A 113,454-nucleotide genomic window follows, 5' to 3' on the forward strand; every position below is an offset into this window, starting at 1 on the left:
TGGATGCCGCCGTCCGTCCCATCCCGCTCGATCCGTCCGCGAAGGCTGCTTTCATCGTCCCGGTGCTCCGCTTCGGATGCCGTCTGAGGGAGGGAAGGGTCATGTCGTTGCGGCGAGCGGGTGTTTGTGCGGGCCTCGTCTGGAGCCAGCTGATGGTCGTGCCGGCCTTTGGCTGGCAGCACTGGGGCGGCGATGCCGGTGGAACGCGGTTCTCGCCGCTGGCGCAGATCACGCCTTCCAATGTCGATCGGCTGGTGCCGGCCTGGGACTATCACACCGGGGATCTGCAGAGCCGGCCGCCCGCGGCAGCCTTGCGGACCAAATTCGAGGCGACGCCGATCCTGGTCGAGGACAGCCTGGTGTTCTGCACGCCGTTCAACGAGGTGGTGGCGCTCGACCCAGGCACCGGCGTTCAGCGCTGGCGTTTTGATCCCAAGGTCGGTAGCGGACGGCGCCCGGCCAATCGCTATGCCTGCCGCGGCGTTGCCTATTGGGTGGACGAGCGGGCGCCCGCCGGCACGGCATGCCGCAGCCGGCTGTTCATGGGTACGGTCGATGCGCGCCTGATCGCCCTCGACGCGCAAACGGGACAGCCCTGCGCCGGCTTCGGAGCGGACGGCGAAGTGCGGATCGACATCGGCAAGGACCTGCTGTGGCCGGGCGAGTTCCAGATCACCTCGGCGCCAGTGGCGGGCAGGGACGTCGTCGTGGTCGGCTCATCGATCGGCGACAACGTGCGGGTCGATGCGCCCAGAGGCACGGTCCGCGGCTTCGATGCCCGCACCGGCGAGCTGCGCTGGAGCTTCGATCCGCTGATCCATGACGGCATCGCGGCGGGACATGCGAACGTCTGGGCGCCGATGTCGGTCGACGAGGCGCGCGGCCTCGTGTTCCTTCCGACCTCCTCGCCCAGTCCGGATTTCTTCGGTGGTGCGCGTCCGGGTGACAACCGGCACGCCGATTCCGTGGTCGCTTTGCGGATCGAAAGCGGCGCGCTGGCCTGGTCGTTTCAGACCACCCATCATGACGTCTGGGACTACGATCTGCCGGCGCAGCCGATGCTGGCGCGGATCGAGACCGGGCAGGGGGCGCGTGACGTCGTGATGCAGCCGACCAAGCAAGGCTTCGTGTTCGTGCTCGACCGCGACACCGGCGCGCCGGTCTGGCCGGTGGAGGAGCGCGCAGTGCCGCAAGGCGCGGTCGAGGGTGACGTTCTGTCGCCGACGCAGCCGTTCCCGACCCATGTGCCGCCGCTGCTCGATCAGCGCTTCGCGGCGGGTGATATTTTCAGGGCCGTGCCGCGCGTCCTGGATTCCTCCTGCGATGATCAGCTCGCGCCGTTGCGCAATGAGGGTCTCTACACGCCACCGACGACTCAGGGCACGCTGCTGTTTCCGATGACCGGCGGCGGCGTGAACTGGGGCGGCGCGGCGTTCGATCCCGTCCACCAGATCCTCTACGCCAATGTCAGCCGCGCCATCCACATCGTCAGGCTGATCCCGCGCGCGGAAGCCGACCGGATGAAGGCGCCGCGCGGTGTTGATTTTGGACTGCAGCGCGGAGCGCCGTTCGCGGTGACACGGGCGGTCGCGATGTCCAGGCTCGGCCTGTTGTGCAACCGGCCGCCATGGGGCGAAATGGTTGCGGTCGACCTCAAGGCCGGAAAGATCCTGTGGCGCTCGACCGTCGGCACCACCGAGGATCGCGCGCCGCTCGGGCTGGCGTTCAAGTGGGGCACGCCGCTCGTCAACGGCGTCGTGGTCACAGCCGGCGGCCTCGTCTTCACCGGCGCGATGGACGCCTATCTGCGCGCCTTCGACGCTGTCTCAGGTCAGGAGCTCTGGCAGGGCCGGTTGCCCGCGCCGGGCGTCGCCAATCCGATGACCTATCAATGGAAGGGCGAGCAATTCGTGGTGATCGCAGCGGGGGGGCATTCGGAGGCGGGAACGTCGCTCGGCGACAGCGTCGTGGCGTTTCGGCTGGCGCGGGATGGCGAAGGGCCCTCGCTATGGTCACGGACGATTGATCGCCCCGGCGGACGGTTTGCCGCCGGTGTGCTGCTCGCGGCCATTGTGCTGGTTGGTCTGTTCGTGGCGTTGTGGCGATGGCGCCTGCGGCGGGCCTAGCCCTCCGCACCGCCATCAGTCGAATGCGACGCCGATCCGCTTGTCGTGGCTCCAGACTGCGTGGCAGCGCCGCGTGAACTTGTCGGCCGGGATCACCAGCGTGAAGGCTTCGGGCAGACCGACCGGGCTGACCACCTCGACCCTGGCGCCGGTATCGGACATGTTGCGGACCATGCAATCGACCGCGCCGCCGCCGTCGAACGCCAGCCTGCCCTGCTTCAGCACCCGATGCCTCGGTGCAATGCGCTTGTCACTCGTCTCGCTCATGGCCTGTAACCCGGTGCCGAATGACGTCACCTTTCGCGTCAAAAGCACCTAAAATAAATCACGCTCGCGTTTCGATCAGATGAATCCGGCCCGCGAGGCCCGGGCCGTCGCCTTCACGTTTCGTTAACCCCGGCCGGGCCGCGCGGATCAGAGCATCGCGAAGGCGCTCGACACCATGGCCACCGGCTTGCCATCGCCGGCGCTGGTCAGTGTGACCCGGCCGAAGCTCATGGTGCGGCCCATCCGCACCACGCGCGCATCCGCCAGCACGTCGGCGGATGCAATGGCGCGCATGAAATGCGTGGTCTGGTCGACAGTGGTCATCGGCCGGTAGCCGCCGCTGGCGGTGACCATCCCGATCACCATCGCGGTATCAGCAAAAGCCATCAGCGCCTGGCCGCAGACAACGCCATTGTCGCGGCAGAGCCGCGGCGAGAACGGCATGCGCAGGATGGCGCCGGCTTCGCCCAGCTGGGAGGGCGCGATGTCCTCGACGATCAGGCCAAGATCCTTGATCCAGGGAGCGAACACGTCATCGAGGATTCGCCTCGCGTCGTCGATGGTGAAGTTCGGGGTCTCATTCGGCACGCGCGGAGGTCCTCCCATGGTCTTGTCGATTTGTCTCGTCGACTTTTGTCGCCGCGATCGGCGGAGCCGCCGGAATGTTGCCGCAGAGCGGCGGCTTGAAAAGGCCGGAGTTGGAAAACTATGATGATGGCACACCGTGGAACAGACGGCAGGTGCGCGCAGACGGTGCGGCCGCGAACATCCCGCCTGCGGTCCACCGTTTCGGCACAGTGTCGCGGGCTTGGCGCATGGCGAGGCGATGGTATAAGGCGCCTCTACCGGGGAGTAACCAATGAAGAAGCTGATCGTGACGATGGCGGTCGCCGTGCTGGCCGGCTGGGCGGTTCCCGCGATGGCGCAAATGCCCAATATCAACCTTCTCGCCGACGGTCCCTCCAAGACGCCCGAGGAAAAGGAAGCTGAAGCGGCGCGGGAACAGGCCTACAGGGACACCATGCGCAAGATTCCGGATGCCAAGACGAGCGCCGATCCCTGGGGCAACGTACGTGCGGCGGAGCAGCCCAAGGCGGCGCCTGCCATGAAGACCACCGCGGCCAAGAAGCCGAAGGCTGTCGGCAGCACCAATTGAGATTCATCGCGTTCGGGTCGGGCGGGCTCTGACCCTCCGGGCCGATTGCGGACTCGGATTCCTCGCGGCCCCGTCTATATTGACGGTGTGGCAGCGCGTTGGAGTTCGTCGATGGGGATGCGGCCCCGGGACATTGCCAGCCGGATGGCGGCCCGGCGCCAGAAGGGCGCCGCACAGGCTCGCGACGGCTACGTTCGCGACACGTTCACGCTGCCGCGCGAGCAAGCGCGCGCCAAGGCCCGCGACTATCTGACCCGCTATCCCAAGGCCGGCTACATGAGCGCCGTCGAAAGCTGGCGCGAGCTTCCCGACGGGGCGATCGAGTTCACGATGCGGCGGCTTCCCAGCGCCGATTGAACGATTCCGACAAGCGCCTCATTCCTTTTCGCCAAGAAGCTTGCGTGTGTCGCGATTGATGAAATGAAGCCGCGTGCAGGCCTTGCAGACCACGGTTTCATAGGAGCACGTGGGATCGCCTGGCTTCGGCTCTTCCAGCCAATGCTGCACGTTCATCCCCGTTCGCGGACATTTGAAGATCAGATTACCCATACAAATTTAAATGTCTGCCAGGATGCAGACAGGCATTTTGATCTCGATCAAGCTCGGCTGCCGAAATGACGCGCAGTCGACCTCGCCGGCCACAGGCTGAGGTTGTGATTCTCGTCGGTGACAATCCACAAGAGGCCTGGCGAGCCGTCAGGCCTGATCCAGCGACTCGGCGACGATCCGGATGCGGAAGACCGGCTGCCGTGCCTCGTCGAGCAGCTCCATCTGCCATTCGGAGTTTTCGGCGAGCTTGCGCGAGATGCTGCTGGCCATGTCGGCGCAGACGGTGGTCATCTCTTTCCAGGCTGCGTTGCGGTCGGCGCACTCGGTCCCATACTCGGACGCGCCTGAGAAGTGGCCGTTGCGGATACGAAAGAAATAGAGCGGCATTGCCAAAACCGGTGAGCCCTGACCGCCCCAGGCCGCTGGGTTTGATGTACGCACCACAAATGGAAGCGCAAAACCCACTCGGATCAATTCCGGTAAAATACGGTCGGTCGCGCTGTTCGCTTCGGTTAGGCTGATTGCCGTTGGTGATGTGCGGCGCAACCGGGCACAGCGAAGGCCGACGAATGAGCCTCGGACCGCCGCGGTCCGAGGCTCGGCGTCAACGTCGTAGCTTCCCAGCAAGGGCAGTTCGGCAATGACACAATTAAATTAGTACGAAACCTGTCGGCGTGCCTTGCGTCAGATCAAGGTTGCAATCTCGATCAACCGCCGCGGGACGCACTTGGCTGCGGTCGAAGATCCGTTCCGGCACGACTGTCAGTCGGTAGGCAATCTGCGTCGCGCCGTCGACCATTTCCAGGAGTTCGTCGCAGGCCGGACAACGCCTCTCTCCCGTGGCGCCTTGCTGCGAGTGAAGCTCGATCCTTTGAAGGCCGGCCCTGCAGGACGGACACGTCACGTCATCTCTTGTCATCGCCGATATGAAGCGCAGCGCCCGCAATCCGTTCCCCGACATCACGACAATGACGGAGGGAGATGCATCCCGAGCGGAGCTATCAACGTCGAAAGCCCCGGACGTCGTCCGGGGCTTTCTTTCGGCGCGGATGGTTTCAGGGCCGTGCGCCTACGGGTGACGGAGCCTGCAAATGTTGGAGCTGGCAGGCTGCAAGGGATCGGTCGACGCCGCATCACTGACAATACATCACGGACAATACGGGTCAGCCATCATCGCAACGAACAAACAAATCCGGGGCTGATCAAAAATTTGCTCAGACGTACGACAACCGCGATCCTATAACGCAACCCAAAGTTTATGACAATGGTTTGTGGCTTGAAGATGTCGTGAGCGCCGGCGTGCCGCGTGATGCGGATCACGCGGGTCTTGTCCGGGCCATTCCTCAGGCCGGCATCAGGAGCTGCGCGAATGGCGCGCTAGCCCATCCTCGGGCATGGTCCGACACAGGGGCGTTCGAGGTTCGTCGTTTCATCTGTCGCTCGTCATATGGCGGTCGTCGAGCTGCTCGGATGCCGCTTGGTGCGGAACTTCATGGCCGGACTCTGCTTGCAGGGCGGCTGCACATCTGCATCGAAATCGTGCGTCTGCACGCACGATGAGCCGAACAAAAGCAGAAGAGGCGAGGGAACTTCGTTCTTCTCAGGAGAACCACGGACCGTGCGATCTACGCACGCGTGTAGGAGTTTGGTAGTTTCAAGGAAAAGTCTTGACGAGCTCGATCGGTCCGACGATCGCGGCATTGAAGTCGGCGAGGTCAGAGTGGGGTGTACTGGTCGCGCTTCCATGTTGGGATGGCTCGACGCCGTTATGCTTATTCCCCGAAGCGCCAACAGTTCGTCCAGCTACAGGTGACCGATGCGGATGCTGACCATCGTCCACACCCCACACTTTAGCGCATGATGGTGGTGCGCATGGATGGTCAGGCGATAAGTGGAACGGATGCTCTTCTCTCGCGATACGCGCATGGTGGTGATTGCAATTTGCGGGCACGAACAATTTTTAGCTGAGCATCGGATCCCGCATCCGATCGGTGAGAACGTTCGGAGTACGAAGCGGCGACCGTATTTAAATACCGCAAATTAGTCGCGAGTAGTTAGGCTCATGCTCTCCTATCAAACTCGTCAATTTGTAATTGCGGCCTTCTCTTGAAAGAGCCTAAGCTGTGGCAATGTTTCGAAGTATCCGAAGTTGTTATTCTGCATATATTGGTCGGGGGTACTATGGAAGGATTTAGTGAGTTTGAATCATTGAGATGGCAAATCGAAGCTAGGTCGCGTATTCAGAAGCTATTATTTAAGATTTGCTGTTTTCTAGAGCGATATTCGGAATTTCCAAGTGAAGCCGAAGCGCGAGATGACTACTGGGGAAGGATGGCGTGGATGGTCGACGCTTCGTTCTCCCTTTGGCGTTCAGCCTTTCTTACGGATGTCTCCCGTGACCGCAAGATCGTTTTCGAGCATATGAAGGAATTCGTTAGAAAGGTTCTCGAGCAGAATGCGATAACATTTGCTGATGATCATAGGCTTCGTGCTTTGGCAGTGGGGTATTACAACGCCAACGCTCGATATCGAATTGAACGCTTATACGAGAACCACCCAGAACTGCTCGATATCCCAGCGGTGGCGAAAGTCAGCGAACTTTCCGGTCGGGATCTCGCGAAGGAAGACCAAGCGGTTCTTTGGGACTTCTATTTCAACGCGCTTGAGCAGACGTTCGATTGGTTTGAAAGTAGCTGGATCAAAGTGATGCGGCCGGGAAACGCTAAAAAGCAAGATCCTAACGTCGTCGGCGATTCCAAAGCAGAGCAGCATCCTTCTCAGTAGGCCCGACTACACTTGGATGTACGTAGCATTCCTGCGCTGTGCAAGCGATGGATACGCCTTGGCCTGATGCCGCGCTGACTTCCGGCGGTTCCCCACAAAAAGGACAATCTAAAACCAATATGTTCGTTGCGCGCCGACTGTTGATCGTACGAAAATCCTGCAAGGCTACGGTCATGGCGAGGTCCTCTACAAGTTAACGCCAACGTTTCGCGAAGCGTTCCAGATGTTGGATGCCAACTCCTGACCAAAAGATAATAGAAGACAGTGACTTTGTTCAGAATGCGCCCCAACGCTACCAATTTCGAGAATCTTAGCAAGAGGGGGGTGCTAGCAAAAAACTCAAGGTTTAGTGGTGCCAAAAAGCGGAAGGTTCGGTGGCAGGCCGGGAAAAGCAAAAGAACATATTGCGAACAAAGAACGGATGGAGTACATTCACCTCAAGATTGCTGGCCGACCTCGTTAACCGTTTGTCCATCTCGCGAATCCCCGCCATAAGGAGCGCCAATGTCCGCCACCGCCCTGCGTATCGTCGAAGGTTCCTCAATGGATAAGAGTAAGGCGCTCTCTGCTGCGCTGTCCCAGATCGAACGTCAGTTCGGCAAGGGCTCGGTGATGAAGCTGGGCAAGAACGACCGCTCGATGGATGTCGAGACGGTGTCGACCGGCTCGCTCGGGCTCGACATCGCGTTGGGGATCGGTGGGCTGCCGAAAGGGCGCATCGTCGAGATCTACGGTCCGGAATCCTCGGGCAAGACCACGCTGGCGCTGCACACGGTGGCGGAAGCGCAGAAGAAGGGCGGCATCTGTGCCTTCATCGATGCCGAGCATGCGCTCGATCCGGTCTATGCGCGCAAGCTGGGCGTCAACATCGATGAGCTCCTGATCTCACAGCCGGATACGGGTGAGCAGGCGCTGGAGATCTGCGACACCCTGGTGCGTTCCGGTGCGGTCGACGTGCTGGTGGTCGACTCGGTGGCGGCGCTGGTGCCGAAGGCCGAGCTCGAAGGCGAGATGGGCGAGTCGCTGCCGGGCCTGCAGGCCCGCCTGATGAGCCAGGCTCTGCGCAAGCTGACGGCCTCGATCAACAAGTCCAACACGATGGTGATCTTCATCAACCAGATCCGCATGAAGATCGGTGTGATGTACGGCTCGCCGGAGACCACCACCGGCGGCAATGCGCTGAAATTCTATGCCTCGGTCCGCCTCGACATCCGCCGCATCGGCGCGATCAAGGAGCGCGACGAGGTGATCGGCAATTCCACCCGTGTGAAGGTGGTGAAGAACAAGCTGGCGCCGCCGTTCAAGCAGGTCGAGTTCGACATCATGTATGGCGAGGGCGTCTCCAAGATGGGCGAGATCCTCGATCTCGGCGTCAAGGCCGGCATCGTTGAGAAGTCCGGCGCCTGGTTCTCTTACGATAGCCAGCGTCTCGGGCAGGGACGTGAGAATTCGAAATCGTTCCTCAAGACCAATCCGGACATGACCGCCAAGATCGAAGCCGCGATCCGCCAGAACTCCGGCCTGATCGCCGAGCAGATCCTGGCCGGCAATGCCGAGCGCGACGCCGACGGCGAGGAGCCGGCGGAGGAGTAGAGCTACGACGGCGGCGGGTGCCATGGACGTCGTGTTGCCGACGTTCCGGCGCCCGTTTGCAGAAGTGTGGTGTTCTGCCGAAATCTGCGTTGCTGCATGACCAATGCAGTGAGCCCGGGTTTCTGAGCGCCGGATACGATCTTCAGCGCGAATAGTCGAAAGCGTGCGGGCGGACGAGCGGACCGGATCCGCGCGGCGGCACCAACATTTCCGGCGCCGGTCCTGGGCGCCGGGAGCCGATCGCGAACGTGTTGATAGCCTTGAGCCAATCAGGTCGTGCCGGAGCCAACAGCATGACGCGTTTGATTCTAGCGGCCGATGATCCCAGCGCCGGAGCGCTTCGGAGGGGCGGCTTTGCCGACCTGGTGGTGCCAATTCTCCATCGTTTCGTGTGGGGACCGCTGCCATCCGATGCCGAATTATCGGCTTATCTCGTCCAGCGCACCGTGCGACGGAAGCGGGGGCATTGGTTGGATTTCGCCTCGCGCGTCGACTTCATGGCGGTCGGCGGGCGGAGTCAGAGTTTTCTCGAACTTGTCGACCGTTGCGATAGCGTCGAACTGTGGATGGGGACCCGTCCGAACGATCAGTTGGTGCTGATCTGGCTCTTGGATTATCTGCGCGATTACGCCGAGATCGCGACGAAGATCGTGTTGCGACACCTCGATGCGCCAGTCTTCGACGCCTTGGCCAGACAACCCGCCGGCCGGACCATTGCCGGCGTAGCGCTCGCGCGTGAGCATCTCGACCTGGGCCACCTGGCATGGCAGGCGTTTCGAACGCCGACGCCGCAAGCCTGGTTCGATCTGTTGAAGCAGGATCTCAGTGCACTGCCGCAGCTTCGCCGCTGCGTGCAGGAGATGCTCGATGAGCTTCCCAGTGTTGCCACGGGCCTGGGAGCATCGGAACTGCGAATCCTCGAATTACTGTCAGCCGGCTATCAGCACCCCTTCGACCTGTTGCCGCATCATCGGGATCGCTTTCAACGCCGCGTCTATGACTATTGGGAGGGAGGCACGTTGCTTGACGGTCTGGCACTCGCGCCGGTGCCGGCAATTTCGGGCCTCGACGAATGGCCGTTCTCGGTCGAGATGCACGACAGCCGTGAACGCCTCGAGCGCTACAAGGCCAGCAGGCTGTCGCTGACGCCGCTCGGCAAGGCAATCCTCGCCGGCGAGGAGGATTTCAGCAGCCATAATCCGATCCGGCGCTGGTGGGGCGGCACCGAATTGATCAACGCCAATCTCTGGCGTTGGCATGCGGTGCTCATCGCTCCGGATCCGGGCTCGTCTGACGTCATTGTTTGCCGCGAGCCGTGGCGCCCGATCGCTCGGAACATGCGTGAGGAAGCTTACTCCGCCGCCTGGGCGTAGTCCGCCACCGGCGGGCAGGAGCACACCAGATTGCGGTCGCCGTAGACGTTGTCGACGCGGCCGACCGGGCACCAGTACTTGTCGGTGCGCGAGGTGCCCGCGGGGAAGCAACCCTCGCTGCGGCGGTAGGCCCTGTTCCAATCGTCGTCGGCGATGTCGTGCACCGTGTGCGGCGCGTGGCGCAGCGGCGAGGCCTCGATTCCGAAGCGGCCCTGCTCGACCTCGGCGATCTCCTTGCGGATCGCGATCATAGCGTCGCAGAAGCGGTCGAGCTCAGCCTTGGACTCCGATTCCGTCGGCTCGATCATCAGGGTGCCCGCCACCGGGAAGCTCATAGTCGGCGCGTGGAAGCCGTAGTCGATCAGCCGCTTGGCGATGTCGTCGACGGTGACGCCGCTGCTCTGCTTGAGCGGCCGCGGGTCGATGATGCATTCATGCGCGACGCGGCCGCGCTCATTGCGGTAGAGCACCGGGAAATGCGCATCGAGCCGCGCCGCGACGTAGTTGGCGTTGAGGATCGCAATCTCGGTGGCGCGGGTCAGGCCGTCGCCGCCCATCAGCAGCATGTAGATGTAGGAGATGGTCAGGATCGAGGCCGAGCCGTAGGGGGCGGCCGAGACCGGCCCGATCGGATGCGCGCTCGCGCCGTCGGTCGCTGGGTGACCGGGCAGGAAGGGCGCCAGATGCGCCTTCACGCCGATCGGGCCCATGCCAGGGCCGCCGCCGCCATGCGGAATGCAGAACGTCTTGTGCAGGTTGAAATGGCTGACATCGGCGCCGTAATCGCCGGGTCTGGAGAGGCCGACCTGCGCATTGAGGTTGGCGCCGTCGAGATAGACCTGTCCGCCGTGGGCATGGACGATGTCGCAGATGTCACGGATGTGCTCCTCGAACACGCCATGCGTCGAGGGATAGGTGATCATGATGGCGGCGAGCTTGGCGCTATGCACTTCCGCCTTGGCCGTGAGATCGGCGAGATCGACATTGCCGCCTGCATCGCAGCCGACCACGACCACCTCCATGCCGGCCATATGCGCGGAGGCGGGGTTGGTGCCGTGAGCGGACGAGGGAATCAGGCAGATCGTGCGGTGGCCCTCGCCACGCGCGGCATGGTAGCCCCGAATGGCCAGAAGCCCGGCATATTCGCCCTGCGCGCCCGAGTTCGGCTGCAGCGACACGGCGTCATAGCCGGAGATGCGGCACAGCCAGTCGGTCAGATCGGCGAACATCGTGTGATAGCCGGCCGCCTGCGCGCGCGGCACGAACGGGTGCAGGCTGGAAAATTCCGGCCAGGTCAGCGGGATCATCTCGGTGGTCGCGTTCAGCTTCATCGTGCACGAGCCAAGCGGAATCATCGCACGATCGAGCGCGAGGTCGCGGTCCGCAAGCTTGCGCAAATAGCGCAGCATCTCGGTCTCGGAGCGATGCGCGTGGAACACCGGATGCGCGAGGTACGGCCGCTGCCGCTTGAGCTCGGCCGGCAGCGCCTCGCGGGCTTCCGCCTCGATCGTCGTGTAGGAGAGGTCGCCGCCGAATGCGCGCCAGACGGCTTCGACGATATCGGCCGTCGTGGTCTCATCGAGTGCGATCCGCAGCCTGCTGCCGTCGCGGCCGAGATTGATCCGCTCGCCTTCGGCGCGGGCGATGATCGACTCGGACTTGGCGCCGGCCTCGACAGTGAGCGTGTCGAAGAAGGTCTCGCTTTCCGGCGCAAAGCCGAGCTTGCGCAGCCCCGCAGCCAGCACCGCAGTCCGCCGATGCGCGGTACGGGCGATCGCCTTCAGCCCGTCCGGGCCATGATAGACCGCATACATCGCGGCGATCACCGCCAGCAGCACCTGCGCGGTGCAGATGTTCGACGTTGCCTTCTCGCGCCTGATGTGCTGCTCGCGGGTCTGCAGCGCCAGCCGATAGGCGGGGGCACCGCGCGAATCGACGGACAGGCCGACAATGCGGCCGGGCAGGGAGCGCTTCAGCGCATCGCGCACCGCCATGTAGGCGGCATGCGGACCGCCATAGCCCATCGGCACGCCGAAGCGCTGCGCCGAGCCGATCGCGATGTCGGCGCCGAGTTCGCCCGGCGAGGCGATCACGGTTACCGCCAGCAGGTCGGCGGCGAGGATCGCCAGCGCGCCCTTGTCGTGCAGCTTGGCGATCGCGGCGCGTGGATCGCGCAGCGCGCCCGTCGTATCCGGATATTGCAGCAGGCCGCCGAACACCTCGGCGCCGTCCAGATCCTTGGCGGGATCGCCGACGATCAGCTGCCAGCCGAGCGGCTCCGCGCGGGTGCGCAGCACCGCCAGCGTCTGCGGATGCACGTTCCGATCGACGAAGAATGCCTTGGTCTTCGCCCGCGCCGACCGCTCGGCCAGCGCCATCGCTTCCGCCGCCGCCGTGGCTTCGTCCAGCAGCGAGGCGTTGGCGACGTCGAGCCCGGTGAGATCGCAGATCATGGTCTGGAAGTTGAACAGCGCTTCCAGCCGGCCCTGGCTGATCTCTGGCTGATAGGGGGTGTAGGCCGTGTACCAGGCCGGGTTCTCCAGGATGTTGCGCTGGATCACCGCCGGCATCAGCGTGCCGGAATAGCCCTGGCCGATCAGCGAGATGAAGACCTGATTCCGTGCCGCCAGTGCACGCATGTGCGACAAGGCTTCAGTTTCGCTCAACGCCGGCTCGAGGGTGAGCGGCGCCGCCTGCCGGATCGTGCCGGGCAGCGTCTGCGCCATCAGCTCCGCGACGCTCTTGGCGCCGACGGTCTCCAGCATCGCCGCGACGTCGCGCGGCGAGGGACCGATATGGCGGCGGGCGAAGCTGGTGGCGGCATCATCGAGCGGCTTGAGCGGCGTGGTCATGAGCAAATCCTCTATGCCTCGTCATGCCCCGCGACGGCGGGGCATCCAGTAAACAGCGACGGCGAGATCGGCAGGCCGTAGCCCGGGCGAGCGCAGCGACCCCGGGACCGCGGGTCCCGCATATCGCTCCGCTCATGCGGGCTACGCACCGCGCGTCTCACGCCGTGTGCGCCTTGTAGGCGGCCTCATCCATCAGCCCGCCGAGCTCGCTCTTGTCGGCGATCTTGAGCTTGAAGAACCAGGCCTTGCCGCCGGCGTCGGTGTTGACGAGCGCAGGCTCGTCGACGATCGCCTGGTTGACCTCGACCACCTCGCCGGTGATCGGCGCATAGACGTCGGAGGCGGCCTTGACCGATTCGACCACGGCGGCGGCTTCCGACTTCTTCAGCGCGCGGCCGACCTGCGGCAGCTCCACGAACACGACGTCGCCGAGCTGGGCCTGCGCATAGTCGGTGATGCCGATGGTGGCTGTGTCGCCATCGATGCTGAGCCATTCATGGTCGGAGGTGTAGAGCGTAGTCATGGACGTCCTTCAGCGCTTGTAGGTGTTGGGAACGAAGGGCATGGCGGCGACCCGCAGCGGCAGGCGTTGGCCGCGCACATCGGCGAACAACGGGGTGTCGAGCGCAGAGAGAGTGGTCGGCACGTAACCCATCGCGACCGGCGCATTCAGCGTCGGGCCGAAGCCACCAGAGGTGACCTTGCCGACCGGCTCGCCTGAATCGGCCGAAGCGAACAGCGCTGCTCCCTCGCGCACCGGCGCGCGGCCCTCGGGCCGCAAACCGACGCGGCGGCGTGTCGCACCGCCATCGAACTGCGCGAGGATCTTGTCAGCGCCGGGGAAGCCGCCGGCGCGCGCGCCGCCGGTGCGGCGGACCTTCTGCACCGACCATTCCAGCGCAGCTTCCACGGGCGTTGTCGCCGTGTCGATGTCGTGGCCGTAGAGGCAGAGCCCGGCCTCGAGCCGCAGGCTGTCGCGGGCGCCCAGCCCGATCGGCAGCACGTCCTTGTCGGACAGCATCGCCTCGGCGAGCCGCTCGGCCTGATCGGCAGGCACCGAGATCTCGTAGCCGTCCTCGCCGGTGTAGCCCGAGCGCGAAACGTAGCAGGCGAGCCCATCGACGCTGCGCGGCCCCGCGTCCATGAACCGCATCGCCTCGGCCTCTGCACAGAGTTTCGTCAGCACGGACGCCGCCTTCGGCCCCTGCAGCGCCAGCAGCGCGCGGTCGGTCAGCGGTTGGACCTCGCAGACGTCGGACAGCCCGTCGCGCAGCAGCGCGATGTCCGCCTCCTTGCAGGCGGCGTTGACCACCAGCACCAGGTGCTCGCCGAAATTCGCCACCATCAGGTCGTCGAGGATGCCGCCCTCGGCGTTGGTGAACTGGGCATAGCGCTGCCGGCCGGGCGGGATGCCGATGACGTCCTGCGGCACCAGCCGCTCCAGCGCCGCCGCGGCGTCGGCGACGTTGCCGGATTTCGGCAGCAGCGCGACCTGGCCCATGTGGGAGACGTCGAACAGCCCGGCCGCGCTGCGGGTATGGAGGTGTTCCTTGAGTACGCCGGGCGCGTATTGCACCGGCATCTTATAGCCCGCAAAGGGCACCATCTTGCCGCCGAGGCTGACATGCAGCGCATGCAGCGGCGTTCGCTTCAAAGAAAGGGGGGCAGCCGGTTCAGCCATCGATCAGGGGTCCTCGCGCGGTTCCTCGGGACCAGTCCCGAAAAACGCCACCGAAGCCCCATCTGTCGCTGTGCCTGAGAGTATTATCCCGTCGGCGGACGCGTCCCGGGATCATGCCGGGCGAGCGTCTCTTTCCAGATGCAGTTGCAGGCGCGAGGGTCCTTTTGCCTGAGAGTTTCCGGGGCGGTTGCTCCTTCGGCGCCGACCCTTGACGTTCAACCAGAACCTCAAAAGGCCAGTCTCTCCCGACGCGACTGTCGTCTATGTCCGGGACCAAACACCAGCCCGCGCAAGCTGTCAACGCGTCACGGCGGCTTTCAACCAGCTTTAGGAGCCGTGCAGCAAGCCCATGATGTTTCTGCACAGTTTCTGGACACGCGAAGTCGCCTTGTCTAAAAGCATTGCCGCCGAATTCCCGGACTTCTTCGATTGGATTGCTATGAGCGGCGTCAACGAGATCAGGTCGACCTTCCTCAATTTCTTCGCTGCGAACGGCCACGAGATCGTGCCGTCCTCGCCGCTGGTGCCGCGCAACGACCCGACTTTGATGTTCACGAACGCCGGCATGGTGCAGTTCAAGAACGTCTTCACCGGCGTCGAGAAGCGGCCCTACAACCGCGCCACGACGTCGCAGAAGTGCGTCCGCGCCGGCGGCAAGCACAACGACCTCGACAATGTCGGCTACACCGCCCGGCACCACACCTTCTTCGAGATGCTCGGCAACTTCTCCTTTGGCGATTACTTCAAGGAGAACGCCATCGAGCTCGCCTGGAAGCTGGTCACCAAGGAGTTCGGCCTCCCGAAGGACAAGCTGACTGCGACCGTCTACATCGACGACGACGAGGCGTTCGGGCTCTGGAAGAAGATCGCCGGCCTGCCGGAATCGCGCATCATCCGCATCGCCGGTTCGGACAATTTCTGGCAGATGGGCGACACCGGCCCGTGCGGCCCGTGCTCGGAGATCTTCTACGACCACGGCGACAAGATCTGGGGCGGCCCGCCGGGATCGCCGGAGGCGGACGGCGACCGCTTCATCGAGATCTGGAACCTCGTGTTCATGCAGTACGAGCAGCTCGAGGGCGGGGTCCGCAATCCCCTTCCGAAGCCGTCGATCGACACCGGCGCGGGCCTCGAGCGCGTCGCCGCGGTGCTGCAGGGCAAGCACGACAATTACGACATCGACCTGTTCGTCGCGCTGATCCGCGCCATCGCCGACCTCACCAATGCCGACCCGCAGGGGCCGCAGAAGGCGTCGCTTCGCGTGATCGCCGACCATTTGCGCGCCTCGTCGTTCCTGATCTCGGACGGCGTGCTGCCGTCCAACGAGGGCCGCGGCTATGTGCTGCGCCGGATCATGCGCCGCGCGATGCGCCACGCCCAGCTGCTCGGCGCCCGTGAGCCGCTGATGCACAAGCTCGTCGGCACGCTCTCGCGCGAGATGGGCCAGGCCTATCCCGAGCTGATCCGCGCCGAGGCGCTGATCAAGGAGACGCTGCGGCTCGAGGAGACCCGCTTCCGCAAGACCCTGGAGCGCGGGCTGGCTATCCTCGACGAGAAGTCGGCCTCGCTCTCGAAGGGCGACATGTTCGACGGCGACGTCGCCTTCACGCTGTACGACACCTACGGCTTCCCGCTCGATCTCACCCAGGACGCGCTGAAGTCGCGCGGCATCAGCGTCGACCAGGCCTCCTTCACCGATGCCATGGACCGCCAGCGGGCCAAGGCGCGCGCGGCGTGGGCCGGAAGCGGCGAGGCGGCGACCGAGACTGTCTGGTTCCCGCTGCGCGAGAAGCTCGGGGCCACCGAGTTCCTCGGCTACGAGACCGAGACGGCGGAGGGCGCGGTCACCGCGCTGGTCAAGGACGGCGCCGAGGTCGACAGCCTCAAGGCCGGCGAGAGCGGCGTCATCGTGCTCAACCAGACGCCGTTCTATGGCGAGTCCGGCGGCCAGGTCGGCGACACCGGCGTGATGACCGGCGACGGCGTCCGCGTCCGTATCACCGACACCCAGAAGAAGGCCGGCGACCTGTTCGCGCATATCGGCACGGTGGAGCAGGGCACGCTCAAGCTCGGCACGGCGCTGCAGCTCGACGTCGATCATGGCCGGCGCTCGGCGATCCGCGCCAACCATTCGGCGACCCACATCCTGCACGAGGCGCTGCGCCAGGTGCTCGGCGACCACATCGCCCAGCGCGGCTCGCTCGTCTCGCCCGACCGGCTGCGCTTCGACTTCGTCCATCCGAAGCCGATCTCTCCGGAGGAGCTCGCCCGCGTCGAGGACATCGCCAACGACGTCGTGCTCGAGAATGCCGAGGTCACGACCCGGCTGATGGGGCTCGACGATGCGCGGGAGGCCGGCGCCCGCGCGCTGTTCGGCGAGAAATATGGCGACGAGGTCCGCGTCGTCTCCATGGGCAACGCCGCGCGCGACCACGGCGCCAATGCCATGGGCTGGTCGGTCGAGCTGTGCGGCGGCACCCATGTCAGGCGCACCGGCGACATCGGCCTGATCGCGGTCACCTCGGAGAGCGCTGTCGCGTCCGGCGTCCGCCGCATCGAGGCACTGACGGCGCGCGGCGCGCGGGCGCATGCCAACCACAACCTCGCGCTCGCCAAGGCGGCGGCAGCCGAGCTGCGCACCACGGTCGAGGACGTGCCAGCGCGCATCACCGCGCTGATGGAGGAGCGCAAGAAGCTCGAGCGCGAGCTGTCGGACGCGCGCAAGAAGCTCGCGATGGGCAGCGGCACCTCGATCGGCAACGGCTCGCCGGCGGCCGGCGTCCGCGAGGTCGGTGGCGTGAAGCTGATGGCCCGCGCCGTCTCCGGAATCGAGATGAAGGACCTCAAGTCGCTCGCCGACGAGGCCAAGAAGCAGCTCGGCTCCGGCGTGGTCGCGCTTGTCGCGACCTCCGAGGACGGCAAGGCCGGCGTCGTGGTCGGCGTGACCGCCGATCTCACCGCGCGCTTCAACGCGGTCGACCTCGTGCGCGCCGCGTCCGAGGCGCTGGGCGGCAAGGGCGGCGGCGGCCGTCCCGACATGGCCCAGGCCGGCGGCCCGGACGGCACCAAGGCGGAGGCTGCGCTGGCCGCGATCGAGAGTGCGATCGGCAAGGCAGGCTGATCGTGCCGACGCTCGGGCCGGGCGAGAGCGTTCGCGATCCCGATCTGCGCGACCGGCTGTACGAGCTGCTCGAGCACGACCATCTGCCGAGCACGCACGGCTCGCGCATCGTCCAGTTCATCGTGCTCGTCATCACGCTCGACGTGCTGGCGGTGGTGCTGGCCTCCGACCCGGACATCGCGGCTTCCATTGGCGGATTGCTGCGAGCGATCAAGGTCTGTTCGCTGATCGTGTTTGCCGCGGAGTATGTCGCTCGGCTCTGGAGCGTGGCGGGGCACATGCCGCGGCGCCAGTCGCCGCACCGGGAGCGGCTCGCCTACGCGTTGTCCGCGCTCGGCCTGATCGATCTCCTGTCCTTCGTGCCGGCGTCCATCGCGCTGGTGCTTGGCGATCGCACGCTGGAAGCCCTGTGCATCGTGCTGCCGTTCCTGAAGCTGGTGCGCTATTCGCCGGCGCTGCGCTCGCTCTTGTCCGCCGTGCAGGCCGAGCGGCGCATCCTGATCGGCTGCCTCGTCATCCTGGCCGGCGCGGTGCTGCTGTTCGCCTCGCTGCTCTACGCGGTCGAGCGCGATGTCCAGCCCGACAAGTTCGGCACCATCCCGCATGCGATGTGGTGGGCGATCGTGACGCTCGGCACCGTCGGCTATGGCGACGTCGTGCCGGTGACACCGCTCGGCCGCATCATCACGGTGTTCGCGATCATCTGGGGCTTTGCCATGATCGCGCTGCCGGTCGCGATCATCTCCACTGCGTTCGCCGAGGAGATCAAGCGGCGCGATTTCGTCGTCACCTGGGGCATGCTGGCGCGGGTGCCGCTGTTCTCGCATCTTTCGGCGTCCGAAATCGCCGACATCATGCGGCTGCTGCGTGCACGCACGATCGAAGGCGGCGAGGTGCTGGTGCGGCGCGGCGATCCGGCGTCCTCGATGTATTTCATCACCACGGGTGAGGTCGAGATCGAGCTGCCGACGCAATGCGTCAAGCTCGCCGACGGCACCTTCTTCGGCGAGATCGCGCTGCTGCACCGGACCAAGCGTTCGGGCACTGTGACGGCGACGCGCAAGACCCGGCTGCTGGTGCTCGACGCGCAGGATTTCCATGCGCTGATCGCGCGCATGCCGGCGCTCGCCGCGCATGTCCGGACCATCGCCAAGGCGCGCATGGCCGATTCCGGCGATCTTGCCCTCGCCGAGCTGTCGCAGGCCGAACGCGACGACCAGCCGGACGCGTAGGACGCTGCTCCCGGATCGCTCGCAGTCCCCCGTCCCATCTTCCAACCAGTCAAACAGCCGGGCGTGCACACACGGTCCCGCGGCGCGGTCGCGCCCAGGGGATGCGGAAAGCATTCGCCCTCGAAAGACGATGAGGGCGCAGGGAATGCCGGGTGAGGGCCTCACCCATGGCCCGCCTGCGGAAAAATGCAGGCGGCAGGTACCACAGGCAAAGCCGGTTCATCCGGCATTCCCTGCGCGGCGGTTTTAACGCTTATACGCGATCTCCTCGGTGCACCGGGCTTGTTGGCCACCGTTCGCACAATGCGCTTCAAGCGCATCGCGCGGGACATCAGCATCGGGATGCCAGGACCACGCGACTTCACGTCCGCGAGCGCATCATTCGTCCGCACCCGAAAGCGCGCTGATGTCCTCACGTCCACCGCATTGCCGGCCCAACGTCTCGTGACGACGCGTACGCCCCTCATCCGGACCGGAACGCGGATGGAATAGACATGATTTGCTGATTTTCGGAAGTGATTTATTTTCGCGCCGTCCTCTTGAATCGCGTGATGTCATTGAGGCGGATGACGAACAACGTTGTTGGCGCATCAGCTATCGCGAGCTGATGAGAACCGTCGAGGCCATATCCGCCTCGACACGCTGGTCGTCGGGCAAATCAACGCCCGCGTCCTCAAAGCTGTGCGTGCTGCAAGATGGCCGTTCTTCCTTGGGAAGCGAGTGTGCCAACGGTCCCCTGCACAGCGGCGCACCTGGCGAATATTCCGCACCGCAGTATGTGACGCCTATGTCACACTTACGGTTATACCGACTCCCCAATATAATATGACTATTCAAAGGCACCTCGGCGCTTGCTAGGATCGCCTTCCAATCTCAGGTTGACGAATGCGCTCCTCGAATGGGCGGCGGCCGGGATTGAGCCGTGGGGAAGCGCGTGCCGGGACGGAGGCTCTGGGCCGGACGCGACAGAACAACAGCCAGAGCCTGGGGACGCTGCGAGGAGCAGGAAAAATGAGTGGGTTTGCGACGACCGCACGCATGTGCGGCGTAGGGGTTGCTTTGTCTTGTTTGTTGGGCGGCGGTGCGCTCGCTGCCGATTTGCCGATGAAGGCGCCGCCGGTTCCCTATGCCGGTGTCGATGATTTCTGGACGCGGCCGTATCTGTTCGGTGATCTCGGCCGGACCAGGCTGAAGGAGCAGGGCATCTCGCTCGCGCTCACGCTGGGCGACGAGGCCGTCACCAACCTGTCGGGCGGCTCGCGCAACACCTCGGCCAATGCCGGACAATTGTGGTTCGAGGCCAAGTTCGACATGGCCAAGCTCGCCGGCATCCAGGGCGGCCTGATCGGCGTCACGCTGGTCGATCGCTTCGGCAAGAACCTCAACAGCGAGGCCGGCATTCCGGCGCTGCAGCTGACCAACGAGGTGTTCGGCCGCGGCAACATCCTGCGCCTCACCGAATTTTACTATCAGCAGAAGCTGCTCGACGACCGCCTCGTGCTCAAGGGCGGCCGGCTGCCGGTCGGCTCCGACTTCTTCTTCGGCCAGTGCGAGTTCATCAACCTGACCTTCTGCGGCGGCCAGCCGGGCAACATCCAGGGTGGCTACATCTACAACTGGCCCGTGAGCCAGTGGGCCGGCGTCGCGCACTACAACTTCACCAAGGAGTGGAAGTTGTCGGTCGGCGTCTACGACGCCAATCCGAACTACCTGACCACGTCGGATGCCGGCGTCTATCTCGCGCCGGGCATCGCGCGCTCCAATCCGGCCTCGGGCGTCCTGGTGCCGGTCGAGGTGGTGTATGAGCCGAGCGGTCCGCTCAACGGCACCTGGCGCTTCGGCGGCTGGTATGACAGCGCGTCGACCATCGACGGCGGTCTGCCCGGCATCACCGGCGTCTACGTGGGCGGTCCCGGCGTTGGCGACCAGAATCTCAGCGATTCGCGCGGCCGCTACGGCATCTACGAGTCGATCCTGCAGCGCTTGACCGTCGAGGGGCCGAAAGCGCAGGGCTGGTATACCTTCCTCAACACCAGCGTCGCGGATCACCGCACCGCCTATCAGGACTATCAGATTTCCTGGGGCATCAAGCACACCGGAACCTTTTCGTTCCGTCCCGATGACGAGGTCGGCTTCGCGGTCGGCACGACGCACGTCAACTCGGCGGCCCTGACGCCGAATGCCGGCGGCAACGAGGTGCCGATCGAGGCCTGGTATGGCTGGCAGGCGACCGGCTGGATGAACCTGAAGTTCGACGCCCAGTATGTCATCAATCCGGGCGGACGCGGCTTCAACGCCGCCGGCATGAAGACCGGCAATGCGGTGGTGCTCGGCCTGCGGACGGTGGTGCACTTCTGAGAAGCCTGTCAGGCGAGGGGCGGATGTGCAGCATCCGTCCCTCGCTGGGCTGAGACGATGAGCCGTCCTTTGCCGACGCCGAACCTGATGGGCCTGCCCATCGGGGTAGGGGCGCGATGCGTTGGTATCGGTTGACTCTTTTGCGCTGCGACACGACATCTCCCTGGCATTGCCGCGCCGGCCCAGGAGACCACCATGACCGCAACCGACGTCCGTCTCGCCGCCGGCCAGCGCCTGGGCGACGAGGTCGTGGACTGGCTCACCAGCGGCACCCGCGACGAACGCTTCATCGACAACATCTTCGCGCAGATGTGCATCCGCCTGCAGCGCGCCGGAATCCCGGTGAAGCGCGCGTCGCTGCACGTGCAGATCAACCATCCGCAATGGCTCGGCGCGCGCATCCTGTGGAGCGACGGGATGGAGAGCTCCGAGATCAATCGCGTCGACTATGACGTCGGCTCGCGTTCCGAGTTCATCGGCAGCCCGGTGAGCGAGGTCTACAACGGCGCCGACGAGATCCGCGAAAACCTGGCGCGTGATCCCGCGCTCGGCCGGCAGCATGGCATCTATGACGACATGCGCGCGCAGGGGCTGACCGACTATGTCGCCTGGCCGATCTTTCACACGCTCGGCAAGCGCCACTGCGTGACCTTCGCGACCGACCAGCGCGGCGGCTTCGATCATGCCGAGATCGGCGCCCTGAAGCGGCTGCTGCCGGTGCTGGCGCTGGTCAGCGAGATCCGCATCAAGAACCGGCTGGCGCGCACCCTGCTCGAGACCTATGTCGGGCCGCATGCCGGCGAGATGGTGCTGGCCGGCGCGACCCGACGCGGCAGCGGCGAGACCGTGAGCGCCGCGATCATGATCTGCGATCTCCGCGACTTCACCAAGATCTCCGACAATTGGCCGCGCGACGACGTGATCGATCTCCTCAACGGCTATTTCGACGCGATGGTCGAGCCGATCACAGAGCATGGAGGCGAGATCCTGAAGTTCATCGGCGACGGCCTGCTCGCCATCTTTCCGCTTAGCCAGCCCGGCGCCTGCGAGAACCTGCTGCACGCGGTCACCGGCGCCAGGCAGGCGATGGCGGAGCTCAACGCGCGGCATGCGGAAGGCGGCCGTGCGCCGCTGCGCTACGGCATCGGCATCCACGTCGGCGACGTCATGTACGGCAACATCGGCTCGCGCACGCGGCTGGATTTCACCGTGATCGGACCCGCGGTCAACATGGCTTCGCGCATGGAGGCGCTGACCAAGCAGGTCGGTCGTCCCGTGCTGATGTCGCGCGCCTTCGCCGAACTCGTCGAAGGCCCGTTCGCGCTCGAACGCGTCGGCGAATACCCGGTGCGCGGCTTCAACGACCCGATCGAGCTGTTTGCGTTCGAGGGGTAGGGCGTCGAGCTGTACCGTGCTCACGGCATGGCTCAGCGGCCGAACTCGTCCTGAAGCCGCAGGAATGTCTCGGTCGGGCGATCATAGCTGACGAGCCTGACGTCGAGGTCGAAGCTGGACGCCAGCAGCAGCGCGCGGCGCAGCGCGTCCTCGATCCAGCTCTCCTCATTGCCGAACGCGCCGCCGCCGACGCTGGTGAGCAGGGCAATGTTCGAGCCGCGTGTCGCGTTGAGGACCGCCGCCCAGATCGTTGCCTCGTAGCTGGCCTCGAGGATCAGGCGAGCGAATGTCTGCCAATATCGAGGGGCAGGGGAACAGTAGGCCACGGGGAGCGCGGAGCAGAAGGCCTGCGACACTGTCGGTCGGGGCTCGCCCGCGTCAGTCAGCTCGACGTCGGAATGCAGGCCGATCCGAAGGTGTCCGCGCAATGCGTCGATCTCATCGCCATCGCTTGCGTCGAGGATGGCCGTGATGGTCTCGAGTCCGGTCCGCGTGCACAGGGCGTAGCCGTTCGTCATCGCCCAAAGCTCGCCGCCGCGGGATAGACGGGACTTCAGAGCCGCCCCGACATCTGCGAGCGCGTCGAGCTGACGGTCGCGGGTCTGGCCCGATTCACCGCCGACCGGGGCAAAGTAGTTGCGATAGATCGTTGCGGCGCCGGCGGCGATCGCGCAGGCCGGCCCCTGCGTCGGATCATGCTGGTAGATCGTCACGCCGTCTTCCGGGGTCGCGTGGGGGCCGATCATCTCCAGCAGATTGAACTGCGAGGCGACCTGGAACAGGGCGCCGGCGAACTCCGGGACCAGATGAAGGGTGCGGACATCGCCGCTGACGAGACTCACGCGGAGCCGCCCGGTTCGACAGGCCGAGTCTTGGACCCTGGTCCGGAGCTCCGACAATTTCGGAAGCTCCAGCCGCCCGGTCTGGTAGCTCTTGCCATTGACCAGAGACGTCAGCCGTCCGTCTTCGCAGGCCAGTCTGGCGCGCGTCGAGGCATAGTCGGTCTCCTTGAAGCCGGTCAGGCGTTCGAACCAGTCCACGACATCAGCCTTTCGTTTTTGCTAGCCGACAAGATACGGCGAAATCGCCTCGGCGTCTGACGTTCGCGCGAGACGCAGTGTAGGCCATCGCAGCTCGCCGCAGCAATGAACGACTCTGTCGCCGTGCCTAGAAGATTCGCAGCGGCCGCCACCAGACGAGGCTCGGCGCGAACAAGGCCACAGCGAGCGCAGATGCGCCCCCGGCAATACAGATCGTGACGATGGCGCGCGGCGACAGGCCGCGGGCCTGCGGCAGGAATGTGAGCGCCCGGACGATCGCTCCGGTGATGAAGCCCGCTCTAGCGATCGGCAGCATCGGGATGTCGAGCAGATCTTCGAGCGTACACGCGCGGCTGCAGCTGCCTTGCTCCAGCGTCCACCATTCTCGCAGGCCGCCGATCATTGTCGCCAGCGCGAGCAGCAGCGTTGCCGCCAGCAGCGCCCGCCACGATGGCATTAGCACCGCGATCGCATAAGAGATCAGGCAGACGGCGAGCATCTGCGTCAGGACGTCGAGCATCGTCCCGCGACTCAACTCTCATCCAGGAACGGCGCCACCACCTCGCGCGTCTCCGCGCTGGTGACCACCGGGACGATCTCGAACGTCATGCCGGTGTTGCGGGCGTTGGACAGGATCCATTGCTGCAGCAGGCGGGCGTCGTTGCATTCCATCAGTTGGAAGCAGCGGTCGAAATTCGGCTCGATCCAGCTGCCGAGATATTTCAGCCCGTCGGGAAAGGTGATGCCGGGGTCGCGAACGCGACGGTAGACGGGAATCGGATCGCGGTCCTTGAAACGCTCGATCACCATGAACAGCATGCGCGCCTCCGCCTGGGTCCGGCGCAGAGTGTGGACGGAATCGAGCAGGTGTTCCAGGTCTCGCGCGTGGCCTCGCGGTCCGAAAGACCGGCTGCGGCACCGGCGGTGAGGGAGCTCTACTGTCCCGACGGCGTGCGCAGGCCGTGCCAGGCGTCGCGCACCTGATGGTAGTGAACCTCGGGCAGATAGTCCGGCGTATTCAGATTGAGATTCTTGACGTCGAGCCGGCCGACCGCGCTGAGCAGCGTGTAGGAGGCGATGACGCGGTCGCGCTGCGCGCCGATCAGCCGCGCCTTGGCCTGGATCAGATCGGCCTGCGAGTTCAGCACGTCGACGGTGGTGCGCTGGCCGCCCTGGGCCTCGCGCGAGACGCCCTGCAGCGCGACGGTGGCGGCCTTCACCTCGGCCTCGGAGGCGCTGACGGCGACCTTGGCGCCTTCATTGGCGACCCAGGCGCTGACCGCCGCGGTGCGGGCCTGGTTGCGGACCTGGTCGAGCACGAGGCGGCTCTGCGCCGCGAGCTCCTTGCTCTGGCGGGTCTGCGACGCGGCGGTGCCGCCGTCATAGATCGGCGCGGTGACGCTGCCGACGATCGAGGCCTGGTCGGTGCCGAAGGTGCCGAGCGTCTGATCCGAATCGCGGCTGCGGCTGACATTGCCTTGCAGGGTCACGGTCGGCAGCAGCGCGCCCTCGGCGACCTTGATCGAGGTCGAGGCCACGTCGACGTCGAAGCTCGCCGCAGCCACCGCCGGATTTTCCTTGTTGCCAAGCGCAATCGCGTCCTCGCGGCTGCGCGGCAGCAGGCGATCGATCGGGTCGGCCGCGCGCAGCTGGCCCGGCGCCATGCCGATGACCTGGGCATAGGTCGCCTGGCTGATGGCGAGGTTGACCTCGGCGGCGTTGAGGTCGGACTGGCCGCGCGCCAGCCGCGCCTCGGCCTGCGAGGCGTCGGTCGGCGTGACGTCGCCGGCATTGAGGCGGCGCTGTGTGACGGAGAGCGTCTCGCGCAGGAAGGCGACGTTGGAGCGCTGCGCCTCGACCAGCGACTGGTTGGCGAGCACGTTGGTGTAGGCGGTGACCGCGTCGAGCAGCACGCCCTGTCCGACATTGCGCAGCGCCTCGCGGCCCGACTGCACCTGCAACTCGGCCATGCGCACGCTGTTGGCGGTGCGGAAGCCGTTGAACAGCGTCTGCGTCACGGTCACGCCGATGGTCCAGGGCTTCAATGTCGCGGTCTGGATCGTGTTGCCGGGCAGCAGATTGCGCACGGCCTGCAGGCCGGCGCCGAGGCTCGCGATCAGTTGCGGGCGATAGCCGGCGAGCGCCTGCGGCACGTTCTCGTCGGTGGCGCGCTGGCGCGCGCGCTCGGCGTTCAGCGCCGGGTTGGTCTGATAGGCTTTGACGAGCGCGGCCGCGAGATCCTCGGCGCGCGCGGGCGAGCAGGCGACGACAAAGCCGGCGGCCACGGTCAGGCCGAGGCCGAACCGCCGCGCATGCACCTTGCCGACGCCAAATTGTTTGGCTCGACCCACCATCCGACTCCGCCGCGTCTCACTGTCTTAACCAGTTGTTTACCTGTTTACGGCGGATGGCGGCCACACACAAACCGCGGATATGGAATCCGGCGGGCTTTTCCATGGTTTATTGTGGCGCTCTCGCCACAGGCCGTTTGTCAGGCGCTTGCGCGACGGTCGTGCGGTAGGCCGGTGGGTGGGCGTGCGCGGACGACAGCGCACGGGCGCGCCGCGAATCGCGTCGGTGATATCCGAGTAACTCGCGGCTCGCTCGGTCTACCTCGCGCCGCTTGCGGGGGGAGGTCGAATGGCATCGCGGATGCCATTCGGGTGAGGGGGGACAGGTCCAACGACGTACGCTTCCCGAGCGTCTGCCCTCATCCCAACGCTCCCCCATGAAGAACGGGGAGAGGGAGCGCACCGCGTCCACGGCTATCGATGAACTGACTTCGAAAAATATCAACTCAGTCGAACTGAGCGCACTGCCAATCTCACCGGTTCTTGTTCACCGGCTTGCGCTTCTCGATGAACGCGGCCATGCCCTCGGCGCGGTCTTCCAGCGCGAAGGTGGCGTGGAACAGGTTGCGCTCGACATTCATGCCTTCGGACAGCGGGGTCTCGAAGGCGCGGTTGACGGCCTCCTTGGCCATCGCCGCTGCCGGGCGCGACATCGATGCGATCTTCTCCGCCGCGGCCATCACCTCGTCCATCAATTTGTCGGCCGGCACGATGCGGCTGACGAGGCCGGAGCGTTCGGCCTCGGCCGCATCCATCATGCGGCCGGTGAGGCAGAGGTCCATCGCCTTGGCCTTGCCGATCGCGCGCGTCAGGCGCTGGGTGCCGCCAATGCCCGGGATGGTGCCGAGCGTGATCTCGGGCTGGCCGAATTTGGCGGTGTCGGCGGCGATGATGAAGTCGCACATCATCGCGAGCTCGCAGCCGCCGCCGAGCGCATAGCCCGAAACCGCAGCGATCGTCGGCTTGCGGCAGCGCGCGACGCGGTCGCCGCCGATCGCGGTGAAGTCGCTCGAGAACATGTCGATGAAGCTCTTGGGCTGCATCTCCTTGATGTCGGCGCCGGCGGCGAACGCCTTCTCGCTGCCGGTGATCACGATGCAGCCGATGGCATCGTCGGCCTCGAGATCGTCGACGGCTGCAGCGATCTCGCGGAAGACGCCGAACGACAGCGCGTTGAGCATCTTCGGCCGGTTCAGGGTGATGATTCCGACCGCGCCTTTGCCTTCGACGATGATGTGCTCGTAAACGCTCATGATCCCACCCCGCAAATCAAAACAGCGGGCAATGTGCCCGCTGGATCGTTACGCATCAAGTAGGTGGGGCGCCGCGCGGCGCCTCAGATCATGAACATCCGCGCCGCCGAGCCCAGGGTGAGCAGGGTGCCGCAGGCGATGAAGATCTTGCCGATGATCGAGGCCTTGTCCCAGCCCGAGCTGTCGTCATTGCTGACCGTGACCATGTTCACGGTGACGTCCGAGGCCGCCGGCGCATCGCTCGGCGCGGCGTCGGCCGATTCCGCCGCAGGCGCGGCCTGAGCCTGGGCCTCGGCCGGCATCGGCGCCGGGAATCCGTCCTGCTTCGCTGCCGGGGCGCTCTCGGCCCCCACCGGCAGGAACGGACTGTAGCTCTGCTGTTCGGCCGCGCGCGCCAATCCAGTGCCAACGAGGCCCAGAACGAACGCGGCGGCAATGATCAATGCTGAACGTCCACTGGCTTGGATCGTCATCGTCGGCTTCTCCCCATCCCGCCAGCCCTAGCCGGAGTGAGACCCCGACAGATGTCGAGAACGGGGCAGAAAATGGGTATCTTCCTGCCGCTCACGGCAAAAGCTGGGCGGCGCCGCACTTTGCGACGCGGCCCATTAAACCTGATCATGCACCTTTCGATTCGGTGCTATGGAGCGGCTCCAAGGAACTGTTCCAAGACTTGCCCGGTGGCGTGCTCTCGGTGTGGCGTAACTCGGATGCTTCCGAGGCCAATGTCCGCATCACGAATTAGTGATCATTATGCCGCGAGAGTAACAAGCTGACGATTCGGGCGAATTGCTGGGGGTGGAGCGGAATTGCGGGAGCGTGACGACGAGTGGACGGGCTGGATGCGCCAGGCCGTCGCCGGTGACGACGAGGCCTATCATCGCCTGCTGAGGGCGGTCACGCCGGTGTTGCGCGCAGCATCACGGCGCGGGCTGGCGCGCGCCGGCCAGCCCCCCGACCAGGCCGAGGACATCGTGCAGGAAATTCTGTTGGCGGTTCATCTCAAGCGGCACACCTGGGACGTCGATGCGCCGTTCGCGCCCTGGCTGTTCGCGATCGCGCGCAACAAGCTGATCGACATGCTGCGCCGGCGCGGCCGCCGGGTGTTCGTCGACATCGACGATTTCTCGGAGACGCTGGCCGACGAGCCGCCGGCGCCCACCGTCTCGGCCGGCGAGGTCGAGGCGCAGCTGAAGACGTTGCCGCAGCGCCAGCGCGACGTGCTGCAGTCGATCGCGGTCGAGGCTGCCTCGATCAAGCAGACCGCGGAAAAGTTTTCGATGAGCGAGGGCGCGGTGCGGGTGGCGCTGCACCGGGCACTCGCAAGCCTCACGGCCAAGCTACGGGATACCTGACCATGGACACCGATCAGCTCATCCGCACCCTCGCGGCCGACAATGCGCAGCGCGCGCAGCCGGTCGGCATCGTGCTGGCGCTGGCCCTGATGGCGGCAACGCCGGTCTCGACCGCGATGCTGCTCATCGGCCTCGGCGTGCGGCCGGACATCTGGCTCGCGGTGCGCAATCCGTTCTTCGACCTGAAGTTCGTCGTCACCACGGCGCTGGCGATCCCGGCGCTGATCATCAGCCTGCATCTGTCGCGCCCCGAGGCCTCGCTGCAGGGCTGGAGCTGGCTCCTGATCGCGCCGATCGTGGTCCTCGTCGGCGGCATGGCGGCGGAGATGATGCTGCCGCAGCGTACGCCGATGATGGCGCGGCTGGTCGGCCACAATTCGATGGTGTGCATGAGCGCCATCCCCGTGCTGTCGCTGCCGCTGCTGGGCGCGGCGCTGTTCGGCCTGCGCCATGGCGCGCCGTCGCGTCCGGCGATGACCGGCGCGATCGCCGGGCTGGTCTCGGCGGGCATGGCGGCGACGCTCTATGCCGCGCATTGCACCGACGATTCGCCGCTGTTCGTGGCCACCTGGTACACGGTGGCGGCGCTGATCGTGGCCGGGCTCGGCGCGCTCATCGGCGCGAGGGTGCTGCGCTATTGAGCGCGCTACGCCTGCACCGGCGTCGCGGCGTCCTGCACGCGATGGAAGCGCAGCACCTGCTGCGCGGTGGACCGCCGGAGCCGTTCATAGGTGGCCTTGCAGGCGTCGAGATCGGCGGTCGCGGTGGTGGCGAGCTCATCGCGCATCAGGATGATCGACTTCACCGTCGGCCATGACAGGCCTGCGACCTTGGCGAGGATCATGACGCCCTCGGCGCGGCTTTCGATCATGATGCTCTCGGCGACCGCGACCGGCACGTTGGCCATGGCCGCAAGCGCCGCATTGGCCTCGTCGAACTTGCGCTGCTCGGTGAACTGCACGACGAGACGGTCGTCGAGCCGGCCCTCGGCATGCAGCGAGCGTACCAGCGCGTGCGCGATCTCGGTCTGGCTGGTCAGCGCCACCGCGCTCGATCGCGCCCGCCGGCCCGCCATGCGCACTGCCGAGGGGACCTCCTGCGCGAGCTTCGGATTTGCCGCCTCGAGCCGCGTGCGGACCGTGGCCGACGCCTTGGCGACCAGCTTCAGATAGAGGTGGCGCGGCAGATTGGGCCGCATGGCGAGGCAGGCGGCGAGGTTTTCGTCCAGCGCGGCGCGATCGACCAGCGTGTCGAAGCTGGCCTCCGAGACGTCGGCGCCGGGATTGCTGACGGTGCTGTGAACGACCTCGTCGTTGCCGCGCCTGAGCAGGATGTCGGTGACGGCGCGGCTGAGCACGCGCCGGAGCGAGATCGCGAGCAGATGCGCCTGGCTCTTGGTCTCGGCTGTGCGGATCAGCGCGGCCTCATCGAGCCGGTCGGACTTCGACAGCACGGGACCTGCGACATCGATGGCGTCGTCATCGGCCAGCCGGTGCAGCGTCCGCGGCGGCGCCGACGCCAGCGGCGCCAGCCGCCGCGCGAGCAGGGCGCGGGCCGAGATCTCGATGTGCTCGACCAGGCATTCGAACACGTCGTCGAACAGCGCGACCTGATCATCGGCGAAGTCCGTCGCGCCGTCGACGAACAGGTCCGTTACCTTGCGCAGGGTCTCGACCCGCCGCGCGACGGTGCCGTGCGCGAGCGTGTCCTCGAGCTCGTCGAGCAGGCTTTCGTTCGGGGCGGGTTTCGGGGTCATGCCGGGATGGCGCAGGCGCTGGTGACGCGATTGCGGCCCTGCGCCTTCGAGTCGTAGAGCGCACGATCGGCCCGGGCGAGCAGCGAATCGGCGGTCTCGTCGCCGCGCGGGGTGGCCACGCCGGCCGAGAACGTGACCTGCAGGCCGGTCGAAAACGCGCTCCAGTCGAGGCCGGCGATGATCTGGCGCAATCGTTCGGCGAGCCGCGCCGCGGCGTCGGCCGGCGCGCCCGGCAGCACCAGCAGGAATTCCTCGCCGCCGTAGCGGCCGAAGCGGTCGCTGCCGCGAATGTTGGCGAAGATGGTGATGGCGAAGGTGCGCAGCACATCGTCGCCGGTCGGATGGCCATGCGTGTCGTTGATGCGTTTGAACCAGTCGAGATCGATCAGCACCACCGAGCAAGGCTGGCCGCCCTGCTGCGCCTGCGCCATCTCCTCGTCCAGCACATGCATGATCGAGTGCCGGTTCAGCGCGCCGGTGAGCTCGTCGAGCTCGGCCAGCTCCTCGATGCGGCGATAGGCTTCCTTGAGCTTCTGTCCGCGCTGGTACAGCGTCTCGCGCAGCGCGCTGGAGAAGATGCCGAGGAACATGCAGCAGGCGATGGTGAGCAGGAAGACCAGCAGCGTCGCGAGCCGCTCGAGGCCGCTGCCGTGCGGCATGCCGAGCGGCTTGTCGGTGAGCAGGAACAATCCCGCCAGGCCGATCGCGAGGAACGTCCAGCAGATCGCGCTCTGGCGCGGCGTCGCCCGCAGCGAGGCAAAGGCGACGACGATGTACAGCGTGCATAGGAACAGGATGCTGACTTCGGGCGCGATGTAGCAGAACGCGACCGTGAGCATCATGCTGGCGAGCGATTGCGGCACCACGAGGTAGTGGTCGCGGAAACGGTCGTTGAAACCGCTCTCCGACAGGACGGTCCACAGCGCGACGGTGAGAATGCCGATCGCTGCGTAGGCTGGCGCGATCGTGACCGGGACGGTTCCCGCCTGGGCGTAGATCAGCAGGATGACGGCATCGATCAGGTAGCATCCGGCGACCAGCGCCAGCATCTGCCGGCGCCGTCCGGCTCGACGCGCGCGCAGGTCGCTGGATGGAGACGGCTGCGCGTCCCCGGCCTCAGCGATATCAGGACTGGGAAAAGGCGGTGCCGTCGTGCCCATGTGCTCGCGATTCTTCGTCGTTGGCTTAATATCTACGTGGGAAAGCATTTAACTTTGGTATCTATGGGCATGGACGAAGAGGCCGCCGCCGTGGTGCTGCGACCGGGAATCTACGGCTTTCAGGGCGGGTAGTTGGCGGGAACGGGCGGAACATGGTAGGCGGGAACCCGCTGGTCGCGATCGACCTGGGCGCTGCAGCGAAATCTGCAAGTCTGTGCGCCAACTCACATTTCGGGACGTATCTTTCCGGTATTTTGAAGATTTTTGCGGTTGTGTTCGAACCGCGACGTCAATCCTCCAGACCAATCTTGCGAGACGGCCATTGAGCGTGACAGCAGCGGCGTCAGATGAAACCCTGATTGCCCGGATCGCTCAAGGCGACCGGCTCGCCATGCAGGTGCTGTACGGACGGCACCATGTCAGGGTGTACCGTTTCGGGCTCCGGCTCGTGCGGGACGAGCAGGTCGCGGAAGACCTCATCAGCGAGGTCTTTCTCGACGTGTGGCGTCAGGCCGGCAAGTTCGAAGGCCGTTCTGCCGTCTCCACCTGGCTCCTGGCGATCACGCGGTTCAAGGCCCTGTCGGCACTTCGGCGCCGGAAGGACGTTGAGCTGGAAGACGAGGCCGCGAACGCGATCGAGGATACGTCCGACGATCCGGAGGTCGCGGTCCAGAAGAAGAATACCGGCGAAGCCTTGCGCAAGTGCCTGACGGCGCTTTCGCCTGATCACCGGGAGATCGTCGATCTCGTCTACTACCACGAGAAGTCCGTGGAGGAGGTGGCCGAGATCGTCGGAATTCCGGAGAACACCGTCAAGACGCGCCTGTTCTATGCGCGCAAGAAATTGGCCGAACTCCTGAAAGCGGCCGGCATTGAGAGAGGCTGGCCATGATGGCTTTGAGCAAGATGCTGGAGCAAGAGCCCGGAGAGATCGAACTCCTGCTGCCGTGGTATGCCGCCGGCACGCTGAGCGCGCGCGACATGCGCAGGGTCGAGGAGGCTCTCGCCAGCGATGCCGATCTCGCCAGGCAGTATGCGGAAATCCAGAAGGAATATGCCGAGACCATCGCGCTGAACGAAAGCCTCGGCGCGCCGTCGATGCGTGCGATGCAGAAGCTGTTCGCGGCGATCGAGGCGGATCCGGTGCAGAAGCCTGCCGCGCCGCGCGGCTTCAGCGCGCGGCTGATGGATTTCTTCGACAGCCTGTCGCCGCGGACCTTGGCGTGGACCGTCAGCCTCGGCGCGCTTCTGGTGCTGGCGCAGGCCGGCGTGATCGGCGCCGTGCTGATGCGCTCGCAGAGCGCGACCTATCAGACCGCCTCGGTCCAGGACAAGGCAGCGCCCGAGCCCGCGAGCAAGCCGATGGCCGCGCCGCCGAGCGCCGCTGCGCCGGCCCCGGCGGAGCGGGCGCCCGAGAGCATGACGCGCTCGCGGATGGCCGAAGCACCCGCCCCGGCCGCGCCGCTGATCCGCGGCCTCGGACCGCAGGTCGCCGGATCGACCGCGCCAGCCTATGCACTGGTGCGGTTCGCGCCGGAGGCGCGCATGGCCGACATCTCGGCGTTGCTCGACAACTATCAGGCCTCGATCGTCGAGGGCGCCAAGGGCGGCCTGTTCAAGCTGCAACTCGGCGACCGGCCGTTGTCGAAGGCTGAGGCCGACAGCCTGATCGGCCGTCTGGCGCGGGAAAAGATCGTCAGCCTCGCGGTGGCCGCGCAATAGGCCCGCGCCGTCCGAAATTCATTCGGAGGCTCCATGTCGTCGAGTTCGCCGCTACGCTTCGCCAGATCGGTTGCGATGCTGATCGTCGTCACAATGCCTGCTTTCGCAGGTGGCGACCTCAGTGCCCATGCCCAGGCGATGATGCGTTCGCCCACCATCAACATCCCGAGCCGGGTGCCGAGCATCAACCCGGGCACCGCGCTGCGCGCGCCGCCGCCGACCGGGATGGCGCCGCGCCCGGCCTTGCCCAATGCGCGATTTGCACCGAACCTGCAGGCGTCCTGCAACCCGGCGGATCGCAGCGTCTCGGGCGAATGTCTCGACCACCCGTCGGTGACGGGGGATGGGCAGGGTCGGCGAGCCCAGGGAAAATTGGACAAGGGCAGCTCCGCCAGGGTGACGCAGCGGCGCGAGCCGAAGGTTGCGGCCGCGGTCGATCTACGGACCATCGCCAACGAGATCGTCGCCGAAATCGATGACTCTCTCTCGACCGACCAGGCCGATGCGCTGGCGCGTCGCCATGGCCTGCAGCGCATCAGCTCGCAGCGCTTTCCGCTGATCGGCGCCACCATCGGTCTGTTCAGGATCACCGATCGCCGCTCGGTGCAGGCGGTCAGCCGTGCGCTCGCGGCAGATGCCAGGGTGCGTTCGGTGCAGCCGAACTATCGCTATACGCTGCAGCAGCAGAGCGCAGCACCCGTCGAGGGCGATCCGGCGCAATACGCGCTGGCGAAGCTGCGGCTGCCGGAAGCGCACAGGCTGGCCCAGGGCTCCAATGTCACCATCGCAGTGATCGATTCTGGGGTCGATCTCAGGCACCCGGAATTCGCCGACGCGTCGTTCGACGTGTTCGACGCGCTCGGCGGCGACGAGGGGCCGGATGTGCATGGCACCGGCATCGCCGGCGTGATCGTATCGCACAAGCGGTTGATGGGCAGCGCGCCCTATGCGCGGATCATCGCCATCCGTGCGTTCGGCGTCGGCAAGAAGGGCGGCGGGCCGGAAAGCAGCTCCTATGTAATCCTGAAGGCGCTGGACTACGCGGCCCTGCACGGCGCCCAGATCGTCAACATGAGCTTCGCCGGCCCGAAGGATGCGGTGATCGAGCGCGCGATCGCGGCCGTCGCTGCCAAGGGCGTCGTGATGGTCGCGGCCGCCGGCAATGCCGGCGCCAAGTCGCCGCCGCTCTATCCCGCGGGCAATCCAAACGTCATCGCCGTCAGCGCCACCGACGACAGGGACCAGCTGCTGCCGGCGTCGAACCGCGGCAACTACATCGCGCTGGCCGCGCCCGGCGCCGGGATATTCCTGCCGGCGCCCGACGGAAAATATCAGATCATCTCCGGCACCTCGTTTTCCGCGGCCTATGTCAGCGGGCTTGCGGCTCTGGTGCTGGAGCGCAATCCGGCGCTGAAGCCCGAGACGGTGCGGACCGTGCTGACGCGCACAGCGCGCGATCTCGGCACGCCCGGACGTGACGATCTGTTCGGAGCAGGGGAGGCGGATGCCCTCGCGGCGGTCCAGGCCGTGGTCCCGCCGCAGGATGCGCCTGCTGCTGCTGTGCCGTCCGCGGGGCTGCAAGCGGAGCCGGCACCGGCCCGCGAGTTGCGCCCGGCCGCAGTGACGGAGGCATCTCCAGCCGGCGCCGCGCTCCGGCCCGCGCAGCAATGACGCCAACGTTTTCGTGAACGTTCCGAAATTCTCCCGCTCGCTTTGAACGTGCAGCGGGGCGGTCACGACAGAAAGCATGTGGGAGCGGTGATCCCCTCCCCAAGGCTATATACGGCGCGAGCGCCCATCCACCCCAAGCGCCCATATGGCTCGACCCGTCCGGTTGTCCCCCCGGACGGGTCTTTCATTTTGGGCGAAGTCGAAGCCCGGCAACGTCGATATCCGGCAGTGTCTCGCGCCCCTGAGGGGAACATCTTTGGGTTGTTTAGGGATGCCGTTGGTCGCTTTCGTGTTGCCGCGCCTGGCCGATGCCCGAAAAAACACGGACAAAATTTCCGCACGACTACGGTTTGGCCGCCAAACAACATGGCATTAGCTAGACTTTGTTAACCTTTTCCACAAAATATTCACGTCACGTTGCGTTGATTCGTGCCGAGTGCGTCCGTCCCATTTTCTGCGGGCTCCCCTATGACACATCGACCGGACGTGGCTTGCAGCCGCGAACTGGCTGCGCGCTGGTGCGCGCTTGCCGAACGGCGCCTCGACCATCTCACCGAGCTGTTCGATAGCGGCCGCTGGCGCCGCTACTACACCGAGCAGTCGTTTCTCGACGATCTCCGGCACGCCAAGGCTGCGGTGCAGACCTGGCAGGCCCTGTCCCGCGCCGAACCCGAGAGGGTGGGCATCGTGCCGAGTCAGAGGCCGGCCCCGGTGTTGGCCGCGCCACCGGCTCCCGTGCGCCTCGCCGAGCCGGAGCCGATCGCGCGCCACGTCCATCCGCACGAGCACCGGCCGATCGCTCTGCCGCGCTCGCTCGAAACCATCCTCGCGGCGTCCGAGATCATCGTCGAGTCCGAGGTCGAACTCGGCACAGAGGATCTGGAGCCCCATGAGGTTGTCGAACCGGACCATGTCGCCGCAGACGACCTCGCCGCGGAACTGACCCTCGCGGCGCCGCGCATCGACATGTCGGCGCTGGAGCAGGCCTTGAGCATCGGCATCGAATCCGATGCGGAGTATGACGAGCCCGTTGTCGATCTCGACGCCATCGAGCGCCGCTATCCGGCGCTGGCGGTCGCGTACTAGTTTCTCATCGTGTGACGGCGTTGCCGTTGACGGTCAGCTGCGCAAAGCGCTGCGCGCCGTCCTGCGTCAGGTCCGAGGTGACCGGCTTGATGTGATCGAGCCCGATGACGGCGCCGCGCGGCGTGCCGGAGATCATGTTGTTGCTGACCATGGCCGTGCCCGCGCCTGGGACGACCGACACGCCGACGCCCGCCAGCGCATTGCGAATGACGTTGCCCGAGATCACGACGTCACGGAGATAGCGGCCCCAGCCGGCGACGATGCCGTAGGACGGGGCGTTCTCGACCACGTTGCCGGTCACCGCGGAGTCCGCCTCGACATAGATGCCGATGCCGGCATCGTCGTCAGGTGCTGTGCCGATCGGCCGCTTCGAGATGAGGTTGCGGATGATGTTGCCCTGGACCACGGCGATGCGGCCGCCTTCGTTGAAGTTGCAGACGGAGACGCCGAAGGCGGCGCCGTCCACCGTATTACCCGAAATCACGGCACCTTCGAACGCGAACTCCGAGTAGAGCGCGACCTCGCGCACGTCGCTGACGCTGTTGCCGACGATCTGGATGTTCGAGGCCGAGTTGCCGCGCACCGCCGAGTAGTCGCAATTCCTGATGCGGTTGCCACTGATGATGACGTTGCCGGCGCGAAAGGCGTTGATGGCATTGCCGTACTGGCCCGAGCCGCCGGGGCCGGCCTTGATGTCCGCGATGAAGTTGTCGAGCACCATGGTGCCGTCGTCGCCGATCGCGGTGCGCAGGATCTCGATGCCGTTGTCGCGCGTGCCCTTGATGGTGTTGCGCGACACGATCAGGCCGAGGGCATCGAACGACACGATCGCGGTGACGGCGACATCGGTCAGGACGTTGCCGCTGACATCGCCGGAGACCTGCTCGAGCCAGATGCCGCTGCCGCCGGAGCGCGTGACCTCGCAGTCCTGGACCCTGACATCGTTGCCGGCTGCAACGTGAAGCAGGCCGCGCCGCTGGGGCAGGGCGATGCCGCCGCCGTCGAGCGCGATGCCGCTGATGCCGAGGCCATCGGCGCCTTCTGCCGAGAGCAGCGACGGGCCGCCGCCGGTGAACACGAGCTTCGTGGCGCCGCGGACGCCGACCAACTGGCTGCCTTTGGCGAGCCTGAGCATCGAGGTCCGGTAGGTGCCCGGCGGCAGCGCCAGCGGCGCCTGCGCCCGCGCCGCCTCGTCGATCGCGCGCTGCAGGGCACGGGTCTGGTCATCCGGGCTGTTGGGCTTGACGCCAAACTGCGTGGCGTCGCGGCCGAGCGTGGAGATCAAGGGGACAGCCTGCGCGGGCTCGCTCGGCAGCGCCAGCGCGCCGGCGGCGCCGGCCGCGGAAGCTCCGAGCAGGTTGCGGCGGTTGACGTGCATGATGTCAGGCTCGCGTTGGTCAGCTCTCGTTGCCGAGATAACGCAAAAGCGCTCACGGCCGGCTTTGGCGGACGGTCGCAGGAGCTGTTTGTTGCGGGTAGGGTTAAATCTTTACGCTTGGCCTGGATGCCGCGCCAGCTTCACCAATTCCATCAGCATCGCCTCGCCGGCATCGACCAGCGCCTCCAGCGTGATGCGCGAGCTGCCTCGTGGCAACGCCGCGCCGGCGCGCGGCAGCGGGGGAATGTGGATGAAGGCGGCGAGCCGTGGGCCACTTTCGGCCCGCGTCGCTTCGATCGCGCGCCAGCTCAGGTAGTTGCAGAGATAGCTGCCGGCATCGCGCGAAGCCCGCGCATCGATGCCGGTAGCGCGTGCCGCGCGCAGCAGTCGCGCCATGTGCGGGCCGAACAGCATCGGATGCGCGCCCGGGACGATCAGGCCCTTGCGCGCGACGTGGCGGTCGGCATCGGGAAAGGTGGTGGTGACCGCGTTGCGGGCACGGGTCTCGATCCGCAGATAGGATGTTCGTCCCGCGAGGCCGAACATCAACAGCGCATGCGGGCGCCGCTCGGCGATCAATGCGGGCAGCTCGCGATCGACGGTATCGTAGGTCACGTGAAAGATGTGGCTGGAGATGTCGACATCAGCCAGCGCCGGGCGCCGCAGCGCCGCGAGCCGTTTCACCAGCGGCATGGTCGGGTTGGACGGCGCGCCGGGAAACGGGCCGAATCCGGTGATCAGGAGGCGCAGCCGCTCGGTCAATTCAGCATCTCCGCAAGCTGCTCGGCGGCCAGCGCCGGCGCGACGCGGCCCTCGGCAACGTCGGTCTCCAGCTTCTTCACTTTCGTACGAATGGAGGGGTCGGTGCGCAGCCGGGCCATCAGGCGCTGCTCCAGCATGGTCCACATCCACTTCACCTGCTGGTCGCGACGCCGGGCGGCGAACTCGCCGGAGGCGATCATCGCCTTGCGATGATCCAGGACCTTCTGCCACAGCTCGGCGATGCCCGTGCCTGCCATGGCCGAATAGGTCAAGACCGGCGGATGCCAGTGCTCGGAGCGGGGGCTGAGCAGATGCAGCGCGCCGCGATAGTCGGCGGCGGTGATGTTGGCGCGCTTGATGTTGTCGCCATCGGCCTTGTTGATCGCGATCATGTCGGCGAGTTCGACCAGGCCCTTCTTGATGCCCTGCAGCTCGTCGCCGCCGCCGGGCAGCATCAGCGCAAGGAAAAAGTCGGTCATGTCGCAGACCGCGGTCTCGGACTGGCCGATGCCGACGGTCTCGACCAGGATCACGTCGAAGCCCGCAGCCTCGCACAGCAGCATCGCCTCGCGCGTCTTGGCGGCGACGCCGCCGAGCGTGCCGGAGGAGGGCGAGGGGCGGATGAAGGCGTGCTCGTGATGGGACAATCGCGCCATCCGCGTCTTGTCGCCGAGGATCGAACCGCCGGTGCGCGCGGAGGACGGGTCGACCGCGAGCACCGCGACCTTGTGGCCCTGTCCGATCAGGTACATGCCGAGCGCATCGATCGTGGTCGACTTGCCGACGCCGGGCGAGCCGGTGATGCCGACGCGGATCGCGTGCCCCGTCTGCGGCAGCAGTGCCTGCACCAGCTCGCGCGCGGCGGCCTGGTGGTCGGCACGGCGGCTCTCGACCAGCGTGATCGCGCGCGCCAGCGCGGCGCGGCTGCCGGCGCGGAGCGCATCGGCCAATGAGGTGGTGTCGGTGCCCCGCGAGATCATTCTACTTCAAGTCGGTGAGCTTGCCGCTGACGAACGTTTTCAAAGCCGGCAGTTCACTGGCTATGACATCCCAGACGACGGCGACGTCGGTGGTATGATAGGCATGCCGCAGCAGGTTTCCGAAGTCGATCATTTTCCGCCAGTGGATGGTCGGACTCTCGCTCTTGATGCTGTCTGGAATGCTGCGGGAGGCCTCGCAAATGATCTCGAGCAGGCGCTCGGTTGCCAGGCGCAACAGGCGGTCAGAGCTGAAGGCCGCGAGATCGGCGCCGGCGACAAGCTGTTCGATTTCCGCAATGGCTTCGGCAATGTCCCGTAGCCGGTCTTCGACGGTCGGAGGCACCTCAAAACACCTCGATCAGGTCATCAGCAATTCGATCGGCGATCCGCCGCTTCAACAGCGCCCGTTGCGTGATCTGGACGCGCAGTCCGATGTCGTCCTCGATAAGGTGCTGCGCCTTGAAGTGATCGAACGCGGGAGGGAGTCCGGGGGGCGTGGTTTCCACGAGAACGTCGAGGTCGCTGTCAGGACGGGAGTCGCCGCGCGCACGCGAACCGAACAGCGACAGTCGCGTGATGCCGGCCTTTCGCAGGGCCGGCGCAAGGGCCTGCAGCCGGCCGATGATCGTCATGAGGCGAATGTCAGCGACGTCGTTCATGAGGACAGTCTAGCATATCCAGCTATCGGCTGCACGGCCGCCGGTTGGCTTCACTGGTCTTCCGCATCCCCCTTCGGCCTGGCGCCGCCGAAGATCGCCTGGCCCTCCGGTGACAGATACGGCTTCAGCGTCTCCCACGGCACGAAGGCGACGTACTGGCCTTCGGCGTAGGGGCCGACCGCATAAGGCGGGTAGTGGAAGGTCAGGCCGGAGCTCTTTCCGGCCTCCGTGGAGGGAGCGAGCGTCACGGCGCCGATCTTCAGCAGCTTCGGCTCCAGCCCCTTGAACCATTCGGCGGTCGCCGTCTCCGTGGCGTCGCGCTTCTTTTTCTCGGCCTTCAGCGACGTGATCACCGCATTCAGCATCGCCTTCATCGTGGGGCCGTTGTCGGCGGTGTCGGTGAAGAACGGGCGGATGCTGATCGGCTTGGCCGCGGCCTTGTCCCAGAGGATGGTGTTGACGTCGCTGTTGGGATGCGCGGCGCGCGTGTCCATGTAGTCGTCCCGGAGGATGCTGACGTAGCGGTCGGCGACGACCGAGCGAATGGAATATCTGCGCTCGAACGACCACTTGCCGTCGCGGAATGTTTCCGGATCCTCCTTGCGCTCCTTGGCGGCGTCAGCGGCGTTCTTGTCGATCCACTTCTTGCCGTCGGCGAGGCAGTAGGCGGCGAGCGGCGCGTCCGCCCTGATCCGGGCATCGAGCGTCACGTTGGCCTCGACCGCCTTGGTGTTGATGCTGGCGTCCGGCTTGGGATCGGCGGCGAGGACCGGGGCGGCCAGGAACAGGCCAAGCAGCGCAGCGGCGCAAAGTGTCGAACGGGTCATGGCTATCAATATCCAGCGGATGAAGATGCGTATCGCCAGGGAATGCTGAGGTTCATCTGCAAAAACGTAGCGGCGCACGATCTGACGATCGTACGCCGGAGAGCTGCGCTCGCGGATTCGAAAAACTATTCCGCTGCCTGGCTGTGGCCGAGCCGCGCGTTGAGCTTGTGGATCAGTTCCTCCGCGGCGTCGGCGATCACGGTGCCCGGCGGGAAGATCGCTTCCGCGCCGGACTTGTACAGCGCGTCGTAATCCTGCGGCGGCACCACGCCGCCGACGATGATCATGATGTCCTCGCGGCCCTGCTTCTTGAGCGCGGCCTTGAGCTCCGGCACCGCGGTGAGATGCGCGGCGGCGAGCGACGACACGCCGAGAATGTGGACGTCGTTCTCGACGGCCTGCCGCGCCGCCTCGTCGGCGGTGGCGAACAGCGGCCCGATGTCGACGTCGAAGCCGATGTCGGCGAAAGCGGACGCGATCACCTTCTGGCCGCGGTCGTGGCCGTCCTGGCCGATCTTGGCGACGAGGATGCGCGGCCGGCGGCCTTCCGCCTCCTCGAACGCCTCGATCAGCGCCTGCAGCTTCTCGGCTTTGCCGGACATGGCGGCGATCTCCCGCTTGTAGACGCCGGTGATGGACTTGATCTCGGCGCGGTGGCGGCCGAACACCTTTTCCAGCGCGTCGGATATCTCGCCGACGGTCGCCTTGGCGCGCGCGGCGTCGATCGCGAGCGCCAGCAGGTTGCCGTTGCCGTCGCCGGCCGAGCGCGTCAGCGCCGCCAGCGCCGCGTCGACCTCGGCCTGCTTGCGCTCGGACTTCAGCCGCGACAGCTTGTCGATCTGCAGCCGGCGCACGGTGGAATTGTCGACCTTGAGAACGTCGAGCGGCGGCTCGTCGGTCGGCTTGTACTTGTTGACGCCGATGACGGACTGGCGGCCGGTGTCGATCCGCGCCTGGGTCTTGGCCGAGGCCTCCTCGATGCGCAGCTTCGGCACGCCGGCCTCGATCGCCTTGGCCATGCCGCCGAGCTCCTCGATCTCCTGGATGTGGCCCCAGGCCTTCGCGGCGAGATCGCGGGTGAGGCGCTCGACATAGTACGAGCCGCCCCAGGGATCGATGATCCGGGTGGTGCCGCTCTCCTGCTGCAGGAACAATTGCGTGTTGCGGGCGATGCGCGCGGAGAAGTCGGTGGGCAGCGCCAGCGCCTCGTCGAGCGCGTTGGTGTGCAGCGACTGTGTGTGGCCTTGCGTGGCGGCCATCGCTTCGACCGCGGTGCGCACCACGTTGTTGTAGACGTCCTGCGCGGTCAGCGACCAGCCCGAGGTCTGGCTGTGCGTGCGCAGCGACAGCGAGCGCGTGTCCTTCGGATTGAACGGCTTCAGGAGCTTGGCCCACAGAAGCCGCGCGGCGCGGAGCTTGGCGACCTCCATGAAGAAGTTCATGCCGATCGCCCAGAAGAACGACAGCCGCGGCGCGAAGCGGTCGACGTCGAGCCCGGCCGCGATGCCGGCGCGCAGATATTCGACGCCGTCGGCGAGCGTGTAGGCGAGCTCGAGGTCCTGCGTCGCGCCGGCCTCCTGCATGTGATAGCCGGAGATCGAGATCGAGTTGAACTTCGGCATCCGCTGCGAGGTGAAGGCGAAGATATCGGAGATGATCCGCATCGAGGGCGAGGGCGGATAGATGTAGGTGTTGCGCACCATGAACTCTTTCAGAATGTCGTTCTGAATGGTGCCCGACAGCTTCTCCGGCGGCACGCCTTGTTCTTCGGCGGCGACGACGAACAGCGCGAGGATCGGCAGCACCGCGCCGTTCATGGTCATCGACACGCTCATCTGGTCGAGCGGAATGCCGGCGAACAAGGTGCGCATGTCGTAGATCGAGTCGATCGCGACGCCGGCCATGCCGACGTCGCCGCCGACGCGCGGATGATCGGAATCATAGCCGCGATGGGTGGCGAGATCGAACGCGACCGACAGGCCCTTCTGGCCGGCGGCGAGGTTGCGCCGGTAGAAGGCGTTGGAATCCTCCGCCGTGGAGAAGCCGGCATATTGCCGGACGGTCCAGGGTTGGTTGACATACATCGTGGGGTAGGGACCGCGCAGATAGGGCGCAATGCCGGGCCAGGTGTCGAGGAAGTCGATGCCGGCGAGATCGGCCTCGCCATAGGCCGGTTTCACCGGAATGCCTTCCGGCGTCAGCCACGGCTCGGCGGCCCCCGCGGGCGCGGGGGCTGCGATGGGTTCGAATGCGATGGCGCTGAAATCAGGAATGCGGCTCATGGCCTCGTGTCCTCATCGCTTAATCATGATCCGGATGCTGATGGCTGACGACACCAGCCATCTTCTCCGGTCCGTAGTTCTGCTGCGTGGTCTGGCTCGGCAGGTTGGCGATCGCGACCACCCAGCCGAGCCGCGACTCCGAGCCATATTGCCGCGTCGGCACCACCCGGTCCGGCCGGTCGAAGGTCCCGGTCATGATCTCGATGCGCGGTCCGTCGATACGGCGAAAGCTCAGGGGCGTGCCGCATTGGCTGCAGAAGTCGCGCATCGCGATCGAGGAGGAATGGAACGCGGCCGGCTGACCGCGGGTCCAGGCGAAGCTCTCATTGTTGATTTCAGCGAACGACGCGAACGGCGCGCCCGAAGCCTTCTGGCACATCCGACAATGGCAGATGCTGACCTTGCTCGGCGCCGACATCAGCGCGTAGCGGATCGCGCCGCATTGGCAGCCGCCGGTGAGGACGGGTTTGCTTTCGTCGGTCATGCTGACTCCAGATGCGCGTAGGCGTCCGCGAGCGTCTTCAATGCGTCGCCGCCGGCAAAGACGAAGCTGCCGATGCCGGCCTCGCGCAGCGCAGCTTCCTGTTCGCCGCCGCGGCCTGCCAGATAGATATGTCGCGCGCCGGCGGCCTGAAGGGCCTTGGCAGCGGGAACCGCGGCGTCGGCATAGACCTTGTCGGACGAGCAAAGGCAGGCGATCGCGGCGCCGGAGGCGCGGTAGGCATCTGCGAGCGCGGCCGGATCGGCGCCGCCCTGGCCGTCGATCGCGGCGATACCGCCGGCCTCGAAGAAGCTGCGGGCGAAGGTGGCGCGCGCGGTGAAGTCGGCGGCGGTGCCGAGATTGGCGAGGAACACCGAGGGGCGCTGTCCCTGGCGCTCCAACAGCGCGTCCGAGCGATCACGCAGCTTCTCGAAACCGTCCGCGAGACGGATCGGCGCGAGCGCGGCGAAGGTGAGCGAAGCCTTGTCGATCGGTTGCGGCGCCACCGGTGCGAGCGCTTCGACCGCGACCGCGGCCTCGTTGAGATTTGGAAACTCGCTGGCGCCGGTCAGCACGTCGCGGCGCCTCGCGATGTTGGCATCCCGCACCGCCTTGACCGCGGCGACCTTGGACTGGATCAGCCCGGTCTGCAGAGCCGCGCCCACGCCGCCGGCCTTCTCGATCTCCTGGAACAGGGCCCAGGCGGCGCTGCACAGCTCGCTGGTCAGCGCCTCGACGCCGCCGGCGCCGGCGGCCGGATCGGCGACGCGGGCGAGATTGCTTTCCTCCAGCAGCACCAGTTGCGTGTTGCGGGCGACGCGGCGCGCGAACGCGTCGGGCAGGCCGAGCGCGGTCGTATGCGGCAGCACCGTCACGGCGTTGGCGCCGCCGAGCCCGGCCGCAAACACGGCGATGGTGGCGCGCAGCATGTTCACGTAAGGATCGCGCCGGGTGAGCATGCGCCACGCCGTCTCGCCCGAGATGAAGAGCGGCTTCGGTGCCAGCCCGCACGCCTCCTCGACGCGTGCCCACAGCCGGCGCAGGCTGCGGAATTTCGCCAGCGTGAGGAACTGATCGGTGTCGGCGGCGAGCCGGCCATAGATCATGCCGCGCGCGGTCTCGAGCGCGATGCCTTCGGCTTCGAGCGCCCGCAGATAGGCGACACCAGAGGCGAGCACGAAGGCGAGCTCCTGCGCCTCCGATCCGCCGGCGACGTGCACGACGCGGCCGTCGGCGGCGAAGAACGGGCCTTTGAAGCCGGCCTCGTGCAGCTGCCTGACCAGCGCGCCCGAATTGCCGCCGAGCGTCGATGCGTCATGCGTGCTTGCGCCGCGAACAGCGGCGTCCCCGATCGGATCGAGGCCGAACCGGATGTCGCAGGCCGCGGCCGTGATGCCGCGCTGCTTGACGATATCGGCGACAAGCGAGGCGGGCGAGAGCGAGTCACCGAGCTGCAATTCGATTGCAATCGCAGCATCGAGATGCACGCCGTCGAGCGCGCGCGCCACCGCGTCGGCGTTGGCGGCGAGGCCAAAGCCATGCGCGGCATTCGAGCCGGCAAACACCAGCGACAAACCGGTCGCGCCGTTCTCGAGGTCGATCAGCGCCTGCGCATTGGCCTTGGCCGGATCGGGATGATCGATGCGCTGCATGATCTGCCATGGCGACGATGGTGCGCGGCCCGCGACCGGCGCGGCATGCTTGGCGCGCGGATAGATCGGCTGGATTTCGAGCCCGTCATAGGTCTTGCCGACCAGCTTCTCGAAGGCCGCACCCTTCAGCACGCCATCGACCAGCTTGCGCCAGTCCGCCTCGCCGGCCGGAGCGAAATCGGCAGCCAGTCGCAGATCGTCGGTCTCGGTCGTCATGTCGGTACGCGTCTCCCGGGGCGTCTGTTATCGCGATTGTTGTGGCGCAAAATGCCACGTCAGGGCGGCCAAGCCAAACGGTTGTTTGGCCGGAGATGTCAGCTATTCGGCTGACGGCAGCGGCCGGATTCCGTCGCGCGAAACGGCGAGCACGGCCTCGTCGACGCGGCGCCCGGCAATCCGTCGCGCCGGCACGATCTCGGACAACGGCACCAGCACGAAGCCGCGTTCGAACAGCCGGGGGTGCGGCAGCGTCAGATCGGGCGTGTCGACCGCGATGTCGTCATAGGCGATCAGATCCAGGTCGAGCGTCCGCGGGCCCCAACGCGTCTCTTGCGTGCGATCGCGGCCGAACATGCGTTCGACCGCGTGCAGAGCGCTGAGCAGCCGCCGTGGGGGCATCGCGGTTGCGATCTCGATGCAGGCATTGATGAAGGTCGGCTGCTGCTCCTCGCCCCAAGGCGGCGTGGTGTAGTCGGACGACCGCGCAACGAGCGCAGCCGAGGCACGCGCGCAGATCTCCGGAATGGCGCGCCGGAACGTCGCCCTGACGTCGCCGACATTGCCGCCGAGAGCGATCAGCGCGCTCGCCATCGGGGTTACGGATGCCGGGAGCGCGTCAGCACCACGCCGACATCCTCGAAGATGGCGGCGATCGGCGCATGCGGCTTGTGCACGGTCACTTTGACGGCGCGGATGCGGGCGAAGGTCGACAGGATCGCATCGGCGACCGCGCCGGCCGCGCGTTCGAGCAGGCGGTAGTTGGTGTCCTTGAACGCCGCCGTCGCCGTCTCCACCACGTCGGAATAAGACACGGTGTCGGCGAGGCGGTCGCTGCGCGAGGAGTCCGACAGATCGGTGTAGAGTTCGAGGTCGATGACGAAGCGCTGGCCGACCTCGCTCTCATGCTCCATCACGCCATGACGCGCGTGGATGAGAACGCCCTTGATGAAGATCGTATCGGTCATCGCAGTGCCTCGATTGCCGCGGCCACGCGCACGGCCTGAACCGTCTCGGCGACGTCATGCGCCCGGATGATTGCAGCACCGCGCCGAGCCGCAATCAGATGCGCCGCGATCGAGCCGCCAAGCCGCTCCTGCGGCTCCGACGCCACCACGGTGCTGATGAAACGTTTTCGCGATGCGCCGACCAGCAGCGGCAGCCCGAAGCATGCGAATGCATCGAGCCGGGCCAGCGCCGTCATGCTCTGCTGCGGCGTCTTGCCGAAGCCGATACCGGGATCGAGCACGATGTTCCCAATGGGGATGCCGGCCTTGGCCGCGATGTCCAGCGAGCGCGTGAAGAAGCCCAGCATGTCTTCGATGATGTCGATCTCCGGATCGACGGCAGCACGGTTGTGCATCACCACGACCGGCGCGCCATGCGCGGCGACGACCGTGGCCATCGCGGGATCGCGCTGCAGGCCCCACACATCATTGGCGATCGCGGCACCATGGTCCAGCGCGTAACCTGCAACTTGAGATTTCATGCTGTCGATCGACACGGGCACGCCGAGTGCGACGATCGCAGGCAGGATCGGTCGCAGGCGCGCCAGTTCCTCCTCGGCCGTGACCGGCACCGCGCCCTTGTAGGGGCGGGTCGACTCGGCGCCGATGTCGATGATGTCGGCGCCGGCCGCGATCATGCGCTCGGCCTGCGCGATCGCCCGTTCCGGCGCATCGAAACGGCCGCCGTCCGAGAACGAATCCGGTGTGACGTTGAGAATGCCCATCACCGCCGGGAATGGACGCGAAAGCCACGGCCGCAGCAGCGGGTGGCTCGACGCGAGGTCCGGGGCGGAGTGCGGCGAAATGGCGCTCATGGGCGCCGCTTTGCGCGGTTGGCACCGTCAAGTCAAGGTGTCGCACTGCACAAGCGCGGTCAATCCAGAGCCGATCAATAGCTGATCTTCGGCTCCAGCCGCCGCGCCTTTTCGATGAGCTGGCCGACCGACCTCTCCGACGGCAGGATGCGAACCAGCTTCCGCCGGGTGTTCACTTCCTTGATGTTCTGCGCCAGCCGGGCCGGATTGCGGTGCGCCAGCTCGCGCACGGTGGTCACGCCGGCTGCGCGGACGAGGCAGACCTTGGCCTTGCCCATGCCGGGAATGCGCATGTAATCGGCGGCGTTTGCCCAATCGAGCAGTTGCTGCTCGCTGATGCCGGTCTTGGCGGCCAGCGCCTTGCGCCCTTTCACGGTCCGGGCGGCTTCGAGAAATGCGTCGGTGGTCCGGATGCCCAAAGCTTTCAGCTTGGCGGCATAGAAGGTCGTCATGCCTTCGAGTTCGGTGATCGGATATGTCATGATACTCGGCGCGCGCGAAGGTGCTTCAGATGATCTGGCCCAGGCGGTCGGGCTTGGGGCAACCGGCTCAGGCCGGGTGTGCCTGTCGCGATCGTGCCAACTGATCGGCTTCGATTTGGTCGCGGCCGAACGCAAAAAGTTCACCGGCTGACGGCTGCTGCCCCTGCCGTCGCCATCCAATATCGCTGAGGAGGTCAGGCCCGATGCCGATGATTTCAGCCACGACTTTACTGATGCCGGCCGTTCTGGCCAGCGGCTCAATCAACTCGCTCATGTGAACCCCGTCTCATCCGGTCCCCCACGACCGGACGTCCTCTCGCTGAATTCATCTTGATCGGACGATCCGTGAATTACAAGCGAGGAGCCGGCTTGGTGCGCGAATCGATTCGCGATCGACGATGAACTGTTGCAGCGATGCAAGACCGGATGTTGAATCTACGTACCAAACGTGCGCATCGCGCGGCACCAATGCTAAGAAAAGTGCGTGCCGTGCGAAGAGGTGAGGCACCCTGACGCTGGTTCCAGCTCGCGAAACTCAACTATGTTATCGTACGCGATGCTCCGCACCACGTGTGATGCGAAACATTCTCTCTCGAAAGATGGATCATCATGGCACCATCCGGAAAACCCCTGGCTGATACCGACGACAAGATCTTCGTGGGTGCCGGCGAGCAGCCGGCCTGGTTGACACTTGCGCTTGCCAATCGTCATGGACTGGTCACCGGCGCGACCGGCACCGGCAAGACGGTCTCGCTGCAGGTGATGGCCGAAGGTTTTGCCCGTGCCGGTGTTCCGGTCTTCGCCTCCGATATCAAAGGTGATCTCTCGGGCATTTCGCAAACCGGCGAAGCGAAGGACTTCATCCTCAAGCGCGCCACCGAGCTCGGCCTCACCTATCAACCCGATCAGTTCTCGACGGTATTTTGGGATGTGTTCGGCGAGCAGGGGCATCCGGTGCGCGCCACCGTCACCGAGATGGGACCGCTGCTGCTGGCGCGGATGCTCGACCTGAACGACGTTCAGGAAGGTGTTCTCAACGTCGCGTTCCGCGTGGCCGACGAGAACGGCCTCGCCCTGATCGACATGAAGGATCTGCGCGCGCTGCTCGACGCCATCATTCCGGACGCCAAGAAGGGCGCGGATGCGGACGCCGACCCGCTGGCGCCGATCCGGAAGGCGGCGCAGTCGTTCGGCAATGTCACGCGCGCGACCGTCGGCACGATCCAGCGGCAGTTGCTCGTGCTCGAGAACCAGGGCGGCACGAAGTTCTTCGGCGAGCCGGCGCTGGCGCTCACCGACTTCATGAAGACCGACCGCGACGGCCGCGGCATGATCAACATCCTCGTCGCCGACAGGCTGCTGCAGAACCCGCGGCTCTACGCGACGTTCCTGCTGTGGATGCTGTCGGAGCTGTTCGAGGAGCTGCCGGAGGTCGGCGACGTCGCCAAGCCGAAGCTCGTCTTCTTCTTCGACGAGGCGCATCTGCTGTTCAACGATGCGCCCAAGGCGCTGATGGACAAGATCGAGCAGGTGGTGCGTCTGATCCGTTCCAAGGGGGTCGGCGTCTATTTCGTCACGCAGAATCCGCTCGACGTTCCCGATCGCGTGCTCGGTCAATTGGGCAATCGCGTGCAGCATGCGCTGCGCGCCTTCACGCCGCGCGATCAGAAGGCGGTGGCCGCGGCCGCCGACACCTTCCGCCCCAATCCCAAGCTCGACACCGCCAAGGTGATCACCGAGCTCGGCAAGGGCGAGGCGCTGGTGTCGTTCCTGGAGGGCAATGGCACGCCGGCGATGGTGGAGCGCGTCCTGATCCGGCCGCCGTCGGCGCGCATCGGATCGGTCACGCCGGAGGAACGCAAGGCGGTCATCGCTGCAAGCCCGGTCAAGGGCAAATACGACACCGCGATCGACGCCGAGTCCGCCTACGAGCTGCTGCAGAAGCGGATTAGCGGAACCGCCGTGACGACGGATGCCTCCTCCGGCGGCGTGCTCGGCAAGATCAGCGACATCGCCGCCACGATCTTCGGCACGAATGTCAAGCGCGGCCAGCTCTCGACCACGCAGGTGATCGCGCGCAACGTCGCGCGCTCGGTCACGGACAAGGTGGTCGGCGGCATCGCGGCCGATCTCGGCAAGCAGGTCGGCGGCTCGCTGGGCGGCTCGATCGGCCGTTCTCTCGTGCGGGGCGCGCTTGGTGGACTGCTGCGGCGTTGACAGGGCGCCTTGTTCCCGGTCGGCGTGATGGCCTTGTCATGTCCTCTGCGCCGACTGCGGCGCAGGCGGCATCTTCTGCCTTTGCGTGAGGCTGGCCCGGACCGCGCAACGGAGCTACAAGCGGGCCAATAGCCGTTACATGCGAAGGATCCGGTGGCCATGGCCAATGCGCAGCTTCAATCCGTTCTCGATCACATCGATGCCGACTTCGACAACAGCCTGGAACGGCTGTTTGCGCTGATCCGCATCAAGTCGATCTCGGCCGATCCGGCCTTTGCTGACGATTGCAGGGTGGCGGCCGATCACCTCGCCAAGGATCTTGCGACGCTCGGCTTTGCGACCGAGGTGCGCCCGACCGCCGGCCATCCGGCCGTGGTCGGCAAGAGCAACGGTCATGGCGCCGCCAAGCCGCATGTCCTGTTCTATGGTCATTACGACGTGCAGCCGGTCGATCCGCTCGACCTCTGGCACCGGCCGCCGTTCGAGCCTGTGGTCGCCGATCACGCCGACGGCCGCAAGATCATCGTCGCGCGCGGCGCCGAGGACGACAAGGGCCAACTGATGACCTTCGTCGAGGCCTGTCGCGCCTGGAAGAAGGTGACGGGGGCGCTGCCGCTCGACATCACCATGCTGATCGAAGGCGAGGAGGAGGTCGGCTCCAAGAACTTCGTGCCGTTCCTCGAGGCCAACAAGGACGAGTTCAAGGCCGATTTCGCGCTGGTCTGCGACACCGGCATGTGGGACCCGAACACGCCGGCGATCACCACCTCGTTGCGCGGCCTGCTCTATGAGGAGATCAAGATCAAGGCCGCCAATCGCGACCTGCATTCCGGCGTGTTCGGCGGCGGCGCGCGCAATCCGATCCGCGTGCTGACCGAAGTGCTTGGCGGCCTGTTCGACGCCGACGGCCGCATCACCATTCCCGGCTTCTATGATGGCGTGAAGGACGTTCCGCCTGAGGTGCTGGAGCAGTGGAAGAAGCTGAACCTGACGCCCGAGAGCTTTCTCAAGCCGATCGGCCTGTCGATTCCCGCCGGCGAGAAGGATCGTCTGCTGATCGAGCAGATCTCGTCGCGACCGACCTGCGACATCAACGGCATCTGGGGCGGCTATATCGGCGAGGGCTCCAAGACCGTGATCCCGTCGCTGGCGCATGCGAAGGTCTCGTTCCGCCTCGTCGAGGGCCAGGACCCGCTGAAGATCCGCAAGGCGTTCCGCGACTACGTCTCGGCGCGCATTCCCGGCGACTGCTCGGTCGAGTTCGGCGATCATTCGGCGGGCGCTGCGATCGCGCTCGACTGGACCATGAAGCCGCTCGCGGCTGCCAAGCAGGCGCTGACCGAGGAGTGGGGCAAGGAGACCATCCTGATGGGCTCGGGCGCCTCGATCCCGATCGTCACCGATTTCAAGAAGACGCTCGGTCTCGATTCACTGCTGGTCGGCTTCGGCCTCGACGACGACAACATTCATTCGCCGAATGAGAAGTACGACCTCAAGAGCTACCACAAGGGCATCCGCTCCTGGGCCCGCATCCTCGCCGCGCTCGCGGAGATGCCACGGTAGGGCGACAGGGGCTCGCTGTCCGTCGCCCGCATGAGCGAAGCGCCATGCGGGGTCAACGCAGCAGGGTGTGAGAACCCGGATGTCGCTTCGCTCATCCGGGCCACGATGGCGCTGGTCCTTGTCCTGAGGCTGAGCTCACGCAGCGCTGGCGACCGAGCTCGCGGTCGGGTCGCTGCCGGCGATCTTGCGCAGCGCTGCGAGATTGGCCTCGGCGGAGGCCAGCCGCCAGCAGGACTTGCCGCTCGACTTCGCTTCATACAATGCGGCGTCCGCCGCGAACAGCAGGGCTTCCGGATCGGTGCCGTGCTCGGGCGCGACGGCAATGCCGATGCTGATGCCGATCTGGACATGCGCGCCGCCCGGCATGGCCATCGGCGCGGTCATCACCTCGATGATGCGCTCGCCGAGCGCCAGCGCGTGGTCGATCGCCGGATCACCGGCGAGCACGACGAATTCGTCGCCGCCGATCCGGGCGATGACGTCGTCGGGAGCGGCGGTCTGCCGCAGCGTCCGGCCGACGATCTTCAGCAGCTCATCGCCTGCGGCATGACCGAAGGTGTCGTTGACCGGCTTGAAGCCATCGAGGTCGAGATACAGGACGGCAAAGCTGCGATCGCCGCCGGCGTTGAGCCTGCTCTGCAGCGCATCGATCAGGCCGGCGCGATTGGACAGACCCGTGAGCGGATCGAGCCGCGCCCGCTCGTCGCTCTCGCGTTTGGCCTGCATCACCGCCACCAGCATCCTGTTGAGCCGGAACGCCGCGCCGGTCATGGCGAGGAAGTAGACCGGCATCTGCAGATACATCGCGAACAACAACGGCTCATGCGACGTCGCGACGCCGGGGATCACGGGGCCGATGCTGAACAGGATCATCGTGCCGACGAGGCGCGGCGCGCTGAAATTGCGAAAGCAGATGCCGCCGACCATGGCGGCCGAGGAGATGCAGGTCAGTGACGCGGCCACCCAGTCGCCGGACGCCAGGCTGATGCCGACGCCGAAGCCGACGCTGGCGCTCCAGGCCACCGACAGCAGGATGTGGATGTCGGTCGGCGTCGCCAGCCGCTCGCGCGCGCGGCGGTAGGCGATCATCATCACGACCAGCCGCGACAGGCAGACCGCGACCTCGAGCACGAACCAGGTGATGAACAGCGGGCTCGGCGTGCGCAGCGCAAGCGCAGCAGCAACGGCGACGGTGTTGATGGCGCCGCCGGCGAACACCGACCAGCAGCCGTAGAGCTCGCCGGTCAATGCGCCGCGGATATCTGATGACACCGGATATCCCGGGTCGGCCAGCCAGCGCGTCACGCGCCAGCGTGGCAAACTGAACGACAAACCATCACCCCGCATTTCAATACCTCCGCGGGGTTGCACTAACCGCGAGGGCACTTAACACGCGTTTATGGAGGTATCGGCGTCTCGCTGCATGCTTGATGCACGGTAAAAATTTACTCCACGTGGTATGCGCAGCTAACAGCGAACTGAAGTTGAATTCTCAGCCCGAGGTTCGCGCACGCGCACGTTCTTCGGCGACCGGCGCGACCTCCACTGTCGCATTGCCGAGCGCGCGGTCGCGCTCGAACACGAGACGGACGCGCTGTCCGACCGGTGTGAGGCCGATCAGGTTGCGCACCTGCGTGGCGCTGCGCACCGGCATGTCGTTCGCCTTCACGATGATGTCGCCCTTGCGCAGCCCCGCGCGTTCGGCCGGCGAGCCCACGGTGACGTCGGCGACGCGCGCGCCTTGAATGCGGCCATCGGCCGGCGCGTCGAGGTCGAGCAGGGTCACGCCGATGCGGCCGCGATCGACGCGGCCGTTGGCGACGAGCTGCTCCATCACCCGTCGCGCCATGTTGATCGGCACCGCGAAGCCGATGCCGACATTGCCTCCGCCGGGCGAGATGATCGCGGTGTTGATGCCGACCAGCTCGCCACGCAGATTGATCAGCGCGCCGCCGGAATTGCCGGGATTGATCGCCGCGTCGGTCTGGATGAAATCCTCGTAGCCCTGCTTGCCCAGGCCCGTGCGTCCGAGCGCGCTGACGAGGCCCGAGGTGACCGTCTGGCCGAGGCCGAACGGGTTGCCGACCGCGATCACGAAGTCGCCGACCTCGAGCGCGTCGCTGTCGCCGAGTGCGATGGCCCTGAGCTCGATCGGGTCCCTGATCTGCAGCAGCGCGATGTCGGTGGCGGGATCGCGCCCGACCAGGCGGGCGGCGAATTTGCGGCCGTCCTTGGTGCGGATCTGCGCTGTCGTGACGTGTTCGACGACGTGGTTGGCCGTCATCACGTAGCCGCGCTGCGCATCGACGATGACGCCGGAGCCGGTCGCGCTGATCTGCTTCTCGACCTGCTTCGGCACGTCGAAGAACTCGCGGAACAGCGGGTCCTGGTAGAGCGGGTTGTCCTGGCGGACCTTGCCCTCGACCGAGATGTTGACGACGGCCGGCGTCACCTCCTTGACCAGCGGCGCGAGCGTCGGCACCCGGCCGAGCTTGAGATCGGGAATTTGGGCCAAGGCAGGCCCGGTCATCAGGCAAAGCAGGATGGCAGGCGCCAGGACGGCCCGGAGAGAAGGCGGAAGCTGCATCGTGATCCCCAACAAGCGCGATCAGGATTTTTCGGCGACGACAGAGCTGGGAAAGCGGCCGGCCCGGTTCAAGAGCCGGGCTGGCAATCGTTCCCCGAGAGTGCCAAAAAATTTGCGTGACCCTCTTGAACGAAAAGTTCGGCTTTCCTAGGTCGTTGCTCGCCCGGGGGCCTGATGGGACCCGAGGCTTATGACATCGCTGATCTGTAAAGGAGGATGTGCATGCATTTCCGTCCACTGCACGACCGCGTGCTCGTGCGCCGTATCGATGCCGAGGAGAAGACCAAGGGCGGCATCATCATTCCCGACACCGCCAAGGAGAAGCCGCAGGAGGGCGAGATCGTTGCCGCGGGTCCGGGGGCGCGGAACGAGCAGGGGCAGCAGGTCGCCCTCGGCGTCAAGCCGGGAGACCGCGTGTTGTTCGCGAAGTGGTCGGGCACCGAGGTCAAGATCGACGGCAAGGATCTCCTGATCATGAAGGAGAGCGACCTGCTCGGCATCATCGACGCGCCCGCCGCGGCGAAGAAGGCCGCCTGATCCCCAACTGACAGTCATCGAAGGAAAGGAGACGACGAACATGGCTGCCAAGGACGTGAAGTTTTCCACCGACGCGCGCGACCGCATGCTGCGCGGCGTCGACATCCTCGCCAATGCCGTGAAGGTCACGCTCGGCCCCAAGGGCCGCAATGTCGTGATCGAGAAATCGTTCGGCGCGCCGCGCATCACCAAGGACGGCGTCACGGTCGCCAAGGAGATCGAGCTGGAGGACAAGTTCGAGAACATGGGCGCGCAGATGGTGCGCGAGGTGGCCTCGAAGACCGCCGATCTCGCCGGCGACGGCACCACGACCGCCACCGTGCTCGCCCAGGCCATCGTGAAGGAGGGCGCCAAGTCGGTGGCCGCCGGCATGAACCCGATGGATCTCAAGCGCGGCATTGATCTCGCCGTCGACGCGATCGTCGCGGACCTCAAGGCGCACGCCAGGAAGATCACCAGCAACGACGAGATCGCCCAGGTCGGCACCATCTCGGCCAATGGCGACAATGAGATCGGGCGTTTCCTCGCCGAGGCCATGCAGAAGGTCGGCAACGAGGGCGTGATCACGGTCGAGGAGGCCAAGAGCCTCGATACCGAGCTGGAAGTGGTCGAGGGCATGCAGTTCGACCGCGGCTATGTCTCGCCGTACTTCGTCACCAACTCCGAGAAGATGCGGGTCGAGCTCGAGGATCCCTACATCCTGATCCACGAGAAGAAGCTGTCGGGCTTGCAGACCATGCTGCCGCTGCTCGAGGCCGTGGTGCAGTCGGGCAAGCCGCTGCTGATCGTGGCTGAAGACGTCGAGGGCGAGGCGCTGGCGACCCTGGTCGTCAACAAGCTGCGTGGCGGCCTGAAGATCGCGGCCGTCAAGGCGCCGGGCTTCGGCGATCGCCGCAAGGCCATGCTTGAGGACATCGCGATCCTCACCGGTGGCACGACGATCTCGGAGGATCTCGGCATCAAGCTGGAGAACGTGACCTTGTCGATGCTCGGCCGCGCCAAGAAGGTCGTGATCGACAAGGAGAACACCACCATCGTCGACGGCGCCGGCAAGAAGGCCGACATCGAGGCCCGCGCGCAGCAGATCAAGCTGCAGATCGAGGAGACCACCTCCGACTACGACCGCGAGAAGCTGCAGGAGCGGCTGGCCAAGCTCGCCGGCGGCGTCGCGGTGATCCGGGTCGGCGGCGCCACCGAGGTCGAGGTCAAGGAGCGCAAGGACCGCGTCGACGATGCGCTGCACGCCACCCGCGCCGCGGTGGAGGAGGGCATCCTGCCCGGCGGCGGCGTGGCGCTGCTGCGCGCCACCAAGGTGCTCGACGGCGTCAAGACCGCCAATGCCGACCAGAAGGCCGGCGTCGACATCGTCCGCCGCGCCATCCAGGTGCCGGTGCGGCAGATCGTGCAGAACGCCGGGGAGGACGGCTCGCTGGTGGTCGGCAAGCTCCTGGAGAAGGATGCCTATGGTTGGGGCTTCAACGCCGCGACCGGCGAGTACCAGGATCTGGTGCAGGCCGGCGTGATCGACCCGGCCAAGGTGGTCCGTACCGCGTTGCAGGACGCGGCCTCGGTCGCCTCGCTGCTGATCACCACCGAGGCGCTGGTGGCGGACAAGCCGAAGAAGGCCGACGCCACCGCGGCCGCGCCGTCGATGGACTTCTGATCCGATGCAGCCGGGGGCGGCTGGCCGCAGCCACCCCCGGCTCCCCGAAAGAAATATCGACAAACAACTGATCGCTGCCCCGTGAGGTCGTGGATCGGCCACAACGCGCAGCTATCAATCAGGCCAACGACCGCAATCCGTCCACAACCGGCCACAATTGCATTCGGTGAGCCGGCTGAGAACGGACCGACGGTCGACGGGAGGTGTGGTTGAGCGCTGTCGCGCCGCCCGGTCTCATCAGCAGCGCGAGCTCGCAGGCCCGATCATGCCAGCCTGGCAATACGATCATCCGCCGCCCAACCCGACCTCCGTCATGAGCATGGGCGATCCGCGTCGCTTGACACGGTTTCTGATCGAGAGCGAACAGCGCGTGGTGGCACACTGCCAGGCCGTGCTGTCGCGCGGTGACATCGATCAGCGCGAGCGCGACCGGCTGGTCAGCGTGCTCCGGGAGGCGACGATGCGGCTGCAGCGGCTGTCTGCCGTGGCCGCCTGACGGGTGTTGCGCCGCGAAAAGGCTACGACAAAAAATTCGATCTTCCCCTCTTGAAATGGATATCGGTTGTTCTAATTCGTCTGCTGCCGCTTCGGCGGCGCCGGGTGCCATCAGGGCCCGGTCGAAATCTGGGCGCTGACCGGTTGTCTGGTACTCAGTAGTCTCTTGTACCAAGTCTCTTGGTACTCAGACATCTCCGGGACTTTGAAGTCCGCATCGGCTCGGCGCTCCTTCGTATCCATCTTGCTCTCAGGAGGACTTGGCTATGAGGACCTACGACTTCTCTCCGCTGTGGCGTTCGACCATCGGTTTCGACCGTCTGTTCGATCTGCTCGACGAGACCCAGCGCGCGGTCGAGGACAACTATCCCCCGTACAACATCGAGCGGCTCGGCGACGACCGCTACCAGATTTCGCTGGCGCTGGCGGGGTTCGCGCCGGACGAGCTGTCGATCACCGCCGAGCACAACGTGCTCACGGTGGAAGGACGCAAGGGCGACAAGGAGACCCGCGAATATCTCTATCAAGGCATCTCGTCGCGGCCGTTCAAGCGGCAGTTCAATCTCGCCGACTACGTGCAGGTGACCAACGCGGCGTTCGACAACGGCCTGCTGCGGATCGAGCTCGTGCGCGAGATCCCCGAGGCGATGAAGCCGCGCCGCATCGCCATCGGTACAGTGCCGGTCGAGAAGATCGCGCAGCAGAAGGCGGCCTGACGCCTTGTTCGAGTTGCGGCGCGGGCGGCGTGTCGCCCGCGCCCTTGCAGCATCTGTCTCTTGTGAAAGGAGTGGAAGAGGAGAGACGCCATGAGCGAGCACCGTTTTTCGATCACCGCGGGCAGAGCCGGATTCCATCCGGTCTCGCACTACGAGTCGCCGGCCGACCTGCTGAACGATCGCAAGCTGTCACTGGCCGAGAAGCGGCTGATCCTGTCGTCCTGGGCGTCAGACATGTATGCCGTCGAGTCGCAGCCGGGCCTGCGCAAGATTCCGGGCATCTCCAGGCCGCTGCATCTGGCCGATGTGCTCGGCGCGCTGCGTCAGCTCGACCGCGAGGATCAGCCGCCGCGCCCGCGCGGCGGGGCGGCCATGCGCATCGTTCCGCGCGTCGATGTCGAGGCCGATGGCGCTGCGATGGACAGCACCGCTAGCGGCAGGATGCGGCCCGCCGCCCGCCTGCGGTTCTCGCGCGAGGCCAATGTGCGGCGCTATCGCAAGCTGCTTGCCACCCACCTCGCCGAGCACGAGCGGCGCTTCGTCGAGCGCCGGCTGGCCGAGGAGCTGCGGCAAGTGCACGGCCCGGCCGAGCGGCATGGCTCGGCTCGGGCCGGGTGCTGCTGACGAGGGACATCGCCGGACGAATGAAAACGCCGCCCGGAATTGGGCGGCGTTTGACTCCGAAAGCGTAGAGGGTGATGAACCCAGGCTAGCCGATCATCGGCGAAAAATCAATTCCGGTAGCCCGGGTTGACGCGATCGAGCCGGCGCAGCAGCGGCGGCCACACCAACTGATTGGAGCGCAGCTCGACGCGATCCTCGTTGTCGAACAGCTTCGCGTTCTTGTCGATGACCTCGTCGCGCACCGGATAGGCCGAGGGACCGAGCGTGCGGGTGCGCACCTGGATCGAGCAGGCGCGCTCCAGATGATACATGCGCTCGAAGGCGGAGGCGACGGAGCGGCCGACCGTCAGCGTGCCGTGATTGCGCAGCAGCATGTGGTTCTTGCTGCCGAGGTCGTGCTGCAGCCGCGGCCGCTCGTCATGGTCCAGCGCCACGCCTTCATAGTCGTGATAGGCGAGGTCGTGGGTCACGTATTGCGCGATCTGGTTCAGCGGCAGCAGGCCGTCGGCGCAGCTCGACACGGCGACGCCGTCCAGCGTGTGCAGATGGATCACGCAGCCGGCATCCTCGCGGACCTCGTGGATCGCGGAATGGATGGTGAACCCGGCGGGATTGATGCTGTACTCGCTCTCGGACAACTGATTGCCGTAGAGGTCGACCTTGATCAGGCTGGAGGCGGTGATCTCCTCGAACAGCAGGCCATAGGGGTTGATCAGGAAGTGATGCTCGGGGCCGGGCACGCGGGCGGAGATGTGAGTGTCCACCAGGTCGTCCCAGCCGAACAGCGCCACCAGCCGGTAGGCGGCGGCGAGATTGACCCGCTGCGACCATTCGGCCTCGGTCATGTTCGACGGCACTTCCTTGAGGCGCGCTTCGGCTGGCGACATGGCATTCTCCGATTTCCTGGGTTGACCGGAGCCTAAGCGGCTCGCCGCCGCGCGACAAGGCGCGGGGCAGGGGGGCAGTCATGCCGTTTGGCCGAGTGCGCCGCTCAGGGCGCCGGGATCGACAGCAGGCTGGAGATGCTGCGGCCGCGGATGTCGTAGACCCGGGCAAACACGACGTCATCGCGCTTGATCTCGACCATGACCGGGGCCGTCAGTCCCTTGCAGTAGAACTCGCCGAGCGTCATGGCGAAGTCGGCCGCATGGCTGTCCCAGCCGATGGTGAAATCGGGGCCGAGCGCGACCTGGGCGGGGCGCTGCGGGCCGCAGACCGCGACCTTCCATTTGTGCCCGATCGGCGGCACCTCCTGGCGCTCGTCGAGCTGTTCCTTCAGCCCGTCGGAGGCCTGCTTCAGCGCCAGCCCCCAATAGTCGAGCATGAAGCGGGTGTCGGCCTCGCGCACGGTGCCGGCGATGAAGTTGAAGTGGGTGTACTGATAGGGATGCAGCCGGATCATCTCCGCCAGCGGCAGCAGCAGGCCGAAGCAGAACGCGGCGATCGCCACCGGCTGCCAGCTCCGGCGCTCGTCGGCGTTGAGCCACGACAGAAGCCAGGAGAAGGCGATGCCGCCGAGCAGCGCCATCGGCGGGATCACGAACACGAAATGGCGGATGCCGTTGTAGAGCGCCGGGCGTTTGACGATCGCGATCAGGATCGGCAGCGTCGCCGCCAGGGTCAGCATCAACAGGATGCTCTTCTGGCGCGCCGGCATGTCGGGCCGCGACAGCGACATGATCGAGGCGACGACGCCGGCGACGAACAGCGCGATCATCAGTTCGGGCAGTTGCAGCGCGAACAGCGTCGGCAGATACGACCAGGGCATGTCGGGCACCGAGACCAGCGCCCCGTCGAACATCTCCTTCCACGGCTTCTCGAAGAAATGCGAGAAGTAGGTCAGGGCCCGGAACGGGTTGGCCGGTTCGATGATCGACCACGGCCAAATCAACCCCATGATCAGGTAGCCCAGGATCAGGCCGGGGATCAGCACGTAGAGCACGTGGGCGAAGCGGCGGATCGCCTCGCGGGGCCCTTGCGTGCGGTACTCCTCCATGAACAGCGGCATGAAGCCGACCATGGCGTAGACCACGGCCATGCCGCCGAGGATCCGCGAGCCGATCGAGAAGCCGGCGCCGAGGCCGATGATCAGGATGGTGCGTGGCGAGGGGTAGGGATACTCCTCGGCAAGGCGCACGAGGCCCATCAGCAGCACCACCATGGCGACCGCGAAGGGCGCGTCCTTCGGGTTCATGAACATGTGGCCGTAGAAGATCGGGCAGAGCGCCAGCAGCAGCAGCGCGGCGAGGCCGGCCACGGGGCCGCCGATGCGGCGCGCCAGGCGCCAGGTCACGCCGAGGCCAATCAGCCCGACGATGGCCCCGACCAGCCGGCGGGTCTCGAACAATTCCAGCGGCATGATCTTGTGCAGCAGGGCTGCAACCATGTCGAAGCCGCCACCGTACATATAGAGGTTGGCGAACGACAGCGCCGCCTGGTCCCTGAAACCGGAGCCGTACATGCGCAGCAACAGATCGGCATATTCGGCATGGGTGTAATCGTCCCAGCCGAGGCCGTAATCCCGGAACGTCAGTCCGGCCACCACCGCGACTGCGGCGAGCACGAACACGGCGAGATCGTCATACGTCCGCTCGAGGGACCGCCGCGTCGGCGTCTCGAGGACCGAAGTGGTTATCGTTGTCATGGCTGAGTGTGACCCGGCGTCCCCTGGCGACCCCGCTTCCGCGTTTCAGGCTTGTGTTCCCCGCCTGCGTATAGCGCGTCCCGTGTTCGGAGGTGTCGAAAATATGGGAGGCACGCCTTGTCGCAGCGCAGCGGGGACCCGAATTTCGGCTGCTAAGCGCCATATTGGCACAGCCAAATGAACGCCCGCTGAACCAGAAGGACCGGGAGAACCCGAGAGGAACCTCCAGGAATTCCGAGGGTTGGCTGAACCGTATTGTGGCGGGATCGTGGCGGGCGGCGCAGGTCGGATACGAACTTCGGCGGTCTTGGACGAACTTCCGCTGCAAATCGTCGCGGATTTGGACTAGAAACCGGATTCAAGGACGCGCGCAACCGCAGCTATCTAATGTGATTTCGGTCGGGACACCGCCCGGAACCGGCGCATTAGGGGATGAGTTCGATGATGAGTGCAATGTTGGCCGCCGGGGCCCTCGCCGTGTTGGCCGGGCTCGGGGCGATCGCCTGGGGAATTCCGGTCAAGGAGTTCAGCGTCGGTAATACGCTGATCCTGTCGGGGACCCTTGGCGTGTGCAGCGGGCTGATCCTGTTCGGACTGGCGGCCGTCCTCAACGAGCTGAAGGTGATTTCGAGCCGGCTGAGGTCGCGTTCGGGCGCCGAGTCCGAGGCCAGGCCCCTGCAGCTCCCGCCTGCCGCCGGGACGACCGACTTCGAGACCGCCCCGGTGCCGCCGACAGAAGATGTCTGGCGCGAAGGCGGTTCGCCGCGTCCGCGTCCCCGCATGCCGGACCTGTCGGCCCCCTTGTCCTCGGGGCTGTCGTCGTCCTCACCGCTGTCCTCGTCTCCCTTGTCAAGCTCGCTGCGCGCCTCCGAGTCCTTGCGGGATCCCGCCGAGTCGCCGTCCGAACCCGCCGAGCGGCCCAAGCGCAACCTGCTGTTTGCGTCGTCGCGCCGGGAGCGGGACCGCGCGGAGAAGCGCGGCGCCGAGCCGCTGCCGACGGATTTCCGGTCACCGCCCCTCAGCGCCCCGCCGCCCGTGCCGCTGGACGAACCTGCCGCGACCGAGCCGGGCGCGTCGGACGGCTGGTCGCGACCGGAGCGGACGCCGGAGCCTCTGCGCCCGCCGTTCCCGCGGCGCCTGGCGCGGGCCGCCCCGGCCTTCGTCGATCCCGAGCCGCCGCCGCCTGAGCCGAAGGATCTGGACGCGCCGGCCGTCAGCATCGTCAAGTCGGGCGTGGTGGATGGGATGGCCTATTCGCTCTATTCCGACGGCTCGATCGAGGCGCAGATGCCCGAAGGGATGATGCGCTTTGCGTCGATCGACGAGCTGCGCGCCCATCTCGAAGGCCGGACCTGAGGCAGCGGGATCACACGGTCAGGTTGAACCCGGCTGGCATACGGTACACAGTACTTGGCGGGTGACAGACTTCTCAAGAAGAAGTCCTCACTATCTTGTCATTTTGCCAGTCATTTGCCCATATTGCTTGCAGAATCGCGAGACAACGCTGCCACTCGGCGCGAGTGATACTTGCGATCGAGGGATACTTGCGATCGACGGTCACAGGGCGGAGCGGGATGAGGGGTCAATGACCGAAGCGGTCGGCAAGAGCTTTATCGATCTGACGGCCGACATCGTGTCGGCCTATCTCAGCAACAACCCGACCCCGGCGGCGGAGATTCCCTCTCTGATCAGCCAGGTGCATGCGGCGCTCACGCGGGTCGCAGCGGGACGAAGCGAGCCCGCGCCGGAGCCGGCGCGGCCGGCGGTGCCGGTGAAGAAATCGATTCATCCGGACTATCTAGTCTGCCTCGAGGACGGCAAGCGCTTCAAGTCGCTGCGGCGACATCTGCGCACGCAGTACAACATGACGCCGGAACAATACCGCGACAAATGGAACCTGCCGCCGGACTATCCGATGGTGGCGCCGAACTACGCGGTCACCCGCTCGCAGCTTGCCAAGAAGATGGGCCTGGGCCAGCAGCGGCCCGAGCGGGAAAAGTAGCCGAGCCGATCAGGACGCTGCGGCGAGCGCCTCGCGGGCGTCGGCGCGGATGCGCTCGACCATCGAGCGCAGGCCGTTGGAGCGCTGCGGCGTCAGATGCTCGCGGAACCCGAGCTCGTCGAACACCGCGGGCGCATCGATGGTCATGATCTCCTGCGGCGTCCGCCCCGAATACAGCGTCAGCAGAATTGCGATCAGGCCGCGAACGATATGGGCGTCGCTGTCGCCGAGATAGTTCAGGACCGGCACGGCGCTGCTGTGATCGACGTGCTTGGACAGCCAGACCTGGCTGGCGCAGCCCTGCACCTTGTTCGCGGCGGAGTGCTCGTCCTCCGGCATCGGGGCCAGGGTGCGGCCGAGCTCGATCACGTAGCGGTAGCGGTCGTCCCAGTCGTCGAGCAGGGCGAAATTGTCGCGGATGTCGTCGATCGTCATGATGCTCTTCGGTCCCGATGTCGGCTTTCATATAGGCGTTCGGGACGACGAAAGCGACAGTCGGTTCCGCCGGTTCAGGGCGTCGGCGGCAGATGCCATTCGACGGCGAGATCGTCGGTCGAGAGCGTATCGGCCGGCGCGTCGCCCGGCGGAATCTCCTCGAGCACGGGGGCGTCGATCGAGCCGGTGTGATCGTTGCCGCGCTTGTCGAGACTGGCCGGCTTCACCGGGCCGATGAACTTGTCGGCGCCGGCGGGCTTCTCCGCGCCTTCGGCCTTGTCGGTGATGATCTGGTAGATCTTGCGCGCGCCTTCCTGGGCGCGGTGGCCGATCACGGTCGCGGCCTGGCCGCCGACCTCGCAGGCCTGCGGCTGGCGCTTGCAGAACTGGCTCATGTCGGAGACGGCCGCGGTCGCGGCCTGCACGGCTTCGTGCGCATTGATCTGCGGCAGCTTGTCGGCGTCCGGGCTCTTCTCGCGCGGCAGCAGCACCAGCACGAGTCCGAGCCAGAATGCCATCCGAAGCAGAAAGAACATCACGCAACCCCGACCGTGCTGCTGATCTCGCGTGCTCAAATCGCGCAACGGGATCGCAGCTGATTGTTCTATGTCGCGACTGCTTGCATTGGGCTTAATTGGTTGAGATTTCGCGAAGCCGGGCGCTGGATTTTTTTCGGAGTCAATTTTTCATTGGCGCCGGGCGCCCGCGCCGTGCAACCGGCTGTAGATCGCGCCGCTTTCGCAACCGCAGGCCCGGCCGGAAACGATGCATTCACCATCCCGGCCGAATGGCGGGCTCACCGCAGTCTGGACCTTAGCGTTCGCTTAATGCGAGTCTGACACGGTGACTTCCGACGACAGGGGGCGTCCCGGCGCGTTCTCTTTGTGAGAACCACCGATTAGGCCGAGGCGCGAGAGCCGTGAGTGTGTTGAGTATCATCCGCGATTGTCTCGATGCGTTATTGCATCCATCGGCTCGAACTGATGCGATGACGCGCGCGCGTCATCGCGCCTTCATCGCGCCGCGCCTGCTGGGCAGCCTCGCCGCCTTCGCCGTGTTTCCCGCCTATCTCGCGCTACGCGGTGCGCCGAGCGCGCTCGAGGTCGGCGCGCTGTCCTGGCTGATCGCGCCCATTCTGCTGTCCTGGTATCTGTCACGCACCGGCCGCTACGAGAGCGCCTGCGCGCTGTCGTCGATGGCGCTGTCGGCGCTGATCATGGCGGTGTCGATCGAGACCGGCGGCATCGAATCCTTTGCCGCGGTGTGGCTGATCGTCGTACCCCTGGAAGCCTCGTTCTCGGCCTCGCGCCGCGTCGTCGTGTTCTCCGCGGGGCTCGCACTGTGCTGCGCGCTGCTGCTCATCCTCATCGGTCATTTCGGGTGGCTGCCGAAGCCCGAGATCAACCCCGCCCTGCGCACCGGGCTGCTCGCGTTCGGCGTCGCCTCGGCCACGCTCTATGCGGCCGTGCTCGCCTTTGCCGCCGACACGCTCGCGCGCACCGGCGTGACGCTGCTGTCGATGGAGGAGGAGCGTTATCGCCTGCTCGCACGTAATATGAGCGACGTGATCTCCCGTCACCGTCGCAACGGCGCGGTCATGTTCATCTCGCCGGCGGCCGAGACGCTGCTCGGCGCGCCGGTCGCGCAGTTGCATGGCCACGGCCTGTTCGAACGGGTCCATGTCGCCGACCGGCCGGCCTACCTCACGGCGCTGTCGGAAGCGGCGGGCGGCAGCGAAGCCTCGAGCGTCGAGTTCCGCCTGCGCCGCGATGCGCCGGGCGAGGGCCGCGGCTTTCATCATCCGGTGGATTTCATCTGGGTCGAGATGCGGTGCCGCCCGCTCGACCGCATCGGCGTGATGCCGGGCGGGTCGGAGCAGGAGGTGGTCGCGGTCATGCGCGACGTCACCGACCGCAAGCTGCAGGAGCAGGCGCTCGAATTGGCGCGCAGCGCTGCCGAGCGCGCCGACGCCGCGAAGACGCGATTCCTCGCGACCATGAGCCACGAGCTGCGCACGCCCTTGAACGCCATCATCGGCTTCTCCGAGATGCTGATGCAGGAGCAGGTGCTGGTGCTGAATGCGGCGCGGCGCCGCGAATACGCGCAACTGATCAACGATTCCGGCCAGCATCTGCTGTCGGTCGTGAACGGCATCCTCGACATGTCGAAGATGGAGTCCGGCAATTTCGAGCTGACGCCGGAGCCGTTTGCGCCGCGCGCTGCGCTGATCAATTGCTGCAACCTGCTGGCGCTGCGGGCGCGCGAGAACGGTGTCGATCTGTCGGCCGACGTGCCGCAGGACCTGCCGATGGTCACCGGTGATCCGCGCGCCTTCAAGCAGATCGTGCTCAACCTCGTCTCCAATGCCATCAAGTTCACCGAGCGCGGCGGCCGTGTCACGGTCTCTGCCGGCGTCGACGGCGCGCGCCTGCTGCTGCGAATCACCGACACCGGCGTCGGCATCGCCGCCGATGATCTCAAGCGCATCGGCGATCCGTTCTTTCAGGCCGGCAAGACCTACCAGCGGCGCCACGAGGGAACCGGGCTCGGGCTGTCGATCGTCAAGAGCCTCGTGAACTTGCACGGCGGCGAAATGTCGATAGAAAGCAAGATCGACGAGGGGACCACGGTCACGATCGCGCTGCCGATCAACTTCGTGGCCGAGGCCGCCGCCGGCGCCACCGTCACGCCGCTGTCACCCTCGCGCTCCGCCCAGCCAGGGCAGGTCATGCAGGTGAAGAAGAGTGCCTAGACGAGCTGCAGAGGATGATCCGGCGCCGCCGCGCCGTCGCAAGCGCGCCGCTGCGGCTGCGGCCGTCGTCGACGTGGCGGAGGAGCGCGGCTGGCTGCTGCGGGCCATGCTCTACAGCCCGAAGGATCTGTTTGCGGGCCTGCTGGCCTGTGCGGCTGGCAGCGCCATCATCATCAATGCCGTGTTCCTGCAATCGGGACCGCATCCGGCGCCGATGTTCGGATCGATCGTCACCATTCCGCCCAATCTGACGAGCTCCAATCCGCTGCCGCGGCCCCGGCCGATGGACATCTCGCCGCTCGATCCGAAGGTGATCGAGACGCGGCCCGCTGAAACCAGGGCGGCGGAGCAGAGGGCGGTCGAGCAGCGCGCGACCGAGGCGCGTCCGGATCAGAAATATGCCGATCCCCTGGCCGATCTCGTCCGCTCGGTCAGCGGCGGGCAGGGCAACGTGCCGCGTCCGCAGCCGACGCAGCAGGGCGGCAATGTTCGCCGTGTGGCTGCGGTCCAGCGTGCGCTGACCGAATATGGCTATGGCCAATTGAAGCCGACCGGGATGGTCGGCTCCGACACCCAGGCCGCGATCCAGAAGTTCGAGCGTGAGCGCAAGCTGCCGGTGACCGGCCAGGTGTCGGACCGCCTGGTGCGCGAGCTTGCGATTGTCATCGGTCACCCGATCGAATAGAGCAGGGCGGCTGCGACGTGCAGCGCGCTTGCTCCTGCATCGAACCATCATGCGATTGAAGACCAGCATCTGGGTGAGCGCCTATCTGCGGCGCTGCCAGTCGGCCGGCGCGTTCAGCGCGATCCGCCACCGCGGCGCCGAGGAGGCCGGTGCGGTGTTCGTCAAGGTCGCGCTGATGGACGGCACGGCGCAGCTCTATGTCCCCGCGCCGCAGACCGTCTATGACGACAGCCGGCCGATCGACCGCTTCTTCGTACCGGTATCGCCGCAGCCGATCGCGGAAGCGCAGGTCGAGGAGCGTCTCGTCAAGGAGCTGCGCTTCGATCCCGACGCCTGGATCATCGAGACCGAGGACAGGCAGGGTCGTCATTTCCTCGATCTCGTGCGCGAGCGTCCCTGATCATCCTCCGATCCGCGACGGTGATTGCGCGTCAGCGCTTGAAGCCGTCGGTGCCCGTGCGCACGATCGGCCGCGTCGCTGTGCCGGGCCGCGCTCCGCCTGCGCGGACAGACTGGCGCTCGTCGTCGTACAGCATCGTGCGATGTTTGGCCCTGATCGCCGCCATGCCCGAGCCGCGCCAGGCCGCCAGCATGATCAGCGCCGCGCGCTCGCTGAGGCGCTCGTAGAAGCGTGACAGCCGAAACACGGTCTGGACGGACTGGCCCATCTCCGGCTTGAGGAACAGCAGCACGCGCTCGAACACCGGCGCTGGCATGCCGAGCGCCTTTGCGGCACAGGCCAGCGGCTCGCCATGGGGATCGTTGACCACCTCGAGGGTCATGCGTGAGGGCAGGATCAGGCTCTCGCCGAGCTCGATCGTGAACGTCTCGACGTCGGCGTTGAAGGCGGCCATCTCCAGCGCCTCGATCGCATGCACCGCGCGGTGCAACGGCGTCGGCGCGGCGGGCCTCAGCGGCGTGGTGGCGAGGTTCTGCAGGATGGCGATGCGCTCGTGCGAGGCGGCGCGCATGAACATCTCGCTCAGCTCGGCGGCATCCTTCGGCTGCATCGACAATCCGGACGATGCGTCGTCGCGCGGCGGCATCGGAGACGAGGGGCGAAGCGATGCGGGAATGGGGCCGGCGAGCGGCGGCGCCGGCTCGCTCTGCGCCGGGCGCAAGCCCAGCTTGTTCAGGATCTCGATCGGCGTCGCCGGATAGATCGCCAGCCGCGCACGCACCGCCGCACGGGTCGCATCATCGACGTCGTCGACCAGACGGGAAGCCAATTCGACGAACTGCCGCTCCTCGTCAGCGGAATGCGCGCTCGCCTGGACATAGAGGTCGGTCAGCACGCGCAGCAGAGTGGGCTTGATGTCGACGCCCTCGCGGCGCGAGAGCGTGAGCAACCCGTCGAAGCCGGGGAACAGCGATGATCTTGTCATGTCGGGGTACGCAACTTCGGCAATCGTTGCGCCGATTAGAGCGGAGTTGTTTTAATGCGGCGTTAAGGAAAACAATCGGTGAAGATGGGTCGAAATGACCAGGTGAGACAAAGGCGCAACGCCGGCTTGCCTTCTCTCCCACCGGTGCACGCGATCCGTGTCGGGCGGCCCGCGCATTAATATCCTCTTAACCACGTCCTGATCTTAATCGATCCGTTCGATGATCTCGCCTTGGCCGCGTCTCGCGCCCAGCCTGATCTTCGCCGCGCCGAATGCCAAAGTGCAGCGTCATGCGCCGGCATTCGTGATCGTCAGTTCTGCGTGCCCTCTTGCCTGCGAAGTTCGGGCGACGGGGAGTTTTCAGGGGGTAAGAACTTCGGGCACGAAAGAGAGTGGACATGGCGACCATCATTGAATTCCCGGCGGACGTTGCGCGTCGCGCGCGGCCTGCCGTGACCGGCGCGCCGCAGGAGGGCATGGGAACGATCCTGATTCTTCCCGTCGTTCGGATCGAGCGCGAGACCACGACCGACGATCGCGGGCCCCGCGAGGGCACAGCGCCAAGCCGCCGCCGCCGTCGCCGCTGACAGGTCGGGGGACATGGGAATGCCGGCCATCGTCAATCCGGTCCGGCGCGCGCTGCCGGTCCTCGCGCTCGTCCTCGTCGGCGGCCTGCTCGGCGCCTGCAGCGGCGGCGATTTTGGCCGCACCCGCGCCGACATGCGCAATGACGACATGCACAAATGGATCGGCGCGGAAGCCACCGCCAGCGTCGGTGTCATGCCATCGCAGTTCCAGCTCACCGACAATGAGCGCCAGCTGCGCGATCTCGCTTATCCGCTGATCGAGCCGCCGCATTCGCGCCCCGCCTGGAAGAGCGTGTTCGGCGACTATCAGCCGTCGGCCTCGCCCTGGCGCCAGAAGGTCGTGTTCGACCGCACCGCCTATGGCCGCGCCTTGATCGACGAGCCGCACCGCTCGCACGCCTCGCGCTACACCCAACTGATCGACGACGTGCGCGACGACATCACCCGCTTCGAGCCGTTCTTCGCCTCGGCGATCCGCGTCATCGATCTCGACCGTAAGCGCGATGCCAGCATGAAATACATGACCGAGCTATCGCCGCGCGAGAAGGCCGACGCGGTCGCGCGCATGCAGGAGAACTCGCTGATCGTACAGTGGGTGCAGATCAGCTTGGAGCAGCGCGTCTCGTCCTACCGCTGGGCGCTGGAGCGCCTGGTGCTGCAGGCGCCCGACGGCATGGCCGCCGAGGCCGATCGCCTGATCCATGAACTGGCGGCCCAGACCGCCAATCCGCCGGTCGCGGCGCGGCCCCTGATCGAACGGCCGCTGACGACGCGGGGCTAGCCCGCACGCGGTCGCACGCCGCTTCGCTCAGTCCGGCCTGAGCAGGCGGAAGGCCTCCTCGAGCAGATGCGGCGTGTGCTTGCCGGTCGAATCGCGGCAGGCGCGTTCGAAATAGTCGGCGAGCGCCGGCCGGAATTTCGGATGCGCCGCCTGGTCGATGATGGTGCGGGCGCGCTGTTTCGGCGACAGGCCGCGCAGATCGGCGAGGCCTCGCTCGGTCACGAGGACCTGCACGTCGTGCTCGGTGTGGTCGACATGGGTGACCATCGGCACGATGCAGGAGATCGTGCCGTTCTTGGTGGTCGAGGGCGTCATGAAGATCGACAGATAGGCGTTGCGGGCGAAGTCGCCGGAGCCGCCGATGCCGTTCATGATGCTGCTGCCGCGCACATGGGTCGAATTGACGTTGCCGTAAATGTCCGCCTCGATCATGCCGTTCATCGCGATGACGCCGAGCCGGCGGATCACTTCGGGATGGTTGGAGATCTCCTGCGGCCGCAGCACGATGCGGTCGCGCAGGAACTCGATTTCGCGGTTGAATTCGACCGCAGCCTCCGAGCTCAGCGACAATGCCGTCGCGGAGGCGAGATCCATCCGCCCGGAGCGGATCAGGTTCAGCATGCCGTCCTGCAGCACCTCGGTATAGGCGGTCAGATGCGGGAAGGGGCCGTCATCGAGCCCGGCCATCACGGCGTTCGCGACATTGCCGACGCCGGATTGCAGCGGCAGCAGGTTGCGCGGCAGGCGGCCCTGCTTCACCTCGTGTTCGAAGAACTCCAGGATGTGGCCGGCAATCGCACCCGAGTTATCGTCGGGCGCGGCGAAGCTGGTGTTGCGGTCGGGCGCATGGGTCTCGACGACCGCGATGACCTTGTCCGGATTGCAGCGATAGGTGGTCTCGCCGATGCGGTCGCCGGGCGCCACGATCGGGATCGGCTTGCGATGCGGTGGCAGGCGGGTGCCGTAGTAGACGTCGTGCATGCCGAGCAGCGCCGGATTCATCCACGAATTGACCTCGATGATGACGCGGTCCGCCAGATCGAGCCATGTCTTGTTGTTGCCGATCGAGGTCGAGGGGATCAGCCGCCCGTCGGGCAGGATGCCGGCGCATTCGATCACGGCGACGTCGAGATGGCCGAGAAAGCCGAACCATACGAATTGTGCGACATGGCTGAGATGCAGATCGATATAGTCGATGCTGCCGGCGTTGATGCGCTGTCGTGTCGCCGGATCGGACTGATAGGGCAGGCGCAGGTCGATGCCATCAGCCCGGGCGAGCGCGCCGTCGAGCTCGGGCGCGGTGCTCGCCCCGGTCCACACGCCGACGCGGAACGGCTCGCCGCGCGCATGCGCCGCTTCGATCCGGCGCGCCAGCGCGAGCGGCACCGCCTTCGGGTAGCCCGACCCGGTGAAGCCGCTCATGCCGACATGGTTGCCGGGCTCGACCAGCGCGGCAGCCTCGTCGGCCGACATGATCTTGGCGCGCAGCGCCTGTGACATCACCTGCGATGAACTCATCGTGCAAACTCCATGCGCGATCGTTCAGACCGCCAAGTCCGCGCTGTTTAAGGTGTGCCCTCGACGTATGATTTGATAGGGGTCAAGCCGCAACGGCCCGTGCGTGCATCACAGCCCTGCAAGGCGCGCGCGCCGCAGCTCCCGGACTTTCGCCGCGCGCGAGCGCTCCGTCAGCATGTTGGCCTTGCTGTAGCGCGGGTCGCCGGTGACCTCGTCGCCGACCCAGTCGGGAAGGGTCACGACGGTCGTTTCGGTCGGCAGCTCGATCTCGGCGATGACGACGCCGTCGAGCGCGTCGTGGTAGACGTCGACCTCCCAGACGCCGCTTTCGGCCGGCACATAGTGACGCGTCTTCTCGAGGATGCGTCCGTCGCAATGCGCGAACAGCACCGCGGCGTGGTCCGCGGGAATATCGTACTCGAATTCATCCCGGGCCAGACCGCGGCGGCCGCTCTTCACGCACAGCGTCGTCCGGTTGCCATAGCAGCGAACGCGGACCTTGAGGCCGTCCTGACGTGCGACGAGGCCGTCGCGAAGGCGTTCACTGTGCGTCGCCTGATCCCGCCAAGCATCGGACTTGACGAGAAACTTCCGTTCGATTTCGAGAGGCATGACCTGATGTTGAGCGAAGCGCCGCCGTCCTGATACGTCATAGCAGCGGCGCGCGGCAACGACTATGCCACCAAGGGTGAAGAGAGCGTTGTCGAATTCATCCCGGACGTCGTATTGACTTATCGTTTGCCGCGCGGCTTCTCGGCCTTGGCCGGTGCCTCGGTCTGTACGCCGCAGCTTGCCGCTGCAAGGGAGGCCTGCGCCTGCGGCATGAGGCCCGGCTCGGCGGCCAGGGCCTTCAGCACGATCAACCCGGTCGTCGTCGGCGAATCGATGATCAGCCGGTCGGCGGCCGTGATCTCCTCGTCCTCGGGCAGGTCTTCGTGCTGCGCCTCGGTCATCAGGTTGAGCTCGATCACGCGCTTGCCGGCGGAGCGGTCGTTGATGGCGTAGTAGGCGAGCTCGTTGCGCGTGTAGAACGACACCGACGTATAGGCCTGGCTCACCGGGACCGTGAGCTTCAGCGGTCCGTCGGACAGATCGTAGCGGCAGATCGCCATCGCGAACGCCGGATCCATGAACGGCATCGGTGAATTGCCGGGGTCGGCCAATGGCAATTGCGTCACGGCGTTCAGCTTGGTCATCGGCGTCAGCCGGGAGTAGGCGTCCTGGGTCGAGATCCGCGGCAGCGCCAGCACGCTGACGAGATGGACCACGCCGCCGAGCAGCACGCCGACCACGACCGTGAACAGCAGCCGGATCATGATGGGCAGCCTACTGTCGTGATCGAGGGCATCGGCGCGTCGCGCTGCGTGCGGGTCGCGACGCCGACTGGCGTGTCGTAGAGCCGCAGCATCAGCGCGTAGCGCTCGATGCCGCCGGTCGGCAGCCAGTTGCCGGAGCGCGAGCGTGCGGCGACACGGATCTCGAACGAGCCATCGGCACCTCGCACCAGCTCCTGGCTGGTGAAGCCGTAGCGCTGCAGCGTGTTGGCGACGAGGTGGCCCTTGCGGTCGTACAGCGTGAGCGTCCAGAAGCGGGCGGGCGGCGTCACGCCGCTGACGAGGATGTCGCAGCGCCCGTCGAGCGGCTTCCTCTTGTCGTCTGTGGTGGCGGTGAAGGCCACGCCGTCGCCGGTGCCGATCGGCAATTCGCCATTGCGGGTGATGGTCGCGCGCGCATAGGGGTCGACATCGGCCGTGCCGGTTTTCGGACGCGCCGTCCAGGCGCCGATCGTCAGCGTGCCGAATTCGGTGCCGCGGGTCGTCGTCATCCAGGTCGCGCCGATGCCGACGCCGGTGGCGATCAGGAGCGTGACCAAGGTGATGAAGAGCAGCCGCACGGGGATCGCTGACGTCAGTTCTTGCGCAAGGCAGGGGTGGCGACGCCGTCGGCCGTTGCCGCGGCGTAGTTCTCGGGGAAGGCCAGCGCGCTCGATGAGACCGGCTTGGCGGGCTTGCGCGGATCCGCCGGCGCGCTCTTTTCGGCGACGCGCGCGGCATCGTCGAGCATCTTCTCGACCTGAACCAGCACCTCGGCGCCGCGGCGGGTCAGGATCGGCGGCGGACCGGGCTTGATCTCCAGGGTCTTCGGCTGGCCGGCCTGTGCCATCGCGGCGGACGCGGACTGCGGCAGCTTCTCGCCCATGCCGACGCCGGGCAGCTCCTTGACCTCGACGCCCTGATGCGCGGCGAGCATGATGTCGTGCCATGTCTGCGCCGGCAGCGAGCCGCCGGTCATGCGGTTGGTCGGCGAATAGTCGTCATTGCCGTACCAGACCGCGCAGGTGAAGTTGCCGGTGTAGCCGACGAACCAGGCGTCGCGATACGCATTGGTCGTGCCGGTCTTGCCGGCGGTCGGAATGCCGTCGAGTGCGGCGCGGCGCGCGGTGCCTTCGCTGACGACGTGGCTCATCATGCCCGCCATGTCGGCGGCAACCGAGGCCGGGATCGCCTGCTTCGGCTTCGGCCCGTCACGGTCCCAGCGCCAGACCAGGTCGCCGGCGCCGGTGCGGACCTCCAGCACCGAATGCGGCGTCACCGCCTTGCCCTTGTTCGGGAAGGTCGCATAGGCGACCGCATGCTCCAGCACCGTGACCTCGTCGGAGCCGATCGGCATCGACGGGGTGTCGGGCAGCGGCGCCTTGAGGCCGAAGCGCCGCGCGACCTCGATGATCTTGGCGCGGCCGGCCTTCGGACCCTCCTTGCCGCCGAGCGCGATCGACAGCTTGACCGGCACGACGTTGATCGAGCGGGTGATCGCCTGCGTCAGCGTCACCGAGCCCGAATAGGAATGGCCATAATTCTGCGGGCACCAGTTGCCGATGCAGACCGGGCCGTCGACCACGATCGAGGTCGGCTTGAAGCCGTTCAGCAGCGCGGTGGTGTAGACATACGGCTTGAACGAGGATCCCGGCTGCCGGTAGGCGTCGACGGCGCGGTTGAACTGACTGGCACCATAGTCGCGGCCGCCGACCATGGCGCGGATGCCGCCGTCGAGGTCGGAAACGACCGTTGCCGCCTGGGTCGCGTGATAGTCGCGGCCGAACTGGCGCAACTGGTTCTCGATCGCCTCGTCGGCCGCATGCTGCACGGTCATGTCGATCGAGGTCCGCACCACGAAGACGCGCTCGGTGTAGGACTTCGGGAACGTGTCGACCAGCTTGCGCATCTCGTCGAACGCATAGTCGAGGAAGTAGTTCGGCGAGCTCTCGTCGCGGCGGTCGACCGCGAACGCCGGGTTGCGGCGGGCACCGAACACCTGGCCCTCGGTCATGAAGCCGGCATCGACCAGGTTGTCGAGCACGACGTTGGCGCGGGCGCGCGCGGCGGGCAGGTTGATGTGGGGGGCGAACTTGGTCGGCGCCTTGAACAGGCCGGCCAGCATCGCGGCTTCGGCGAGGTTGATGTCGCGCACCGACTTGTTGAAATAGAAGTGTGCCGCGCCGTCGACGCCGAAGGTGCCGCCGCCCATATAGGCGCGGTCGAGATAGAGCTTGAGGATCTCGTTCTTGGTCAGGCGGGTTTCCAGCCAGATCGCCAGGAACGCCTCGTTGACCTTGCGCTCGATGGTGCGCTCGTTGGACAGGAACAGGTTCTTGGCGAGCTGCTGGCTGATCGAGGAGCCGCCCTGGCGGACGCCGCCAGCCTGGGCGTTGGTGACGAGGGCACGCGCCGTGCCGGCGATGTCGATGCCGAAATGGTCGTAGAAGCGGCGGTCCTCGGTAGCGAGCGTCGCCTTGATCAGATTGTCCGGGAAGTCCTCCAGCGGAATCGAATCGTTGTGCTTGATGCCGCGGCTGCCGATCGGGTTGCCGTAGCGGTCGAGGAAGGTGACGGCGAGGTCGGACTTCTTCAACCAGTCCTCGTCGGCGGTCTCCCGGAAGGCGGGAATCGCCAGCGCCAGCATCAGCACCAGGCCGCCGAGGCCGATCGTGGCCGCCTCCGACAATGGCTCGACGAACACCCAGCGCTTCCAGCCGCCGACATAGAAGCGGTCCATGAACGCGGAATAGCGCTCGTAGAGCTCACGGGTGCCGCGCAGGGAGGAGAACAGCGCCGAATCGAAGCGGGCGTCGAGATCCAGGCGGAAATTGTTGATCCGCTTCTTCCAATCGTCTGGAATGATCTGCCGCACGGGAACCCTGGTCGTTTCGAAAGCGTGTCAGCTGGCTTCGAAAGCACTCAGCAAGTGGGCTGGGGGCCATCGAAGGGTCTTGCGCGATTGTTGCGGCAAACCCATGGCACTGCATAGTCAGCCGCCCGAACCCGAGCACCTGACCCCAAGCCGCGTGCCGGCGCCGCCGCCGGAGTGACTCAATCATCTATCTAGCCGAGCGGGGGTCACAAACCAATGGTTCCGCTCACAATTTGATGCACAAAGCTAACGTGCCGCTGAAGCCGGCAAAGCCCCTTGCGCGGCTCGGGGCCGGGCACCTAGATGGCGGCCACGCCACACGCCCTCTTTGAGAATCGCCCGATGACCGCACCGCTCAAACGTCCCTCGGGCCAGGAGGGAATGTTCTGGAAAACCAAGATCTTGGAAGAGATGTCCGAGGCGGAATGGGAAAGCCTCTGCGATGGCTGCGGGCGCTGCTGCCTGGAGAAGCTGGAAGACGAAGATACCGGCGACATCTACTTCACCCACATTTCCTGCAAACTCTTGGATGCCGGGCTATGTGCTTGCAAGGACTACCCGAATCGTTCCGAACAGGTGTCGGATTGCGTTCGACTGACACCTGAGAACGTCCGCACCCTGACGTGGCTGCCGCCGAGCTGCGGCTACCGCCTCGTGGCGGAGGGGCGCGATCTCTATTGGTGGCATCCTCTGATCTCGGGCGATCCTCAGACGGTACATGAAGCCGGCGTCTCGGTGCGCGGCCGGGTCGAGGGCACCGAGGAGGACGTTCCGGACGACCAGCTCGAGGACCACATCGTGCAGTGGCCGGTGCTGCTGCCGAAGCGGGCCAAGCTGAAGCGTCGGCCGAAATAGCGCGATCACCTCGCGCCCGCAGCAAGTCACGATGATGCGACCGTTCCCGTGCTGTCGGAATGCACCCATGCACCCGACCCGCTGCCGCACGGGAAAATTATGCCTTAAGTAGTTCGCCAGTCGGCGAATCCGCGCGGCGATGTCGCGCCCGGGCACAGCATTCATCCCATGAACAAGTTTGATCGGCAGACGCATTACCCTGCCGCGTCCCAGTCCTTGCCTGAAGAGATTGCCGCCGAGCTGCCGGCCATTCCGCCGCAGGTGCAGGCGATCGAGGATGCGCCGTCGCTTGCGCCGCCGGTGCCGCTGACCCAGGCCGAGGTGCGCACCATCCTGATGAGCCTGCTGCTGACGATGTTCCTGGCCGCGCTCGACCAGACCATCGTGGCGACGGCGCTGCCGACCATCGGCCGCGAGTTCCAGGACGTGACCAACCTGTCCTGGGTGATCACGGCCTACCTGCTGGCGTCGACCGCGGTGGCGCCGGTGTTCGGCACGCTGTGCGATATCTATGGCCGCCGCTCCATGATCATCACCGCGCTCAGCCTGTTCGTGGTCGGCTCGGTGGTCTGCGCGCTGGCACCGAACATGCCGGTGCTGATCCTTGCCCGCGGCCTGCAGGGGCTCGGCGGCGGCGGCATTATGCCGGTGGTCCAGACCGTGATCTCCGACGTCGTCAGCCCGCGCGAGCGCGGCCAGTATCAGGCCTATTTCAGCGGCGTCTGGCTGCTGGCCGGCCTGCTCGGGCCGGTGATCGGCGGCTTCTTCGCCGACCATCTGCACTGGTCGATGATCTTCTGGATCAACGTGCCGCTGGCGGTCGCGGCCTTGGCGCTGCTGCTGCCCAAGATGGGCCGGCTGCCGGTCTATCACCGCTTGCGCAAGGTCGACTGGGCCGGCGGCCTGCTGCTGATGGCCTCGGCCGTCGTGTTCATGCTGGTACTGACCTGGGGCGGGCACAAGCTGGCCTGGCTGTCGCCCACGCTGCTCGCGATGATCGGCAGCGCGGTGGCGCTGGGCTTAGCCTTCGTCTGGCACGCCAAGCGGGCCGATGAGCCATTCCTGCCGCTGTCGCTGATGGGCGGCACGGTCGTGCCCTACGGCATGCTGGCCAGCGGCTGCGCCCTCGGCGCGCTGATCGGGCTCACGGTCCATCTGCCGCTGTACTACGAGCTGGTCTATCATTTGACCCCGAGCCAGGCCGGCCTCGGCCTGATTCCGATCGCGGCGATCTCGACCTTCGGTGCCGCGATTGCCGGTCGTACCATGGCCCGGGTCAAGCACTACAAGCGCGTCGCCATCGTGGGCACGATCATCGGCACCATCGCCGCCGCGGTGATGACGGTGACGACGCCGTCGCTATGGGTGCTGATGGTGCTGCTGTCGATCTACGGCATCGGGCTTGGCACTGCGTTCCCGATCTCGGTGGTGTCGCTGCAGAACGCGGTGGACCGCTCCCAGATCGGCACCATCACCGGCGCGATGAACTTCTTCCGCTCGATGATGTCCTCGTTCACGGTCGCGGCCTTCAGCGCCATCCTGCTGATGGCGCTGGGCGCCGACATCTCGCTGGCAGAGGGCGCTCATGGCGCCGTCAGCGGCATTGCGGAAGCCGACATGATCCATGCCTTCCGCTTCGTCTATGCCGCGGCCACCGCGATGCTCGCCTGCGCCTCCGTCTGCATGATGCTGATGGAGGAGCGGCCGCTGGCCGGCCCGTCGCGGAATGAGGCCGTGGAGCTGGCGGAATAGGGCCGTAGGGTGGGCAAAGGCGCCCGGCAGGACAGCCCTGCGAAGCACGCTGTCGCGCGCCGTGCCCACCATCGTCCAGCACGGCCGCGGCGAGACGGTGAGCACGGCGCCACCACGAGCGCGCGTGAGACGAGGGCGTGACAGCGCCTTTGCCTACCCTACGGTTCGCCCGTCGGCGCAGCTACTCGCGCGGCTGAACGATTTCGATGTTGTCCTGCCCGCGCGAGCCATCGTCGAGCGATGACTTCACCAGACCGGCCTCGACGCGTTTCGCGAATTCCGTCGTGCCGCCGCTCGCCAGCTCCCTGGCCTGGCTGATCCATTGCTCGCGCTCGATCCGTCCTGCGAACGCCAGATATGAGCCGACCCATTTGGCGTGCTCGGCGGTCCAGGCCGCGATCTGCGCGAAATGCCAGATGCCGAGGCCGTGCAGCCGCGCCTCGTTCTGCTTGCCGATGCCCTTGATCAGCTTGAGATCGTCGGCCTGGCCGCCGCGCGGCGCGACGAGCCCGAGCGGGCGGGCGCCGCCATGGGCGTCTTCGTTCTCGACGGGCGGCATCAGCGCCGGCAGGTGGGCCAGGAGGTAGCTCGCCTCGTCCTCGCTCAGCGGCGCGTCGGCGTGTTCGTCGATGGTAATCGCGCCGGACTTCACCGCGCTGGAATGCGCGGTGTCGAGGCCGGCCGCGAGCAGCTTGGCCTGCGCGATCCAATGCTCGCGCTCGATGCGGCCGGGGAAGGCCATATGGTGGCCGACCCAGTCGGCATGCGCTGGCGACCACGCCGCGATCTGGCTGAAATGATGCACGCCGATGTCGTTCAGGATGCGCTCGTTCTTGGGTCCGATGCCCTTGATGAGCTTGAGATCGTCGGCGGCGCCCTCGGGCGCGGGCAGGGCCGGCGGTCTGTCGTCGGCCGCGGCCGGGCTGTCCGGGGCCGCTGATGCGGCAACCTCGGCTGCGAGCCGTTCCGCCTCGGCGTCGGCGGCGAGGCGATCGGCTTCCGCCCGTGCGGCCGCTTCGGCGGCCAGGCGATCGGCCTCGGCCTTGGCGGTCGCTTCGGCCGCGAGACGCTGGGCTTCCGCCGCGGCCTTCGCAACGGCCTCCGCCGCAAGACGGTCCGCTTCGGCTTTCGCCGCTGCTTCGGCGGCCAAGCGTTCAGCTTCGGCCTTTGCAGCCGCTTCTGCCGCAACACGATCGGCCTCTGCTTTCGCGGCGGCTTCCGCAGCGAGGCGGTCGGATTCGGCTTTCGCGGCGGCCTCCGCAGCAAGGCGATCGGACTCGGCCTTCGCCGCCGCCTCGGCAGCGAGTCGTTCGGCTTCGGCCTTCGCTGCGGCTTCAGCCGCCAGACGATCAGCCTCGGCCCTTGCCGCGGCTTCCGCGGCGAGCCGCTCAGCCTCGGCCTTTGCGGCCGTTTCGGCGGCCAGCCGCTCGGCCTCCGCTTCGGCCGCAACACGTTCGGCTTCAGCCTTTGTGGCAGCTTCAGTGGCGAGGCGGTCGGCCTCGACGCTGGCTGCAGCTTGCGAAGCCGGGGAAGGGCTGTCCGCCCAAGGACGAGCCGCCGCGGTTGCGCCGGCGAACGCGACGCTGTTTCCAGGACCGCCCGGCGACATCGCACTGGTGTCACCCAGCCCGACATATTCCTTGAGCTGTCCGCCGATCAGGCAGCCGAGCACATAGGCGCCGACCATCAGCAGGCCGACCTCGAGCCACAGGCCGGCACGTCCGGGCAGCACGCTCAGCAGCGCCATCAGGATCCCGATGACGAGGGCGAGCGTCGCCGGCAGCAGCCAGCTTCTCAGCCAGTCCGGCCGCGGCTCGTCCGACCAGGTGCGCCAGCCGACGAAGCCGCCGATGCCGGCGGCGAGGATGATCCAGAACGGAAATGTCGCAAGGTCGTACATCATGATGTCAGCGCCTCACTTGACGACGAATTCGATGCGGCGGTTCTGCGCGCGGCCTTCGGCCGTGTCGTTGGAGGCGACCGGCTTGTTCTGGCCGTAGCCCTCCGAGGTCATGCGCGAGGTGTCGATGCCGGCGTCGCCGATATAGCCGACCACCGCCGCCGCCCGGCGCTTGGAGAGGTCCATGTTGTCAGCTTCGTCCCCGACATTGTCGGTGTGGCCCTCGATCGCGATCTCGGCGTCCTTGCAGCGCTGCGCAACCTCGATCAGGTGGTCGAGCAGCGCCAGCGAGGCGCGGCTCAGCTCGGCGCTGCCGGTGCTGAAGCGGATGCGGCCCTTGGCGAGCAGCCCGTTGAACGCCGGCTGGCACTCCGCGACCGCCAATGGTGGGCCTTCCGGCTTGAGGCCGATCTTGACGTCGTCGAGCTTGAAGCCGCTGCCGACCGCGTCGGCGAGCTCCTTGCGGACCTGCTCGGCCGACTTGTCGTAGATGGCGAGCCCGTCGACCGTGATCGCCGCGTCCTTCGCCGTCAGTGCGCCGGACCAAAGCCGCGCCAGCGCCGGGAACGTCGCCTTCAGCGACTGCACGTAATCCTTTGGCGCACCGTCGCCGATCTTCAGGCCGTCCTCGACCGTCTCGGTGATGAAGGTCGTCGTGGCGGCGTCGACGAGATCGCGGCGGGCGGCGTCATCAGGCACATAGCCGCTCAGCAGGACACGGCCGTCCTGCTTCTGCAGTCCGAACGCGTAGGGCGAGACCGGGCCGTCGCGGACGTCGATGGATGCGAGCGCGAACGGCGCGGGCAGGGCGCCGGCCAGTTGCTCGCGCACGGTCGCGCCGGTGACATTGGCGAGTCCCACGCCCCTGAGCGAGACCTGAGTGTCGTTGATCTCGGCGCGCCCCTGCGCAAGCCTGGCGAGCTGCTGCAGCAGGCTCGCGCTCGCTTTGGCAACGTCGCCATCGGGGGCGCCGCGGGCGATGCCGATCTGGCTCTTGATCGGCTTGCCGTCGAACTGTCCGCTGGCAGAGGCCAGCATCGCCTCGCGGGCGGTCGCGCTCGGCGCGAGACCTGTGAGGCTCAGGCCGGTGCCGTCGAACTCCGCCGACCAGCGATAGGGCTTGATCTCCGGCGGCAGAATGTCGGCCTTCGCCAAGGTCAGCCCGGCCGGCAGCTTGCCGATGCCGGCCATCGTTTCGTCATAGGCGGCGGTGGAGGGCGCCTCGCCCGAAATCGCGTAGGTGGCGTCGGAGATGACGACGCGGCCCGTGCTCAGCCTGGCGAGCTCCGCCAGCGCATACGAGGCGTAGGCACCGAAATCGCCGGCGGGCGCGCCGCGTGCGATCTGCATCTGATGCATCACCGACGTGCCGGGCCAGGCCTTGGTCGCGGCGGCCTCGAGCGCGCGCCTGATGTCGTCGTTCGGGACGACGCCGGACATCACCAGCGTGTTGCCCTCGCGGACCGCGCTCCAGATGAAGGGCTTTGCCTCCGGCGGCAGGATCGCCATTTTGTCGAGCACGGCGCCGCCGGGCAGCTGCCGCGTCGCGGCGACGGCGGCCTCGTAGACGTCCGATGAGGCGGCGGCGCCTGCGATCGAATAGGCCTTGTCCGCGAGCGCGAACGTGCCGCCATTGAGCTTGGCGGCCTGGACCGCTCCGTGGCTTGCGATGGCCGCGAAGTCGGCCGGAGCTCCCAGTGCATAGGAGAGGCGATCGACCACCTCACCGCCGGACGAACGGACGGCATTGAGCACGGCATTCCGGACGGCCGGCGTCGGCACCGCGCCTTCGAGCACGAGCTGGCCGCCGTTTCGCGTGGCGCGGAAAGCATAGGGCTTCGGTGTCGGCAGCTTGTCGTAGGTACCGTCGACGAGGCGGACGCCATTGACCGCGGCGGCGTCTGCCAGTTTCGTCGACTGGTCGGGACTGAACTCCGGCCCTGCGATGCGAACGTCACGGCCGGCGACCGAGACCTTGAGCGCCGCGGCGGTATCGGGGGCGGCGGCGGCAATGGCGGCGCGTGCCCGCGGCGCAATGTCGTCCTCGACATCAGCCGTCTTGAAGCTCATGGCGGCGAGCCACAGCACGGCAACGGCAATCAGTCCCGCCCACCATTTCGATGGTTGATGCATGTGAGAGCCCCTCGTTTCCCCACCTGCGCCCGGTTCACCCGGATCGTTCCGTTGTTATGAACCACGTGCCAAGCCTATCAGAACAGCTCCCGGAGACCAGCCGTCGGCACGTTGTGTGTTTCAATATGCACAAGCTGCAGGAGCGTCGCCGTCTGCGAGCTTCGCACCGCACCTGATCGTCCTCAGGGTGCGATCAAAGTGTGACCGTTCGACGACGAACATCGCAGGCGCGCAGCCTTCGCGGCGGCGCCGCTCGCATCATTCTTCCAGCGCCCGGCGCAGGCGGCGGATGATGACGCCGCGGGCGCGGTCGTCGGCAGCCTGCTCGATCCGCTCGTGGATGTCGAGCAGCAGGCCGGACATGTCGTTGTGCCAGTCCAGCCGGGTGACCGCCTCCGGCGCCAGCCGCCGCCGGCGTGCGACGTCGAGCGGCGTCGGCACCGCGGTCGTCAGCTCGTAGACGTCGTCGAGCAGGGGGGAGAACACTTTCGCGGTCGGCACGATGCGCTCGGCGACGCGTGCTGCCAGCGCCGTGATCGCGGCCTCCTCGCCATGGGACAGGAAAAGGCCGCGCGCGATCGGACGGCGGGCCGCGATCCAGCGGGCGATCTCGGTGCCGTCGGCGTGGCCGGAATAGTCGTCCATCATGCGGATGCGCGCCGCGACCTTGATCTCCTCGCCCTGGATGCGCACCGCCTTGACGCCGTCCTGAAGGAAGCGCCCCAGTGTGCCATTGGCCTGGTAGCCGACCAGCAGCACGGTGGCGCGGTTGTTCCACAGCCAGCGCTTGAGATGGTGGCGGATGCGACCGGCATCGCACATGCCGCTGGCGGCGATGATGATGTGGAAGCCGGTCAGCTTGGCGATCGCCTTGCTTTCATCGACGGTCTCGGTGAAGCGCAGATGCGACGATGACAGCAGACGGCCGACATCGCTGCCGCCGTCGAGGCTCTCGGTATGCGCGCGGAACACCTCGGTGGCGTGGATCGCAAGCGGCGAATCCAGGAAGATCGGTGCGGCCGGAATCTCGCCGCGCTCCATCAGGCCGACCAGATCGACGATCAGCTCCTGCGTCCGCTCGACCGCGAAGGCCGGGATCAATAGCGCGCCCTTGGCTGCCGCCGCGTCGCGCACCTCGCCGGCCAGACGGCCGCGGCGCAGCTCCGGCGTGGTCGGCTCGCGAATGCGGTCGCCATAGGTGGCCTCCGAGATCACGTAGTCGAAACCTTCGGGCGCTTTCGGGTCCGGCTGCAGCAGCTTGGCGTCGGGCCCGACATCGCCGGAGGCGAGCAGCCGCAGCGCCGCGCCGTCGGCGCCTTGTCCTGCGAATTCGATCTCGATCGAGGCCGAGCCCAGCAGATGCCCGGCATTCCAGTAGCGGGCGCGAACGCCCGGCACGATGTCGGTCCAGGTCTCATAGGCGACCGGCTGAAAGTATTGCATCGCCGCGATGGCGTCGGCCTGGGTATAGATCGGGCTGACCTCGCCGCGGCCGCGCGCGATGTTGCGGCGGTTCAGCGCCAGCACCTCCTGCTCCTGGATGTTGCCGGCATCGGGCAGCATCCATGAGCAGAGATCGATGGTGCCGCGGGTGGCGAAGATCTTGCCGTCGAAGCCCATGCGCACCAGCTTCGGCAGCAGGCCGCTATGGTCGATATGCGCATGCGTCAGCAGCACGGCGTCGATGTCGGACGGACGGAACGGGAAGTCGCCGTAGTTGAGCTCCTTCAGCGTCTTCTGGCCCTGGAACAGGCCGCAATCGATCAGGAACTGGCTCTTGCCGCTCCGCACCAGACAGCACGACCCGGTCACGGTATGCGCGGCCCCGCAGAAGCGAACGGTCACACTCATGCGGCGGTCTCCCGAGAACTCTGGATCGACGATTGCTGACGGTTCATCACGAACGACCATTCGCGCCGTCGGCGAAGCCATAGCCGTGGTTGGCGGCGGCTGCGGCTGCGGCCAGATCATGCTCCGACGGATCGCAGGTGAACACGCGATAAAGTGGCTCACCCTGGTCGACGCGATCGCCGATCTTCTTGAACAGCATGATCCCGGAGCCCTTGTTCACCGGCGCGCCGGCGGTACGCGCCAGGCGATTGAGCCGCAGGCAATCGATCGCGGAGACGATGCCGTCGTGCTCGGCCTTGACGTCGAAGGCGAGATCGCCGAGCTCGCTGCGGCATTCCGGTGGCCCCTGGGCATCGATGATCTTCAGCATCTGCCTGAGCGCCGCGCCGCTGTCGAGCAGCTCGCGCGCCCTGTTGTAGCCGGCGCCGCCGCGCAGCTTCGGATCATATTCGAGCAGATGCGCGGCGAGCCGCAGCGACTTCTCGCGCAGGTCCGCAGGCGCCGACGGCTCGTTGCCCAGCACCGCCATCACGTCACGCGCCTCCAGCACGGGGCCGATGCCGTTGCCGATCGGCTGGCGGCCGTCGGTCGTGATCACCTCGACCTTGAGCCCGAACCGGTCGCCGACGAATTCGAACAGCTTGCGCAGCCGCATCGCCTCCGCGCCGCTGGTGAGCTTGGCGGTCGGCCCGACCGGCAGGTCGAGCAGCAGATGCGTCGAGCCGGCGGCCAGCTTCTTCGACAGGATCGAGGCGACCATCTGCTCACGGGTGTCGAGGCTGAGCGGGCGCTCGACCGAGATCAGGACGTCGTCGGCCGGCGACAGATTGACGTGGCCGCCCCAGATCATGCAGCCATTGCAGGCCGCAACGATCGACTTCATCTCGTCGGCGCCCACATTCACCCGCGCCAGCACCTCCATCGTATCGGCGGTGCCGGCCGGCGAGGTGATCGCGCGCGACGAGGTTTTTGGAATGGTCAGGCCGTGGGCGGCGACGATCGGCACCACCACCATCGAGGTGCGGTTGCCGGGGATGCCGCCGATGCAGTGCTTGTCGACCACGATCGGCTCGGGCCATTTCAACTGCGTGCCGGCATTGGCCATCGCGCGGGTCAGCGCCAGCAGCTCGCCGGAGCTCATGAAGCTGGCTGAGCCGATCAGGAAGGCGGCGATCTCCATGTCCGAGTAGCGGTAGTGGGCGAGGTCGTCGATCACGGCCGCGATCGCCTGGTCGCTCAGGGTCTCGCCGCGGATCTTGGCACGCACCGCTTCCAGGCTCTCGGGCGGGGTCGCCGGCGACACCGTCGCCAGCGTGCCGGCGGCTTCCGCGAAGCGCCGCATCGCCGGCTCCGACAGGCCGATCTCGTCGGGGCCGACCAGCGCATCGTCGTCGGTGATCAGGAGGGTCGCCAGCAGCGTCCGCGAGTTGCAGCGCAGCTCGACGCGGCTGAAGCCGCGGAAGACCTCGGGCCGCAACGCCTTCGAGCGTCGGGAGATCACGACCACGTTCTCGCGGCCGGTGTCGAGCGCGACGCTGCGGATCTTGAGCTGGGGACGGGCGGAATCTGTTGTGCTCATGGCGGCCAGGATACCCCTTAAGCCCGTCCGCGCCATGGCCGTTGACGCAGATCATGCGGCCGGCGTCTCCCCGGGCCGACCGAATTTTTTCTCAATATGTCCGGGCAAGGGCCGAGCTCGGCGATGGCCGGGCCGGCCTGCCGAAGGCGTGGCAGGCAGAAAATAAAGCTCAATCAATCCAGATGTTTGCGGATCAGTCGGCGGCGCGGCTGCGTGCCGGATCAGAGAGCAAGGGCGGGGCCGGGGGCCGGCGCGGCGGGCCCGCCAGGTACCTGATCGGGTTAACTGATTGTTCAAGCGGATGACCGAGGGTTTTCGCTGGGGCGTCCGTCCCGGCCTGCGCGCGCCGTTCCGGCGCGATCCCATGATCGAGCCCGACCGGAGAGGTAGATGCGGCAGTTGATTGCGAGCTTCCTGAAGAATCAGGCTGGCGCGACCTCGATCGAATACGCCATCATTGCCGGTGGATTGAGCATCGTGATCCTGGCGGCCGTGAATGGCCTGGGCTCGGGGCTGAGCAGCAAGTTCACCGCGATCAACACCTCGATCAAGTAGCCGGCCGGTCACGCCGCCGCGCGATCAGGTCAGCGCGGCGATCATCGCCGTCCGACACGTCACAGGCGTCGTGCTCCCCACGACGCCTGCCGCATTTCGCCCCATCCCTCGCGACGCGCCGCTCGTCTCCACGAACGAAGCTTCCGGCGGGGGCATCGCCGGAAGCTCGTCGAGCGGTCAGAGGTTCAACGGCCCAGCTTCAAAAGTTGCGCTGGGCACGCAGCAGCATGCTCACCGTGTCCTGGTCCTTGAGCTGGTAGGTCGCGGCCGGCTTGGCCGTGCTCGTGACGGCCGGAGCAATGGCCGTGCCCGAGAATTTCTGGTCGAGGTGGCTGTAGGTCACGTCGGCCGAGAAGGTCAGGCCCTTGACTGGCGTCCATCGGGTGATGAGGCCGATCTGACCGAGATTGAAGTCGGGATTGCAGGTCGAGCCCGCCGTGAGCATGCCAGTGGCGGCAATGCCGGCGCAGACGAGAGCCGAGCCCGTCTGACCATACTTCACCTGGGCATAGGCGCCATACAGCGCCGTATTCCAGCGCGGATCCCAATTGTGGGTGAAGGCGCCGCGCATGCCCCAGGTCTGCACGGTCGACAGGCCCGTGCCGGTGCCGAACACCGCGTCGCCGACGCCGGCGAAGCCGATGCTCTGATAGGCGCCGGCCACGCCCGTGCTGCCGTACATTGAATAGGTCGTGTTGGCGAGGCTCTGGAAGTTGTAGCGGCTCGCGCCGTCGGTGTAGACCGCCTGCAGGTTGACGACGTCGCCCGGACCGGTGGGGATGTTCTTGATGGACAGCGCCAGTTGCGCGGCCCAGCCCCATTTGTCGGAGGGGTGACCCGAGGTCTCGGCCGCACCGTAATAGGCGGCATGATTGTCATGCGCGGCGAACGATGCCTGGAAGAGGCCCCAGGCCTGGTCGACGCGAACCATGCCGATGATGTCGGGCGCGACAGTGCCGCCGAAGGCGCTCGAGCCGTAATTGCCACCGAGCACGCCAGCCGCGGTGATGCCGGAGGTGTTCCAGATGTTGGTGGTGAAGAACTGCGTCTGGTCTTCCAGCGAGATCGCGGCGGTGATGCCCTGGCCGAAATCGGCGGTGTAGGTGAACTGGTTGACGCCGTTGTTGGAGCCGCTGCCGCCGACCAGGCCGTCGAAATTGTTGCCGGGATAATTGGTCCAGGGCGCGTCGAAGGTCGACACCGCCTTGCCCATCGTGAAGCCGGCGAACTGGATGAAGGCGTAGTAGACGCCGACGATGCCGCCCGAGATGGCGTCGCCGGTGTAGGACGTCGCGCCGGCGCCGGTGCCGCCGTAGGAGCCCGAGGTCCAGTTCAGCACGGTTTCGAAGTAGGTGCGCACCACGCCATATTCGGTCGCGGTGCGTGTATCGATGTTCAGATCCTGGCGCGAGCGAGTCTGGTAGCGATTGCTCAGGCGGTTGTCGGCGCCGGCCTGCCCCGAATAGGCGCCACCATAGTTGCTGTTGGTCCACAGCGCGGTCTCGGCACGCAGATAGCCGCCGAGCTTGATGCAGGTGTCGGTGCCGGGAATGTAGTAGAAGCCCGTGCCGTAGAGCGAGCACACCTTCACATATTCGACGGCCTTGGCCTTCAGCGGAAGATCCGCGGCCTGAGCCGCAGCGGCGGACAGTATCACTGCTCCCGTTCCGAGAAGCAGGCCCCTCAACGTCTTCATTTCCGTTTCTCCGGTTGACGGCGATGCACACGGCCCCCCGCGTGTCGCCTCTGGCTTCGCCAGATTGCCGCTCTCACACCTCTGATTCCGACGACGGCTCGATCGGCGCGACCGGCGGAATGGTTGAATGAAGTGTGCATGAGCCAATTTCGATTTGATGAATGTGCTCTGCCTTGTTCGAAGCCCACTCGATCGTCGTTAACACGCTGCTCGCACGCACCAGCATCGACGCAGTGACGCCGCGGTTTTGGCCTCGCGGTGTCGATTTGTTAATGGTGATAATCGTGAATAGGCTAGATGGGAATCCCGAACAATCCCGGGCGCTCAGCGCAAACTGCGCACGTCATTGTGCTTCCGCGGCGCCGTCGGTGACGCGCGAAGATTCTCAGGCCACACGTGAGATATCAACGGCGGTTCGGCTCGACGTGCATCGACGCTCGGTGTGACGTCGCTGCTACCAACCCGCGTGCATCGTAATCCGCCGCGCGCGACATTGCGTCCAGCGTGACGCCGCTGCGCCAGCGCTTGACGAAGTCGAGAAAGACCTGCAGCGGCATCGGCGGTTGCCGGCGGCTCGGATGATACAGGAACAGTCCGGGCGTCGCGTAGCGCCAGCCGGGCAGCAGCCGCATCAGCCGTCCTTCGGCCAGATGCGACTCGATCATCGGCTCGACCAGATAAGCAACGCCGATGCCGTCGAGCGCGGCATTCAGCGCGAGATCGAAGTCGTTGACGATAAGAGAGCCGTCCACGGCAATCTCGGTGCGCTCGCCGCCCTTTTCGAAGATCCAGGGCTGCAGCGTATCGTCGGCAGGGACCCGATGCCGGATGCAGTTATGGGCCTGGAGATCCTCGGGAACGGCCGGCGCGGGATGCGCCGCGAGATAGCCGGGGGCGGCAACCGCAACGAAGCTGCACTCGTCGAACACGCGGATGACCTTCATGTCGCGCTCCACCCGGTGTCCGGATCTGATGCCGGCATCAAAGCGATTGCGCACGATGTCACTGTTGGTGTCGTCGACAGCCAGTTCGATATGGATGTCCGGGTATTCGGCCAGGAACGACCTGATCAGGGGCCCGAGCCCTCTCACGGCGAACACACGCGATACGGTCAGGCGCAGAGTGCCCATCGGCTTGTCGCGGAACGCGTTGATGCTCTCGATGGCCTGGTCGACCCGTTCGAGAATCGGCTGGATCTCCGCCAGCAGGCGCTCGCCGGCCTCGGTGAGGGCCACGCTGCGCGTCGTCCGGTTGAACAGCCTGACGTCCAGCCGCTCCTCGAGGCTCTTGATGGTCTGGCTGATGGTCGGCAAGGAGCAGCCGAGATGAGCGGCCGCCTTGGTGAAGCTCAACGAATCCGCGACGGCTGCGAAAGCGGAGAGCTCGGACAGCTGAACCCGTGCCATCGCTAGGCGTACTGCGCCCGGCGTTGGTCCGCATCGTGCTGAAACATCCACATCCCCTTGATACGCCGCGTCGTGCGGCTGGGACGACTTCGCCAGCGTCGTCCCGACCGATCAGGCACATCGATCTTCCGTCAGGAAGCTGACGCCCGGATCACCATCCCGCGGGGCAGAGCTAGGCGCGACGTGATCATTCCGCAAGCATCCAAGTGATGTCGAAACGATCACGAATCCGCGCCTGATCGCCGGATCGCCATCGCCGGATCGACTTACCTGACCAACGCAGATATTTCCTGCGCCAATCGGAATGCGGTGGCGCCACACGCGGTGGCGAACCCGCGGCAACACTCGGAACTCGCCGCCGAGCGATCGTGATGCACAGGATCGGTACGCCGTGCGAAGGTTCGGAGGTCGCTCTCAACTGGCCTTGCGCGAGCGTGCGGTGGTCCGCGCGGTCTTGTCCGACTTCTTCGGCTCCTCGGCTTTCTTCGGCTCGTCCTTGGCCTTCTTGCCGCTGATCGGCAGCAGCATCTCGCGCTGGCCTTCGACGCGCTTCTTCGGCTTCTTGGCCTTGGGCTTCGGCGCGGGGGCGGCCGCGGCGGGCGCCTTGTCACCCTCGCCGGCAAGGCTGCGCTTCAGGGCGTCCATCAGGTTGATGACGTTGCCGCTCGACTTCGGCGCGATCTTGGCGGCGATCGTCACGCCGCTGCGCTTCTTGTTGATGAGCTCGATCAGCGCGGCCTCGTAGTGATCCTCGAAGGTCTCCGGCTGGAAGTCGGCCGATTTCTTCTCGACGATGTGCTTGGCGAGATCCAGCATGTCGCCGGTGATCTTCACATCCTGGATGTCGTCGAAATACTCGTCCTCGCTGCGCACCTCGTAGGGGTAGCGCAGCAGCGTTCCCATCAGGCCCTTGCCGAGCGGCTCCAGCGCGATAATGTGCTCGCGGTTGGTCAGCACGACACGGCCGATCGCGACCTTGTCCATGCTGCGGATGGTCTCGCGAATGACCGCGAAGGCATCATGGCCGACCTTGCCGTCGGGCACGAGGTAATAGGGGCGGATCAGATAGCGGCTGTCGATGTCGGTGCGCGGCACGAACTCGTCGATCTCGATCGTGTGCGTCGATTCCAGCGCGATGTCGTCGAGCTCGTCCTTGGTGACCTCGATGTAGGTGTCGGTGTCGACCTTGTAGCCCTTGACGATGTCGTCGCTGGCGACTTCCTCGCCGGTCTCGGCGTCGACCCTGCTGTATTTGATGCGGTGGCCGGTCTTGCGGTTGATCTGGTTGAAGGAGACCTTCTCGGACTCGGACGTCGCCGGATAGAGCGCGACCGGACAGGTCACGAGCGACAGGCGCAGAAAACCCTTCCAATTGGCGCGCGGGGCCATTCCTCAACTCCACTCAACTGCAAACTGACGGGCGTGCTCCCCCGGGACCGGGCTGCTGCGGACATAGTTGTCGGTAGCTGCCGCGAGGATAACACCGCAGGCCCCGGATTCAACAAGCGTAGCTGCAGATTCTGAGAGCGGCGTTAACTGGTCGCAGCCGTGTCCGTCCCGGAACATCATCTGGCGGTCGACGTTGCCAACGGGAGCAAGTGAGGGAGCGCGATACCGCGCTCGATATCGAACAGCAGCGAGCTGAGGGCGCCATGGCAACAAGACGAGGGTCGCAGATCGTCGAAACTCCAACCGAAGCGCGGCAGGGCGAGCCCGGCCCGTCGGTCCTGGCGATGCTGGCCATCTCGACGGGGCTGGCACTGCTGGTCCTGGGCCTCGTGTGGTTCGTGTTCTTCCACACCTGAGAGGCACATCGCGAGGTCGGCCGGCTGCGTGACGCCGCGGCCGACGCCCTTCGCCTGGTCACGAAATCCAGCCCGGCCATTCCCATGGCCGGGCTTTTCATCGTGGTGTCCCGGAGCTTATATCCGCCCCAATTCTGTCGGCCCCTGCCGGCGGTCCCGATCGAGATGACCAAAAAGTAACCTGGTCGCTCGGGTTCCGTTCATGCACGGTTCACGGCCTTCCGGTTCATCTTGAGGGCGGAAATCGTGCAGTTCAGCTTTGGAGGCAAGCGTGCGTCTGCTCGTTGTCGAGGACGATCCGGATCTCAACCGTCAGCTCACCACGGCCCTGAGCGACGCCGGCTACGTCGTGGACCGTGCGTTCGATGGGGAGGAAGGGCACTATCTGGGAGACAGCGAGCCCTATGACGCTGTCGTGCTGGACATCGGCCTGCCCAAGATGGACGGCATCTCGGTGCTGGAGGCGTGGCGCCGCAATGGCCGGGCGATGCCGGTCCTGATTCTCACCGCGCGCGACCGTTGGAGCGACAAGGTCCAGGGCTTCGACGCCGGCGCCGACGACTACGTTGCCAAGCCCTTCCACCTCGAAGAGGTGCTGGCGCGCATCCGCGCGTTGCTGCGCCGCTCGGCCGGCCACGCCCAGAGCGAGCTGACCTGCGGGCCGGTCACCCTGGACACCCGCACCGGCAAGGTCAGCGTGTCGGGCAACCCCGTCAAGATGACCTCACACGAATACCGCCTGCTGTCCTATCTGATGCATCATTCCGGCCGCGTCGTCTCGCGCAGCGAGCTGGTCGAGCATCTCTACGACCAGGACTTCGACCGCGACTCGAACACCATCGAGGTGTTCGTCGGCCGCATCAGAAAGAAGCTCGACTGCGACGTCATCCAGACCGTGCGCGGCCTCGGCTATCTGCTGACCCCGCCGCCGGCCGCAGGCGCCTGATCCGTTTCCGGAGCCAGCCATTCGCGGTGGCCGGGCGCCGGCCGTTTCGCTAGTTTGCGGTCATGCGCCAGAGCTCACTTGCCACCCGGTTGTTCCTGTCCGCGACCGCGTGGCTCGTGGTCATTCTCGCCATCACCGGCATCGTGCTGTCCTCGGTGTATCGCAACGCGACCGAGCGCGCCTTCGATCGCCGGCTCAATCTCTATCTGCGCACCCTGATCGCTGAGGTCGCCACCCCCGACGATCCGCCGGACCGCCAATTCCAGTCATTGGGCGAGCCACTGTTCGAGCTGCCGCTGTCCGGCTGGTACTGGCAGATCACCCGTACCGACGCCGAGAAGCCGGAGGTACGGGCCTCGCGCTCGCTGTGGGACAAGAAGCTGCCCAAGCTGGAGGAGCAGGGGATCGAGCTGACGGCGGCCGGGATCCGGATCGGCTATGTCGAGGGGCCGGAGAACCAGGACCTGCGCATGGTCGAGCGCCCGGTGGATCTCGGCTCCGACGGCAAGTTCCTGGTCAGCGTCGCAGGCGATGCCTCGGAGATCTTCGACGAGACCCGCAGCTTCGACTACTACCTCGGCGGCACCTTCACCGCGCTCGGGATCGTGCTGCTGCTCACGACCATCTTCCAGGTCCGCTATGGCCTCGCGCCGCTGAAACGCATCTCCGAATCGATCGCCGACATCCGGTCCGGGCGCGCCGAGCGGCTGGAAGGGGAGTTCCCGGTGGAGATCGCGCCGCTGGCCCGCGAGACCAATGCCCTGATCGATGCCAATCGCGAGATCGTCGAGCGGGCGCGCACGCATGTCGGCAATCTCGCCCATGCCATCAAGACGCCGCTCTCGGTCATCGTGAATGAAGCGGCGACCCATGCGGCGGACCCGTTCGCCGCCAAGGTGATGGAGCAGGCGGACGTCATGCGCGACCAGGTCGCCCACCACCTCGAGCGGGCGCGGATCGCCGCGCGCGTCACCATCGTGTCCACCGTGACCGAGGTGGCGCCGGCCATCGAGGCGCTGCGCCGCACCATGGAAAAGATCTACCGCGACCGCGGCATCGTGGTTGCGGCGACCGCCGATCCCGCGGCGAGGTTTCGTGGCGAGCGCCAGGATCTGGAGGAGATGGTCGGCAATCTGGTCGACAATGCCTGCAAATGGGCGACCTCGCGAGTCTCGGTCGAGCTCACCGTGGAGCCGCCGGCCCAGTCCGGGGCCTCGCCGATGCTGCGGATCGTGGTCGATGACGATGGCCGTGGCCTCTCGGCCGCCGAGCGTGCCCAGGTGCTGCGGCGCGGCCAGCGGCTGGACGAATCCAAGCCGGGGTCGGGGCTCGGGCTGTCGATCGTCACCGATCTGGCCGCGCTCTATGGCGGCCGATTGACCCTGGGCGATGCCCCGACCGGGGGACTGCGGGCGGAGCTGAGATTGCCCGGCGTTTGACGGGGCGGCGAATTTCGCCATCCTAAAGGTGTTCTTAATACCGCGGACCGTATGGTCCGGGCAGGGGTGCGCGATGTGCGCTCTCGCCGTGGAAATTTGCACGCCGGCGCATGGGTCAGACAGCTCACGAGCGGTTAAGGGAATATCTCGGGCAGCTGCCGCCGAACGCGCAGTCGCTCCTGATGCGCGAATTCGAGCGCGCCATCGAGCGTGGCCAGGACGTCGCCGTGGCGACCCTGGTGCTCGAGCAGTTGCGCAAGGTGGTGCGGCCCGTCGCGCCGCCGGCTCCCGCTCCAACATTGGATCCCGTGCGTCCCCAACCCGCCATCGAGGTCGCTCGTCCGCCGGCCCGCGAGGAGCGCCGCCAGAGTGGCGATGGCCCGCGTCGGCTGTTCCGGCCGCTCGACCCGTTCCTCACCGATTCCACCGGTCCTCTCCGTCCCGGCCAGATCCGCCGTGCCTCGCTGTTGCCGGTCTGGCAGTGGCTCGGCCGCGAAGGCGCGCCGGAGCGCTACGCCGAATTCGAGGCCGCGATGTCGGTCGCCGGCGACAGTTCGCGCGAGGTCGAGATGGCCGCACGCAAGCTGCAGCGCGCCGCCGCCGAGGCGCTGATGAACCTCGTCGGCCCCAACGCGACCGGCGACCGCCAGCGCGCGCTCGCCCGCATCGGCGCACCCAGCGTGATCGAGGATCTGCTGCCGATCGGGCTGGTGCTGCAGAATCGCGAGGCGCTCGACGGCCTCAACGGCCGGCTGCCCGGCATCATCCGCGTGCTCGGCGATTCGCAGATTGCCTCGGTCACCGAAGCCATCAACGTGCCGTCACTGCAGACGCCCTCGATGCTGCCGTTCGCACTGTCGCTGGTGATGCAGCGGCTCGCCGCGCCCTGGCAGATCATCCGGCTCGCCACCAAGATCGCGGCATCGGACGATGAGATCCGCGTGGCGGCGACCCCGTTCGGCGTCGCCGTCACCATCGCGCTCAACGATCTCGCCGGCCTCGCCTCGGTGCTGCGCGCCGACATCCGGCGCGGTCATTTCTCCAATCTCGGCGATACGCTGAAGACGCTGCATGACGGCGTTCGCGGCCTGCGCACTGAGCTCGACCTGCGCTCGGAATCGAACTGGGGCAAGCAGCTCACCGCGATCCGCGCCGACATCTCCAATGCCCTGCAATCGGAGATCGACAGCGTGCCGGGCCGCGTCCGCCGCATCCTGCGCCAGCGCGCCGACAAGGACATTCCGGCCGGCGCCGGCGTCGACGGCGGCGAGGTCGAGGAGGTGGCGGCGCTGATCGAGTTCGTCGCGGTCTGCCGCAACTATGCCAGCGAGCTCGCGATCAACGAGGTGACGCTGCGGACCTATTCCGATCTGCAGCAATATGTCGAGAAGGCCACCGAAGCGCTGGTGCAGTCGCTGCGCTCGGGCGACGCGCGGGCGCGCGCCTATCGGCAGTCGCAGGTGTCGGCGGCGATCCGCTTCTGTCACGTCCTGTTCGGCAACGACTACGCCCAATTGATGAGCAGGGCGGCCGAGAACGCGATGAACGGCGAGCGAAAATCCTCGCGCGCCGGTTGAGATTTTCTGCTAGTCTGTCCACGTTTTGATTTTTGCAATTTCAGGTTGACCCCGCCCCGGGGCCACGCATACGTTCCCGCCAGGTTCCATCCGTTTTCATCAAGACCATGATTTCCGTCATCAACTTCGTCGAGGTCGAGAACCGCGTCGTGCGCGCGACCTATCGCAACCTCATGATCAAGGCCAAGGTCGTGCTCGTCGACAAGACGAGCGGGGCGCCACTCCCCGATCCCGTCACCACCATCGCCTCTCCGGTCCCGGTCGGGTCGCTGCGGATCAGGCTCACCGACCATGTCCGGCCGGGGACCTATTTCCTGGTGGCCCTGAACGGGCACGGCAGCTATCTCGCCAAGAGCGCCGAGTTCGAGGTCCCCTAATTACGTAATTGTCCTGAGTTTTTCGGCTCGGACGGCTGGGCTACCACGGCGGCAAATGTGAATTGCCGCCGGGAACGGTGCTGGTTAAAAGCGGCCCGAGGCGCGCCTGCCGGTAGGCGCTGACTGGAACCCTGTCCGATGACTCTCTGGTTCGTGTTCGCCGTGATGACGGCCGCGGCGATCTTCGCCGTCCTGCTGCCGCTCGGGCTGGGCGCGCGGGCCGCGTCGGACGGGCGCGAGGTCGCCGTCTACAAGGACCAGCTGGCGGAGATCGAGCGCGACGTCGAGACCGGGCTGATCGGCAAGGTCGAGGCCGAGGCGGCCCGGGTCGAGATCAGCCGCCGCCTTCTGGCCGCGGCCGACCAGGAGGACGAGGCTGCGGTGAAGCCGAGCCTCGGTCTGCGCCGCGCGTCGGCGGTGCTGGCGCTGATCGGCGTGCCGATCGTGGCGCTCGCGGTCTACCTCCCGCTCGGCTCGCCGCAACTGCCGGATTTCCCGCTCACCGCCCGCGCGGCGCCCAACGGGACGCAGCCGCTGGAAACGCTGGTGGCGCAGGTCGAGCAGCACCTGCAGAAGAACCCGACCGATGGCCGCGGCTGGACCGTGCTCGCCCCGGTGCTGGCGCGGCTCGGCCGCACCGATGACGCGATTCGGGCCTATCGCAACATGATCACCTATGCCGGCGACGGTGCGGCCAAGCGCGCCGATCTCGGCGAGATGATCACCGCGGCCGCCGGCGGCGTCGTCACCGCCGAGGCCAAGGCGGAGTTCGAGCGCGCCCATGCGCTCGAGGCCGACGAGCCGAAGTCGAACTACTATCTCGGTCTCGCCGCCGAGCAGGACGGCCGCAAGGACGAGGCGAGCGCGATCTGGCGGGCGATGCTGGGCAAGGCGCCCGCGGATGCGCCATGGCGGCCGCTGGTGACGGCGGCGCTGGCCCGCGTCGGCGGCGGCGAGGTGCCGGCGCTGCCGAGCGAGACGATCGCCGCGGCCAAGGACATGAGCGCAGGCGATCGCGAGACGATGATCCGCGGCATGGTCGACCGGCTGGCGGCGCGGCTGAAGCAGAATGGCGACGACGTCGAGGGCTGGCTGCGCCTGGTGCGCGCCTATGTCGTGATGGGCGATCTCGACAAGGCCAAGGGGGCGCTGTCGGAGGCGCGGCAGGCGGTGTCCGGCGATGCCGAGCGGTTGCGGCAGCTCAACGAGGGTGTGAAGACTTTCGGCTTGGATGGATGAGCGGCGCTTCCGCCGCCAACGGGATCAAGGGATGACACGCAAGCAGAGGCGTTTGACGATCATCGGCGGGGCGCTGTTCGTGCTCGCGGTCGCGGCCGGGCTGGTGCTGAATGCGCTGCGCGACTCCATCGTGTTCTTCTCGACACCGACCATGGTGGCGGAAAAGCATATCGGCCCGGGCAAGCGCTTCCGGCTCGGCGGCCTGGTGCAGCCGGGCTCGCTGAAGAAGGGCGACGATCTCGCCGTGACGTTCGAAGTGGCCGATGGCGGCGCCAAGCTGCCGGTCGCCTACAAGGGCATTCTGCCGGATCTGTTCCGCGAAGGGCAGGGCGTCGTCGCCGAGGGCGCGCTCGATGCCGCCGGCGTGTTCAAGGCCGACACCGTGCTCGCCAAGCATGACGAGACCTACATGCCGAAGGAAGTCGCCGATGCCCTGAAGAAGCAGGGCCATTGGAAGGACGATTACGGCAAGCCCGGCGCGGCGGCCAAGCCAGCCGGCGCAGCCACGCCAGCCGGCGTAGCCACGCCAAGCCCGGTGTCGATGCGCGAAGGCGCCGAGAAGACGGCGGCAGGAGCGACGCAGTGATTGCAGAGAGCGGACATTACGCCCTGGTGCTGGCGCTCGCGCTGGCGCTGATCCAGTCCACCGTGCCGATGCTCGGCGCGCATCAACGTGACGTCGCCCTGATGAATGTCGGCCGCTCGGCCGCGCTGGCGCAATTGCTGTTCGCCGGTCTCTCCTTCATCGCGCTGGTCACCCTGCACGTGACCTCGGATTTCTCCGTCGCCAACGTGTTCGAGAACTCGCACTCGATGAAGCCGCTGCTCTACAAGATCACGGGCGTCTGGGGCAACCACGAAGGCTCGATGCTCTTGTGGGTGTCGATCCTGGCGCTGTTCGGCGCCATGGTCGCGATGTTCGGCAACAACCTGCCGCTGTCCTTGCGCGCCCGCGTGCTCGCGGTGCAGGCCTGGGTGGCGACCGCGTTCTATCTGTTCATCCTGACCACCTCGAATCCGTTCGCCCGCCTCGCCAACCCGCCGATCGAGGGCCGCGACCTCAATCCCGTCTTGCAGGACATCGGCCTCGCGGTGCATCCGCCGATGCTCTATCTCGGCTATGTCGGCTTCTCGATCTCGTTCTCGTTCGCGATCGCGGCCCTGCTCGAAGGCCGCATCGATGCCGCCTGGGCGCGCTGGGTGCGGCCGTGGACCCTGATGGCCTGGATCTTCCTGACGCTCGGCATCGCCATGGGCTCGTACTGGGCCTATTACGAGCTCGGCTGGGGCGGCTGGTGGTTCTGGGATCCGGTCGAGAACGCCTCGCTGATGCCCTGGCTCGCCGGCACCGCGCTGCTGCATTCCGCCGTCGTCATGGAGAAGCGCAACGCGCTCAAGGTCTGGACCATCCTGCTGTCGATCCTGACCTTCTCGCTGTCTCTGCTCGGCACCTTCCTGGTCCGCTCCGGCGTCATCACCTCGGTCCATGCCTTCGCCAGCGATCCGACCCGCGGCGTGTTCATCCTCGGCATCCTCGTGCTGTTCATCGGCGGCAGCCTCACGCTGTTCGCCGGCCGCGCCACCGCGCTGAAGCAGGGCGGGCTGTTCGCGCCGATCTCGCGCGAGGGCGCGCTGGTCTTGAACAACCTGCTGCTCACCGTGTCCTGCGCCACCGTGCTGTTCGGCACGCTGTACCCGGTGATCATGGAGGCGCTCGACTTCAAGCTCTCGGTCGGCGCGCCGTTCTACAACATCACCTTCGGCCCCTTGTTCGCGCTGCTCTTGCTGATGGTGCCGTTCGGCCCGATGCTGGCGTGGAAGCGCGGCGACCTCGTCGCGGCGACGCAGCGGCTGCTCGCGGCCGGCGTCACGGCGCTGGTGGCGATCGCGATCGTCTGGGCCTGGGCGCGCGGCGGCAGCGCGCTGGCGCCTGTTGGCATCGGCCTCGGCGTGTTCGTCATCACCGGCTCGGTCGTCGATCTGGTCGAGCGCACCGGCGTGGCCCGCGTGCCGTTCAAGACCGCGCTGCACCGGACCCGCGGCCTGCCGCGCTCGGTGTGGGGCACCGCCTTCGCCCATGCCGGCCTCGGCGTCGCGCTGCTCGGCATCGTCTGCGAGACCACCTGGAACAGCGAGCTGATCTCGACCTTGCGTCCCGGCGACGTCCGCAATCTCGCCGGCTACCAGATCAAGTTCGACGGCATGAGCCAGCGCCAGGGCCCGAACTTCAGCGAGGTCGTCAGCACCTTCGTCATCAGCCAGGACGGCAGGCAGCTCAGCGTCCTGACGCCGAGCAAGCGCAGCTTCGCCACGCGCGGCATGTCGACGACGGAAGCCGCGCTGATGACCCGCGGCGTCAGCCAGCTCTACGTCTCGCTCGGCGATGCCACCGCCGACGGCGGGCTGGCCGTGCGCATCTATCACAAGCCGCTGGTGCTCTTGATCTGGTTCGGTCCGGTGCTGATGGCGTTCGGCGGCCTGCTGTCGCTGTCCGACCGGCGCCTGCGCGTCGGCGCGCCGCGGCCGGCACGTGCCGCGCGCGCGCTGCAGCCGGCGGAGTAGGGCGGATGCGACGCAGTCTCAGCCTCCTCGCGCTCGCGCTGCTGCTGTTGAGCTCGCCGGTGGCGCATGCCGTGCAGCCCGACGAGGTCATGTCGGACACCGCCAAGGAGCAGCGCGCCCGCGCGCTGTCGCGCGAGCTGCGCTGCATGGTCTGCCAGAACCAGTCGATCGACGATTCCGATGCGCCGCTGGCGCGCGACCTGCGCCTCCTGGTGCGCGAGCGGCTCGCCGCCGGTGACAGTGACAATCAGGTGCTGGATTTCCTGGTCGCGCGCTACGGCCAGTTCGTGCTGCTGAAGCCGCGCTTCGAGCGCCAGACTTTGCTGCTGTGGCTGCTGCCGCCGGTGCTGCTGCTCGGCGGCGGCCTGGCGCTGTGGTGGCAGGTGCGCCGTCGCGGGCAGCGCGGCCCGGAGGCCACGCCGAAGCTGACCGCGGAGGAGGAGGCGCGCCTCGCCGCGCTGATGGCCGCCGAGCAGCCGCCGCCGGCGACATGATGATCCGCTAACGCCACGATCCCCTGCCAGTTAGTTACTCCGTCATGTCCGGGCTTGACCCGGGCATCCATGTGGATCCCAAAGTGCCGGACGACGTGGATGGCCGGGTCAAGCCCGGCCATGACGACGGAGAGAGGCGGGCTGAAAGCGCGTGGTGCGAAGGCCGGCTGTCGCGAGTAAGAAGCGAGCGCAGCAAATGGGAACGCGCCGTGGATCCGCAAAACCCCGCGCTTTCCCGTGCTCCGCACCTACCCGCGCTTTCAGCTTATTTTACCTTTGTCTGGAAGTGTGCGTTGACATTCCGTCTGACGTACCCGGGCAAGGCCAATGTTCTCCAGCAGCAATCTGACGATCCGCTTCCTCGTGGGAGGCGTCGTCGCCTCTCTCCTCATGCTCCTGGCGATCGGCGGCGGCACCGGCTTCATCGCGGTGCTCTATCTCAACAACCAGATCACCAGCCTGTCGTCGGACTTCGCCAATCTCAGCGGTCCCGCCCGTGATCATGCGATGCTGACCTATCAGCAGGCGCAGTCGGCGTTCTCCTATTTCCTGATGGCCTGCGTCGCGATCGCCGTGTTCGCCAGCGCCGTCTGCCTGATGACCTATGCCGCCGTGCAGAACGGCATCCTGCGCCCGCTCGCCGCGATGGTCTCGGCCATGCGCGACGTCGCCGGCCAGAAATACGACACGCCCATTCCCGGCCTCGGCCTCGGCAACGAGATCGGCCAGCTCGCCGGCGCGCTCGAGGTGTTCAAGACCAACGGCATCGAGCGCCAGCGCCTCACCGCGCGCGAGCTGCAGGAGGCGCAGCGCCAGGGCGAGCGCTCGCGCTTTCTCGACGGCCGCATCCATTCCTTCAACGACCTCGTCGCATCCGTCGTCGGCAGCGTGGCATCGTCGGCCATCCGGCTGAAGAGCAATGCCGAGACCCTGTCGCGCGCCGCCAACGATACCTCGGCCAAGGCCAATGCGGTCGAGGCCGCCGCCAACCACGCCAATCGCAGCGTCCAGACCGTGGCCGGCTCGACCGAGGAGATGACGAGCTCGATCGGCACCATCAGCCGCCGCGTCTCCGACGCCACCCAGCGCGCCGAGGGCGCGGCCTCGCAGGCCGAGAAGAGCAAGAACACCATCCATTCGCTGTCGGACGCCGCCGAGAAGATCGGCGCCGTCGTCCAGCTGGTGCAGGCGATCGCCTCGCAGACCAATTTGCTGGCGCTCAACGCCACCATCGAGGCCGCCCGCGCCGGCGAAGCCGGCCGGGGCTTCTCGGTCGTCGCCTCGGAGGTGAAGAACCTCGCCAACCAGACCAGCAAGGCGACCGACGAGATTTCGGCGCATGTCGCCAGCATCCAGGGCATCACCGCCGAGACCCGCGGCGCCATCGACGGCATCTCGACCACGCTCAGCGAGATCAGCGCCATCATGTCCGGCATCGAGGTCGACACCTCGCAGCAGCGCAACGCCACCCAGGACATCTCCCGCAGCGTCCAGGAAGCCGCCCGCGGCACCCTCGACGTCTCCAACCACATCGCCCAGATCAGCTCCACCTCCGCCGAAACCGGCCGCCTCGCCACCGACGCCCGCGACGCCGCCGGCGAGCTGTCGCAACAGGCCGAGACGCTGAAGCGCGAGGTCGATGCGTTCATCGTGAGCGTGAAGGCGAGCTGAGGGCAGGCGCACCGCCCGCGAAGCCAACCGAATTCTTCCGCCGTCATTCCGGGGCATTCGCGGCACGCGAATGAGCCCGGAATCCATAACCACAAGCGGTCATGATGGCGACGAGCTGTCGCGACATCTCGCTCCAACGCTGACAGCCGTGGTTATGGATTCCGGGCTCGCGCTGTCGCGCGCCCCGGAATGACGGCGGGGATTGCCGTCGACGAGAAGCGAGACCATCGTCAGACCAACGGCTCGCCCGACGCGGCACCTCTAACCCGCTATTAGTAAACATCCCCCATCGTGCATACAGCACAGCTGTGAGTCGCCAGCCAGGCGGCCGCGGCTGCGGGGCAGGCGTGTGGCGACGTCAGTTCGCCCGCCTGCCGCTCTTGGGGGAGCGGACGAGGACATGATGAGCTTGAAGATCAGGGGGCGTCTCTACGCCGGCTTTGCGGCGCTCATCGTCGCCGGTGCTGTCATGGCAGCCGTGGCGGTGTGGAATCTGTGGGCGGTGCGCGACCAGGTCGCGAGCATGTCGGCGCTGTCGGACGCGACCGCGCGCATCCTGCAGGTCTCCAACCATCTGCAGGCGATCCAGCGCGCCAACCTGCGCTACATCCACGACGCCAACGAGCCGGCGCTCAAGGAGGCGGCCGAGCGCGAGGCGGCGGCGACCGCGCTGCTCCAGGCGGCCACCGCCGGTCCGCTGTCGGCGGAGCAGCGCAAGCTCTATGGCGATCTCACCAGCGAAATCGCGCAGATGAAGAGCCAGCGCGATGCGCTCGGCGAGGCCGTCAAGCAGGTGAAGTCCGGCCGCGCCGCGCTGCTGCCGGGCGGCGAGGACCTCGCCGCCAAGGCCGCCAAGCTGTCGATCGCGGCGCGCATCAGCAAGGAGCCGGAGGTGATGACCGCGGTCGCGGACATCGACGCCCGCCTGCAGCTCGTCCGCATCGCGACCTGGCGCTTCCTGGCGCTGCGCGACACCAAGTCGGCGTCCGCCTTCCGCGCCGGCGTCGACAATGTCGAGCAGCGGCTCGCCACGCTGGAGGGCGCGTCGCCGCCGGCGGGCGTGCTGGCCGCGATCGCGCCGGTGAAGGCCTCGCTGGCGCTCAACAAGACCGCGTTCGAGGCCACCGCCGCCGCGGCGCTGAAGTCCGAGGACATCTACGCCAACGCGATCGAGCCGCTGATCGCCAGGAGCATCGACACGCTCAAGGCCGCCGAGACCGCCGTGAATGCCGACTATCACGCCTCGCGCACATCGGCCGAGGGCGCCATCGCCAGCACGATCTCGCTGCAGACGCAGGTCGGCGCCGCCGCCATCCTGTTCGGCTGCCTCGTCGCATTCCTGATCGCGCGCAGCATCACAGGCCCGCTGGCGTCGATGACGCGGGCGATGGGACGGCTCGCGAGCGGCGACGTCGCCGTCGAGATCCCCGGCCGCGGCGCCCGCGACGAGATCGGCGCCATGGCGACGGCGATCCAGGTGTTCAAGGACAACATGGCCGAGACCGAGCGTCTGCGCGCGGAGCATGCGGACGCCGAAGCGCGGCAGGAGCAGCAGCGCCGGGACGACATGGCGAAGCTCGCCCGCCAGTTCGAGCAGGCGGTCGGCGAGATCGTCGATGCGGTGTCGCATGCCTCGAGCGAGCTCGAAGCCTCCGCCGGCACGCTCACCAGCACCGCCGCGCGCGGCCAGGACCTGTCGGCCGACGTCGCCGCCGCCTCGCAGGAGGCGTCGTCCAACGTGCAGACGGTGGCCTCCGCCGCCGAGGAGCTGTCGTCCTCGGTCAGCGAGATCTCCCGCCAGGTGCAGGAATCCGCGCGCATTGCCAGCGAAGCGGTGGCGCAGGCCAACCGCACCAATGAGCGCGTCGGTACCCTGTCGAAGGCCGCCACCCGCATCGGCGACGTGCTCGAGCTGATCTCGAGCATCGCCGGCCAGACCAATCTGCTGGCGCTCAACGCCACCATCGAGGCGGCGCGCGCGGGCGAGGCCGGCCGCGGCTTCGCGGTGGTCGCCGCCGAGGTCAAGGCGCTGGCCGAGCAGACCGCCAAGGCCACCGGCGAGATCGCCCAGCAGGTCTCCGGCATCCAGGCCGCCACCGAGGAGTCGGTCGGCTCGATCAAGGAGATCGGCAGCACCATCGGCCGCCTCTCCGAAATCTCCGCCGCCGTCTCCGCGGCGGTCGAAGAGCAGGGCGCCGCGACGCAAGAGATTTCCCGCAACGTCCAGCACGCCGCCAACGGCACCCAACGCGTGTCGCGCAACATCGACGACGTTCAGCGGGGGGCGTCGGAGACGGGGTCCGCGTCGGCTCAGGTGCTGGCGGCGGCGCGATCGCTGTCGGCGGAGAGCGGGCGATTGAAGCGCGAGGTGAGCAGGTTTTTGGGGTCGTTGCAGGCGGCGTGATGGGGTGGGGCGTTGCCCCGATCACCGATGCATAGGGCGGATTAGCGCAGCGTAATCCGCCATCCCCGGCTGAGACGAGCGGCGGCTTAAGCCTCCGGCCAAGCCGCCCAACGCACTGCCGGTCGGGCGCGCCGTCTGTTTATTCCGGATGAGCGCAGCGACATTCGGGACCACACGGGCCATAGAGACGACCCCGGATACGGCTGCGCTTGTCAGGGCTACGGCGTCCAATGCGCTATCCAACAACCAACGACTCTAAAACGAAGTCGCAAGCATTCCTAGCAGCTTGTTCTTGATAGTCCTTGTCTTTGTTCATTCCCCAGTCGCAAATTCCTTTTACCATCAGGAATTGCCTCTGCGACTCGTGACATACCGCCGAGAGTCCCCAAGCTTCCATTTCTCCAGCTACTGCTGATGGATGAATTTTGAGTAGCGTCTCTCTGAATTCAGAGTCGTCGACCAGCTTTTCTCCCGAAAGGACAGTGCCCACGTGTACATTCGCCTTCTTCCAAATTATGAGGTTGGCTCGTGCCCGACTCAGTAGTTGCGGGCTACCCTCACGTTTGGCTCCTCTATTTTCTGGCTTTTGCTTCGAGACACGTTGGCTTTCATAGTCGTATATCAGTTCAGAGACTACTACGTCACATAGATGTTGCTTTTTCTCCTTTAGTCCGAAGCAAATTCCGACGGCAATAACGAATTTCGGTTTGAGGCAGTCTATCGCGTTCTTTCCCATTATAAAGGCGCCCGATGCTCCGCCGCTCCCTGCGGAAGTGCGGACGTGGAACACGCGGCCAACATCTGATCGAAAGCGCACCAAGTACGAAAAACGTTCCTCGTTGACTACCTCCGGCGGGCTGAACCCGCGTGCATCCATTGCACTTTGCAGCACACGGTCTTCTAGGTCTGTTGCCGTCACAAGGAGATATTGTCCTTGCCATGAGAGAGCATCAGGCATTGTCAGTCCTCCCGCTACTTTTTTTCCCAATTCTTCCGAAGCTCGATAAATCTCGGCGGCAGCGCTAACGGGCTCGGCATTTTCGTCTAACGCCCGGATCCGTAGCTCGCGTAGATCAGCAATGATTCCTGCCGAGTGAGGCGTTCTTTCATTAATTGAATATTTGAGTATCGATAGAAGGCGATCTTTAGCTCGAACAAACTCAGAAAAGTTATTATTGAGTCGGAACGTTAGAAAGCGACGAAATCCGTCACTCGTATTGTCAAATAACAATCTTCTAAGATTTAGTTTTTCCAGCAAGCTCAACAGGGCGTTGAAGTCGAGAAATGGAAAAGAGCGGGTGTCTTCAAATTGTGAGAGTCCCGGGAATCCCGTAGGTGTAAATCCCTCGAAGACGTCGATGTAGATGTCGGTAAACTGTGAGGGGAGGAGCTTGGATAATAGAGAATCGGCGGCGACACCAATGCTTGGTATCCGGCGAAAGAACGCCGGCGTCAGCGCGCCGTCCTCGGAAGATACAAATTTTCGAATCCTTGTTGCTGCCTTGAGGAGTATTCGCTTTTCTTCAAGCGACAATCGGTTTTCAAACTTTGGTGCTTCGTCCTTGTACAGTGTTGAGAATGTTTTTCTCAGTATTGATGTTGTGGATGGGTCACCGACATCCGTCGTTGGAAAGCCCCTGAAATCTGGTAGGTTGTTTTCGAAGTACATTGGATATGAAAGCTTGTCCCATTCGTACATTCGTCTGCGGGCATCTAAGAAATCAGATAGAATTCGATGCCGAGATAAAGCTACAAAGAGCTGATGCTCTACCAATTCTCGGATCTCTTGAATTAGGAGTGGTGCATCGTGAAAACACTCCACGACTTGCGCGTGACCAGCATATAACGGCCTTGTAGTAGAAAGGACGTTCGCGCGCAGAAAAGTGCTGTGAAATTCCGCTTTAATTGGAAGGCCGAGAAATTTGAATATTTCCCGATTGATCTGAAAGCAATATACGGGCTTATCGATACGCATTTAATAGCCGATCAAGGTGGCGGAAAATATACTCAAAGAATATTCGTGACCAGACTTCGAAATGAGCCAGATCGTTTGGGAGGGCTCTCAACGATTTCCAATGAAGATTTCGGATCTCTAGCTCGCCTTTTGTGAGATTGTCTGGGGTTTTGCATCGCACAATCATTGCGACCGCGAGATGCTTTTGTCCCTCTCGCGTAGTGTTGTCGTTTATCAATCCGACTACTTGCGGGCCTTGCCCGAGCACGTCGCGCTCGTTTAAGTTTAGTTCTTCGCCGAGTTCTCGCCAAGCATTAGAAAGTATTCCGTTACGGTCTTCACTGAAAAGATTCAGGTCCTGTGCATCGACATGGCCGCCGAATCCGATGCTCTTTCTTCCGATTAATTCTGTGCCAGTTGCTGAGTATAGCCCTCTTTCGTAGCAGAGTACGCTCTCGTCGCGTATGATCGCGACATAGGTCACAATCTGCTTTAGAGTAAAATCTTTTTCTGCCTGCTTCCTTGCGACATGCAGCAAGTCGGGATTTTCAGCAATTATTCGCTCGTACATTTCCACAGAGAAGAAGCCGTCAAGAGAGTCGATTGGGAGTTCTCCGCGCCTAATACAAAGAACATCTTCGTTTAATATCTCCTTTCTTCGTATTGTCGCCCTGTACTCCTTTGCAAACTGCCGTTGATAGTCGAGGTTTATCAAGTTCGATCTCAGTCCAAACTTTCCAGCAGCAAATCTGTAGAAAGGTGACTTTAATCCGTCGCTCCGAATCGATTCTGCGAGGCGAGCGTGTATCGTCTTATGGGGCGTCTTGGCGTTTGCGTACCTTTTAGGGATCATTCCGGCCTTTTGGGCCGCATCGAAGATCTCCTTGGGAGACATCGGCTTCTGCGATAGCTCCAAGATCTTACGTGCCAGTTCTGTATAGAAATTCGCCATGTGAAACTGAAAGACGACTAATGACTGATCCGAAAGCCGAACTTCTGTGGAGACAATTTGCAGAAGCAAGGATGAAGGAAGGTAATCTCAATGACCATCTGGATTTGCCTTGCGTTTTGGCGGAAGTGCCAGTCGGGTTGGGCTTGAAAGCGCTAGATCTTGGGTGCGGCCTTGGGCAGTCCTCATTTATGCTGGCGGAGAAGCTAGGCTATGACGTGGTCGCCGTTGACGCTAGTGTTGAGATGCTTGCCCAAGCACGCAAATTGTATTCTGGAAGCAAAATCTCGTGGATGGAATCCACTTTTGAAGCGCTATCTGTGGCTCCGGATTCCGTAGATCTGATTGTGGCGTGTCTAAGTTTTCATTTCGTTGAGAATTTAGAAGGCTTGCTCGAACGATGCTTTAGTTGGCTCCGCCGTGGAGGTTTGCTGGTATTTTCAGTGCGTCATCCAATTAGAACGTCTAATCCCGCTGGATTGGAGGGCGATGTTATTTGGCGAGTGAAGGACTATTTCTTAGAGGGACCAAGGGAGTTCGAGTGGCTTGGAGTTCCTTGCCGAAACTATCACAGAACGATGGGAAGCTATATGCGGATGCTGCTCAGAGCAGGGTTCAACATAAATAATCTTGTTGAGCCAAGCGATGATTCCAGCTTGTCAAAGTTGTCGGCGGAAGGAAGATCTGTTCCCTTTTTCCTGACGATCTCGTGTCGGAAGCCAAGCCCCTAATCAAGTGCCGCAAAGGTCAGTTTGCCATAGCGCTGTTATGTCGAGCTGGCCAGCCACCGGAATTTCTTGTCCGTCGCCCAAATAACCCGGACTTGCGAAAGTCAGACGAAGAATTCCGAAAAACAAAAATCCTCTTGCTTCCACCCCCAAATCACCCTTATGCTCCACCCGTTCCGTTCCACCGAGGGGGCGTATCGCGATCGTCACGGACGTCGGGATGGAATGCGATGGATGCGGGCTGCCGCAGCGGGGCTTTGGCCTCGCCGACGAAACGGCGGACTGCGGACGTGAAATCGTGTGGTCCTGGCCTCCCGGTGCTGAGGCCAAGCCGGTGGTGATGATCCGCCGGCGACGGGGTCAATGAGCCGGTCCCCGGGGAGATCACGTATAAGCGTTAACACCATCGCACAGGGAGGGCCGGGCGTGTTCGGCCAGACCTGTGGTACCTGCCGCCTGCATTTTTTGACGCAGGCGGGCCACGGGCGCGGCCAGCGCCCGGCCTTCCCTGTGCCCTCTACGTGAGGGTGCGAGTTTGAAGGGCATAGCTCGGGCGCGGGATGCGTCGCGAGGATGTGGAGGCTCGACGCGCGGTTCGTTTTCTCCACATGCTGTTTGTTCGTGTGGATCAGGATAGTTGCTCCGGCGTCATTGCGAGCGCACCGGACGGGTTGGGGCGGATGAGCGAAAGCGTCATCCGCCGGGGCTGGCTCCAGTGTGGGCGGATGTGCGGCGGCTGGATCGGGGGCTGTGGGAAAGGCGGCGGGTTACGCCTGCGGCTAACCCGCCCTACGGGGGTTACGACTTTGGTCGGACCGGCCGAAATGATGGCCGTCGCGGGGCGGCCGGGGCGTGGGCAAGCGCCTGGTCTCGCAAGGCTTTTCCGTCTCGTTCCAGCATCCGCGCCATTCCGCCGCAGTCTGTGTGTCCATCCATTACAGAAGTTTAACGCCGCAGCCAGCACGCCGTAAGGCGGCAAGTCCCATCTTCACTGGCGAACGGGGCGCACAGCCCGGGACACACGTTTTGACCTTGACCAAAATCACTTCCGGAGAAAACCGTATGACCGAACGTCCGACCGACCTGTCCTCGCTTCCATCCTATCAGAAGCCCCGGCGCGGGCTGTTCTCGGCGCGCAAGTTCGCGCTGATGGCCTCCGTGGTCGCGGGCCTCGGTGTTGCCGCCTACGGCCTGTCGCCGCAGGGGGCGCCGCTCGACCTGTTCTCGACCTCGGCGCATGCGCAGGTCGCCAACGAGGTCAGCAAGGTCGCGCGCCCGATCGGCTTTGCCGACATCGTGGAGCGGGTGAAGCCGTCGGTGATTTCGGTCAAGGTCAACATCGCCGAGAAGGTGTCGAAGGACGACAGCGACGAGGATCTGCCGTTCCAGCCGGGCTCGCCGATGGAACGCTTCTTCCGCCGCTTCGGCGGTGAGAACGGCATTCCCGGCATGCCGGGCCGCGGCGGCCGTGGTGGCGGTCGCGCCGTGACCGGGCAGGGCTCCGGCTTCTTCATCTCCGCCGACGGCTATGCCGTGACCAACAACCACGTGGTCGACAGCGCCAACAAGGTCGAGGTGACGACCGACGACGGCAAGACCTACAGCGCCAAGGTGATCGGCACCGACCCGCGCACGGATCTCGCGCTGATCAAGGTCGAGGGCGGCTCGAATTTCTCGTTCGCCAAGCTCGCCGACGGCAAGCCGCGTATCGGCGACTGGGTGCTGGCGGTCGGCAATCCGTTCGGCCTCGGCGGCACGGTGACGGCGGGCATCGTCTCGGCGGTCGGCCGCGACATCGGCAACGGCCCGTATGACGATTTCATCCAGATCGACGCGCCCGTGAACAAGGGCAATTCCGGCGGTCCGGCGTTCGATGTCGACGGCAATGTCGTCGGCGTCAACACCGCGATCTACTCGCCCTCCGGCGGCAGCGTCGGCATCGCGTTCTCGATCCCCGCCTCGACGGTGAAGAGCGTGGTGGCGCAGCTCAAGGACAACGGCTCGGTCAGCCGCGGCTGGATCGGCGTGCAGATCCAGCCGGTGACGCAGGACATCGCCGACAGCCTCGGCATGAAGAAGGCCGAGGGCGCGCTGGTCGCCGAGCCCCAGGCCAACGGCCCGGCGGCGAAGGCGGGCATCCAGTCCGGCGACGTCATCACCGCTGTGAACGGCGAGCCGGTGAAGGACGCGCGTGAGCTCGCCCGCACCATCGGCGGCATCGCGCCGGGCGCCTCGGTCAAGCTCAACGTCCTGCACAAGGGCGAGGACAAGACCATCAACCTGACGCTCGGCAAGCTGCCGAACACCATCGAGGCCAAGGCCGACACCGGCGGCGACAATGCGAGCCCGACCCGCGGCGCCGACGTGCCGAAGCTCGGCATGACCGTGGCGCCCGCGTCGAGCGTCGCCGGCGCCGGCAAGGAAGGCGTCGTCGTCACCGAGGTCGATCCGAAGAGCGCGGCCGCCGATCGCGGCTTCAAGGAAGGCGACGTGATCCTCGAGGTGGCCGGCAAGTCGGTGACCTCGGCGGGTGACGTGCGCGAGGCGATCAACGGCGCCAAGGCCGACAACAAGAACAGCGTGCTGATGCGTGTGAAGAGCGGCGGCCAGTCGCGCTTCGTCGCGGTGCCGCTGGCCAAGGGCTAAGGGAGGGCTAAGGCCCTCACGAGATGGGAGACCGCCGGCATGTGCCCCCGCACCGGCGGCTCTTCCTGGGGGCGGGCTTCAAGTTCCGCTCCCGCAAACCTTCCGTTGGATAATGCCCCCCTCCGTCGGAAGGAACTCGGGCGGTGAGGTCCCCCAGCCTCACCGCCCACTTTGCTGCCGATCAACCCCGGGCCCATGCCGCCTTGCACGGAAACGGCGGCCGGTCCATGTAGATGGACATCGAACCGTGACCGCCGCCCCCGTTTCCGCAATGCGCCTCCTGATCATCGAAGACGACCGCGAGTCCGCCGACTATCTGGTCAAGGCGTTCCGCGAGGTCGGACATGTCGCAGACCTCGCCAGCGACGGCGAGGAGGGGCTCGCCATGGCCGAGAGCGGGGATTACGACGTGCTGGTGGTCGACCGCATGCTGCCCAAGCGCGACGGCCTGTCGCTGATCGGCGCGCTGCGCGACAAGGGCAACCGGACGCCGGTGCTGATCCTGTCGGCGCTCGGCCAGGTCGACGACCGCATCAAGGGCCTGCGCGCCGGCGGCGACGATTATCTGCCGAAACCCTACGCCTTTGCCGAGCTGCTGGCCCGCGTCGAGGTGCTGTCGCGCCGCCATGGCGGCCCGGCCGAGGAGACCACCTATAAGGTCGGCGACCTCGAGCTCGACCGGCTGTCGCATCGGGTGGCGCGCGGCAAGGATGAATTGACGTTGCAGCCGCGCGAGTTCCGGCTGCTCGAATATCTCATGAAGCATGCGGGCCAGGTGGTGACGCGCACGATGCTGCTGGAGAACGTCTGGGACTATCACTTCGATCCGCAGACCAACGTGATCGACGTCCACATCTCGCGGCTGCGCTCCAAGATCGACAAGGGGTTCGACCGTCCGCTGCTCCACACCATCCGCGGCGCGGGGTACATGATCCGTGACGGCCTTCGGTAAGCTGATCCGCACCACGGCATTCCGGCTGACGCTGGTCTATCTGCTGTTGTTTGCGCTGTTCGCCGCCTCGCTGCTCGGCTATTTCGCCTGGAACACCCGCCGCCTCATCACCGAGCAGATCTCGACCACGGTCACCTCCGAGATCAGCGAGATGACCGACATCTTCGCCCGCTGGGGCCTGCGCGGAATCGTCGGCGCGATCGAGAGCCGCGCGCTGCGGCCGGGCGCCAATCTCTATCTCATCACCACGCCGAGCGGGCAGGCGATCGCCGGCAATGTCGGCTCGCTGGCGCCGGGCGTGATGGGCTCGTCCGGCTGGTCGGAGACGTTCTACCGGCGGCTCGACGACAGCACCGAGCACAGCCACCGCGCGCTGGTCTATGTCACCCAGCTCTCCAGCGGTTTTCGGCTTTTGATCGGCCGCGATCTCGAGGAGCGCCGCCGCCTGTTCGGCATCGTCGCCAAGGCGGCGCAATGGTCGGTGCTGGTCGTGGTGGTGCTCGGCATCGGCGGCGGCATCTTTGTCGCGCGGCGCGTGCTGTACCGGATCGACGCGATGACCGGCACGACGCGGCGGATCATGGATGGCGATCTCTCCGGCCGGCTGCCGGTCGGGCGCAGCGGCGACGAGCTCGATCGCCTGGCGGAGAATCTCAACGCCATGCTGGAGCGCATCGAGGCGCTGATGACCGGCCTCAAGGAGGTCTCCGACAACATCGCGCATGATCTCAAGACGCCGCTGACGCGGCTGCGCAACCGCGCCGAGGAGGCGCTGGCGAAGTCGCGCTCCGAGGACGAATATCGCGCGGCGCTGGAGCGCACGATCGAGGAATCCGACGGCCTGATCCGCACCTTCAACGCGCTCTTGATGATCGCGCGGGCGGAGTCCGGGCAGGCGCGCGGCGATATGGTCGAGTTCGATGCGGCCGAGGTCGCCGGCGGCATCCACGAATTGTACGAGCCGCTGGCCGAGGATAATGAGATGACCTTGCGGGTCAAGGCCGCGGCCGCGCCGGTGCATGGCAATCGCGAGCTGATCAGCCAGGCGCTCGCCAATCTCGTCGAGAACGCGATCAAATACGGCAAGCCGGCCGCGCTGCCGCTCGATCCCGCCGCCGCGGCTGCCAGCCGCGAGATCCTGATCGAGGCGCGGCGCGAGGGCGGACAGGTATTGCTCAGCGTCACCGATCATGGCGAGGGCATTCCCGAGGCCGAGCGCAAGCACGCGGTCGAGCGTTTCGTGCGGCTGGAGGCGTCCCGCACCTTGCCGGGGTCGGGCCTCGGCCTCAGCCTCGCCGCCGCGGTGGCGACCCTGCATGGCGGCGAGCTCCGGCTCGGCGATGCCAGGCCGGGCCTGGTCGCGACCCTGGTGCTGCCGGCCGGCGCAGGCCAGCCCGCGAAGCTTGCGGCGCCGGCGCAGGATGTGCCACAGAAGGCCGCATGACCTCATCCGCGCCGGGAAACGCGGACGGGCAGATGCTGGCCGAACGTTTCGTTGCCGGCCCACATGTCCGTGCGCCCGACAAAGCCGAACTCCGTCTCAACGAGTGGCTCGCCGAGCTCGAGCCGTCCTTGGCCGCCTCGCTCCGCCCGCTGCTCGCCGGCGGCTGGGCCCGCACCATCCTGCTCGGGATTGCCGACAGCTCGCCCTATCTGTTCGATCTCGTCCGCGCCGACGGCCATCGCCTCGACCGTCTCTTGCGCTGCGAGCCGCAGGCGCATCTCGCCGAGCTGATCGCCCGCACCGGCCGCGAGGTGTTTGCCGCTTCCAGCGAAGCCGAGGTGATGAGCCTTTTGCGCCGGCTGAAATCCGAGGCGGCGCTCTTGATCGCGCTGTGCGACATCGGCGGCGTCTGGCCGGTGATGCAGGTGACGGCGGGGCTGACCGACGTCGCGGTGTCCTCGGTGCAGATGGCGCTGCGGTACCTGTTGCGCCTGGAGACGGTGCGCGGCCGGCTCGCGCCCGTCGATGCCGACGATCCGGAGCAGGGCAGCGGCCTGTTCGTGCTCGCGATGGGCAAGATGGGCGCGGGCGAGCTCAACTATTCGAGTGACATCGACCTGATCGTGTTCTTCGATCCCGAGGTCAATTCGCTGGCGCGCGACATCGAGCCGCAGCCGTTCTTCGTCCGTGTCACGCAGGCGATGGCGCGGCTGCTGCAGAGCCGCACCGCCGACGGCTACGTGTTCCGCGTCGATCTGCGGCTGCGGCCGGATCCGGCCTCGACGCAGGTGGCGATGTCGACCGAGGCGGCCTTGCATTACTACGAGCGCGAGGGCCGCACCTGGGAACGCGCCGCGATGATCAAGGCGCGGGTCTGTGCCGGCGACGTCGTCGCGGGCGAGGCGATGCTGGCGGAGCTGTCGCCGTTCGTCTGGCGCAAGCATCTCGACTTCCAGGCGCTGACCGACGTCCACGACATGAAGCGGCAGATGCAGGTCTATCGCGGCCACAGCGAGATCGCGGTCGAAGGCCACAACGTCAAGGTCGGGCGCGGCGGCATCCGCGAGATCGAGTTCTTCGCCCAGACGCAGCAGCTGATCGCCGGCGGCCGTCATCCCGAGCTGCGCGTGCGCCCGACGCTCCAGGCGCTCGACGTGCTCACGGCCAGCAACTGGATCACGGAGCAGGCGCGCGACGAGCTCACCACGGCCTATGAGTTCCTGCGCCGGGTCGAGCACCGGCTGCAGATGATGGCGGACGAGCAGATCCACAGCCTGCCCGACGATGTCGAGGGCGTGAGCCGATTCGCATGCTTCTTCGGCTATGAGAGCCGCGAGCGGTTCGCGGCCGATCTGCTGTTCCATCTCGACATCGTGCAGGGGCACTACGCCAGGCTGTTCGAGGGCGATCCGACCGGCACCGTCAGCCTGCCCGCGGTGAACTACGGCGCCGGTCCCGACGAGCCGCGCCTGATGGAGCATCTTGCCGGATTGGGCTTCCGCGATCCGGTGATGGTCGCCAAGACCCTGCAGCAATGGCTGGCGGGCGAGTACCGCGTGTTCCGTGCTGATGCGACGCGCACGGCGTTCACCGATTTCCTGCCCGCGCTGATCGATGGTCTCGCCCATGCCGACGAGCCGGATCGCGCCGTCGTGGCCTTCGACCGCTTCCTGCAGGCGCTGCAGCTCGGCGGCCGCCTGATCACGCTGCTCGGGCAGAACCGTGATCTCGTTGCGCTC

General features: G+C 66.1%; 99 protein-coding genes and 1 riboswitch (1 of these 100 only partly in view). Of the genes, 49 read left to right on the top strand and 50 right to left on the bottom strand.

Features of this window, described 5'->3' with window-relative positions; all coding sequences use genetic code 11:
• The first annotated feature begins 152 nt into the window (after positions 1–152).
• Positions 153–2,126, top strand: a complete 1,974-nt coding sequence (locus ACQR1H_RS14290) for a pyrroloquinoline quinone-dependent dehydrogenase (protein ID WP_434907862.1) — start codon at positions 153–155, stop codon at positions 2,124–2,126.
• A gap of 15 nt (positions 2,127–2,141) precedes the next feature.
• On the opposite strand, the gene ACQR1H_RS14295 is transcribed toward ACQR1H_RS14290, so the two are convergent.
• Entirely contained in the window at positions 2,142–2,393 is a 252-nt protein-coding gene (locus tag ACQR1H_RS14295) for a PilZ domain-containing protein (protein WP_315716061.1), read from the bottom strand.
• A gap of 147 nt (positions 2,394–2,540) precedes the next feature.
• Entirely contained in the window at positions 2,541–2,981 is a 441-nt protein-coding gene (locus tag ACQR1H_RS14300; RefSeq protein WP_434907715.1) for a PaaI family thioesterase, read from the bottom strand.
• Between the two features lie 271 nt (positions 2,982–3,252).
• Between ACQR1H_RS14300 and ACQR1H_RS14305 the strand changes: the two genes are divergently transcribed.
• Together ACQR1H_RS14305 and ACQR1H_RS14310 are read left to right on the top strand one after the other, a co-directional pair.
• Positions 3,253–3,549: a hypothetical protein gene (locus tag ACQR1H_RS14305; RefSeq protein WP_315804261.1), complete on the top strand. Its 297-nt coding sequence runs from the start codon at positions 3,253–3,255 to the stop codon at positions 3,547–3,549.
• Between the two features lie 111 nt (positions 3,550–3,660).
• On the top strand, positions 3,661–3,906 hold the full coding sequence (locus ACQR1H_RS14310; protein ID WP_315804260.1) for a hypothetical protein: 246 nt from the start codon (positions 3,661–3,663) through the stop codon (positions 3,904–3,906).
• A gap of 339 nt (positions 3,907–4,245) precedes the next feature.
• Here ACQR1H_RS14310 and ACQR1H_RS14315 read toward each other — a convergent pair whose 3' ends face one another.
• The gene (locus tag ACQR1H_RS14315; protein WP_012045383.1) at positions 4,246–4,485 is read right to left on the bottom strand and encodes a DUF6894 family protein; all 240 of its coding nucleotides are present in this window, start codon (positions 4,483–4,485) and stop codon (positions 4,246–4,248) included.
• 1,953 nt (positions 4,486–6,438) lie between these two features.
• Here ACQR1H_RS14315 and ACQR1H_RS14320 point away from each other — a divergent pair.
• On the top strand, positions 6,439–6,882 hold the full coding sequence (locus tag ACQR1H_RS14320) for a hypothetical protein (protein WP_434907716.1): 444 nt from the start codon (positions 6,439–6,441) through the stop codon (positions 6,880–6,882).
• On the opposite strand, the gene ACQR1H_RS14325 is transcribed toward ACQR1H_RS14320, so the two are convergent.
• Positions 6,836–7,057, bottom strand: coding sequence for a Lar family restriction alleviation protein (locus ACQR1H_RS14325; protein ID WP_434907717.1), 222 nt, complete (start codon positions 7,055–7,057; stop codon positions 6,836–6,838). The two genes, ACQR1H_RS14320 and ACQR1H_RS14325, sit on opposite strands and share 47 nt — an antisense overlap.
• A 329-nt stretch (positions 7,058–7,386) precedes the next feature.
• Between ACQR1H_RS14325 and recA the strand changes: the two genes are divergently transcribed.
• Together recA and ACQR1H_RS14335 are read left to right on the top strand one after the other, a co-directional pair.
• Complete coding sequence (recA, locus tag ACQR1H_RS14330; RefSeq protein ID WP_315804259.1) at positions 7,387–8,475, top strand: recombinase RecA; 1,089 nt, start codon at positions 7,387–7,389, stop codon at positions 8,473–8,475.
• Between the two features lie 293 nt (positions 8,476–8,768).
• Positions 8,769–9,848 (top strand): DUF1835 domain-containing protein, encoded by a 1,080-nt coding sequence (locus ACQR1H_RS14335; RefSeq protein ID WP_434907718.1) that lies wholly within the window; start codon positions 8,769–8,771, stop codon positions 9,846–9,848.
• Here ACQR1H_RS14335 and gcvP read toward each other — a convergent pair.
• The 3 genes from gcvP to gcvT form a co-directional block, all read right to left on the bottom strand.
• Positions 9,827–12,700 (bottom strand): aminomethyl-transferring glycine dehydrogenase, encoded by a 2,874-nt coding sequence (gene gcvP, locus ACQR1H_RS14340; RefSeq protein ID WP_434907719.1) that lies wholly within the window; start codon positions 12,698–12,700, stop codon positions 9,827–9,829. The two genes, ACQR1H_RS14335 and gcvP, sit on opposite strands and share 22 nt — an antisense overlap.
• A gap of 157 nt (positions 12,701–12,857) precedes the next feature.
• The gene (gene gcvH, locus ACQR1H_RS14345) at positions 12,858–13,223 is read right to left on the bottom strand and encodes a glycine cleavage system protein GcvH (RefSeq protein WP_316238711.1); all 366 of its coding nucleotides are present in this window, start codon (positions 13,221–13,223) and stop codon (positions 12,858–12,860) included.
• Between the two features lie 9 nt (positions 13,224–13,232).
• The gene (gcvT, locus tag ACQR1H_RS14350; protein WP_434907720.1) at positions 13,233–14,381 is read right to left on the bottom strand and encodes a glycine cleavage system aminomethyltransferase GcvT; all 1,149 of its coding nucleotides are present in this window, start codon (positions 14,379–14,381) and stop codon (positions 13,233–13,235) included.
• Positions 14,382–14,527: 146 nt separating this feature from the next.
• Positions 14,528–14,639, bottom strand: a riboswitch (glycine riboswitch).
• A gap of 181 nt (positions 14,640–14,820) precedes the next feature.
• On the opposite strand from gcvT, the gene alaS reads away from it, so the two are divergent.
• The 4 genes from alaS (at position 14,821) to ACQR1H_RS14370 (ending at position 22,487) form a co-directional block, all read left to right on the top strand.
• On the top strand, positions 14,821–17,502 hold the full coding sequence (gene alaS / locus ACQR1H_RS14355) for an alanine--tRNA ligase (RefSeq protein WP_434907863.1): 2,682 nt from the start codon (positions 14,821–14,823) through the stop codon (positions 17,500–17,502).
• 2 nt (positions 17,503–17,504) lie between these two features.
• A complete protein-coding gene (locus ACQR1H_RS14360; RefSeq protein WP_434889186.1) occupies positions 17,505–18,734 on the top strand; it encodes a cyclic nucleotide-gated ion channel in 1,230 nt (409 codons plus the stop codon).
• A gap of 1,011 nt (positions 18,735–19,745) precedes the next feature.
• Positions 19,746–21,092 (top strand): carbohydrate porin, encoded by a 1,347-nt coding sequence (locus tag ACQR1H_RS14365; protein ID WP_434907721.1) that lies wholly within the window; start codon positions 19,746–19,748, stop codon positions 21,090–21,092.
• Positions 21,093–21,287: 195 nt separating this feature from the next.
• Positions 21,288–22,487 carry an adenylate/guanylate cyclase domain-containing protein gene (locus ACQR1H_RS14370; protein WP_316182526.1) on the top strand — a complete coding sequence of 400 codons (1,200 nt, stop codon included), beginning with the start codon at positions 21,288–21,290 and terminating at the stop codon, positions 22,485–22,487.
• A 32-nt stretch (positions 22,488–22,519) separates the two neighbouring features.
• Here the strand turns inward: ACQR1H_RS14370 and ACQR1H_RS14375 are convergent, their stop codons facing one another.
• From ACQR1H_RS14375 to ACQR1H_RS14400, 6 genes are all read right to left on the bottom strand, one after another.
• Positions 22,520–23,527, bottom strand: a complete 1,008-nt coding sequence (locus ACQR1H_RS14375) for a hypothetical protein (RefSeq protein ID WP_434907722.1) — start codon at positions 23,525–23,527, stop codon at positions 22,520–22,522.
• A 127-nt stretch (positions 23,528–23,654) separates the two neighbouring features.
• Positions 23,655–24,047 carry a hypothetical protein gene (locus tag ACQR1H_RS14380; protein WP_434907723.1) on the bottom strand — a complete coding sequence of 131 codons (393 nt, stop codon included), beginning with the start codon at positions 24,045–24,047 and terminating at the stop codon, positions 23,655–23,657.
• A gap of 11 nt (positions 24,048–24,058) precedes the next feature.
• Positions 24,059–24,346, bottom strand: a complete 288-nt coding sequence (locus ACQR1H_RS14385) for a DUF3303 domain-containing protein (protein ID WP_316218117.1) — start codon at positions 24,344–24,346, stop codon at positions 24,059–24,061.
• 116 nt (positions 24,347–24,462) lie between these two features.
• On the bottom strand, positions 24,463–25,881 hold the full coding sequence (locus ACQR1H_RS14390) for a TolC family outer membrane protein (RefSeq protein WP_315804245.1): 1,419 nt from the start codon (positions 25,879–25,881) through the stop codon (positions 24,463–24,465).
• Between the two features lie 470 nt (positions 25,882–26,351).
• On the bottom strand, positions 26,352–27,131 hold the full coding sequence (locus ACQR1H_RS14395) for an enoyl-CoA hydratase (protein ID WP_315804244.1): 780 nt from the start codon (positions 27,129–27,131) through the stop codon (positions 26,352–26,354).
• 83 nt (positions 27,132–27,214) lie between these two features.
• Entirely contained in the window at positions 27,215–27,604 is a 390-nt protein-coding gene (locus tag ACQR1H_RS14400) for a hypothetical protein (RefSeq protein WP_315804243.1), read from the bottom strand.
• A gap of 336 nt (positions 27,605–27,940) precedes the next feature.
• Here ACQR1H_RS14400 and ACQR1H_RS14405 point away from each other — a divergent pair, with 336 nt between their 5' ends.
• A complete protein-coding gene (locus tag ACQR1H_RS14405; protein WP_315804242.1) occupies positions 27,941–28,486 on the top strand; it encodes a sigma-70 family RNA polymerase sigma factor in 546 nt (181 codons plus the stop codon).
• A gap of 2 nt (positions 28,487–28,488) precedes the next feature.
• Positions 28,489–29,127 carry a DUF1109 domain-containing protein gene (locus ACQR1H_RS14410; RefSeq protein ID WP_315804241.1) on the top strand — a complete coding sequence of 213 codons (639 nt, stop codon included), beginning with the start codon at positions 28,489–28,491 and terminating at the stop codon, positions 29,125–29,127.
• Positions 29,128–29,132: 5 nt separating this feature from the next.
• On the opposite strand, the gene ACQR1H_RS14415 is transcribed toward ACQR1H_RS14410, so the two are convergent.
• Both ACQR1H_RS14415 and ACQR1H_RS14420 read right to left on the bottom strand, forming a co-directional pair.
• On the bottom strand, positions 29,133–30,242 hold the full coding sequence (locus ACQR1H_RS14415) for a DUF2336 domain-containing protein (RefSeq protein ID WP_315804240.1): 1,110 nt from the start codon (positions 30,240–30,242) through the stop codon (positions 29,133–29,135).
• A complete protein-coding gene (locus ACQR1H_RS14420) occupies positions 30,239–31,402 on the bottom strand; it encodes a GGDEF domain-containing protein (protein WP_315804239.1) in 1,164 nt (387 codons plus the stop codon). Before ACQR1H_RS14420 ends, ACQR1H_RS14415 begins: the two co-directional genes overlap by 4 nt.
• Positions 31,403–31,724: 322 nt before the next feature.
• Here ACQR1H_RS14420 and ACQR1H_RS14425 point away from each other — a divergent pair, with 322 nt between their 5' ends.
• From ACQR1H_RS14425 to ACQR1H_RS14440, 4 genes are all read left to right on the top strand, one after another.
• Positions 31,725–32,294, top strand: coding sequence for a sigma-70 family RNA polymerase sigma factor (locus ACQR1H_RS14425; RefSeq protein WP_008961196.1), 570 nt, complete (start codon positions 31,725–31,727; stop codon positions 32,292–32,294).
• Positions 32,291–33,124, top strand: a complete 834-nt coding sequence (locus ACQR1H_RS14430) for a hypothetical protein (protein ID WP_434907724.1) — start codon at positions 32,291–32,293, stop codon at positions 33,122–33,124. Before ACQR1H_RS14425 ends, ACQR1H_RS14430 begins: the two co-directional genes overlap by 4 nt.
• 33 nt (positions 33,125–33,157) lie before the next feature.
• A complete protein-coding gene (locus ACQR1H_RS14435; protein ID WP_316182540.1) occupies positions 33,158–34,795 on the top strand; it encodes a S8 family serine peptidase in 1,638 nt (545 codons plus the stop codon).
• 486 nt (positions 34,796–35,281) lie between these two features.
• Positions 35,282–35,881 (top strand): TIGR03809 family protein, encoded by a 600-nt coding sequence (locus ACQR1H_RS14440; RefSeq protein WP_434889197.1) that lies wholly within the window; start codon positions 35,282–35,284, stop codon positions 35,879–35,881.
• 4 nt (positions 35,882–35,885) lie between these two features.
• Here the strand turns inward: ACQR1H_RS14440 and ACQR1H_RS14445 are convergent, their stop codons facing one another.
• The 14 genes from ACQR1H_RS14445 to ACQR1H_RS14510 all read right to left on the bottom strand — a co-directional run bounded on the left by ACQR1H_RS14445 (position 35,886) and on the right by ACQR1H_RS14510 (position 47,696).
• Positions 35,886–37,259, bottom strand: coding sequence for a TIGR03808 family TAT-translocated repetitive protein (locus ACQR1H_RS14445; protein WP_316182544.1), 1,374 nt, complete (start codon positions 37,257–37,259; stop codon positions 35,886–35,888).
• Positions 37,260–37,370: 111 nt separating this feature from the next.
• A complete protein-coding gene (locus ACQR1H_RS14450; RefSeq protein ID WP_434889198.1) occupies positions 37,371–38,021 on the bottom strand; it encodes a pyroglutamyl-peptidase I in 651 nt (216 codons plus the stop codon).
• Positions 38,018–39,001 carry a methylmalonyl Co-A mutase-associated GTPase MeaB gene (gene meaB, locus ACQR1H_RS14455; protein ID WP_434887700.1) on the bottom strand — a complete coding sequence of 328 codons (984 nt, stop codon included), beginning with the start codon at positions 38,999–39,001 and terminating at the stop codon, positions 38,018–38,020. Before meaB ends, ACQR1H_RS14450 begins: the two co-directional genes overlap by 4 nt.
• A gap of 1 nt (position 39,002) precedes the next feature.
• A complete protein-coding gene (locus ACQR1H_RS14460; protein WP_315804233.1) occupies positions 39,003–39,344 on the bottom strand; it encodes a HepT-like ribonuclease domain-containing protein in 342 nt (113 codons plus the stop codon).
• Between the two features lies 1 nt (position 39,345).
• Positions 39,346–39,660: a nucleotidyltransferase family protein gene (locus tag ACQR1H_RS14465; protein ID WP_315804232.1), complete on the bottom strand. Its 315-nt coding sequence runs from the start codon at positions 39,658–39,660 to the stop codon at positions 39,346–39,348.
• A gap of 50 nt (positions 39,661–39,710) precedes the next feature.
• A complete protein-coding gene (locus ACQR1H_RS14470; protein WP_316182550.1) occupies positions 39,711–40,487 on the bottom strand; it encodes an RsiV family protein in 777 nt (258 codons plus the stop codon).
• Between the two features lie 125 nt (positions 40,488–40,612).
• A complete protein-coding gene (scpA, locus tag ACQR1H_RS14475) occupies positions 40,613–42,769 on the bottom strand; it encodes a methylmalonyl-CoA mutase (RefSeq protein ID WP_434837901.1) in 2,157 nt (718 codons plus the stop codon).
• Between the two features lie 19 nt (positions 42,770–42,788).
• A complete protein-coding gene (locus tag ACQR1H_RS14480) occupies positions 42,789–43,253 on the bottom strand; it encodes a GFA family protein (protein WP_315804229.1) in 465 nt (154 codons plus the stop codon).
• The gene (locus tag ACQR1H_RS14485) at positions 43,250–45,118 is read right to left on the bottom strand and encodes a methylmalonyl-CoA mutase subunit beta (protein ID WP_315804228.1); all 1,869 of its coding nucleotides are present in this window, start codon (positions 45,116–45,118) and stop codon (positions 43,250–43,252) included. Before ACQR1H_RS14485 ends, ACQR1H_RS14480 begins: the two co-directional genes overlap by 4 nt.
• Positions 45,119–45,220: 102 nt before the next feature.
• Positions 45,221–45,712: a 2-amino-4-hydroxy-6-hydroxymethyldihydropteridine diphosphokinase gene (folK, locus tag ACQR1H_RS14490; RefSeq protein WP_315804227.1), complete on the bottom strand. Its 492-nt coding sequence runs from the start codon at positions 45,710–45,712 to the stop codon at positions 45,221–45,223.
• 5 nt (positions 45,713–45,717) lie between these two features.
• Positions 45,718–46,086 (bottom strand): dihydroneopterin aldolase, encoded by a 369-nt coding sequence (gene folB, locus ACQR1H_RS14495; RefSeq protein ID WP_315804226.1) that lies wholly within the window; start codon positions 46,084–46,086, stop codon positions 45,718–45,720.
• Positions 46,083–46,940, bottom strand: a complete 858-nt coding sequence (gene folP / locus ACQR1H_RS14500; protein WP_315804225.1) for a dihydropteroate synthase — start codon at positions 46,938–46,940, stop codon at positions 46,083–46,085. Before folP ends, folB begins: the two co-directional genes overlap by 4 nt.
• Positions 46,941–47,014: 74 nt before the next feature.
• On the bottom strand, positions 47,015–47,422 hold the full coding sequence (locus ACQR1H_RS14505) for a DUF4332 domain-containing protein (protein WP_315804224.1): 408 nt from the start codon (positions 47,420–47,422) through the stop codon (positions 47,015–47,017).
• A 67-nt stretch (positions 47,423–47,489) separates the two neighbouring features.
• Positions 47,490–47,696: a hypothetical protein gene (locus ACQR1H_RS14510; RefSeq protein WP_315804223.1), complete on the bottom strand. Its 207-nt coding sequence runs from the start codon at positions 47,694–47,696 to the stop codon at positions 47,490–47,492.
• A 335-nt stretch (positions 47,697–48,031) separates the two neighbouring features.
• On the opposite strand from ACQR1H_RS14510, the gene ACQR1H_RS14515 reads away from it, so the two are divergent.
• Entirely contained in the window at positions 48,032–49,639 is a 1,608-nt protein-coding gene (locus ACQR1H_RS14515; protein ID WP_315804222.1) for a helicase HerA-like domain-containing protein, read from the top strand.
• Between the two features lie 159 nt (positions 49,640–49,798).
• Complete coding sequence (locus ACQR1H_RS14520; RefSeq protein ID WP_434883495.1) at positions 49,799–51,202, top strand: M20/M25/M40 family metallo-hydrolase; 1,404 nt, start codon at positions 49,799–49,801, stop codon at positions 51,200–51,202.
• A 135-nt stretch (positions 51,203–51,337) separates the two neighbouring features.
• Here ACQR1H_RS14520 and ACQR1H_RS14525 read toward each other — a convergent pair whose 3' ends face one another.
• Both ACQR1H_RS14525 and ACQR1H_RS14530 read right to left on the bottom strand, forming a co-directional pair.
• Positions 51,338–52,549, bottom strand: a complete 1,212-nt coding sequence (locus ACQR1H_RS14525; RefSeq protein ID WP_316182569.1) for a GGDEF domain-containing protein — start codon at positions 52,547–52,549, stop codon at positions 51,338–51,340.
• Positions 52,550–52,694: 145 nt separating this feature from the next.
• Positions 52,695–53,789 carry a trypsin-like peptidase domain-containing protein gene (locus ACQR1H_RS14530; protein WP_434837905.1) on the bottom strand — a complete coding sequence of 365 codons (1,095 nt, stop codon included), beginning with the start codon at positions 53,787–53,789 and terminating at the stop codon, positions 52,695–52,697.
• A 222-nt stretch (positions 53,790–54,011) separates the two neighbouring features.
• Here ACQR1H_RS14530 and groES point away from each other — a divergent pair, with 222 nt between their 5' ends.
• The 5 genes from groES to ACQR1H_RS14555 all read left to right on the top strand — a co-directional run bounded on the left by groES (position 54,012) and on the right by ACQR1H_RS14555 (position 57,824).
• Positions 54,012–54,326, top strand: a complete 315-nt coding sequence (groES, locus tag ACQR1H_RS14535) for a co-chaperone GroES (RefSeq protein WP_316182572.1) — start codon at positions 54,012–54,014, stop codon at positions 54,324–54,326.
• A 40-nt stretch (positions 54,327–54,366) separates the two neighbouring features.
• Positions 54,367–55,989 (top strand): chaperonin GroEL, encoded by a 1,623-nt coding sequence (gene groL / locus ACQR1H_RS14540; protein WP_315804217.1) that lies wholly within the window; start codon positions 54,367–54,369, stop codon positions 55,987–55,989.
• A 265-nt stretch (positions 55,990–56,254) separates the two neighbouring features.
• The gene (locus ACQR1H_RS14545) at positions 56,255–56,485 is read left to right on the top strand and encodes a hypothetical protein (RefSeq protein WP_315716108.1); all 231 of its coding nucleotides are present in this window, start codon (positions 56,255–56,257) and stop codon (positions 56,483–56,485) included.
• A 265-nt stretch (positions 56,486–56,750) separates the two neighbouring features.
• The gene (locus ACQR1H_RS14550) at positions 56,751–57,200 is read left to right on the top strand and encodes an Hsp20 family protein (RefSeq protein WP_315804216.1); all 450 of its coding nucleotides are present in this window, start codon (positions 56,751–56,753) and stop codon (positions 57,198–57,200) included.
• 90 nt (positions 57,201–57,290) lie between these two features.
• Positions 57,291–57,824, top strand: a complete 534-nt coding sequence (locus tag ACQR1H_RS14555) for a hypothetical protein (RefSeq protein WP_315804215.1) — start codon at positions 57,291–57,293, stop codon at positions 57,822–57,824.
• A 107-nt stretch (positions 57,825–57,931) separates the two neighbouring features.
• On the opposite strand, the gene ACQR1H_RS14560 is transcribed toward ACQR1H_RS14555, so the two are convergent.
• Both ACQR1H_RS14560 and ACQR1H_RS14565 read right to left on the bottom strand, forming a co-directional pair.
• Positions 57,932–58,711: a class II aldolase/adducin family protein gene (locus ACQR1H_RS14560; RefSeq protein WP_315804214.1), complete on the bottom strand. Its 780-nt coding sequence runs from the start codon at positions 58,709–58,711 to the stop codon at positions 57,932–57,934.
• 104 nt (positions 58,712–58,815) lie between these two features.
• The gene (locus tag ACQR1H_RS14565) at positions 58,816–60,468 is read right to left on the bottom strand and encodes a glycosyltransferase family 39 protein (protein WP_316182575.1); all 1,653 of its coding nucleotides are present in this window, start codon (positions 60,466–60,468) and stop codon (positions 58,816–58,818) included.
• A gap of 441 nt (positions 60,469–60,909) precedes the next feature.
• Here ACQR1H_RS14565 and ACQR1H_RS14570 point away from each other — a divergent pair, with 441 nt between their 5' ends.
• Together ACQR1H_RS14570 and ACQR1H_RS14575 are read left to right on the top strand one after the other, a co-directional pair.
• Complete coding sequence (locus tag ACQR1H_RS14570) at positions 60,910–61,824, top strand: hypothetical protein (RefSeq protein WP_434907725.1); 915 nt, start codon at positions 60,910–60,912, stop codon at positions 61,822–61,824.
• Between the two features lie 229 nt (positions 61,825–62,053).
• Positions 62,054–62,470 carry a MucR family transcriptional regulator gene (locus tag ACQR1H_RS14575; protein ID WP_315716114.1) on the top strand — a complete coding sequence of 139 codons (417 nt, stop codon included), beginning with the start codon at positions 62,054–62,056 and terminating at the stop codon, positions 62,468–62,470.
• Between the two features lie 9 nt (positions 62,471–62,479).
• Here the strand turns inward: ACQR1H_RS14575 and ACQR1H_RS14580 are convergent, their stop codons facing one another.
• Positions 62,480–62,905, bottom strand: a complete 426-nt coding sequence (locus ACQR1H_RS14580; protein WP_315804212.1) for a SufE family protein — start codon at positions 62,903–62,905, stop codon at positions 62,480–62,482.
• Between the two features lie 74 nt (positions 62,906–62,979).
• The gene (locus ACQR1H_RS14585) at positions 62,980–63,441 is read right to left on the bottom strand and encodes a DUF5330 domain-containing protein (RefSeq protein ID WP_315804211.1); all 462 of its coding nucleotides are present in this window, start codon (positions 63,439–63,441) and stop codon (positions 62,980–62,982) included.
• Between the two features lie 452 nt (positions 63,442–63,893).
• Between ACQR1H_RS14585 and ACQR1H_RS14590 the strand changes: the two genes are divergently transcribed.
• From ACQR1H_RS14590 to ACQR1H_RS14600, 3 genes are read left to right on the top strand one after another with little or no spacing between them, the layout of a single operon-like run.
• On the top strand, positions 63,894–65,657 hold the full coding sequence (locus tag ACQR1H_RS14590; RefSeq protein WP_316238689.1) for a PAS domain-containing sensor histidine kinase: 1,764 nt from the start codon (positions 63,894–63,896) through the stop codon (positions 65,655–65,657).
• Positions 65,650–66,342, top strand: coding sequence for a peptidoglycan-binding domain-containing protein (locus ACQR1H_RS14595; protein ID WP_315804209.1), 693 nt, complete (start codon positions 65,650–65,652; stop codon positions 66,340–66,342). The genes ACQR1H_RS14590 and ACQR1H_RS14595 overlap by 8 nt, the downstream gene beginning before the upstream one ends.
• 49 nt (positions 66,343–66,391) lie before the next feature.
• Entirely contained in the window at positions 66,392–66,742 is a 351-nt protein-coding gene (locus tag ACQR1H_RS14600; RefSeq protein ID WP_315804208.1) for a DUF1491 family protein, read from the top strand.
• A 31-nt stretch (positions 66,743–66,773) separates the two neighbouring features.
• Here the strand turns inward: ACQR1H_RS14600 and ACQR1H_RS14605 are convergent, their stop codons facing one another.
• A complete protein-coding gene (locus ACQR1H_RS14605; protein ID WP_316218094.1) occupies positions 66,774–67,727 on the bottom strand; it encodes a DUF2336 domain-containing protein in 954 nt (317 codons plus the stop codon).
• A 398-nt stretch (positions 67,728–68,125) separates the two neighbouring features.
• Here ACQR1H_RS14605 and ACQR1H_RS14610 point away from each other — a divergent pair, with 398 nt between their 5' ends.
• The gene (locus tag ACQR1H_RS14610; RefSeq protein ID WP_315739858.1) at positions 68,126–68,314 is read left to right on the top strand and encodes a hypothetical protein; all 189 of its coding nucleotides are present in this window, start codon (positions 68,126–68,128) and stop codon (positions 68,312–68,314) included.
• A gap of 19 nt (positions 68,315–68,333) precedes the next feature.
• Positions 68,334–69,095, top strand: a complete 762-nt coding sequence (locus ACQR1H_RS14615) for a hypothetical protein (protein ID WP_316238686.1) — start codon at positions 68,334–68,336, stop codon at positions 69,093–69,095.
• A gap of 27 nt (positions 69,096–69,122) precedes the next feature.
• On the opposite strand, the gene ACQR1H_RS14620 is transcribed toward ACQR1H_RS14615, so the two are convergent.
• From ACQR1H_RS14620 to ACQR1H_RS14640, 5 genes are all read right to left on the bottom strand, one after another.
• On the bottom strand, positions 69,123–70,613 hold the full coding sequence (locus tag ACQR1H_RS14620; RefSeq protein ID WP_434907726.1) for an acetyl-CoA hydrolase/transferase family protein: 1,491 nt from the start codon (positions 70,611–70,613) through the stop codon (positions 69,123–69,125).
• Positions 70,614–70,721: 108 nt separating this feature from the next.
• Positions 70,722–71,225: a CYTH domain-containing protein gene (locus tag ACQR1H_RS14625; protein WP_434872452.1), complete on the bottom strand. Its 504-nt coding sequence runs from the start codon at positions 71,223–71,225 to the stop codon at positions 70,722–70,724.
• Between the two features lie 119 nt (positions 71,226–71,344).
• Entirely contained in the window at positions 71,345–71,929 is a 585-nt protein-coding gene (locus ACQR1H_RS14630; RefSeq protein WP_434872451.1) for a DUF1254 domain-containing protein, read from the bottom strand.
• On the bottom strand, positions 71,926–72,507 hold the full coding sequence (locus ACQR1H_RS14635; RefSeq protein WP_315716128.1) for a DUF1214 domain-containing protein: 582 nt from the start codon (positions 72,505–72,507) through the stop codon (positions 71,926–71,928). The genes ACQR1H_RS14630 and ACQR1H_RS14635 overlap by 4 nt, the downstream gene beginning before the upstream one ends.
• 14 nt (positions 72,508–72,521) lie before the next feature.
• Entirely contained in the window at positions 72,522–74,801 is a 2,280-nt protein-coding gene (locus tag ACQR1H_RS14640) for a transglycosylase domain-containing protein (protein ID WP_315804200.1), read from the bottom strand.
• A gap of 342 nt (positions 74,802–75,143) precedes the next feature.
• On the opposite strand from ACQR1H_RS14640, the gene ACQR1H_RS14645 reads away from it, so the two are divergent.
• Both ACQR1H_RS14645 and ACQR1H_RS14650 read left to right on the top strand, forming a co-directional pair.
• Positions 75,144–75,656, top strand: coding sequence for a YcgN family cysteine cluster protein (locus ACQR1H_RS14645; protein WP_315804199.1), 513 nt, complete (start codon positions 75,144–75,146; stop codon positions 75,654–75,656).
• 168 nt (positions 75,657–75,824) lie between these two features.
• A complete protein-coding gene (locus ACQR1H_RS14650; protein WP_315804198.1) occupies positions 75,825–77,408 on the top strand; it encodes an MDR family MFS transporter in 1,584 nt (527 codons plus the stop codon).
• 181 nt (positions 77,409–77,589) lie between these two features.
• Here ACQR1H_RS14650 and ACQR1H_RS14655 read toward each other — a convergent pair whose 3' ends face one another.
• From ACQR1H_RS14655 to ACQR1H_RS14670, 4 genes are all read right to left on the bottom strand, one after another.
• Positions 77,590–79,311 carry a cell envelope biogenesis protein TolA gene (locus tag ACQR1H_RS14655; RefSeq protein ID WP_434907727.1) on the bottom strand — a complete coding sequence of 574 codons (1,722 nt, stop codon included), beginning with the start codon at positions 79,309–79,311 and terminating at the stop codon, positions 77,590–77,592.
• A gap of 12 nt (positions 79,312–79,323) precedes the next feature.
• Positions 79,324–81,441 (bottom strand): OmpA family protein, encoded by a 2,118-nt coding sequence (locus tag ACQR1H_RS14660; protein ID WP_434907728.1) that lies wholly within the window; start codon positions 81,439–81,441, stop codon positions 79,324–79,326.
• A 258-nt stretch (positions 81,442–81,699) separates the two neighbouring features.
• On the bottom strand, positions 81,700–83,292 hold the full coding sequence (locus ACQR1H_RS14665) for an MBL fold metallo-hydrolase (protein ID WP_434907729.1): 1,593 nt from the start codon (positions 83,290–83,292) through the stop codon (positions 81,700–81,702).
• 46 nt (positions 83,293–83,338) lie between these two features.
• Entirely contained in the window at positions 83,339–84,871 is a 1,533-nt protein-coding gene (locus ACQR1H_RS14670; RefSeq protein WP_434907730.1) for a thymidine phosphorylase family protein, read from the bottom strand.
• A gap of 390 nt (positions 84,872–85,261) precedes the next feature.
• On the opposite strand from ACQR1H_RS14670, the gene ACQR1H_RS14675 reads away from it, so the two are divergent.
• Positions 85,262–85,426, top strand: a complete 165-nt coding sequence (locus ACQR1H_RS14675) for a Flp family type IVb pilin (RefSeq protein WP_315716136.1) — start codon at positions 85,262–85,264, stop codon at positions 85,424–85,426.
• Between the two features lie 199 nt (positions 85,427–85,625).
• On the opposite strand, the gene ACQR1H_RS14680 is transcribed toward ACQR1H_RS14675, so the two are convergent.
• From ACQR1H_RS14680 to ACQR1H_RS14690, 3 genes are all read right to left on the bottom strand, one after another.
• Positions 85,626–87,122 carry a porin gene (locus ACQR1H_RS14680; protein WP_315804193.1) on the bottom strand — a complete coding sequence of 499 codons (1,497 nt, stop codon included), beginning with the start codon at positions 87,120–87,122 and terminating at the stop codon, positions 85,626–85,628.
• A 404-nt stretch (positions 87,123–87,526) separates the two neighbouring features.
• Positions 87,527–88,528 carry a LysR family transcriptional regulator gene (locus tag ACQR1H_RS14685; protein WP_315804192.1) on the bottom strand — a complete coding sequence of 334 codons (1,002 nt, stop codon included), beginning with the start codon at positions 88,526–88,528 and terminating at the stop codon, positions 87,527–87,529.
• A gap of 414 nt (positions 88,529–88,942) precedes the next feature.
• Entirely contained in the window at positions 88,943–89,917 is a 975-nt protein-coding gene (locus tag ACQR1H_RS14690; RefSeq protein ID WP_434907731.1) for a Ku protein, read from the bottom strand.
• A gap of 263 nt (positions 89,918–90,180) precedes the next feature.
• Between ACQR1H_RS14690 and ACQR1H_RS14695 the strand changes: the two genes are divergently transcribed.
• The 11 genes from ACQR1H_RS14695 (at position 90,181) to ACQR1H_RS14745 (ending at position 103,042) form a co-directional block, all read left to right on the top strand.
• Positions 90,181–90,333 (top strand): hypothetical protein, encoded by a 153-nt coding sequence (locus ACQR1H_RS14695; RefSeq protein ID WP_009027687.1) that lies wholly within the window; start codon positions 90,181–90,183, stop codon positions 90,331–90,333.
• Between the two features lie 271 nt (positions 90,334–90,604).
• Positions 90,605–91,279 carry a response regulator transcription factor gene (locus ACQR1H_RS14700; protein WP_006614547.1) on the top strand — a complete coding sequence of 225 codons (675 nt, stop codon included), beginning with the start codon at positions 90,605–90,607 and terminating at the stop codon, positions 91,277–91,279.
• Between the two features lie 62 nt (positions 91,280–91,341).
• A complete protein-coding gene (locus ACQR1H_RS14705; RefSeq protein WP_316218081.1) occupies positions 91,342–92,718 on the top strand; it encodes a sensor histidine kinase in 1,377 nt (458 codons plus the stop codon).
• A 110-nt stretch (positions 92,719–92,828) separates the two neighbouring features.
• Positions 92,829–94,295 carry a hypothetical protein gene (locus tag ACQR1H_RS14710; RefSeq protein ID WP_315804189.1) on the top strand — a complete coding sequence of 489 codons (1,467 nt, stop codon included), beginning with the start codon at positions 92,829–92,831 and terminating at the stop codon, positions 94,293–94,295.
• A 107-nt stretch (positions 94,296–94,402) separates the two neighbouring features.
• Complete coding sequence (locus tag ACQR1H_RS14715; protein ID WP_315804188.1) at positions 94,403–94,672, top strand: hypothetical protein; 270 nt, start codon at positions 94,403–94,405, stop codon at positions 94,670–94,672.
• Positions 94,673–94,810: 138 nt separating this feature from the next.
• A complete protein-coding gene (ccmI, locus tag ACQR1H_RS14720) occupies positions 94,811–95,911 on the top strand; it encodes a c-type cytochrome biogenesis protein CcmI (protein ID WP_434907732.1) in 1,101 nt (366 codons plus the stop codon).
• Positions 95,912–95,942: 31 nt separating this feature from the next.
• Entirely contained in the window at positions 95,943–96,497 is a 555-nt protein-coding gene (gene ccmE, locus ACQR1H_RS14725) for a cytochrome c maturation protein CcmE (protein WP_434907733.1), read from the top strand.
• Entirely contained in the window at positions 96,494–98,473 is a 1,980-nt protein-coding gene (locus ACQR1H_RS14730) for a heme lyase CcmF/NrfE family subunit (protein WP_434907734.1), read from the top strand. Before ccmE ends, ACQR1H_RS14730 begins: the two co-directional genes overlap by 4 nt.
• A gap of 5 nt (positions 98,474–98,478) precedes the next feature.
• Entirely contained in the window at positions 98,479–98,967 is a 489-nt protein-coding gene (locus tag ACQR1H_RS14735; protein WP_434896059.1) for a cytochrome c-type biogenesis protein, read from the top strand.
• Positions 98,968–99,294: 327 nt separating this feature from the next.
• On the top strand, positions 99,295–100,638 hold the full coding sequence (locus ACQR1H_RS14740; RefSeq protein WP_434907735.1) for a methyl-accepting chemotaxis protein: 1,344 nt from the start codon (positions 99,295–99,297) through the stop codon (positions 100,636–100,638).
• A 400-nt stretch (positions 100,639–101,038) separates the two neighbouring features.
• Positions 101,039–103,042 carry a methyl-accepting chemotaxis protein gene (locus ACQR1H_RS14745; RefSeq protein ID WP_434907736.1) on the top strand — a complete coding sequence of 668 codons (2,004 nt, stop codon included), beginning with the start codon at positions 101,039–101,041 and terminating at the stop codon, positions 103,040–103,042.
• Positions 103,043–103,277: 235 nt separating this feature from the next.
• On the opposite strand, the gene ACQR1H_RS14750 is transcribed toward ACQR1H_RS14745, so the two are convergent.
• Together ACQR1H_RS14750 and ACQR1H_RS14755 are read right to left on the bottom strand one after the other, a co-directional pair.
• Positions 103,278–105,017, bottom strand: a complete 1,740-nt coding sequence (locus ACQR1H_RS14750) for a hypothetical protein (RefSeq protein WP_434907737.1) — start codon at positions 105,015–105,017, stop codon at positions 103,278–103,280.
• The gene (locus ACQR1H_RS14755) at positions 105,004–105,948 is read right to left on the bottom strand and encodes an HTH domain-containing protein (protein WP_434907738.1); all 945 of its coding nucleotides are present in this window, start codon (positions 105,946–105,948) and stop codon (positions 105,004–105,006) included. The genes ACQR1H_RS14750 and ACQR1H_RS14755 overlap by 14 nt, the downstream gene beginning before the upstream one ends.
• Before the next feature lie 20 nt (positions 105,949–105,968).
• Here ACQR1H_RS14755 and ACQR1H_RS14760 point away from each other — a divergent pair, with 20 nt between their 5' ends.
• The 5 genes from ACQR1H_RS14760 to ACQR1H_RS14780 all read left to right on the top strand — a co-directional run.
• The gene (locus ACQR1H_RS14760; protein WP_434907739.1) at positions 105,969–106,676 is read left to right on the top strand and encodes a class I SAM-dependent methyltransferase; all 708 of its coding nucleotides are present in this window, start codon (positions 105,969–105,971) and stop codon (positions 106,674–106,676) included.
• A 1,059-nt stretch (positions 106,677–107,735) separates the two neighbouring features.
• The gene (locus tag ACQR1H_RS14765; protein ID WP_434907740.1) at positions 107,736–109,319 is read left to right on the top strand and encodes a Do family serine endopeptidase; all 1,584 of its coding nucleotides are present in this window, start codon (positions 107,736–107,738) and stop codon (positions 109,317–109,319) included.
• A 271-nt stretch (positions 109,320–109,590) separates the two neighbouring features.
• The gene (locus ACQR1H_RS14770) at positions 109,591–110,271 is read left to right on the top strand and encodes a response regulator transcription factor (protein WP_315726077.1); all 681 of its coding nucleotides are present in this window, start codon (positions 109,591–109,593) and stop codon (positions 110,269–110,271) included.
• Positions 110,255–111,715: a sensor histidine kinase gene (locus tag ACQR1H_RS14775; RefSeq protein ID WP_434889215.1), complete on the top strand. Its 1,461-nt coding sequence runs from the start codon at positions 110,255–110,257 to the stop codon at positions 111,713–111,715. The genes ACQR1H_RS14770 and ACQR1H_RS14775 overlap by 17 nt, the downstream gene beginning before the upstream one ends.
• Positions 111,712–113,454: the 5' portion of a bifunctional [glutamine synthetase] adenylyltransferase/[glutamine synthetase]-adenylyl-L-tyrosine phosphorylase gene (locus tag ACQR1H_RS14780; protein ID WP_316238671.1), read on the top strand. 1,215 nt of this gene lie beyond the right edge of the window; 1,743 of the gene's 2,958 nt are visible here — the first part of the coding sequence; its start codon is at positions 111,712–111,714; its stop codon lies beyond the right edge, outside the window. Before ACQR1H_RS14775 ends, ACQR1H_RS14780 begins: the two co-directional genes overlap by 4 nt.

Source organism: Bradyrhizobium sp. HKCCYLRH2015 (genome assembly GCF_051168215.1).
Taxonomy (GTDB): domain Bacteria; phylum Pseudomonadota; class Alphaproteobacteria; order Rhizobiales; family Xanthobacteraceae; genus Bradyrhizobium.

Excerpts from the sequence above, each read along its gene's own strand:
- ACQR1H_RS14290 (WP_434907862.1), top strand. The coding sequence starts at position 153 with ATGGTCGTGCCGGCCTTTGGCTGGCAGCACTGGGGCGGCGATGCCGGT.
- ACQR1H_RS14295 (WP_315716061.1), bottom strand. The coding sequence starts at position 2,393 with ATGAGCGAGACGAGTGACAAGCGCATTGCACCGAGGCATCGGGTGCTG.
- ACQR1H_RS14305 (WP_315804261.1), top strand. The coding sequence starts at position 3,253 with ATGAAGAAGCTGATCGTGACGATGGCGGTCGCCGTGCTGGCCGGCTGG.
- ACQR1H_RS14310 (WP_315804260.1), top strand. The coding sequence starts at position 3,661 with ATGGGGATGCGGCCCCGGGACATTGCCAGCCGGATGGCGGCCCGGCGC.
- ACQR1H_RS14315 (WP_012045383.1), bottom strand. The coding sequence starts at position 4,485 with ATGCCGCTCTATTTCTTTCGTATCCGCAACGGCCACTTCTCAGGCGCG.
- ACQR1H_RS14320 (WP_434907716.1), top strand. The coding sequence starts at position 6,439 with ATGGTCGACGCTTCGTTCTCCCTTTGGCGTTCAGCCTTTCTTACGGAT.
- ACQR1H_RS14325 (WP_434907717.1), bottom strand. The coding sequence starts at position 7,057 with ATGACCGTAGCCTTGCAGGATTTTCGTACGATCAACAGTCGGCGCGCA.
- recA (WP_315804259.1), top strand. The coding sequence starts at position 7,387 with ATGTCCGCCACCGCCCTGCGTATCGTCGAAGGTTCCTCAATGGATAAG.
- ACQR1H_RS14335 (WP_434907718.1), top strand. The coding sequence starts at position 8,769 with ATGACGCGTTTGATTCTAGCGGCCGATGATCCCAGCGCCGGAGCGCTT.
- gcvP (WP_434907719.1), bottom strand. The coding sequence starts at position 12,700 with ATGACCACGCCGCTCAAGCCGCTCGATGATGCCGCCACCAGCTTCGCC.
- gcvH (WP_316238711.1), bottom strand. The coding sequence starts at position 13,223 with ATGACTACGCTCTACACCTCCGACCATGAATGGCTCAGCATCGATGGC.
- gcvT (WP_434907720.1), bottom strand. The coding sequence starts at position 14,381 with ATGGCTGAACCGGCTGCCCCCCTTTCTTTGAAGCGAACGCCGCTGCAT.
- alaS (WP_434907863.1), top strand. The coding sequence starts at position 14,821 with ATGAGCGGCGTCAACGAGATCAGGTCGACCTTCCTCAATTTCTTCGCT.
- ACQR1H_RS14365 (WP_434907721.1), top strand. The coding sequence starts at position 19,746 with ATGAGTGGGTTTGCGACGACCGCACGCATGTGCGGCGTAGGGGTTGCT.
- ACQR1H_RS14370 (WP_316182526.1), top strand. The coding sequence starts at position 21,288 with ATGACCGCAACCGACGTCCGTCTCGCCGCCGGCCAGCGCCTGGGCGAC.
- ACQR1H_RS14380 (WP_434907723.1), bottom strand. The coding sequence starts at position 24,047 with ATGCTCGACGTCCTGACGCAGATGCTCGCCGTCTGCCTGATCTCTTAT.
- ACQR1H_RS14385 (WP_316218117.1), bottom strand. The coding sequence starts at position 24,346 with ATGCTGTTCATGGTGATCGAGCGTTTCAAGGACCGCGATCCGATTCCC.
- ACQR1H_RS14390 (WP_315804245.1), bottom strand. The coding sequence starts at position 25,881 with ATGGTGGGTCGAGCCAAACAATTTGGCGTCGGCAAGGTGCATGCGCGG.
- ACQR1H_RS14395 (WP_315804244.1), bottom strand. The coding sequence starts at position 27,131 with ATGAGCGTTTACGAGCACATCATCGTCGAAGGCAAAGGCGCGGTCGGA.
- ACQR1H_RS14400 (WP_315804243.1), bottom strand. The coding sequence starts at position 27,604 with ATGACGATCCAAGCCAGTGGACGTTCAGCATTGATCATTGCCGCCGCG.
- ACQR1H_RS14410 (WP_315804241.1), top strand. The coding sequence starts at position 28,489 with ATGGACACCGATCAGCTCATCCGCACCCTCGCGGCCGACAATGCGCAG.
- ACQR1H_RS14415 (WP_315804240.1), bottom strand. The coding sequence starts at position 30,242 with ATGACCCCGAAACCCGCCCCGAACGAAAGCCTGCTCGACGAGCTCGAG.
- ACQR1H_RS14420 (WP_315804239.1), bottom strand. The coding sequence starts at position 31,402 with ATGGGCACGACGGCACCGCCTTTTCCCAGTCCTGATATCGCTGAGGCC.
- ACQR1H_RS14430 (WP_434907724.1), top strand. The coding sequence starts at position 32,291 with ATGATGGCTTTGAGCAAGATGCTGGAGCAAGAGCCCGGAGAGATCGAA.
- ACQR1H_RS14435 (WP_316182540.1), top strand. The coding sequence starts at position 33,158 with ATGTCGTCGAGTTCGCCGCTACGCTTCGCCAGATCGGTTGCGATGCTG.
- ACQR1H_RS14445 (WP_316182544.1), bottom strand. The coding sequence starts at position 37,259 with ATGCACGTCAACCGCCGCAACCTGCTCGGAGCTTCCGCGGCCGGCGCC.
- meaB (WP_434887700.1), bottom strand. The coding sequence starts at position 39,001 with ATGATCTCGCGGGGCACCGACACCACCTCATTGGCCGATGCGCTCCGC.
- ACQR1H_RS14465 (WP_315804232.1), bottom strand. The coding sequence starts at position 39,660 with ATGAACGACGTCGCTGACATTCGCCTCATGACGATCATCGGCCGGCTG.
- ACQR1H_RS14470 (WP_316182550.1), bottom strand. The coding sequence starts at position 40,487 with ATGACCCGTTCGACACTTTGCGCCGCTGCGCTGCTTGGCCTGTTCCTG.
- scpA (WP_434837901.1), bottom strand. The coding sequence starts at position 42,769 with ATGAGCCGCATTCCTGATTTCAGCGCCATCGCATTCGAACCCATCGCA.
- ACQR1H_RS14480 (WP_315804229.1), bottom strand. The coding sequence starts at position 43,253 with ATGACCGACGAAAGCAAACCCGTCCTCACCGGCGGCTGCCAATGCGGC.
- ACQR1H_RS14485 (WP_315804228.1), bottom strand. The coding sequence starts at position 45,118 with ATGACGACCGAGACCGACGATCTGCGACTGGCTGCCGATTTCGCTCCG.
- folK (WP_315804227.1), bottom strand. The coding sequence starts at position 45,712 with ATGGCGAGCGCGCTGATCGCTCTCGGCGGCAATGTCGGCGACGTCAGG.
- folB (WP_315804226.1), bottom strand. The coding sequence starts at position 46,086 with ATGACCGATACGATCTTCATCAAGGGCGTTCTCATCCACGCGCGTCAT.
- folP (WP_315804225.1), bottom strand. The coding sequence starts at position 46,940 with ATGAGCGCCATTTCGCCGCACTCCGCCCCGGACCTCGCGTCGAGCCAC.
- ACQR1H_RS14505 (WP_315804224.1), bottom strand. The coding sequence starts at position 47,422 with ATGACATATCCGATCACCGAACTCGAAGGCATGACGACCTTCTATGCC.
- ACQR1H_RS14510 (WP_315804223.1), bottom strand. The coding sequence starts at position 47,696 with ATGAGCGAGTTGATTGAGCCGCTGGCCAGAACGGCCGGCATCAGTAAA.
- ACQR1H_RS14515 (WP_315804222.1), top strand. The coding sequence starts at position 48,032 with ATGGCACCATCCGGAAAACCCCTGGCTGATACCGACGACAAGATCTTC.
- ACQR1H_RS14520 (WP_434883495.1), top strand. The coding sequence starts at position 49,799 with ATGGCCAATGCGCAGCTTCAATCCGTTCTCGATCACATCGATGCCGAC.
- ACQR1H_RS14525 (WP_316182569.1), bottom strand. The coding sequence starts at position 52,549 with ATGCGGGGTGATGGTTTGTCGTTCAGTTTGCCACGCTGGCGCGTGACG.
- ACQR1H_RS14530 (WP_434837905.1), bottom strand. The coding sequence starts at position 53,789 with ATGCAGCTTCCGCCTTCTCTCCGGGCCGTCCTGGCGCCTGCCATCCTG.
- groES (WP_316182572.1), top strand. The coding sequence starts at position 54,012 with ATGCATTTCCGTCCACTGCACGACCGCGTGCTCGTGCGCCGTATCGAT.
- groL (WP_315804217.1), top strand. The coding sequence starts at position 54,367 with ATGGCTGCCAAGGACGTGAAGTTTTCCACCGACGCGCGCGACCGCATG.
- ACQR1H_RS14545 (WP_315716108.1), top strand. The coding sequence starts at position 56,255 with ATGCCAGCCTGGCAATACGATCATCCGCCGCCCAACCCGACCTCCGTC.
- ACQR1H_RS14550 (WP_315804216.1), top strand. The coding sequence starts at position 56,751 with ATGAGGACCTACGACTTCTCTCCGCTGTGGCGTTCGACCATCGGTTTC.
- ACQR1H_RS14555 (WP_315804215.1), top strand. The coding sequence starts at position 57,291 with ATGAGCGAGCACCGTTTTTCGATCACCGCGGGCAGAGCCGGATTCCAT.
- ACQR1H_RS14560 (WP_315804214.1), bottom strand. The coding sequence starts at position 58,711 with ATGTCGCCAGCCGAAGCGCGCCTCAAGGAAGTGCCGTCGAACATGACC.
- ACQR1H_RS14565 (WP_316182575.1), bottom strand. The coding sequence starts at position 60,468 with ATGACAACGATAACCACTTCGGTCCTCGAGACGCCGACGCGGCGGTCC.
- ACQR1H_RS14570 (WP_434907725.1), top strand. The coding sequence starts at position 60,910 with ATGATGAGTGCAATGTTGGCCGCCGGGGCCCTCGCCGTGTTGGCCGGG.
- ACQR1H_RS14575 (WP_315716114.1), top strand. The coding sequence starts at position 62,054 with ATGACCGAAGCGGTCGGCAAGAGCTTTATCGATCTGACGGCCGACATC.
- ACQR1H_RS14580 (WP_315804212.1), bottom strand. The coding sequence starts at position 62,905 with ATGACGATCGACGACATCCGCGACAATTTCGCCCTGCTCGACGACTGG.
- ACQR1H_RS14585 (WP_315804211.1), bottom strand. The coding sequence starts at position 63,441 with ATGTTCTTTCTGCTTCGGATGGCATTCTGGCTCGGACTCGTGCTGGTG.
- ACQR1H_RS14590 (WP_316238689.1), top strand. The coding sequence starts at position 63,894 with ATGACGCGCGCGCGTCATCGCGCCTTCATCGCGCCGCGCCTGCTGGGC.
- ACQR1H_RS14600 (WP_315804208.1), top strand. The coding sequence starts at position 66,392 with ATGCGATTGAAGACCAGCATCTGGGTGAGCGCCTATCTGCGGCGCTGC.
- ACQR1H_RS14605 (WP_316218094.1), bottom strand. The coding sequence starts at position 67,727 with ATGACAAGATCATCGCTGTTCCCCGGCTTCGACGGGTTGCTCACGCTC.
- ACQR1H_RS14610 (WP_315739858.1), top strand. The coding sequence starts at position 68,126 with ATGGCGACCATCATTGAATTCCCGGCGGACGTTGCGCGTCGCGCGCGG.
- ACQR1H_RS14615 (WP_316238686.1), top strand. The coding sequence starts at position 68,334 with ATGCCGGCCATCGTCAATCCGGTCCGGCGCGCGCTGCCGGTCCTCGCG.
- ACQR1H_RS14620 (WP_434907726.1), bottom strand. The coding sequence starts at position 70,613 with ATGAGTTCATCGCAGGTGATGTCACAGGCGCTGCGCGCCAAGATCATG.
- ACQR1H_RS14625 (WP_434872452.1), bottom strand. The coding sequence starts at position 71,225 with ATGCCTCTCGAAATCGAACGGAAGTTTCTCGTCAAGTCCGATGCTTGG.
- ACQR1H_RS14630 (WP_434872451.1), bottom strand. The coding sequence starts at position 71,929 with ATGATCCGGCTGCTGTTCACGGTCGTGGTCGGCGTGCTGCTCGGCGGC.
- ACQR1H_RS14645 (WP_315804199.1), top strand. The coding sequence starts at position 75,144 with ATGACCGCACCGCTCAAACGTCCCTCGGGCCAGGAGGGAATGTTCTGG.
- ACQR1H_RS14650 (WP_315804198.1), top strand. The coding sequence starts at position 75,825 with ATGAACAAGTTTGATCGGCAGACGCATTACCCTGCCGCGTCCCAGTCC.
- ACQR1H_RS14655 (WP_434907727.1), bottom strand. The coding sequence starts at position 79,311 with ATGATGTACGACCTTGCGACATTTCCGTTCTGGATCATCCTCGCCGCC.
- ACQR1H_RS14660 (WP_434907728.1), bottom strand. The coding sequence starts at position 81,441 with ATGCATCAACCATCGAAATGGTGGGCGGGACTGATTGCCGTTGCCGTG.
- ACQR1H_RS14665 (WP_434907729.1), bottom strand. The coding sequence starts at position 83,292 with ATGAGTGTGACCGTTCGCTTCTGCGGGGCCGCGCATACCGTGACCGGG.
- ACQR1H_RS14670 (WP_434907730.1), bottom strand. The coding sequence starts at position 84,871 with ATGAGCACAACAGATTCCGCCCGTCCCCAGCTCAAGATCCGCAGCGTC.
- ACQR1H_RS14675 (WP_315716136.1), top strand. The coding sequence starts at position 85,262 with ATGCGGCAGTTGATTGCGAGCTTCCTGAAGAATCAGGCTGGCGCGACC.
- ACQR1H_RS14680 (WP_315804193.1), bottom strand. The coding sequence starts at position 87,122 with ATGAAGACGTTGAGGGGCCTGCTTCTCGGAACGGGAGCAGTGATACTG.
- ACQR1H_RS14685 (WP_315804192.1), bottom strand. The coding sequence starts at position 88,528 with ATGGCACGGGTTCAGCTGTCCGAGCTCTCCGCTTTCGCAGCCGTCGCG.
- ACQR1H_RS14690 (WP_434907731.1), bottom strand. The coding sequence starts at position 89,917 with ATGGCCCCGCGCGCCAATTGGAAGGGTTTTCTGCGCCTGTCGCTCGTG.
- ACQR1H_RS14695 (WP_009027687.1), top strand. The coding sequence starts at position 90,181 with ATGGCAACAAGACGAGGGTCGCAGATCGTCGAAACTCCAACCGAAGCG.
- ACQR1H_RS14705 (WP_316218081.1), top strand. The coding sequence starts at position 91,342 with ATGCGCCAGAGCTCACTTGCCACCCGGTTGTTCCTGTCCGCGACCGCG.
- ACQR1H_RS14710 (WP_315804189.1), top strand. The coding sequence starts at position 92,829 with ATGGGTCAGACAGCTCACGAGCGGTTAAGGGAATATCTCGGGCAGCTG.
- ACQR1H_RS14715 (WP_315804188.1), top strand. The coding sequence starts at position 94,403 with ATGATTTCCGTCATCAACTTCGTCGAGGTCGAGAACCGCGTCGTGCGC.
- ccmI (WP_434907732.1), top strand. The coding sequence starts at position 94,811 with ATGACTCTCTGGTTCGTGTTCGCCGTGATGACGGCCGCGGCGATCTTC.
- ccmE (WP_434907733.1), top strand. The coding sequence starts at position 95,943 with ATGACACGCAAGCAGAGGCGTTTGACGATCATCGGCGGGGCGCTGTTC.
- ACQR1H_RS14735 (WP_434896059.1), top strand. The coding sequence starts at position 98,479 with ATGCGACGCAGTCTCAGCCTCCTCGCGCTCGCGCTGCTGCTGTTGAGC.
- ACQR1H_RS14740 (WP_434907735.1), top strand. The coding sequence starts at position 99,295 with ATGTTCTCCAGCAGCAATCTGACGATCCGCTTCCTCGTGGGAGGCGTC.
- ACQR1H_RS14745 (WP_434907736.1), top strand. The coding sequence starts at position 101,039 with ATGATGAGCTTGAAGATCAGGGGGCGTCTCTACGCCGGCTTTGCGGCG.
- ACQR1H_RS14750 (WP_434907737.1), bottom strand. The coding sequence starts at position 105,017 with ATGCGTATCGATAAGCCCGTATATTGCTTTCAGATCAATCGGGAAATA.
- ACQR1H_RS14755 (WP_434907738.1), bottom strand. The coding sequence starts at position 105,948 with ATGGCGAATTTCTATACAGAACTGGCACGTAAGATCTTGGAGCTATCG.
- ACQR1H_RS14760 (WP_434907739.1), top strand. The coding sequence starts at position 105,969 with ATGACTGATCCGAAAGCCGAACTTCTGTGGAGACAATTTGCAGAAGCA.
- ACQR1H_RS14765 (WP_434907740.1), top strand. The coding sequence starts at position 107,736 with ATGACCGAACGTCCGACCGACCTGTCCTCGCTTCCATCCTATCAGAAG.
- ACQR1H_RS14770 (WP_315726077.1), top strand. The coding sequence starts at position 109,591 with ATGCGCCTCCTGATCATCGAAGACGACCGCGAGTCCGCCGACTATCTG.